The following is a 100,961-nucleotide window of genomic DNA, read 5'->3' as shown; positions in this document are numbered from 1 at the left end:
GCCCCATCACCACATCGACCACCACAACGATGATCTACCACACGACGACCAACTGCCGTTGCAGTACTAGGCCGCGTCCGACCATCCCGCTCGCCAGTGCGCCGCTCAGGCCCCCGCGTCGTCGAGTGCACGCAGCACGCGCTTGACCGACACCGGGTAGGCCGTGCGCAGCGTCTGCGCGAAGAAGCTCACCCGCAATTCCTCGATCATCCAGCGGATCTCGGCCAGCTCGGGGCTCACCGCCGTGCGCGGGGGCACGGTGTCGAGCACCGCCTGGTACTCCTGGCTCAGCCAGTCGACCTCCCGCAGCCGCTCGACGTCGCGTGCAGGATCGCTGGGCAGCTTCTCCAGCCTGCGTTCGATCGCGCGCACGTAGCGCACGAGATCGGGCAGCCGGTCGTAGCCGGTCTCGGTGACGAAACCCTTGTGCACCAGTGAGTCCAGCTGGGCGCGGACGTCCGCGAGGGACTCGCGTAGCGCGTCACCGCGTGTGTCGGCGAGCCGGGCCTCCACGTCGTGTGCCGCGCGCAGCACGTTCTCCACCTCCCGCAGCACGGTCAGCACCGTCCCGTTGAGACTCGTGCGGACCCGCTCCAGCAGCGCGGCGAAACCCGCCTCGTCCCACGCCGGGCCGCCGCCCTCGGCGACGAGCTTGTCCACCGCGCAGTCGACGCAGTCCTCCAGCAGCGCGGCGACACTGCCGTGCGGGTTGCGCGTCAGCACGAGCTTGGCGGTGTTGCTCAGGTTGCGGTTGAGGTACTTCATCGGCGAGGGCACGTTGAGCCGCAGCAGCCGCCGCGTGCCCTCCCACATGGCCTTGCGCTGCTGGCCGGGGGTGTCGAGCATCCGCACGGCGACGCTCTCGCCCTCGTCCACCAGCGCGGGGTACGCCTTCACCTCGTGCCCGCGCCGTTTCGCCTGGAACACCTGCGGCAGCTCACCGAACTTCGCGGTGGTGAGCCCGGACCGCTCGACGCTGTCGGCCGCGGCGGAGATGGTCTTACGCAGCCGGTCGCCGAGGCGGTCGCGCAGCGCCTCCAGGTCCTTGCCCTCGGCGAGCTTGCGCCTGCGCTCGTCGACGACGCGGAAGGTGATGCGCAGGTGCGGCGGGATCGCCTCCGGCTGCCACGCGTCGATCGGCACGGCCACACCCCGCAGTGCCTCCAGCTCGCGGGCGAGCACGTCCAGCAGCGGCCCCTGAGACGGGTCCACTCTCGACAGCACCGCGCGCGCCGTGTCCGGGGCGGGCACGAAGTTGCGCCGCAACGCCTTCGGCAGCGACTTGATGAGCGCGGTCACCAGCTCCTCACGCAGCCCCGGCACCTGCCAGTCGAAACCGTCCGCGCTCACCTGGTTCAGCACCGGGAGTGGAATGTGGACGGTCACACCGTCGGCGTCGGCACCCGGCTCGAACTGGTAGGTCAGCGCGAAGCTCAGCTGTCCCTGAGTCCACGTGTCCGGGTAGTCGGCCTCACTCACCGCGTCCGCGGAGTCGTTGATGAGCATGGCCTTCTCGAAGTTGAGCAGATCCGGCTGCTCCCGGCGCGTCTTCTTCCACCACGTGTCGAAGTGCCGCGCCGACACCACCTCGGCGCCAACGCGCTCGTCGTAGAAGGCGAACAGCGTCTCGTCGTCGACGAGGATGTCGCGCCGCCGAGCCCGGTTCTCCAGGTCCTCGACCTCGTCGAGCAGGGCCAGGTTGTCGCGGAAGAAGCGGTGGTCGGTGTCCCAGTCGCCCTCCACGAGGGCGTGCCGGATGAACAGCTCGCGCGACAGCTCAGGGTCGATGCGGCCGTAGTTCACCTTTCGGCCCGCGACAAGCGGGATGCCGTACAGCGTCACGCGCTCGTTGGCCATCACCGCACCCTGCTTGCGCTCCCAGTGCGGCTCCGAGTAGTTGCGCTTCACCAGGTGCTGCGCGAGCGGCTCGATCCACTCAGGCTCCACCCGCGCGTTGACGCGGGCCCACAGCTTCGACGTCTCCACCAGCTCGGCGGAGGCCACCCACCGCGGCTGCTTCTTGAACAGCGCCGAGCCGGGGAACACCGAGAACCGCGTGCCGCGCGCGCCGAGGTAGTCGCCCTTCGCCGGGTCCTTGAGCCCGACATGCGAGAGCAGCCCGGCCAGCAGCGACGTGTGAATGTGCTGCGGGTCGCCCGGAACGCTGTTGAGCGTGATGTCGAGCTGCTTGGCGAGCTGGCGCAGCTGGCTGTAGATGTCCTGCCACTCCCGCACGCGCAGGTAGTTCAGGAACTCGGCGCGGCAGCGCTTGCGGAACTGGTTGTTGGACAGCGTCTTCTGCTGCTCGCGCAGGTACTCCCAGAGCTTGAGGTAGGACAGGAAATCCGAGTTCGGGTCGGCGAAGCGCGCGTGCTGCTGGGTCGCCGCCTGCTGCTGCTCGGCGGGCCGCTCCCTCGGGTCCTGGATGGACAGACCGGCGGCGATGATCATGACCTCACGCACGCAGCCGTTCTTCGCCGCCTCCACGATCATCCTGCCCATGCGCGGGTCCACGGGCAGCTGGGCGAGCTGGCGGCCGATCTGGGTGAGCCTGCCCGCCGCCGTGTCGAGCGCACCGAGCTCCTGCAGCAGCTGCACACCCGCGGTCACCTGACGGCGGTCCGGCGGCTCCACGAACGGGAACGCCGCGATGTCGCCGAGCCCGAGCGAGGTCATCTGCAGGATCACCGATGCGAGGTTGGTGCGCAGGATCTCCGGATCGGTGAACTCGGGCCGCGACTCGAAGTCGTCCTCGGAGTAGAGCCGGATGCAGATGCCGTCGGAGGTCCGTCCACAGCGGCCCTTGCGCTGGTTGGCCGAGGCCTGCGACACCGGCTCGATCGGCAGCCGCTGCACCTTGGTGCGGTGGCTGTAGCGGGAGATGCGCGCGGTGCCCGGGTCGATCACGTACTTGATGCCCGGCACCGTCAGCGACGTCTCGGCGACGTTCGTGGCGAGCACGATCCGGCGCCCGCGATGCCGCTGGAACACCCGGTGCTGGTCGGCGGCAGACAGGCGTGCGTACAACGGCAGGATCTCGGTGTCGGGCAGCCGCAACGCCGTCAGCGCCTCGTTCGTGTCGCGGATCTCGCGCTCCCCGGAGAGGAACACGAGGATGTCACCCGGCCCCTCCGCCATCAGCTCGCGCGCCGCGTCGACGATCGCCTGCACCTGGTCGCGGTCGGGGTCGCCGTCCGGGTCGTCGGGGTCGACCACCGGCCGGTACCGCACCTCGACGGGATAGGTCCGGCCCGACACCTCCACCACGGGCGCGTCGTCGAAGTGGCGCGAGAACCGCTCGGGGTCGATCGTGGCCGAGGTGATGATCACCTTCAGCTCGGGCCTGCGAGGCAGCAGCTGCTTGAGGTAGCCGAGCAGGAAGTCGATGTTGAGGCTGCGCTCGTGAGCCTCGTCGATGATGATCGTGTCGTACTGCCGCAGCATCCGGTCCTGCTGGATCTCGGCGAGCAGGATGCCGTCGGTCATCAGCTTGACGAGCGTGTCGTCGCCGGAGGTGTCGGTGAAGCGCACCTTGTAGCCGACGACGGTGCCCGGCTCGGTGCTCAGCTCGCTCGCGATGCGCTCGGCGACGGTGCGCGCGGCGAGGCGCCTTGGCTGGGTGTGCCCGATCTGCCCGCGCACGCCGAGCCCGAGCTCGAGGCACACCTTGGGCAGCTGCGTGGTCTTGCCGGAGCCCGTCTCCCCCGCGACGATCACCACCTGGTGGTCGCGGATCACCTCGGCGAGGTCGTCCTTGCGCTGGCTGACCGGCAGCTCGGCCGGGTACTCGATCTTCGGCACCACCGCCCGCCGCCGCTGGATCCGCTGCTCGGCGGTGTCGATGTCGGCGGCGATCCGCGCGGCGACCGCGTCGCGGTCACGCGCCTTGCGGGCGCCGTCGATCCGGCGGCGGAGCCGGTGCTCGTCGCGCAGCATGAGTCCGGGCAGCCGGGATCGCAGCTCATCGAGGGGGGATCGTGTGGACATACCGCGTCCCAGCTTAACGGCAAGTGTTGCGGGCACCGGCCCGCTGGGACACGCTCGATGCGGAAGATCACGGAAAACCGACGCTGGGGGCCACGTGATCCGCTACGGCGTTCTCGGGCCGCTGACGGTCGACGGCGAGACGGTGTCGCCCGGCCAGCACCGCACCGTGCTGGCCACCCTGCTGATCCAGGCCAACGAGGCGGTGCCCACGAGCACGCTCGTCGACGAGCTGTGGCCGGACTGCGCGCCCGACTCCGCCACCGTGATGGTGCAGATGTGCGTGTCCGGGCTGCGCAAGCTCCTCGCCCCTGGCGTTCCCGCTCGCGACCCGCGCCAGGTGCTGCGCACCTACCGGGGCGGCTACCGGCTCGAGGTGCCCGACGACGCACTCGACCAGGCCCGCTTCCTCGCGCTGGCCGAACGCGGGCACCGGCTCGCCGGGGAACGCGATCCGAAGGGCGCAGCGCACGCACTGCGGGAGGCGCTGCAGCTGTGGCGGGCCCCCGCACTCCACGACGTGACCGGCGGCGCCGTCGTGAGCGCGCACGCGACCTGGCTGGACGAGCAGCGCGCGGCCGTGCTGGAGCAGCGCGTCGCGCTGGACCTCGCTCTCGGCGGGCACCGCGAGGTGATCGCGGAGCTGCGCGGGCAGGTGGCCGCCGAGCCGACCAACGAGGCGCTCGCCGCACACCTCGTCACCGCGCTCGCCGCTGCCGGCCGTCAGGGCGAGGCGTTCGCGGTGTTCGAGCGGACCCGGACCGCGCTGGCCGCGGAGCTCGGTGTCCGGCCGGGTCGCAGGCTGTTCGACGCCGTCGCCGGGCTCCGCCCCCGGGTCACGGCGGGCAGGCCGAAACGGCCGAGGGTCGCGCCCGCACAACTGCCACCCGACATCGCCGACTTCACCGGCCGCGCGGAGGTTCTCGCCGAGATCGAGCGCGCGCTCACCGAACCCGCGAGCGCGCCGAGGGTGCTCGTGCTGTGCGGACAGGGCGGGCTCGGCAAGAGCGCGCTCGCCGTGCACGCCGCCCACGAGCTGCGCGAGCGGTTCCCCGACGCACAGCTCGTGGCGGGTGACGGCAGCGCGACCGAGGTGCTCGGGCAGTTCCTGCACGCGCTCGGGGTCACCGACGACGAACTGCCGTCGGCGCTGCTCGACCGTCAGCACCTGTGGCGCACCCGCACGGCGTCCTCGCGGGTGCTCGTGCTCGTCGATGGCGCGCGCGACGAGCAGCAGGTACGCGCGCTGCTGCCCGGCGGCAGCGGCTGCGCCGTGCTGGTGACCAGCCGCAGGCGCCTGCTCGGGCTCGAGGGCGCGCGAACCGTTGAGCTGCCCGAGCTGACCGAGCCCGAGGCGCTCGACCTGCTCGCCGCGCTGGCCGGACGGGAACGCCTCGACGCGGAACCCGCCGGGGCGCGAGAGCTGGTGCGGCTCTGCGGCGGGCTGCCGCTGGCCGTGCGGATCGTCGGCGCGAAGCTCGCCGCCCACGCTCACGAGCCGATCGCCGACCTGGTGGCGAGGGTGGCCGACCGGCATCGCGGGCTCGGAGAGCTGCGCGCGGGCGACCTCGACGTGCGCGCGACGGTGGACGTGAGCTACGCCGAGTGCCCGCAACCGCAGCGGCGGGCGTTGCGCCTGCTCGGCCACGCCGGGCTGCCGACCTGCACGCGCTGGACGGTCGCGACACTGCTCGACTGCCCGGCCGACACCGCAAGGGACGTCTGCGAGGGGCTCGTCGACGCGCAGCTGCTGCAGGTCTGCGGGCGCGATGCGGCCGGACTCGTGCGCTACCGGCTGCACGACCTCATCGCCGCGTTCGCCGCCGAGCAGGAGGAGCCCGGGATCGGCGAGGCGATGGAACGGCTCGTGCACGGCTACCTCGCGCTGGCGGGCCGCGCGCACGACAAGCTGAGGGCCAGCCGGTTCCCGCCCGCCGCGCCGCCCGCTCCCGCGAGCTCGGCCACCGAGCGAGCGGTGCAGGCCGATCCGGGCGGCTGGCGGCACGAGGAGAGCGGCAACCTCGTCGCGCTGACCCGCTGGACCTACCGCACCGGCTGGTGGCGGCACACGTGGCTGCTGGCCGACGCCTTCGCGGGGCTGGCCGAGCGCCGCCCGGACGACCCGGGCGTGCGCGACGTCGCCGTGCTCGGACTGCTCGCCGCACGCCGCACGGGTGACCGCGGGGCCGAGGCGATGAGCCTGTGCGCACTGGGCGACCTGCGCTGGGAGAGCGGGCGCGCCGGGGTCGCCGCGCGCTACTACGCGCTGGCGAGCGCCGCGTTCGAGGAACTCGGCGACGACCGAGGGCTCGCGCGGGTGCTCACCGCACGCGCCGACGTCGACATCGAACGCGGCAGGCTCGACCGGGCCCGTGAGGACCTGCGCAGGGCGCTGCTGCTCGCGCAACTGTGCGGGGACCGCCAGTGCCGGGCCGACGCGCTGGACCAGCTCGGCTCGTTGCTTGCCGACATCGGCGACCTCACCGCCGCCGAGGACTGCTTCACCAACAGCCGTCAGGTCGCCGAGTCGCTCGGCTCGCTGCGCGGGGTCGCGCGCGCCGAGAAGCGGCTCGCCGACGTGCTGCGCTGGCGCGGGGAGCACGAGCAGGCACGGGCACGGCTGGCGACGGCGCTGGAGATCTCCCGCGAGCACGCCGACGTGCACTGGGAGGCCCACGTGCTGCGCTCGCTCGGCGAGCTGGACCGCGCCACCGGGCGCCTCGCCGACGCGGAACGCTCGCTCACGCGCGCGTGCGAGCTGTTCACGGAGCTGGGACACCGGCACGCCCGCGCATACGTCCTGTACTCCCTTGGCGAGCTGTACGCCGACCAGGAGCTGCCGGAGCGCGCGGAGCTGAGCCTCGCCGCGTGCAGGCAGGTGTTCCAGGCGCTCGACGACTGGCGTGGGCAGGGCTACGCCCTGCTCGGGCTCGGGAGGCTGTGGGCACGGCACGGGGACGGCGACGCCGCGATCGCCGCACTGCGCGCCGCGGCCGGCATCTTCGCCCGGCTCGGCTACCGCCGGTGCGAGCGCAACGCCCTCTCCGCGCTCGCCGCGGCGGCAACGGCCTGACCAGCGTCTTTAAGGAAGCTTTAGGTTTCGTTTAGCGCCCGCCCCTTCTCTGGTGATCGCCGGCACACCGCGACAGAGAAAGGAGAGAAGCGTGCGCAAGACAGCGATCACCACCGCGGCGTCGATCACGGCCGCCGTCGTGCTGCCCTTGCTGGCCGCGGAACCTGCCGCGGCGGCCTCGCGGCAGGACCTGGCGAAGGACATCCTCGCCGACGACGGCATCACGCTGCTGGACAGCCATGTGAGCGGCAACGACCACCCGGAGTCCACCGCGAGGCAGAACGTCGTCGACACCTCGGAGGGCAACCCGGCCAGAACGAGCCCGTGGAGCGACGTCGGCGTCACCGAGGTCGAGCTGTCCACCAACCTGCTCGAGGGCATGGTCTCGCTCGGCGGGGACTACTCGTTCCGCGTCACCACGATCGCGGGTGGCGACCACAGTTCCACCTCCTACCACTACGCGGGCACCGCGTTCGACGTCGACCGCATCGACGGCGAGGCCGTCGGCTCCGGCAACGGCAAGGTCGACGACTTCCAGAAGGCGTGCGAGGACCTGGGCGCCACCGAGGTGCTGGGGCCGGGCGACGCGGGCCACGACACACACATCCACTGCGCTTGGGGGTCCTGATGGCTCGGAAGAAGCAGATCTTCGCGCTCGGCTCCGCGGCGGCCGTGCTGGTCGGCGTGCTCGGCGTGCCGGGCGCGCAGGCGGCTGAGGACGCGCCCGGCATCGACGTGTCCAACCACAACGGCACGGTCGACTTCGAGGCGGTCAAGGCGGACGGGCAGGAGTTCGCGTTCGTGCTCGCCACCGACGGCACGTCGTTCACCAGCCCCGACTTCGACACGCAGTACAAGGGCGCCGCCGACGCCGGGCTGATCCGCGGCGCGTACCACTTCGCAAGGCCGGGCAGCGGCGCGGCGGCCGACCAGGCCCAGCGGTTCCTGGAGACCGTGAACTACTCGGCCGACGGCAAGTCCCTGCCCCCGGTGCTGGACATGGAGGCCAACCCGGACGGCTCGGCCTGCTACGGGCTCAGCGCGGGCGAGATGCGCGACTGGATCAAGGCGTTCCTCGCCGAGGTCAAGGAACAGACCAAACGCGATGGGATCATCTACACCAGCCCGAGCTTCTGGAAGGACTGCACGGGCAACACCGAGGAGTTCAGCGAGAATCCACTGTGGATCGCCGAATGGGGGGTGGACAAGCCGTCCTCGATCGGCGGCTGGGACGCCCACACGTTCTGGCAGTACAGCGACTCCGGCTCGGTCGACGGCGTGGACGGCCCGGTGGACGTCAACCGCTTCAACGGCACCGTCGACGAGCTGAAGGCGCTCGCGGCGGGCTCGGCGGCGCGGGGCTCGGCCGCCCCGCGCGGTGACGTGGGGACGGCGGCCGCGATCACGCGCGACGAGGTGATCGACCGGGCGAAGAAGTGGTCCGACGATCCGGTGCCGTACAGCATGGAGAACTACCACGACGGCTACCGCACCGACTGCTCCGGCTACGTGTCGATGGCGTGGCGGCTCGACACCAGCCTGAGCACCGTGACGCTGCCCGACGTGTCACACCCGATCGAGAAGAACGAGCTCAAGAAGGGCGACATCATCGGCAACCTCGGGCCGGGCACCGGTGGGGCCGCCGGGCACGTCGTGATCTTCGAGAAGTGGGCCAACGACGACAAGACCGAGTACTGGGCCTACGAGCAGACGCCGCCGGAGACGGTGCACCGCAAGCTGACCTACCCCTACCCGGGCAAGGACAACTTCGAGCCGCACCGCTTCGACGACATCACCGACTGAGTGAGGTCGTGGGCGCGCGGCGGGTCCTTCCCGGCCCGCCGCGCTCTCACGCCTTGCGCAGCACCGAACCGCTCAGCTCGGCGACCCGGCGATGCCCGGAAAGCCCCATCGTCAGGTCGAAGTCGGCGAGCAGGCTGCGCAGCACGTGCCGCACGCCGTCCTCGCCACCGTGCGCGAGCCCGTAGACGTAGGGCCTGCCGAGCAACACCGCCCTCGCCCCGAGCGCGAGCGCCTTGAGCACATCGGCACCCGTGCGGATGCCGGAGTCGAACAGCACCTCGATGCGGTCGCCCACCGCGGCCACGATCTCCGGCAGCGCGTCGAGCGAGGCCACCGCCCCGTCCACCTGGCGCCCGCCGTGGTTGGACACCACCACGCCGTCCATCCCGGCGTCCACCGCGCGGCGGGCGTCGTCGACGTGCTGGATGCCCTTCAGCACGATCGGCCCGTCCCAGTGCTCGCGCAGGAATGGCAGCGCGTCCCAGGCGCGGTCGATGCCCGTGATCATGCCGATCCAGCGCAGCACCGCGGAGGGCAGGTCGTCCTCGGGCGCCCGGTCGAGCCGCGAGCGGAACACCGGGTCGGTGAGCGCCACCGCCATCCCCTCGCCCTTGAGGAACGGCAGGTAGCCGCTGTCGAGGTCGCACGGCCGCCACGCGAGCGTCCACGTGTCGAGCGTGACGACGAGCGCCGTGTAGCCGGACTCCTTGGCACGGCGCAGGATGCTGCCGCACACCTCGGGGTCGTCCGGCCAGTACAGCTGGAACCAGCGCGGGCCCTCGCCGGAGGCGGCGGCGACGTCCTCGATGCTCGTGGACGAGGCCGTGGACAGGATCACGGGCAGCCCGAGCCCGGATGCGGCCCTCGCGGTGGCGCGTTCCGCGTCGGGATGCACGATCGACTGGACGCCCACGGGCGCGAGCAGCACCGGCGCCGGCATCGGCGTGCCGAGCACGGTGGTCGAAAGGTCGCGCTCGGTGGCGCCCGTCAGCATCCTCGGCACGATCTTCCAGCGGTCGAACGCCTCCCGGTTGGCCCGGTTGGTCGCGCCGGAGCCCGCGGCACCGGCCACGTACCAGAACGGCTCCGGTGCCATGACCTTCGCGGCCGAGTCCTCGAGCATGGTGGCGTCGGTCGTGAACGCGGGCGCCGTCCCGCCGTAGCCCTGCAGGTAGATCTCGTTCTGGTAGAAGCCGAACCGCTCGGCCACGTGCACCTCCCGCATCGCCCACGTCCTCGTGTGGCGCGATCCTACGCGGAACCCGCCTGTTGACCTTCGAGTCGGTCGAAAGCCCAGAATCACCGGCATGCACAGCATCAGCGCGTTCGCCCGCCGCGTCGGCCTCACCCCGAGTGCCCTGCGCTTCTACGACGACTGCGGCGTACTCGCCCCTGCCAGGGTCGACCCGCTCACCGGCTACCGCTACTACAGCGACGACCAGGTGGAGCGGGCGGTGCACCTGCGCAGGCTGCGGACCGCCGGGGTTCCGCTCGCCGACGTCACGGCGGTGCTCGACGGCTCGCCCGATAGGGCGCGGGAGGTGCTGGCCGCGCACGCGGCCAGGCTGCGCTCGGAGTCCGACGCCGCGCACGCCGCGCTGGGCGCGCTGCTGCGCGACCTGCCGCCGCGCGGCCCGGTCCGCGCCCGCGTCGGCGGCCCCGAGCTGGCCAGCGCCGTGCGTCAGGTCGTGCCCGCCGCGGCCCGCGGCGGGGAGTTCCCCGAGCTGCGGTGCGTGCTGGTCGAGCTCGCGGACACCCAGGTGCGCCTGATCGCCACCGACCGCTACCGGCTCGCCGTCCGGGAGCTGCGGCCGCTGGCCGTCGACGGCGGACCGGCCGAGCTGCTGGTCCCCGCCGACGCGCTCGTCACCGCGGCGGCGTGGGCCACCCGCAAGCCCGAGGTGACCATCGAGCCGGGGTGCCTGAACGCAGGCGGCGAGACCCACGCACTGCCCGTGGCCGGAGGAACCTTCCCGGCCTACCGCGACATGCTGCGCGGCCTCGACGCACCGGTGCACCGCGTGCTCACCGGCCGAGTCGCCCTGCGCGACGCGCTCGCCGCGTGCGCCTCACCCGCCGTGCTCGACATCGGCGCCGACGAGCTGGTGCTCGGCGAGGTCACGCTGCCCGCCGTGTGCTCTGGGCCGGTGCGCGTCGCGTTCGACCCGGCCGTGCTCGGCGCCGCGCTGGAGGCCGGCGTGGGGCCGGACGTCCTGCTCGAGATCGCCGCCCCGGACCGTCCCGTGGTGGTGCGCTCCGCCGACCAGGGCAGCTTCACCACCCTCGTGATGCCCGTCGCTCTTCCCTGAAAGGAACGCCATGAACCCCGACAACCCCGTCGTACGTCTCTGCGCCGAGGGCATGGCCGCCGAGGCGGGCGGCGACGACGACGCGGCCCGCGCCCTGTACGAGAAGGCCTGGGCTGCCGCCACCGGCGACTACGAGGCGTGCGTCGCCGCGCACTACCTCGCCCGGCACCAGCCGACGCCCGAGCTGACCCTGCACTGGAACGCGGAGTGCCTGCGGCTGGCCGATCGCGTCGGCGACGAGCACGTGACCGGGTTCTACGCCTCGCTGCACGCCAACCTCGGCCGCTGCCACCGCGATCTCGGCGACCCGGCGGCCGCGGGCGAGCACTTCCGGCTCGCCGCGCACCACCTCGCCGACGTCCCCGCCGGGCCCTACCGCGACTGGCTGCGCTACAGCATCGCCGACGGTCTGCGCGGCACGGGCGCAGTCGAACCGTCGGCCGCCTCGGCCGGCACCGAGGCGCTGCTCCGCGACCTCTGCGCACGCGGGGACCTGCGGTCGCTGTGCCTGCTGCTGCCCGCCTACTACGGCGACACGGGCACAGCGGACGACCGGCGGCACCTCGCGCAGGCGGCACGGATGCTGCACGCCGAGCGCCGCCTTCCCGCGGGCGATCAGGATCGGCTGGGCGACGTCATCCGGCTCTGCGGATGAGGTGTCCACTGTGGATCGGAGCGGCCGCGGTCGTGCTGGGGCTGGTGAAGACGAGGTCGTCGGCGATCAGCGACCGCGGTGGCGCGGTCCCGCGCGAGGTGGCTGCCGGGACGCCTTCTGACGACCTCGGTGGGCATCAGGTCGTCCTCCCGCGTGGTCATTCGCCGGAGACCTCTCCGGTGAGGAACAGCAGCAGGAAGGCGATGAGGCCGAGGAGGAACCACCACGCGTCGGAGGCGACGATGGCCGCGAGAATGCCGAGCCCGGCGGCGGAGAAGGCGAGGATGCGGGAGTGCTCCATCTGTCTGCCTTCCCCTGAGCGGATTCGGACGGCGATTCCTCCAGTTTGCTCCTTTTTCGGCGCGCGTGTCGGCAACACGGGAGCGGGCACGGGGCAGGCGCGGCCGACGGCACCCCATCGGGCTAGGCTCGGACCGTCGATCGCGCGCCGTAACGGGGCGCGCCTGAGGACGGGAGGTGGCAGTCCGTGCGGCACAACGCGCTGAGGTGGGGAACCGGGCTCGCGGTGCTGCTGCTGGTCCTGACCGCCTGCACCAGCGGCAACGAGCCTCAGCAGGGCGCGACGGCACCCGTCACGACCACACAGGCGGTTTTGACCAACCCGTTCACCGAAACCGGGGAGATCTCGCCGGAGGTCACGATCCTGGAGGACGTGGAGGCGATCTGCTCGCCCTCGGTGGTGGTCGTCGCGAACCCGGTCGCGCGCCGCTGCACCAGCGAGCTGCAGGTGCTGCACGACCCGTGCTTCCTCGGTCCTCCTCGGGTGCCCCAGGTCGCCGTGTGCCTGCAGAACCCGGCCCGCAAGGAGGCCGTGCGCCTCACCCTCATCGAGGACCGCACGCCCGTGGCTCCCGGCGCCCCGCCCGCCGCCGCACCGGTCGCGCCCGCGCCGGAGGCGACGCCGTGGTACATCGAGCTGGCGGACGGCCGCGAGTGCGCGCGAGTGATCGGCCTGAAGGGCGACCCGCCGTCGTTGGAGGGCGACCCCCCGACGTACGGCTGCGGCCACGCCGACTTCCTCTACGGCCTGCCCGACGTGTCCGAGCCGGTGTGGACGATGCCCAACCGGAAGGGCGCCACGGCGAAGGTGCGCACCGTGGACGTCCGCACCGCCTGGTACTGAACCCGCCCCGGCAACCGCAGTGAAGGCCACCCTGCCCGCGCCCGCCCGTCTCCCACCACCGCCCAGACGGAAACGCTCCGCGCTACTGTGCCCGATTCCACGCAGTGAAGGTGGCCTTCACTGCGGCTGGTTCAGCGCACGCCGTCGCGGTGGGCGATCAGGGCGAGCGACAGGGCCAGCGCGGTCCGGTGGTCGTCGAGCGAGTGCCCGAACACGGCCTCCAGCCTGCGCAGCCGGTTGAGCACGGTGTTGCGGTGGCAGTAGAGCCGCGCGGCCGTTGCCGCTGCGGAACGGTTGGTCTCCAGCCAGGCCGCGAGCGTCTCCAGCAGCACCTCGCGCTCGTGCTCGGGCAGTCGCAGCAGCGGGCCGAGCACGCCGGCGCGGAGCCGCCGCGCCAGCTCGGGTGAGCGGGCGACGAGCGCCTCGGGCAGCCGCTCGTCGAGCACGGCGAGCCCGGTCGCCCCGGACGGCAGCGTGCGCAGCGCCAGCAGCGCGAGGTCGTGCGCGACGCCGACCTCCGCGAGCCCCCGCACCTCCGGGCTCACGCCCACCCGGGCCCGCACCCCACCGCGCAGCAGCTCCAGCACGCCGTCCAGCGCGCGGCGTTCGAGCGCGACCAGGCCGACGGTGTGCTGGTCCCTCGGTTCCCAGACCGACCTGATCCCGTACCCGGCGAGGGTGTCCTGCGGCATCGCGAGCCCGGGCGTGCCATCGGCGGCGGAGTCGGCCACGAACACCACGTAGTCGCCCTCACGAGGGAGCCCCAGCTCGGCCGCGGCCTGCCCCGCGAAGCCGGCCTCTCGGCCCCGGCCGCGCAACAGGTCGCCGACCAGCGACTGACGCCGGTGGTCGTCGAGCCTGCGCAGCTGCAGCTCGGTGTCGCGGTAGGCGCGCGCGACGACCGACGACGCCTCGTCCACGACCGTCCACACGGTCGTGGCGACGTCGAGCAACCGGTCGCGATCGATGTCGTCGCTCTCCTTGCCGATCCGCACGAGCCCCCGCCACAGGACGCGGCCGCCGAGACGGAACGAGCGCAGCACGGAGTCCAGGGGCACCCGCTGCTCGGCGCGCCGTGAGCCGGTGACCGTGGCCGCGTCGTAGGGGTCCTCGCCGCGGGGAACCGTGTCACCGAGCAGCTGCAGCACGCGCTCCAGGTTGTTGCGGCACGACCGGCGCAGCTCGGCCAGCGTGACCAGCGCGGCGTCATGGTAGCCGGGGTTCTCCGCGAGGATGTCCGCGACGAGCTCGTCCGCGAGCTGGTCGAGCCGGACCACCAGGGCCCGCGCCAGCTGCTCGGCGAGATCGGCCACGCGGGCTCCTTCGGTTCGTCCGTCGCACGGGTCACCCGACGATAGGACACCTCGCCGGAGGGCCGCCCCGCCGCGGTCAGAAGGCCACGGGCACGTCAGCCCATTCTTCGAGGATCATCGCGCGCCTCCTCACCGGTCGTTCGCTCGACGCGCTCCCTCGGGCCTGGACGTGCTCTCAAGAGCGTGCACGGGAGCATCCGTGCCTCGCCCGGAATATTTAGTACCGCTACGCAAGTTCTCTCTGCCATGAGCACGAGCACGGACATCGGACAACCAGCGGCTTCCCCGGGACGACTGCGGACCGCCCGCTACGCGCTCGTGCTCGGCGGGCTCACCGCCTTCGGCCCGCTGTCGATCGACATGTACCTGCCCGCGCTGCCCGCGATGGCGCAGGACCTGCACGCCGGCGACGCCACGCTGCAGCTCACGCTGGCCGCGTTCGTGCTCGGCGTCGGCGCGGGGCAGCTCGTGCTCGGCCCGCTCTCCGATGCCTTCGGCAGGCGCAAGCCGCTGCTCGCCGGCGTCGCCCTGTTCGTCGTCGCGTCCCTGCTGTGCGTGCTCAGCCCCACGGTGGAGCTGCTGATCGCGGCCAGGGTCCTCCAGGCGTTCGGCGCCTCCGCCGGCATGGTGATCGCCCGCGCCGCCGTGCGCGACCTCTTCTCCGGCATCGAGATGGCCCGGTTCTTCTCGATGCTCATGCTGGTCACCGGGCTCGCCCCGATCCTCGCCCCCGTGCTCGGCGGGCAGCTGCTCTCACTGACGTCGTGGCGGGGCATCTTCGGCGCGCTGGCCGCGTTCGGCGCGCTGCTGCTGATCGTCGCCGCGTTCGCCCTGCCAGAGACGCTTCCGGCCCACCGGCGCAGGCCCGCGCGACCCGCGGGCGTTCTCCGTGGCTACCTGAGCCTGCTGCACGACCGCGTCTTCGTCGGCTACGCGCTCGGCGCCGGGCTTGCCTTCGCCGCGATGTTCACCTACATCTCGGCGTCGTCGTTCGTGCTCCAGGGCACCTACGGCCTCAGCCCGCAGCAGTACAGCCTCGTCTTCGGCGGCGGCGCCGTCGGGCTCGTGCTGGCGAGCCAGGTCAACGGCAGGCTCGTCGCCAGGTTCCGCCAGCACACGCTGCTCGTCACCGGGCTGGTCGCGGGCACCGCAGGAGCCCTCGCGATGGTCCTCGCCTCACTGGCCGGGCTCGGGCTGGGCGGGGTGTTGCCGCCGCTGTTCGTCGCGGTCGCCAGCGTCGGCCTCGTGATGCCCAACGCGACGTCACTGGCGCTCGCCGACCACCCGGAGATGGCCGGGTCCGCATCGGCCCTGCTTGGCGTGCTCCAGTTCACCGTCGGCGGGCTGACCTCGCCCATCGCCGGGCTCGCCGGTGAGGGCTCGGCGCTGCCGATGGCACTGCTCATGGCCGCGTTCGCCGGGCTCGGGCTGGTCAGCGTCGGCACGCTCACGCGGCGGCGTGGCTCAGACCAGCTCGCCGAGGTCGGCATCGCGTAGCTGCCCTGCCGACACGGTCACGCGGCCGTCGACGATCTTCTGCAGCTCGTCGCCGTAGTCCCACACGTTGACGTTCATCGCCGCGGTCACCTGTCCCCCGCGCAGCCAGAACGCGATGAACTCGCGGGTCGCGAGGTCGCCGCGCACCACCAGCTCGTCGGCGGCGGGGTCGGCGATGCCCCGGTACTCGCAGCCGAGGTCGTACTGGTCGGTGAAGAAGTACGGGCTGCGCAGATACGGTTCGTTCTCGCCGACCAGGTTCGCGGCGACGTGCCCGCCCTGGTTCTTGGCGTTGGCCCAGTGCTCGACGCGGACCCGGTGGCCGTAACGCGGGTGGAAATGGGAGGCGATGTCGCCCGCGGCGTAGATGTCGGGCGCCGCCGTGCGCAGCCCCGCATCCACCGCGACCCCGCCGTCGCCGGTCAGCTCGAGGCCCGCCGTGTCGGCCAGCTCCACCCTGGGCGCCACGCCCACCGCGAGCAGCACCACGTCCGCGGGCAGCTCCGTGCCATCGCCGAGCCGGACGCCACGCACACCCCCGGCGTCCCCGGTCAGCTCGGCGAGCGTCGCACCGAGGCGCCAGTTCACGCCGTGCTCGGTGTGCAGGTCGCGGAACACGGTCGCCACCTCGTCGCCCAGCACGGTGCGCAGCGGCAGAGCGACCTGGTCGACCACCGTCACCTCGGCACCGTGCTTGCGCGCCGCGGCAGCGGCCTCGGTGCCGATCCACCCCGCTCCGATGATCACCACCCGCTCGGCGTCCTCGAAAGCCGAGCGCAGGGAGAGCGCGTCGTCGAGGGTTCGCAGCGTGCGTACCCCCGGCAGGTCCGCGCCCGGCACGGGCAGCGAGCGCGGGCGCGAGCCGGTGGCCAGCAACAGCCGGTCGTACCGGTGCTCGCCGCCCTGCGCGTCGAGCACCATGCGCTCCCCCGGGTCGACGCGGGTGGCCGTCACGCCGCCGCGCAGGTCGATGTCGTGCTCGGCGTAGAATTTCTCCTCGCGCACCCAGTCGGGTTCGTCGGTGTCACCCAGCAGGAGTCCCTTGGACAACGGCGGTAACTCGTACGGGCGATGTGACTCCGAACCGAGCACGAGCACCTCACCCCCGTAGCCGCGTTCCCGCAGCCGGGCCGCCGCCGTGGCACCCGCGAGTCCACTGCCGACGATGACGATGCGCTTGGGCTCGGACATCCCTGATCCCTCCCCGAACGAAGCCGTGACGTGGGCTACTCGACGCTACACCCGTGGCGCGTAACGCCGGAGCCTGAAAAACTGATATGTCAGTTTCGCGGTTTTTCGCGTCATGGTCGCGGGGCACGCCCGTCGCACAGTCGCACGCACGAAGAACACCGGGACGAGACGAGAGGCGATCGACGTGGCGGTGCGGGATGAATGGGCGATCTCCTGCCGGGATCTGGCGGGCAGGAAAAGGGAGCTGACCGTCTTCGTCAGCAGCGAGCGGGTGGTGCTCGTCGCACCACCGGGTGAGGCCGCCGTCCTCGCCCCGCTGGACGTCGGGCGCCTGCGCGCCGCACTGCGCGACGCGGTGGTCCAGGTGGCGCGCTCCGGCGAGGACCCCGAGACCGAAGACGAGTGACCATTCGCGTTCCACTGTGGACGCTCGAGGCGAGCCCCGGTCCCCTAGGCTCGCCTCATGACGCAGGAAACCTGGGACGCGGTGGACGGCTACTTCAGGACTCAGCTCGTCCCACCGGACCCCGTACTCGACGACGCACTGCAGGCCGGTGAGGCCGCCGGCCTCCCGCCCATCGCCGTCGCCCCCAACCAGGGCAAGTTCCTCCACCTCCTCGCCCGCATCGCCCGCGCCCGCTCGATACTGGAGATCGGCACGCTGGGCGGCTACAGCACGCTCTGGCTCGCCAGGGCGCTGCCAGCCGACGGCAAGGTCGTCACCCTCGAGGTAGACCCGGCGCACGCGGAGGTCGCGCGGCGCAACTTCGCCAACGCCGGGCTCGACGGCGTCATCGACCTGAGGGTCGGCCGCGCGCTCGACACCCTGCCGCAGCTGCACGATGAGGCGCCCTTCGACCTGGTGTTCGTCGATGCCGACAAGCCGAGCAATCCGGAGTACTTCCGGTGGGCGCTGGAGCTGACCAGGCCCGGCAGCGTGATCGTGATCGACAACATCGTGCGCGGCGGCGCCGTGGCCGACCAGCGCAGCGAGGACCCGTCCGTGCGCGGCACGCAGCACATGACCGAGCTGATCGCGGCGGAGCCGCGCGTGGACGCCACCGCCCTGCAGACCGTCGGCGTCAAGGGCTACGACGGCCTGGCGATCGCCCTGGTCACCGGCTGACCACCGCGCGCGAGTCCCCCGCTCAGGACGGCGAGTCCCCCGCTCAGGACGGCGAGTCCCCCATTCAGGACGGCGGAGTCGTGCGTTCCGGCATCGGAGCGCGACCGGGAACGCACGACTCGGCGTCGGGAACGCAGGCCTCGCGATCCGGAGCGGGCAACTCGCGATCCGGAGCGGGGGACTCGCGGGCTGGAGCGGGGGACTCGCGAACCGGGGTCACTCCAGGAAGCCGCGCAGCAGCGACGCGGTGCCCTCCACGTGCTCGGCCATCGCGCCGCGCGCGGCGGCCGGGTCACCGGCCAGGATCGCGTCCACGATCGCCTCGTGTTGCGCGTTGGAGTGCTCGAGGTTCGGTTCGAGGAGCGGGATCTCGTCGAGCAGCTGGTTCACGCGCATGCGGACGTCGGCGACCGCGGAGGTCAGCGACGCCGAGCCGGTGACCTCCGCGATCGCCAGGTGCAGTCGGGAATCGCGGCGCCGGTAGTCGTCGACGCTGGTGGTGCACGCCTCGGCGAGCGTGCCCGTGAGGTGCCGCCGGTCTGCGGGCGAGAGTGACCGCGCCGCGGCCAGCTCCGCCGCCCCGGTTTCCAGCACGTGCCGCAAGGCGAGGGTGTCCTCGAGCACGCCCGGGTCCCGCATGCGAGCGGGCGACGGGGGCACGGGCAGGACCTCGTTGACGAACGTGCCGCCGTAGCGACCGCGCCGCGACTCCACGTACCCGGCGTCGGCGAGCGCGCGGATCGCCTCTCGCAGGGTCACCCTGCTGATCCCGAGCCGCTCGGCCAGCTCGCGCTCGGCGGGCAGGCGCTCGCCCGCGCCCACGACCCCGAGCCGCACGGCCTGCAACAGCCGCTCCACGGTCTCCTCGAAGGCGTTGCCCGCCCGCACGGGGCGGAACAGCGCCTCCCCCGCGCTGATCCCGCCCTCGGCACCGTGCGCGACGTCCCTGCCGGGCTGAGCGCTCACGGTGCCTCCTCGCGGTGTCCTTCCTCCCGCGAGTGTAAGGCGGACTCAGCCCTTGTTCGCGTAAAGCGGGTGCTTCTTCGCCAGCACCTCCACGCGTGCCCCAAGGTCCCGCTGGGTCGACTCGTCGAAGTCGGGGCGCAGCGCCAGCGCGATCACGTCGGCGACCTCGGTGAAATCGTCGGCGCCGAAGCCGCGCGTGGCGAGCGCCGGGGTGCCGATCCGCAGACCGGAGGTGACCATCGGCGGGCGCGGGTCGAACGGCACCGCGTTGCGGTTCACCGTGATCCCGATGGAGTGCAACCGGTCCTCGGCCTGCTTGCCATCCAATGTGGACCCGACGAGGTCGACGAGCACCAGGTGCACGTCGGTTCCGCCGGTCAGCACGCGAACCCCCGCATCGGAACAGTCCTGCTGGGACAGTCGCTCGGCCAGAATGTTCGCGCCCTCCAGCACCCGCTGCTGCCGCTCGCGGAACTCCTCGCTCGCGGCGATCTTCAGCGCCACGGCCTTGCCCGCGATCACGTGCTCGAGCGGGCCGCCCTGCTGCCCCGGGAACACCGCCGAGTTGATCTTCTTGGCGTACTCGGCACGGCTGAGTACGATGCCGCCGCGCGGGCCGCCGAGCGTCTTGTGCGTCGTGGTGGTCACCACGTCGGCGTGCGGCACCGGGCTCGGGTGCAGCCCGGCGGCGACCAGGCCCGCGAAGTGGGCCATGTCCACCATCAGCTTGGCCTCCACGGAGTCGGCGATGCGCCGGAACTCGGCGAAGTCGAGCTGCCTCGGGTACGCCGACCAGCCCGCGATGATCAGCTTCGGCTTGTGCTCGGCGGCGAGGCGCTCGACCTCGGCCATGTCGACGAGGCCGGTCTCCTTGTCGACATGGTAGGCGACCACGTTGTAGAGCTTGCCGGAGAAGTTGAGCTTCATGCCGTGGGTCAGGTGCCCGCCGTGCGCGAGATCCAGCCCGAGGATCGTGTCGCCGGGCTGTAGCAGGGCGACCATCGCGGCGGCGTTGGCCTGCGCACCGGAGTGCGGCTGGACGTTGGCGTGCTCGGCGCCGAACAGCTCCTTGGCCCGCTCGATCGCCAGCGTCTCCACGACGTCGACGTGCTCACACCCGCCGTAGTAGCGCCTGCCGGGGTAGCCCTCGGCGTACTTGTTGGTGAGGACGGAGCCCTGCGCCTCCAGCACGCCGGCGGGCGCGAAGTTCTCCGAGGCGATCATCTCCAGCGTCGACTGCTGGCGGTGCAGCTCGGCGGCGACCGCCTCGGCCACCTCCGGGTCTACAGTGGACAGGTCAGCGTCGAACGAGCTCATTCTTCCTCAGTCCTCCTGGGTCAGTGCGGCGTAGGCGGCGGCGTCCAGCAGTTCGGGCAGGTCCGCAGTCCGCACGCGGAACAGCCAGCCCTGATCGTACGGGTCGGCGTTCACGACCTCAGGACCGTCGACGACGGATTGGTTGACCTCGGTGACCTCGCCGCTGACCGGCGAGAACAGCTCGCTGACCGACTTCGTCGACTCGATCTCGCCGCAGGACTCACCCGCGGTCACGGTGTCGCCCGCCTCGGGCAGCTGCACGAAGACGACGTCGCCGAGCGACTCGGCGGCGAACGCGGTGACGCCCACGGTCGCGACGTCGCCGTCGAGACGGACCCACTCGTGTTCCTTGGTGTAGCTCAGGTTCTCGGGAATGCGCATGACGGCCTTTCGAAGAAGGTGAAGGACTCAGGAGCGCCGGTAGAACGGCAGCGAGACGACCTCGACGGGCTCTTCTCGCCCGCGCACGTCCGCGGACAGGGCCGTGCCCGGCTCGGCGTGTGCCGGCCGCACGTAGGCCATCGCGATGGGGTAGCCCAGCGTCGGCGACAGCGCACCGCTGGTGATCTCGCCGACGTCCTCGCCGCCGGCGAGCAGGCGGTAGCCGTGCCGGGGCGCGCGACGGCCGCTGCCCTTGAGGCCGACGAGCACGCGGTCCGGGTCGCGGCGCGTGTCGAGTGCGGCCCTGCCGACGAAGTCGCCGGGCTTCTCGAACTTCACCACGCGGCCGAGACCGGCGTGGAACGGGGTCAGCTCCGCGCTCAACTCGTTGCCGTACAACGGCATTCCGGCTTCCAGCCGCAGCGTGTCCCGGCACGCGAGGCCCGCGGGCAGCAGCCCGTGAGGCTCCCCCGCCTCGGTGAGCACCCGCCACACGGCGGCGGCGCGCTCGCCCGGCACGTACAGCTCGAAGCCGTCCTCGCCGGTGTAGCCGGTGCGGGCGAGCAGCGCGTCCTGCCCGCCGACGACGGCGGGCGTGCTGGCGTAGTACTTGAGCGAGGAGAGGTCCGCGTCGGTGAGCTTGCCGACGATCTCGGCGGCGGCGGGCCCCTGCACGGCGATCAGCGACGTCTCCGCGGAGCGGTCGGTCACCTCGGCGTCGAAGTCGCGCGCCCTGGCGGTCAGCTCGGCCGAGACGACCGCGGCGTTGCCCGCGTTGGCGACCACGAGATAGCGCTCGTCGGCGAGCCGGTAGACAACCAGGTCGTCGAGCACCCCGCCCTCGGCGTTGCACATCATCGTGTAGCGGGCGCGGCCCGGCTTCACGGCGGAGAGCTTGCCGACGAACGCGTAGTCGAGCGCGTCGGCCGCCTCCGGGCCGGTCACCTCGATCTCACCCATGTGGGAGAGGTCGAACAGCCCGGCCGCCTCCCGCACGGCGCGGTGCTCGGCCAGCTCGCTGGAGTAGCGGACGGGCATCGACCAGCCCGCGAAGTCGGTGAAGGAGGCGCCGAGTCCGGTGTGGACCTCGTGCAGTGCGGTCTTCATGTATCAGCCCTCGTAGGAAGAGATCGGCGGGCACGAGCACACCAGGTTGCGGTCGCCGTAGGCGCCTTCGATGCGCCGCACCGGCGACCAGTACTTGCCCTTGGCCGCCGTCTTCCCCGGGTAGACGGCCAGCGCCCGATCGTAGGGCAGGTCCCACTCCCCTGCGAGTTGCTCGGCGGTGTGCGGCGCGCCGCGCAGCGGGCTGCGCTCCACCGGCCAACGGCCCGCGGCGACGTCGTCGATCTCGCGGCGGATGGAGATCATCGCGTCGCAGAAGCGGTCGATCTCGGCGAGGTCCTCGCTCTCGGTCGGCTCCACCATGAGCGTGCCCGCGACGGGGAACGACATCGTCGGCGCGTGGAAGCCGTAATCGATGAGCCGTTTCGCGACGTCCTCCACGGTCACGCCGGTCTGCTTGGTCAGCGGGCGAAGGTCGAGGATGCACTCGTGGGCGACGAGGCCGTTCTGTCCCGTGTAGAGCACGGGGTAGTGCGGGGCGAGCCGCGCGGCGACGTAGTTGGCGGCGAGCACGGCGACCTGCGTCGCGCTGGTGAGCCCCTGCGCGCCCATCATGCGGACGTAGGCCCAGGAGATCGGCAGTATCGACGCGGAGCCGTACGGCGCGGCCGAGATCGGCCCCACCCCGGTCTCCGGGCCCGCGGCGGGCAGCAGCGGGTGGTTGGGCAGGTACGGCGCGAGGTGCGCGCGCACGGCGACCGGGCCGACGCCGGGTCCACCGCCGCCGTGCGGGATGCAGAACGTCTTGTGCAGGTTCAGGTGCGAGACGTCGCCGCCGAACTCGCCGGGCTTGGCGAGGCCGAGCAGCGCGTTGAGGTTCGCCCCGTCGACGTACACCTGTCCGCCGGCCTCGTGGACGATGCGGGACAGCTCGGAGATGTCGCTCTCGTAGACGCCGTGCGTGGACGGGTACGTGACCATGATCGCCGAGAGCGTGTCGCGATGCTTGTCCACTTTGGAACGCAGGTCGTCGAGGTCGACGTCGCCCTGCGCGGTGCAGGCGACCACCACCACGCGCATCCCGGCGAGCACGGCCGACGCGGCGTTGGTGCCGTGCGCCGACGACGGAATCAGGCACACGTCGCGCTCGGGCTGCCCGCCCGCGCGGTGATAGGCGCGGATCGCGAGCAGCCCGGCCAGCTCGCCCTGGCTGCCCGCGTTGGGCTGCAGCGAGACGCTGTCGTAGCCGGTGACCTCGCACAGCCAGCGCGAGAGCTGGCCGACGAGCTCGTGGTAGCCCTCGGCGTCCTCGGCCGGGGCGAACGGGTGCAGGCCCGCGAACTCCGGCCAGGTGATCGGCTCCATCTCGGTGGTGGCGTTGAGCTTCATCGTGCACGAGCCGAGCGGGATCATGCCCCGGTCGAGCGCGTAGTCGGAGTCGGCGAGCGCGCGCAGGTAGCGCAGCATCGCGGTCTCGGAGCGGTGGGTGTGGAACACCTCGTGCGTGAGGTACTCGCTCGTGCGCGAAAGGGCCTCGGGCAGCGCGTTGCCGTCCTCGACGGTGCCCTCGGCGCCGAACGCCCGCAGGACCTTGTCGAGCACCGCGGGCGTGGTGGTCTCGTCGACGGCCACGCGCACGTGGTCGTCGCCGTCCCGGCCGAGGTTGATCCCGGCGTCACGGGCAGCGGCCACGATCGACGCGGCCCGGCCGGGGACGCGGGCGAGCACGGTGTCGAAGAAGTGCTCGTGCACCACGTCCACCCCGGCGCCGCGCAGTGCGGCGGCGAGCCCGGCGGCGTGGCCGTGCACGCGCTCGGCGATGCGCTTGAGGCCGTCCGGGCCGTGGTAGACGGCGTACATCGAGGCGATCACGGCGAGGAGCACCTGCGCCGTGCAGATGTTGCTGGTGGCCTTCTCCCGACGAATGTGCTGTTCGCGGGTCTGCAGGGCGAGCCGGTAGGCGGGCGCGCCGCCCGCGTCGATCGACACGCCGACGAGCCGTCCTGGCAGGGAGCGCTCCAGGCCCGAGCGCACCACGAGGTACCCGGCGTGCGGGCCGCCATAGCCGAGCGGCACGCCGAAGCGCTGCGTGTTGCCCGCCGCCAGGTCGGCGCCGAACTCACCGGGCGGGGTCAGCAGGGTGAGCCCCAGCAGGTCGGCGGCCACGCAGTACAGCGCGCCTGCCGCCTTCGCGGCCTCGCCGATGCCGGTGTAGAAGCCCGGCTCACGCAGCACGCCCGAGGCACCCGGGTACTGCACGACCACGCCGAAGAAGTTCTCCGGCAGCCCCTGGGCCAGGTCGCGGACGTCCACCTCGATGCCGACGGCCTCGGCACGCGTGCGCACCACCGCGATCGTCTGCGGCAGGCACTCGGCGTCGAGCACGATGACCTGCGACTTCGCCTTCGACGCGCGGCGCATGAGCATCATCGCCTCGGCGACGGCTGTCGACTCGTCGAGCATCGAGGCGTTCGCGGTGGTCAGGCCGGTGAGGTCGGCGACCATGGTCTGGAAGTTGAGCAGCGCCTCGAGCCTGCCCTGCGAGATCTCCGGCTGGTAGGGCGTGTACGCCGTGTACCAGGCCGGGTTCTCCAGCACGTTGCGCCGGATGACGGCGGGCGTGATCGTGTCGTGGTAGCCGAGGCCGATGAGCTGCGTCATCGGGCGGTTGCGGGCCGCGAGGGCACGCAGCTCGGCGATGGCCTCCTCCTCGGAGGCGGCGGGCGGGAGGTCCAGTTCTCCCGAGGTGCGGATGGCCGAGGGTACGGCCGCCGCGACGAGTGCGGCGAGGCTGCCGTACCCGCATTCGGCCAGCATCTTGGCCTGCTCGGCCTCACCGGGGCCGATGTGCCGGGCGGCGAAGGTCGACGACATGAGGAGCTCCTTGTCTCGCGCACGGTTGGGATACCCGCCCGTGCTGGGGAACTCCCCCTCTGTCATGGCACCTGAGAGTTTCACCGCGCGTGAACACGGCTTTCACCTTGGGTGAGGCTTACGAGAGCCTGCTTTCCAGAGTGGCCTAACCATGGGCGGTAGCGGTACCTGAGAGATTGTGGGGAGTTTGCTCCTTCGGTGCCCCGTCGCACGGGGGCTCTCCCGCCCTGGCTCGAACAGCCTCGATATGGACTTATAGGGGAGTAACGTACGCGCCCGAGATCCCACCGTCCACCAGGAACTGCGACGCAGTGATGAAGGACGCGTCGTCGCTGGCGAGGAACGCCACCGCGGCGGCGATCTCCTCCGGCTCCGCGAACCGGCCCATCGGCACGTGCACGAGCCGCCGGGCGGCCCGCTCCGGATCCTTCGCGAACAGCTCCGTCAGCAGGGGCGTGTTGACCGGTCCCGGGCACAGCGCGTTCACCCGGATGCCCTCGCGCGCGAACTGCACGCCCAGCTCGCGGCTCATCGACAGCACCCCGCCCTTGGACGCGGTGTAGGAGATCTGGGAGGTCGCCGCGCCCATCACCGCCACGAACGACGCGGTGTTGATGATCGAGCCCTTCCCCGCCCGTTGCATGTGCGGGATCGCGTACTTGCAGCACAGGTACACCGAGGTCAGGTTCACCTCCTGGACCTTGCGCCACGCCTCCAGCCCCGTGGTGAGGATCGAGTCGTCCTCGGGAGGCGAGATGCCGGCGTTGTTGAAGGCGATGTCCACCGAGCCGAAGCGGTCGGCGGCGGCCTGGAACAGCGCCTCGACCTCGCTCTCCACCGTGACGTCGGCCTGCACGAACTCGCCGCCGACCTCCTCGGCGGCCGCCTTGCCTCCTGCCACGTCCACGTCGCCGACGACGATCCGCGCGCCCTCGCTGGCCATTCGCTTCGCCGACGCGAGCCCGATCCCGCTGCCACCACCGGTGACCACGGCGACCCTGCCCTCCAGCCGCTGAGACATCTACCGCTCCTCCGTGCTGATGAAAACGTTCTTCACCTCGGTGAACGCCTCGACGGCGTCCGGACCCAGCTCCCGGCCGAGGCCGGACTGCTTGAACCCGCCGAACGGCGTCCAGTACCGCACCGACGAGTGCGAGTTGACCGAGAGGTTGCCGGCCTCGACTCCGCGGGAGACACGCAGCGCACGCCCCACGTCGCGGGTCCAGATCGAGCCGGAGAGCCCGTACGCGGTGTCGTTGGCCATCGCGACGGCCTCGGCCTCGTCGGCGAACGGCACCACGGCGACGACCGGGCCGAAGATCTCGTCGGTCACCAGCGGGTCGGTCGCCGACCTCGGCGTGACGACCGTGGGCGGGAACCAGTACCCGGCGCCATCGGGCGCGCTGCCGCGGAACGCGACCTGCGCCTCGTCGGGCAGGTACGAGCGGACCCGCTCGCGGTGCGCCGCCGAGATCAGCGGCCCCATCTCCGTCGTCTCCGCCGAGGGATCGCCCACCACGACGCCCTTGACGGCGGGTTCGAGCAGCTCCAGGAACCGGTCGTAGACCGACGCCTGCACGAGGATGCGCGAGCGTGCGCAGCAGTCCTGGCCCGCGTTGTCGAACACGCCGTACGGCGCGGTGGCCGCCGCCCGCTCCAGGTCGGCGTCGGCGAAGACGATGTTGGCGTTCTTGCCGCCCAGCTCCAGCGTCACGCGCTTCACCTGCGCCGCGCAGCCCGCCATGATCCGCCTGCCGACCTCGGTGGAGCCGGTGAAGACGACCTTGCGCACGTGCGGGTGCTCGACGAACCGCTGCCCCACCACGCCGCCCTTGCCGGGCAGCACCTGGAAGACGTCCTCGGGGATTCCCGCCTCACGGGCCAGCTCCGCCAGCCGCAGCGCCGTGAGCGGGGTGAGCTCTGCGGGCTTGAGCACCACGGTGTTGCCCGCCGCGAGCGCGGGCGCGAAGCCCCAGCCCGCGATCGGCATCGGGAAGTTCCACGGCACGATCACGCCGACCACGCCGAGCGGCTCGGCGAAGGTGACGTTCACGCCGCCCGGCACGGGGATCTGCTTGCCGGTCAGGCGTTCGGGCGCGGCGGCGTAGTAGTGCAGCACGTCGCGGACGTTGCCCGCCTCCCAGCGCGCGTTGCCGATGGTGTGCCCGGAGTTGGCGACCTCGAGCCGGGCCAGGTGCTCGATGTCGGCGTCCACGGCGTCGGCGAAGCGGCGCAGCAGCCTCGCCCGGTCGCCGGGCGCCACGGCCCGCCAGGCGGGCATGGCGGCGTGCGCGCGCTCGATGGCCGCGTCGGCCTGCTCGGCCGAGGTCAGCTCCACCGCACGGAGCACCTGCTCCGTGGCGGGGTTGCGCACCTCGAACGTCTGCGTCATTCCTTCGCCGCCTCCCTCACCAGCGCCGCGAACAGCCTCAGCTCGTTGACATCTTGTTCCGGGTGCCACTGCACGCCGATCACGAAGGACTCTCCCGGCAGCTCGACGGCCTCCACCGTGCCGTCGCCCGCCCAACCGACGGCCCGCAGGCCAGGCGCAAGGGCGTCGACGGCCTGGTGGTGGTAGCAGTGGCACTTGGTCTCCTCGCCGAGGATCCCGGCGATCCTGCTGCCGGGCTCCAGGCTCACGACCGTGCCGCCGTAGACCCCCGGCGCGGGCTGGTGATCACTCGTGCCGGTGCGCTCGGGCAGGTGCTGGGTGAGCGTGCCGCCCAGCGCGACGTTGAGCACCTGCATGCCCCTGCACACGGCGAGCACGGGAATGCCACGGGCCAGCGCCGCCCGCAGCATCGCCAGTTCGGCGGCGTCGCGCTCGGGCCGCGAGACCGTGGCCGGATGGGCCGTGGCGCCGTAGTTGCCGGGATCCACGTCGGCGCCCCCGGCGAGCACGAGCCCGTCCACAGCGGCCACCGCGCGTTGGTGGCCCTCACCGACGGGTGGCAGCAGAACGGGCACCCCACCGGCCTTGACCACACAGTCCACATAGGTCCGGGGCAGCAGCGCCGCCTCGGTGTCCCACACACCCCACGCCGCGCGCTCGGAGTAGGTGGAGATGCCGATGACGGGGTCAGAGCCGCTCGAAGCCACGGAGGCGCTCCCAGTCGGTCACCGCCGCGTCGTAGGCGGCCTGCTCGATGCGGGCTGCGTTGAGGTAGTGCTCCACCACGTCGTCGCCGAACGCCGCGCGGGCGACCTTGCTGTCGCCGAGCAGCTCCGCGGCGTCGCGCAGGGTCGTCGGCACGGTCGGCTTGTCGCTCGCGTAGGCGTTGCCGTGGAACTCCGGCTCCAGCGGCAGCTCGTTCTCCATGCCGTGCAGCCCCGCCGCGACGAGCGCGGCCACGGCGAGGTAGGGGTTGACGTCCCCGCCGGGCACCCGGTTCTCCACCCGGAGCGAGTCGCCGTGGCCAACCACGCGCAGCGCGCACGTGCGGTTGTCGGCGCCCCACGCGACGGCGGTGGGCGCGAAGCTGCCGGGCACGTACCGCTTGTAGGAGTTGATGTTCGGCGCGAAGAAGTACGTCAGCTCCCGCAGGCACGCGAGCTGCCCGGCGAGGAAGTGCTCCATCAGCGGGGAGAAGCCGCCCGGCCCGTCCCCGGCCAGCACCGGCTCGCCGTCGGCCGAGCGCAGGCTGATGTGGATGTGGCAGGAGTTGCCCTCGCGCTCGTTGTACTTCGCCATGAACGTCAGGCTCTTGCCCTCCTGCGCGGCGATCTCCTTGGAGCCGGTCTTGTAGATGCTGTGGTTGTCGCACGTGGACAGTGCCTCGGCGAAACGGAACGCGATCTCGTGCTGGCCCGGGTTGCACTCGCCCTTGGCGGACTCCACGTACAGTCCCGCTCCGCTCATGGCGTTGCGGATCCGCCGCAGCAACGGCTCCACGCGCGCGGTGCCGAGCATCGAGTAGTCCACGTTGTACTGGTTGGCCGGCCGCAGGTCGCGGTAGCCGCTCTGCCAGGCGCTCTCGTAGGAGTCGTCGAAGACGATGAACTCCAGCTCGGTGCCGACGTACGCGGTGAGCCCGCGTTCGGCGAGCCTGCCCAGCTGGCGGCGCAGGATCTGCCTCGGCGAGACGGTGACCTCGCCGCCCTCGACCCACTCCACGTCGCACAGCACCATCGCGGTGCCCTCGTGCCAGGGCACGAGCCTCAGCGTCGCGAGGTCGGGCCGCAGGACGCAGTCGCCGTAGCCGCGCTCCCACGACGAGATCGCGAAGCCGTCCACGGTGTTCATGTCGACGTCCACGGCGAGCAGGTAGTTGCACGCCTCGGTGGCGTGGTCCACCACCTCGTTGAGGAAGTACCGCGCGGCGCACCGCTTGCCCTGCAACCGGCCCTGCATGTCGGTCATCGCCACGAGCACGGTGTCGACCCTGCCCGCGTCGACGAGCGCACGGAGGGTGTCGAGGGTGAGCATGCCGTCGCTGTTCCCCATCGGAATACCTTCCCGCACGGCCGGAGCGAACTCAAAGGGTCAACTATGATCCATTAAAAGCTTTTCTAGTCGCCTACCAGGCGGGCGTCAACCCTTGACAACTCTACCGGGCTGCACCACCCTCAGCACACTCAAAGGACTGGCGAAGTACCCATTGCCGAGGAGCCGGGTTATGGCCAAGCACGTGGAGTACAGCGAGGTTGACGAGAACTATCTGAAGGAACGCCAGCTCAAACGGGGCGCCGCGGGCTGGCTGCTGCTCGCGGGCCTCGGCGTGTCGTACGTGATCTCCGGCGACTTCGCGGGCTGGAACTTCGGGCTCGACGAGGGCGGCTGGGGCGGGCTGCTCATCGCGACCGTGCTCATGGCCGTGATGTACAGCTGCATGGTGTTTGGCCTCGCCGAGATGTCCTCCGCCATGCCGGTGGCCGGGGCCGGCTACGGCTTCGCGCGCAGGGCGCTCGGCCCGCTCGGCGGCTTCGCCACCGGTGTCGCGATCCTCATCGAGTACGCGATCGCGCCCGCCGCCATCGCGGTGTTCATCGGCGGCTACATCGAGACGCTCGGCCTGTTCGGGCTCACCAGCAGCTGGCCCGTCTTCCTCGGCTGCTACGTGATCTTCATCGGCATCCACCTGTACGGCGTGGGCGAGGCGCTGCGGCTGATGTTCGCGATCACGGCCGTGGCGGTGCTCGCGCTCGCCGCGTTCGTCATCGGCATGATCCCGAAGTTCTCCGCCGACAAGCTGTTCGACATCGTCCCCGACGAGGCCGCGGCGGGGGCGAGCGAGTTCCTGCCGTTCGGCTTCGCGGGCGCGATGGCGGCACTCGTGTACGGCATCTGGTTCTTCCTCGCGATCGAGGGCGTCCCGCTCGCGGCCGAGGAGGCGCGCGACCCGAAGCGGGACATGCCGCGAGGCATCATCGCGGGCCTGGCCGTGCTCGTGGTGTTCGCGGCCCTCATCCTGCTCATCGCGCCCGGCGCGGCCGGGTCGAGCACCATCGCCACGTCCGACAACCCGCTGCCCGAGGCGGTGCGCGCCGCGTACGGCGGGAACAACGCGCTGGCCCAGGTGGTGAACTACGTCGGTCTCGCCGGGCTCGTCGCGAGCTTCTTCTCGATCATCTACGCCTACTCGCGGCAGCTGTTCGCCCTCTCGCGGGCCGGGTACCTGCCGCGCTGGCTGTCGCGCACCGGCAGGCGCAAGACGCCCTACCTCGCGCTGCTCGTGCCCGGCACGATCGGCTTCGTGCTGGCCGCCGCCACCCAGGACGGCGCGCTGCTGATCAACATCGCCGTGTTCGGCGCGACGGTGTCCTACGTGCTGCTGAACCTCTCCCACATCGTGCTGCGGGTGCGCGAACCGGACCTGGAGCGGCCCTACCGCACGCCGGGCGGCGTCGTGACCACCGGGATCGCGCTCGTGCTCGCCGTCGCCGCCGTGATCGCGACGTTCCTGGTGGACAGGATGGCGGCGGCCATCACCGCCGCCATCTTCGTGGCCGCGGTCGGGTACTTCTGGTTCTACAGCAGGCACCGCCTCGTCGCGGCCGCTCCCGAGGAGGAGTTCGCCGTGATCGCGAGCGCCGAACACGAACTCGACCGGGAGTAGCCGCCACCCGCAGCCGCCACCCGCAGTGAAGGCCACCTTCACTGCGCCCGCCCGTCTCCCCCACCACCCAAACGGAGGCGCTGCCCGCCGCTGTGCTTGTTCAACGCAGGCATGGTGGCCTTCACTGCGCTCGGGGTGCCCGACCTGGCGAGGGGTTTGGCTGGAGCGCCGCCGGGAAATCGGGCGGCATGCCCTCGGACATGTTCACCGTGCACACCCTGCGGGAGCTGAGCGAGCTCGTGGGGCTCGGCATGGCGCCCTACCTGCGCTACTCCCCCGGCCCCGAGTCGGACGCCTCGCACCCGAGCACCGACCACGAGAGCGGGCTGCTCATGCCGGGCGTGTCGGTGAACCCGCTCGCCGCGCCCGAGTGGTGGAGCCTGCCGCTGGAGGACTGGCTCGCCCGGCGCGTCTGCCAGTACCTGCGGGAGCTGCGCGAGGGCGCACGCCCGTGGGTGCTCGACGGAAAGCAGGTTGACTTCGGTCCCGACAACGAACCGCTGCTCGTGGATCTCCAGCCGGTCGCGTGGATCAGCCCCGACCTGCTGGAGGAGGCGCGCGAGCGCTACCACTCGCGACTCGACGCGGGCACGGCGACGCACGAGGCGTGACCCGGCGTCAGCCCAAGGTGTCGAGCAGCTCGCGCACGGCGGTGCGCCCGGCGCGGTTGGCGCCGACGGTGCTGGCGGAGGGCCCGTAGCCGACGAGGTGCAGGCGCGGCTCGTCCACCGCCCGCGTGCCGCCCGCCCGTGGCCCGACCGCCACCCCTGGCGGAAGGACTCCACCCTGCGGCGCTATTCGGATGCCCCCACCCGGCGTACGCAGGCGCAGCGGCGTGAGGTGGTCGAGTGCGGCGCGGAAGCCCGTGGCCCACAGGATCACGTCGGCTCGCTGCGTGGTGCCGTCGGCCCACTGCACGCCGTGCGGGGTGACGCGCTCGAACATGGGTTTGCGGTCGAGGATTCCTTCCTCGCGGGCCGCCCGGACCTCAGCTGTCAGGGGCAGGCCGGTGACGCTGACGACGCTGCGCGGCGGCTTGCCCTCGCGGACCCGCTCGTCCACCTGCGCGACGACGGACCGGCCGTACTCGGGGGTGAAGTCGTGCTCGTGGAACACGGGCGGCCTGCGGGTCACCCACGTGGTGCCCGCGGCGACCGGGGCGATCTCGAGCAGCTGCTGGACCGCGGAGGTGCCGCCGCCGACCACGACGACGTGCTTGGCGCGGAACTCGGCGGCGCCGGTGTAGTCGGCGGTGTGCAGCTGCCTGCCGAGGAAGGTCTCCCGGCCCGGGTAGTACGGCCAGAACGGGCGGTCCCACGTGCCCGTGGCGTTGATCAGCCCGCGAGCGGCCCACGACTCGGTGGCGCTCTCGACGAGGAACCGGCCGTCGCCGGTGCGGCTCACCGAGAGCACGTCCACGGGCCGGTGGACGGGCAGATCGAAGGTGCGCTCGTACCGGTCGAAGTAGGCGGACACCACCTCGGAGGCGGGCTTGTCACGGTCGGAGGCCGTGTCGCCGAGCGCGAGACCGGGCAGGTCGTGGATGCCGTGGACCTTGTCGAGCTTCAGCGAGGGCCAGCGGTACTGCCACGCCCCTCCCGCGCGCTTACCGTGGTCGAGGACCACGAACCCGCTCTCGTTGGCGAGCCCGGCCTTGCGCAGGAAGTAGGCGGCCGAGAGCCCGGCCTGCCCCGCACCGATGACGGCGACGTCCGTCTCGTGATCAGCCCGCATACCGGGTACAACCACCGCCCCGGCCGTGCCCTTCCCCGGCCACGAGTGGCCCACCCCACGCGAGTCCCCCGCTCCAGCCCGCGAGTCCCCCGCTCCAGCCCACGAGTCCCCCGCTCCAGCCCACGAGTTCTGCACTCCCGACGGCGAGTCGTGCCTCCCGACCGCGAGTGCACTCCGGACCGCGTGTTGTGCTCCTTGGCGAACGCACAACTCGCCGTTCCGAACGCACAACTCGCGAGCAGGAGTGCAGAACTCGCGGGCCCGAGCGGGGGACTCGCGGGCCCGAGCGGGGGACTCGCGGGCCCGAGCGGGGGACTCGCGGGCCGGGGCGTCAGCGGCGGCGGAGCGCCCTCACGATCGCGACCACGCCGAGCAGCGCGGCGAGGCCGGCGAGCGCCGGGGCGAGCCGTTTGGCCACCGAGGCGCCCGCGTAGTCGAAGAGGTCGATCGCCTCGGCCTCCTTGGGCGGTTTGACGGCCTCGAGCTTCGGCTTCTCGGGCTCGGCGGCGGTCGCCGCCGCACCGGCTCCGCTCGCCGCCGAGGCGGCACCACCACCGGCCGACGAGGCATCGGCGGGCTGCTCACTCGCCGGGGCCTTGCCCGGGGTGGTGTCCTCGCCCTTGGCGCCCAGCTCCTCGGCGAGGTTGCCCGCGAAGGTGTCGAGGATCTTGCCGCCGACCTCGGAGATCATGCCGCGGCCGAACTGGGCCGGGCGGCCGGTGACGTTCAGGTCGGTGGCGACGGCTCCCTTGGTGTTGTCGCCGTCGGCCGCGAGCGTCACGGTGACCGTGGCGGCCGCGGTACCGGCACCGCGCGCGTCCTTGCCGGACGCCTTGATCTTGATCTGCCGGGCGCCCTCGTCCTTCTCCAGGAACTCGCCGGAACCCTTGTAGAGCAACGAGACCGGGCCCAGCTTGACCTTCACCGTGCCCTTGAACGTGTCGCCCTCCACCGACGTGAGCGTGGCTCCCGGCATGCAGGGCGCGACCCGTTCCGGATCCAGCACCGCCTTCCACACCTCGTCGATGGGCGCTGGGACGGTGAACTCGTGGTCGAGCCGCACGGGCCGACCTCCTTCCTGAGTCGCGGAAAAGCTGCCCCCAAGGCCACCTTAGTTGCGTTGAGTGCAACAAAGGTGGCCTTGGGGACCGGAGAACTTCAGCCTGCCATGGCCGCGGAGATCGCGCGGCCCGTGAGGACGCGGGCGAGGTGCTGCCGGTACTCGACGTCGGCGTTGCCGTCGACGGTCGGGTTGGTGCCCTCGGCCGCGTGCTCGGCGGCGGCGCGGATCGACTCGGCGGTGGCCGGCTGCCCGACCAGCGCCTCCTCGACGCCGCGGGCCCGCACCGGCACCGACGACATGTTCGTCAGCGCGACCCGGGCCTCGGCGATGGTGTCACCGTCGGTGCGCACCGTCGCCGCGACGGCGACCATTGACCACGCCTGCGCGACGCGGTTGAACTTCTCGTAGTGCGCGTGCCAGCCGGTGTGCTTCGGCACCCGCACCTCGACGAGGATCTCGTCCGGCGCCAGCGACGTCGTGAAGAAGTCCTCGAAGAAGTCGGCGGCCGCCACCGTGCGCTGACCGTCCATGCCGCGGATGACCATCTCGCAGTCCAGCGCGAGCGCCGGGGCGAGCAGGTCGCCCGCCGGGTCGGCGTGCGCGATGGAACCGCCGAACGTTCCTCGGTGCCGCACCTGCGGATCGGCCACGGTGTCGGTCGCCCGCGCGAGCAGCGCCGCGTGTTCGGCGATGAGCGGGTCCCGCTGCACGTCGTAGTGCGTCGTCATGGACCCGATCACGAGGTGGTCGCCCTCCTCGCGCACGCCGCGCAGCTCAGCGACCTTGCCGAGGTCGATGATCTTCGTCGGAGCGGCGAGCCGGACGCGCAGCACCGGAAGCAGGCTCTGCCCACCCGCGAGGACCTTGGCGTCCTCGCCCGCGTCGGCGAGCGCCCGAACCGCGTCATCCACAGTGGACGGCGCGACGTAGTCGAACGGAGCGGGAATCACTGAGCACCTCCGTGTGCCGGGTCGATCGAACCGAGGCCGCCACCGGCCTCGGCACCGGGTCCGCCCGCGGCCTTCTCGCCGGTGCGGATCGCCTGCCACACCCGCATGGGGCTGAGTGGCATCTCGATGTCGTTCACGCCGAACTGGCGGACGGCGTCGACCACGGCGTTCACCACGGCCGGGGTCGAGGCGATCGTGCCCGCCTCCCCGACGCCCTTGACGCCGAGCGGGTTGGTGGTCGACGGCGTCTCGGTGCGGTCGGTCGTGAACGACGGCAGGTCGGCCGCCGAGGGCAGCAGGTAGTCGGCGAACGTGCCCGACGTGAGCGTGCCGCTCTCGTCGTACACGGCCTCCTCGTACAGCGCCTGCGCGATGCCCTGTGCGAGCCCGCCGTGCATCTGGCCTTCCACGATGATCGGGTTGACCACCTTGCCGACGTCGTCCACGCAGACGTACGAGCGGATGCGCACCCGTCCGGTCTCGGTGTCCACCTCGGTGGCGCACAGGTGCGTGCCGTGCGGGAAGGAGAAGTTCTCCGGGTCGTACACGGCCTCGGAGTCGAGCGTCGGCTCGACGCCCTCCGGCAGGTCGTGCGCGGCGAACACCGCGAGCGCGATGTCCCCGATGCCGGTGGAGCGGTCGGTGCCCTTCACCGTGAACTTGCCGCCGCTGAACTCGAGGTCGTCCTCCGAGCACTCCATCATGTGCGCGGCGACCTTGCGGGCCTTCTCGATGACCTTCTCCGTCGCCTTCACCACGGCGATGCCGCCGACGGCCAGCGAACGCGAGCCGTAGGTGTCGAGGCCCTTGTGCGACGACTGCGTGTCGCCGTGCAGCACCTCGACGTCCTCGAACGGCACGCCCAGCTGGTCGGCCACGATCTGGCTCCACGCCGTCTCGTGTCCCTGCCCGTGCGCCGAGGCACCCGTGATCACCTCGACCTTGCCGGTCGGCAGCATGCGGATCGCCGCGTGCTCCCAGCCGCCTGCGCCGTAGTCGAGCGAGCCGAGCACGCGCGACGGAGCGAGACCGCACATCTCGGTGAACGTCGAGATGCCGATGCCGAGCTGCACGGGGTCGTTGCGCTCACGGCGCTCCCGCTGTTCCTGCCGCAGCGCTTCGTAGCCGAACAGCTCCATGGCCTTCTGCGTGGCGGCCTCGTAGTTGCCCGAGTCGTAGGTCAGCGTCGAGACCGTGGTGTACGGGAACTCGTCGTGCTTGATCCAGTTCTTCTCGCGCAGCTCCATCGGGTCCATGCCGAGCTCCGCCGCGAGCTCGTCCATCATCCGCTCGATCGCGAACGTGGCCTCGGGCCTGCCCGCGCCGCGGTAGGCGTCGGTGAGCGTGGTGTTGGTGAACACGTTGGTGCACGCGAAGTGGTACGCCGGGATCTTGTAGATCGCGTTGAACATGAACGCGCCGAGGATCGGCACGCCCGGCCCGACGAGGCCGAGGTAGGCGCCCATGTCGGCGAGCAGCTCGACCTTGAGCCCGGTGACCGTGCCGTCGCGCTTGGCCGCGATGGTCAGGTCCTGGATCTGGTCACGGCCGTGGTGCGCGGCGACCATGGTCTCGGACCGCGACTCGGTCCACTTGACCGGCTTGCCGAGCTTTTGCGCTATCAGCAGGCACATGATCTCCTCGGGCAGCACGGCGATCTTGCCGCCGAACCCGCCGCCGACGTCGGGCGCGATCACACGGATCTTGTGCTCGGGCAGGCCGAGCGTCAGCGCCGACATCGTCTTGAGGATGTGCGGGATCTGGGTCGCCGACCACATGGTGAGCTGCGCTGCGGTCGGGTCGACCACGCATGCGCGGGGCTCCATGAACGCCGGGACGAGCCGCTGCTGGCGGAACCGTCGCTTGACGACCACCTCGGCGTCGGCGATCGCCTGTTCCACGTTGCCGCCGGAGCCGGCCTCGCCGGAGTCGAACACCCAGAGCGCGTTGCGGTTTGTGCCGAGGTCCTCGTGCACGAGCGGAGCGTCCTCGGCGAGCGCGTTCTCCAGCCCGAGCACCACGGGCAGGTCCTCGTACTCGACGTCGATCTCGGCGAGCGCGTCCTCGGCCTCGCCCGCGCTGCGGGCCACGACCACGGCGACGCCCTCACCGGCGAAGTTCACCGTGCCCTGCGCGAGAACCGGCCTGCGCGGCGACTTCATGTCCGGCGTGATCGGCCACGCGCACGGCATGCCGATCTTGCCCTCGGGGTCGAGGTCGTCGCCGGTGAAGACGGCGAGCACGCCCGGCATCTCCTTGGCGGCGGAGGTGTCGATGCTGACGATCTTGGCGTGGGCCACGGTGCTGCGCAGCACCGCGAGGTGAACCAGGCCGGGCAGCGTCAGGTTGTCGGTCCAGCGCGTGCGGCCGGTGATGAGCCGCTCGTCCTCCTTGCGGAGCCGGCCCTTGCCGACCTCCGGTTCGATGGTGGCGGTCATCTACTCGCCACCCCCTCCGACGCTCGACGCGGTCCTGCTGCCGGTATCGGCACCGGTCACGCGCTCGGCCTCCGGGCCCGCGCCTGGCCGCATGTGGTGTGCCGCGTCGCGCACCGCCTTCACGATGTTCTGGTAGCCGGTGCACCGGCACAGGTTGCCCTCGAGGCCCTCCCTGACCGCGTGCTCGTCGGGGTCGGGGTTGTCGGAGAGCAGGTCGATCGACTGCATGATCATGCCTGGGGTGCAGAACCCGCACTGCAACGCGTGGTTGTCGTGGAACGCCTGCTGCACGGGGTGGAGCTGACCGTCGCGGGCGAGGCCCTCGATGGTGGTGACCTCACTGCCGTGGGCCTGCACGGCCAGCACGGAACAGGACTTGACGCTGTGCCCGTCGAGATGCACGGTACAGGCTCCGCAGTTACTGGTGTCGCAACCAACCACCGTGCCGACCTTCCCAAGCCGTTCGCGCAGGTAGTGCACGAGCAGCGTGCGAGGCTCGACGTCGTCGGTGTAGCTGGTGCCGTCAACTGTGACGGTGATGCGCATTGGGCCTCCTGTGGTGGCTCGGCCCGCCAGGCGGGCCGCTGTGGAACGGCCTGAGCCGAGCACCGTCGCCGGTGATCGGCCTCACAGGGCGAGCCTGCTACTTTCGGCCCAATGGGACAACCCCCCGTCTGGAGAGGAAACCCGGCTCGATCCGCACCTGCGGCACGACGACGTTGATCATTCCCGATTCGCGGAACGTGTCCCCCGATCGGTCACCAAGTTTCCAGACGCACGCCAAATCGGCGTGGAATTGGACGCCTGGTGTCCTGCGCCGAACCTCCGGCGCAGGACGCTAGCGTTCCTGCTCGCCGTGAATGCGGCCGTCGAGATCGGACAGCCGCCGCCCGCCGCCACCCCACCGCAGCGCGATGATCTCCGCGCCGATCGACACGGCGGTCTCCTCCGGGGTGCGCGCGCCGAGATCGAGGCCGATCGGCGAGGCGAGCCGTTTCAGCTCGGCGTCGGTGATCCCGGCTTCACGCAGCCTCGAGATGCGGTCGTCGTGGGTACGCCGCGAGCCCATCGCCCCGATGTAGCCGACGTCGAGGCGCAGCGCGACCTCCAGCAGCGGCACGTCGAACTTCGGGTCGTGGGTGAGCACGGTGATCACGGTCCTGCCGTCGATCCGGCCCGCCTCCGCCTCGGCCTTGAGATAGCGGTGCGGCCAGTCGACGACCACGTCGTGCGCCTCGGGGAACCGGGTCTTGGTCGCGAACACGGGCCGCGCGTCGCACACGGTCACCTCGTAGCCGAGGAACGTGCCCATCCTGGCCATCGCGGCGGCGAAGTCGATCGCGCCGAACACGAGCATCCTCGGCGGCGGCTCGAAGGTGTTGACGAACACCGCCATGCCCTCGCCCCTGCGCTGCCCGTCGGGGCCGTAGTGCAGGGTCGCCGACCGCCCGCCGGCGAGCAGCCCGCGCGCGTCGTCGAGCACGGCGTCGTCGATGCGGTCGGAGCCGAGCCCCCCGCTCGCGCGGTCGGGCCACACGAGCATGCGCTTGCCGAGCAGCGCGGGGTCGGGGTGCTCGATCGTGGTCACGACCGCGACCGGCCTGCCCTCCCGCACCGACGTCACCAGGTCGGCCAGCTCGGGCATGGACTCGCGGTCCACCCGCTCCACGAAGATGTCGATGATCCCGCCGCAGGTCAGCCCCACGGCGAACGCGTCGTCGTCGCTCACGCCGTAGCGCTGCAGCACCGGCGCGCCGTCCTCCACCACCTGCTGCGCCAGCTCGTAGACGGCGCCCTCGACGCAGCCGCCCGACACGCTGCCGACGGCGGAGCCGTCGGCGGCCACCAGCATCGCCGCGCCGGGCGCCCTCGGCGCCGACGAGAACGTGGCCACCACGGTTCCCACACCCACCGTCTCGCCCGCCGACCAGCGGCGGTGGAGCTCGTCCAGCACGTCATGCATCTCGGATCTCCCGGAGAAGTCGTTCCAACGTGGCGAGGCTGTGGCCTGCCAGCAACCGGTCCACGTGCGGGAGCGCGGCGGCGATCCCAGACTGCACCGGAGCGTAACCCTCGTGACCCGCGTGCGGGTTCACCCAGAACACCCGGTGGGCGAGCCTGCGCAGCCGCGCGGCCTGCTCCCCCAGCAGCGACACGTCGCCGCGTTCCCAGCCGTCGGAGAACAGCACCACCACGGCCCGCCGGGCGAGCCCTCGCTGGCCCCAGCGGTCCAGGAAGCCGCGCAGGGTCTCGCCGAGCCTCGTGCCGCCCGCGAAGTCGGCGACGGCCTGTGCCGCCGAGAGCATCGCCCGCTCGGGATCGCGCTGGCGCAGCTGCCGCGACACCCGCGTCAGTCGCGTGCCCAGCGTGAACACCTCGACGCGCGCGGGCGCGGCGCGCACCACGACGTGGGCGAAGCGCAGCAGCGAGTCGGCGTAGGGCTTCATCGAGCCCGACACGTCGATCAGCAGGACCAGCCTGCGCGGGCGCGGACCGTGCCGCGCGTAGGCGAGCCTGCCGGTCTCGCCGCCGTCGGCGAGCATCGCGCGCAGCGTGCGGCCGGGGTCGAGCCGTCCCCGGCGGGCGGGCCGGTAACGCAGCGACGATCGGGACGGCAGCACGGGCCGCAGCGTGCTCATCAGCTCCCGGAGGTGCCTGCGCTCGGCCGCCGTCAGCTCGCCCAGGTCGCGTTCGCGCAGCACCTCGGCGTCGCTGGCGGCCACGGCCAGCTGCTCGCCCACCTCGCCGCCCTCGCCGTCGCCCTGCTCGCGGGCGACCAGCGCGGCGATGGTCGCCCGCTGCGGCCGCGGCACGGACGCCCGCTCGCGCAGCGGCGGCGCGGCGTTGAACCACGCGTCGAACGCCTCGTCGTAGCGCGGCAGGTCGTCGGGATCGGCGCACAGTGTGAGCCTGCCCGCCCAGTAGACCTGCGCCGCATCGCTCGCGTCGAGGCGTTCGACGGCGGAGAGATATGCCTGGACCCGGTGGGCGTCGCAGGGCAGCCCGGCCTCGCGCAACACGGCGGCGAAGCCGACGAGGCCGGGCAGCGGGTCAACGGTCACCGGTGTGCCCATACCCGCCATTGTGCCCTGGATTCCGCTCCAGGTCGTCAGGCCGAGGGCCGCAGGAACCGGGGCGGCAGGAAGTGCGCGAATCCGGGCGGCATCACCCGTGCCTCCTGGCTGACCAGGTCGAACACCTGCTGGTACGGCTCGGCGGGGAACCCGGCGACCGCGCGGTTCAGCTCCCGCGGCCGCAGGTCCGGCCAGTGCCCGGACTCGACGCGGCGCAACAGCGACCGCAGGGCCACGATCTCGTCGGCGGCGCTGAAGGAGCAGTGCCCGCCCCGGTCGAGATAGAGCTGGCGCAGGTCTCCGGGGTCGCCGAAGCGGCGCACCTGCTCGGCGTACCAGCGTGCCTGATCGGTGATCGCGCCGCCGTCACCGATGGTGTGCGTGGTGAGCACGGGTGCCGGGGTGGTGCCCTTCGGGTTGAGGCCGGTCAGCCACGCACGGGCGCCAGGATCCGCCGCGATGCGCGGGGCCGCGTCGAGTCGGGCGAGGTCGGCACGGAGATCGAGCCCCGCGGCCCGGTATGCCTTCCTGGCCAGGTCGGCGTAGGCGGAGCGGGCGAACTGGCGCGAGTAGTCGATGCCGGTGTTCCACGACGGGTTGCCGCCAGCGCGGGGCTCCAGGTCGGCGCGGCCGTTCGGCCCGATGCCCCAGGAGTACGCGTCCCTGGTCCAGCCGGCCTGCTGGGTGATCCGCTCGACGAGCTCAGCGGGCTCGGGGTCGTGCGAGGAGTACCACGGCGGGATGTTGCCCAGCGCGCCGGCGAGCGCGAGCTTCGCGCGGCCCTCCGGCGTGGTGAGCGCGTCGTTGACGGTGGCGATGAGCAGGTCCGTGCTGCGCTGCGGGTCGGCGGCCTCCACCAGTTCGATGCCCGCGTCGGGCGCGAGCAGCTCCCGCACGACGAAGCCGATGTCGAGCGCGGTGTTCCAGGTGCCCGTGAAGTCGTACTCGGCACACTGGCTCAGCACGCCGTCGATGCGGTGCGGGTTGCGCTCGGCCAGCACCGTCGCGATGCCGCCGCCCATCGACATGCCGCTCGACACCGTGGTGCGCGGCGTGCCGACGTTTGCCTCGAACCAGTCGAGCACGGCGATCTGGTCCTCCAGCGCCTCCTCGACGGCGAACCCGACCCGGCCGCGGAAGTCGGACGCCGCGAGCGCGTAGCCGTGGTCCAGCAGCCACTGCTCGGTCGCGGGCACGGCCGACAGCGCGACGCCGGGCGGGAGTTCGAGTCCGGGCGGCAGGTAGCCGTGGCTGTACAGCACGAGCGTGCCGTTCCAGCGGTGCGGCACCTCGACGCGGTACTCCGCCCCGTTGATCCAGCCGTGGTGGCTGCGGTGCGGCTGTTCACTCGCGGCCGTGGTCGCCGGTACGGCGAGCAGCACGGCCAGCACGGCCGCGAGCGCTCCCCAGAGTCTTCGCATCGGTTCGTCCTCTCTGTGTCCGAACGTTCCTTCCGGGAATCAATCGGAGCGGAGGACGAGACTTCGACACCTACGCCAGCAATGCGTCCAAACGGGCGCGCACGCGGTCGAGGTCCTCGCTGTACTTGAGCACGGCGCCCAGTGTCGCGGCGGCGGACGCGGCGTCGAGCTCGTCACGGTCGAGAGACAACAGCGCGCGGGCCCAGTCGAGCGCCTCGGCCACGCCGGGCGGCTTGAGCAGCTCCATCGTGCGCAGCCGTTGCACCGCCTCGGCGACCTGCTCGGACAGCCGCTCGCCGATGCCGGGGATGCGGCTGCGCAGGATCGCGATCTCCCGCGAAAGGCCGGGGTGCTCCAGCCAGTGGTAGAGGCAGCGGCGCTTGAGCGCGTCGTGCACCTCACGTGTGCGATTCGACGTGAGCACCACCAGCGGCGGCACGACGGCGCGGACCTCGCCGTACTCGGGGATCGTCACCGTGTTCTCGTCGAGCAGCTGCAGCAGGAACGCCTCGAACTCGTCGTCGGCGCGGTCGATCTCGTCGACGAGCAGCACGCACGGCGCGGACTGCAGCGCGCGCAGCAACGGCCTGGCCAGCAGGAACCGCTCGGTGTACAGCGACTGCTCCGCCACGTCCACGTCGAGCCGCCCGCCCTCGGCCGCCTCCAGCGCGCGCAGGTGCAGCAGCTGGCGGGGGAAGTCCCATTCGTAGAGCGCTTGCGCGGCGTCGATGCCCTCGTGGCACTGCAGGCGGATGAGCGGCAGGCCGAGGCTCTCGGCGAGGGCGACGGCCAGAGACGTCTTGCCGGTGCCCGGCTCGCCCTCGCAGAACAACGGCCTGCGCATCCGCAGTGCCAGGAACGCGGCGGTCGCCACGCCCTCGTCGGCGAGGTAACCGATGCCTTCGAGCAGCTTCGCCAGTTCGTCCGGTGAGCCGACCGCTGCGGTGCTGTCGTCTGTCACATCTGCAGAGCCTAGATGGATCTCACCTGATGCACGGAACTCACCGGCCGCCCGGGCCGGGTCGCGTCCGCAGTGAAGGCCACCTTCACTGCGTTCAGCGCAGTGAAGGTGGCCTTCACTGCAGCCGGGGCGACCGGGCTAACCGACTCCGTGGCCAGGGGTGTCCACGTCGGTTCCGCTGCCGAGATCGGCGCACTCCACCAGGCGCACGTCCGCGCGGTCCGCAAGCCAGCCGCGGGCACCCCGGTCGCCGCTCGCCTGCGCCGCGACGTCCGCCCACCAGCGCCTGCCGAAGAGCACGGGGTGGCCGGGCACGCCGTCGTACGCCGCTCGCGCGACGGCCTCCGGTGTCCCGAGCGCGGCCAGCCTCGCGATCACGTCGGCGCCCGCCCACGGCAGGTCCACCAGGTGCACGAGCGCCGCGTCCGGCGTGGGGTCGAGATCGGCCAGCGCGGTCAGCCCGGCACGGAGCGACGCACCCATGCCCTCCGCCCAGTCGGTCGCGACGACCGTGCGCACGTGCCGCGGCACGTGGGCGCGCGCCTCGTCGGCCCGGGCGCCGAGCACCACCAGCACGGGGTCGCAGCCGCCTTCGGCGAGCACGCGCACGGCACGCGTCACCAGCGCCTCGCCTTCGAGTTCGGCCAGCGCCTTCGGCTTGCCGAACCGCCTGCCGGCCCCGGCCGCGAGGAGCACGCCCGCGACGCTCACGACACGCGCGCCGACGAAGTCATCGCCAGGTCCGCCTCGATCCGCTTCGCCGCGGCGAGCAGCGCGGGCAGCAGCTCGCCGCGCACCGACTCGGGCGTGTTGCGGCTCGCGTGGGTGGAGAGGTTGACCGCCGCCACCACCGAGCCGTCCGCGCCGTGAATGGGCGCCGCGACGGAGCGCAACCCCTCCTCCAGCTCCTGGTCCACGACCGCGTAACCGTTGGCGCGCACGGTGTCCAGCTCCGCCCGCAGCGCGTCGGCCGAGACGATCGTGTGCGACGTGAGCCGCTCGAACGACGCCCGTTCCAGGTACTCGTCCAGTTCGGACTTCGGCAGCCCGGCGAGCAGCACGTGCCCCATCGACGTCGCGTGCGCGGGGAACCGGGTGCCGACGTTGATCGTCACCGCCATGATCCGCGAGACCGCGACGCGGGCCACGTAGACGATGTCGGTTCCCTCCAGCACGGACACGGAGCTCGACTCGTGGACCTCCGCGGAGAGCCGTTCCAGGTGAGGCCGCGCCACCTCCGGCAGCGACAGGCTCGACAGGAAGGCATAGCCGAGCTCGAGCACGCGGGCCGTCAGCGAGAAGTACTTGCCGTCGGTGCGCACGTAGCCGAGATCCACGAGCGTCAGCAGGAACCGCCGCGCCGCCGCGCGCGTGAGCCCGGTGACCTTGGCGACGTCGCTGAGCGTCAGTGTCGGCGAGCCCGCGTCGAACGCCTTGATGACCGCGAGCCCGCGCTCCAGCGACTGCACGTGGTGCGCGCCGCGAGTGGCTTCCTCTTCCATGACGTGACTTTAAGGCTCACCCATCTCGGCCAGCGTGCGCGACGCGATCTGGTAGGCCTCGTTGGCCGCGGGCACACCCGCGTAGACACCCGTGTGGAGCAGCACCTCGGAGATCTCCTCCGGGGTCAGCCCGTTGCCGATCGCGGCCCGCACGTGCATGGCGATCTCGCCGTGGCAGTGCAGCGCGGTGAGCACGGCGAGGGTGATGCAGCTGCGGGTCTTGCGGTCCAGACCGTCGCGCGTCCAGACCGAGCCCCACGCCGCGCGTGTGATGTAGTCCTGGAAGGGCTTGGTGAACTCGGTCGTGTTCGCCACGGCGCGGTCGACGTGCTCGTCGCCGAGCACCTCGCGGCGCACCTTCATGCCCTCGGAGTAGGCCTCGCCGCTCATCGCACCTCCTTCAGATGCCCGGTGATCAGCTCGGAGAAACGCTCCGGCTGCTCGACGTTGCCGAGGTGCGCGGCCTGCTCCACGACCTCCAGCCGCGCGCCGGGGATGCCCTTGGCGATCACCGCGCCGTGCTCCTGCGGCGGCGTCGCCGGGTCGTCCGCGCCCGCGATCACGAGCGTGGGCGCCGCGATCCTCGGCAGGTCGGCCACCAGGTCCATCGAAGCGATCGCGTGGCAGCACGCCGCGTAGCCCGCGGCCGGGGTCGCCGCGGTCATGTGGTGGTACTCGCGGCCGAGATCGGGGTGCGCGACGAGCCAGTCGGCGGTGAACCAGCGGCCGATGCTGCCGTCGGCGATCGCCTCCATGCCCTGCGTGCGCGCGTCCTTCGCCCGCTGCTCCCACATCTCCGGGGTGCCGAGCTTGGCCGACGTGCAGCACAGCACGAGCCCGCCGATCCGCTCCGGCGCGTGCACGCCGAGCCACATGCCCGTCATGCCCCCGAGCGAGAGCCCCACGAAATGCGCGCGCTCCACGCCGAGGGTGTCGAGCAGCTCCACGACGTCACCGCCCAGCTCGTCGAGCATGGCGGGGTGATCCGGAACGGGCGTGCGGCCGTGCCCACGCTGGTCGTAGCGCACCACGCGGTACCCGGCCGCCGTCAACGGGCCGATCTGCGGGTCCCACATGCTGAGGTTGCTGCCGATCGAACCGGACAGAACCACGACGTCACCGTCGGGCGGGCCCTCGACCACATGGTTGACCTTCACGACCTCTCCTTCCGCTCCCGATGCGCGGCCAGCGCGCGCTCCACGAACACTCCGGCGCTGCCAAGGTAACCCGACGGATCGAGCAGCTCCGCGATGCGTTCCCGGGAGAGCCGCCCGCCCACCAGCGGATCCTCCGCGAGCAGGCCGGCCAGCTCGCCCTCGCCCGCGAGCGCGCGCCGGCAGCACGCGGTGACGGCGTCGTGCGCGGCGAGGCGGCCTGTCCCGGCGGCCAGCTCCGTGGTGACACGCTCGGCGAGCAACACTCCTCCGCTGCGGTCCAGGTTCGCCCGCATCGCCCCGGCGTCGACATGCAGCCTGCCGAGGCTCGTGCGCAGCCAGTGGATCGCGGAACCGGTGGTGCGCAACAGTTCCGTGAGCGGTCGCCACTCGGCATGCCACGCCCCGGCGGCGCGCTGGTGTTCCTGCTCCATCGCCGCGAGCAGGTCGGCGACCAGCCCCGGGGCCTGCTTGGCCGAGGCGAGCGCCGACACCGCCGCCACGGGGTTGCGCTTGTGGGGCATGGTCGACGAGCCGCCGCTGCCGGGCGGGCCCTGCTCGTGCACCTCCCCGACATCGGTCTGCGCGAGCAGCACGATGGCCCTCGCGATCCCAGCCACCGCACCGGCCGTCTCCCCCAGCGCACCGGCCAGCTCGGCGACGGGCGTGCGGTCGGTGTGCCACGGCAGCACCGGTTCGGCGAGGCCGAGCCGCGCGCTCAGCGCGGTGAGCACGGCCGGCCCGTGGTCACCGAGCGAGGCGAGCGTGCCCGTCGCGCCGCCGAGCTGGGCGGGCAGCCGCAGCGCGGCCAGCCGCTCGCCCGCGTTGCCGAGGGCGGTGAGCCAGCCCGCCGCGGTGAGCCCGAACGTCACCGGCGTCGCGTGCTGCAGCAACGTCCGTCCCACTTGGATGGTCGTCGCGTGCTCCTCCGCCAGCCGGGCCGCAGCGTCGGCGCACGCGCCGAGGTCCGCGAGCAGCGGCGCGAGCGCGCGCGTGGCGACCAGCATGGCCGCGGTGTCCACCACGTCCTGGCTGGTCGCCCCTCGGTGCACGTGCCGGGCCGCCTCGCCGCCGACGCGGTCGGTGAGCGCCCGGACCAGCGGCCCGGCGGGGTTGCCGATCCCGGTGGCGGCCCTGCCCAGCTCCGCGACGTCGTAGTCCGCGGGACGGCAGGCCGCACCGATCGCGTCGGCATGCTCGCGGCCGATGAGCCCGACGTCGGCCTGCGCGGAGGCCAGTGCGGCCTCGAAGTCCAGCATTCCCTTCAGCCACGCGGCGTCGCCGGTCTCGTCACGCACGGGGCCGGCGGCGAGGACGGGGTCGAACAGCTCAGACATCAAAGAACACTGTCTCGCCCTCGCCCTGCAAACGCACGTCGAACGTGTAGCCGTCCTCGCTCCTGCGGGCGACGAGCGTGCCCCTGCGCTCCTCCGGCACGGACGCGAGCACGGGGTCGGCCGCGTTGGCCTCGGTGTTCTCCGGGAAGTAGACGCGGGTGACGACGCGGTGCAGCAGCCCGCGCGCGAACACCGACACGTTGATGTGCGGCGCCTCGCCGGGCAGCGCGCCCGGCACCACGGTGAGGATCCCGTACTCGCCGTCGTCGTTGGTCGGGCAGCGGCCGAAGCCGCGGAAGCCCGGCTGCGCGCCGCGCGGGTCGTCGGGGTGGTCGAACCGGCCGTGCGCGTCGCCCTGCCATGTCTCGATCAGTCCGTCGGGAACCGGCGTGCCCGCGCCGTCGTAGACCACACCGCGGATCCACACCGCGCCAGGCGTGCCCTCCTCCACCACCGTGGGCCCGTCCGCCCAGGGCAGGCCGAGCGAGAGGTACGGTCCGACCGTCTGCGAAGGCGTGCTCATCAGTGCTCCTCCTCTGTGCTCTGCGGGACACCCGCACCCGGTCGGACTCCGCGAGCGGAAGGGCCAGAATCGTCGCTCACTCGTCCTCCTCGTCCTCGAAGGGCGTGGCTTCCCTGCCCCGCAGCACGATGTCGAACTCGAACGCCAGCGCCCACTCCGGCACGGTCCGGCTCAGGTCGAAGCGGGAGATCATGCGGTTGCGCGCCTTCTCGTCGGGCACCGAGTTGAAGATCGGGTCCTGGTAGAACAGCGGATCGTCCGGGAAGTACATCTGCGTGACCAGCCGCTGCGTGAACGCCGTGCCGAACACCGAGAAGTGGATGTGCGCTGGCCGCCAGGCGTTGTCGTGGTTCTTCCACGGGTAGGCGCCGGGCTTGATGGTGGTGAACTCGTAGCGGCCCTCGTTGTCGGTGATGGTGCGGCCGACGCCGTCGAAATTGGGGTCCACCGGGCACGGCCAGTTGTCCCAGACGTGCTTGTACCGGCCGCCCGCGTTGGCCTGCCAGATCTCGACGAGCGAGTTGGGCACGGGCCGCCCGTCCCCGTCGAGCAGGCGGCCGTGCACGACGATCCGCTGGCCCTGTGGCTCCTCGGGGTGCTGCTTCGTGAGGTCGTTGTCGAGTTCGCCCAGCCTGCCGGGGCCGAGCAGCGGCCCGGTGATCTCGGTGAGCTTGTGCGGCAGCAGCACGAGCGGCTGCTTGGGGTGCCGCAACCCGGTCGACTTGTAGTCCGGCGAGTCGAGCGGCGGGTGCGTCCCCTCCGGATCCCGCCGGTACCTCGGCAGCACGAGCCCGGACTCCGACAACGCGGTCATGAAACCTCCTTGGTTCACGCCTCGATGACGACGGCCAGCCCTTGGCCGACGCCGATGCAGATGGCGGCGAGTCCCCAGCCGCCGCCCCGGCGGCGGAGCTCGTGCGCGAGCGCGCCGAGGATGCGACCGCCGGAGGCGCCCAGCGGGTGCCCGATGGCGATGGCGCCGCCGTTGACGTTCACGATCTCGGGATCCAGCTTGGGCCAGTCGGCCAGGCACGCGAGCGACTGCGCGGCGAACGCCTCGTTCAGCTCCACCGCCGCCAGGTCCTCCCAGCCGATCCCGGCCCGCTCCAGTGCGATCTCGGCCGCGCGGACCGGGCCGATGCCGAACACGTGCGGGTCGACCCCGGCCGCGCCGCGGCCCGCGACGCGGGCGAGCGGCGTCGCGCCGAGCCGGTCGGCGCCGGCCTGGTCGGCCAGCAGCACCGCCGACGCACCGTCGTTGAGCGGCGAGGAGTTCCCGGCCGTCACCGTCCCCTGTGGACGGAAGGCGGGCTTGAGCTTGGCGAGCTTCTCCATGCTCGAGTCCGGGCGGACGCCCTCGTCGCGGGTGAGCTCCGTGCCGGGCACCGGCACCACGTGACCGTCGTAGAACCCGGCGTCCCACGCCTTCGCGGCGTTGCGGTGGCTACGCAGCGCGAACTCGTCCTGCGCCTCGCGGCCGATGCCGTAGCGCTCGGCGAGGATCTCGGTGCTCTCGCCGAGCGAGACCGTCCACTGCTCCGGCATCGCCGGGTTCACCATGCGCCAGCCGAGCGTGGTGGAGTACATCGTCTCGTGGCCGTTCGGGAAGGCCCTGCCCGGCTTGGGCAGCACCCACGGCGCCCGGCTCATCGACTCCACGCCACCGGCGATCACCACCGAGGCGTCGCCGACCGCGATGGTGCGGCTCGCCTGCATGGCGGCGTCGAGACCGGAGCCACAGAGGCGGTTCACGGTGCTCCCGGGCACGCTCGTCGGCCATCCGGCGAGCAGCGCGGCCATGCGCGCGACGTTGCGGTTGTCCTCGCCCGCTCCGTTGGCGTCGCCGAGGAGTACCTCGTCGACGGCCGAGGGGTCGAGGTCGACGCGCTGCGCGAGCGCGCTCAGCACGTGCGCGGCGAGGTCGTCGGGCCGCACCCCGGACAGCGCGCCGCCGTAGCGGCCGAAGGGCGTGCGGACGGCGTCGAGCACGAAGACGTCGTTCACTTGCCCGCCTCCTTCAGCGCGCGCAGCGTGGCCAGCTCGGCCTCGGTCGGCGCCTCGGTGCGGGACAGCTGCGGCGAGACCTTGAGGTCCCAGCCGGTCGCCTCGCGCACCTGCTCCACCTCGACGCCCTCGTGCAGCTGGCTAAGCACCAGCTCGGAGGTCTCGGGGTCGGGGCGGAGGATGCCGAGGTCGGTGATCACGAGCGTCGGGCCCGCTCCGCGCAGGCCCAGCCGCTCGCGGTCGCCCTTGCCGGAGCCGTGCCCCACCGAGGTCACGAAGTCGACCTTGTCGACGAAGCTGCGCTTGCTCTGCCGCACGACCACGAACACCTCGCGGCACGACGCGGCGATCTCCGGCGCACCGCCCGCACCGGGCAGGCGCACCTTAGGGTTGGCGTAGTCGTCACCGATCACCGTGGTGTTGATGTTGCCGAACTTGTCGAGCTGGGCGGCGCCGAGGAAGCCGACGTCGATGCGGCCTGGCTGGAGCCAGTAGTTGAACACCTCGGGCACGCTGATCACGGCGTCGGCGGTCTCGGCGAGGATGCCGTCGCCGATCGACGCGGGCAGCCGGTCCGGTTTGGACCCGAGCGTGCCCGACTCGTAGATCAGCACCAGGTCGGGGGCGTGCGTGCGGCGCGCGAGGTTCGCGGCGGTGGACGGCAGCCCGATGCCGACGAAGCAGCGCTGCCCGTTGCCGAGGACCCTGGCCGCGGCGATGGACATCATCTCGTCGGAGGTGTACGCCTGCTGCGCTTCGGTCGTCGCGGTCACTTCTCCGTCACCTCCATGTCGAACACCTTGGCGCGAAGCCAGTCCTCGAACGAGTCCCTCTTTCGCCCAATGGAATCCCAATGCTCGTAGTAGGCGTTGTCGCGGTCGTAGTAGCCCTGCGCGTAAGAGGGGTGGGCGCCGTGCGGCACCTCGGCCACGCAGGTCACGGCCCAGCTCGGCAGGATCGTCTGGCCCGCCACGGGCTCCAGTTCGTCCACGACCTCCTCCACGGTCACCAGGCTGCGCTTGGCGGCGAGCACGGCCTCCTTCTGCACGCCGACCAGGCCCCAGATCTGGACGTTGCCCGCGCGGTCGGCCCGTTGCGCGTGAATGATCGAGACGTCCGGGTTGAGCGCCGGCACGGCGGCGAGTTGCTCCCCGGTGAACGGGCAGGTGATCTGCTTGATCGTGTCGGTGTGCTTGGGCAGGTCGGTGCCGGAGTAGCCCCGCAGCACCGCGAACGGCAGCCCGGAGGCGCCCGCGACGTAGCGGTTGGCCATGCCGGCGTGGCTGTGCTCCTCGATCTCCAGCGGCACCGGCCACCCGTTCTGCACGGCGTCGCGGAAGCGGTGCAGCGAGCCGACGCCGGGGTTGCCGCCCCACGAGAAGATCAGCTTGCGCGCGCACCCGGCGCCGATCAGCTGGTCGTAGACGATGTCGGGCGTCATCCGCACGAGCGTGAGGTCCCTGCGGCGCTGCCGGATGATCTCCTGCCCGGCCGCGTGCGGGATCAGGTGCGTGAACCCTTCCAGGGCGACCACGTCGCCGTCATGTACGAGCCTGCCGACCCCCTCGGCAAGCGAAACGATCTCTGCCACGTTGCCACACCTCGTTGTTCGCATTACGCACACAAGTTCTTCATAAGAACATATCCGTCTCCGCCCGCTCTCGTCAACGGCAGTGAAGGCCACCCTCACTGCGCCCACCCGTCTCCCGCCACCGCCCGAAGGGAGGCGCTGCGCGCCGCTGTATTGATCCGACGCAAGTAGGGTGGCCTTCACTGCAGTGATGGACAGGAGTGGTGGATGACGCGGCCACGAATCGTGGTGACCAGGAAGATCCCGGAAGCGGCGATGGAGATCCTGCGGGAAGCCGGGGAGGTGTGGGCCCCGGAACCGGACCGGGCACTGCCCGCCGAGGAGCTGCACCGCGTGGTGGGCGACGCCGACGCGATCGTCGCAACCCTCCAGGACCGCGTCGACGGCGCGCTCGCCGACGCCGCGGGCCCGCGGCTGAAGGTCATTTCCACGGTCGCCGTCGGCTACGACAACGCCGACGTGCCCGCGCTCGCCGACCGCGGCGTCGTCTTCACCAACACCCCCGGCGTGCTCACCGACGCCACCGCCGACCTCGCGTTCGGCCTGTTGCTCGCGGTCACCCGCAGGCTCGGCGAGGGCGAGCGGCTGCTGCGCTCGCGTACGCCGTGGTCGTTCCACCTCGGCTTCATGCTGGGCTCCGGCCTGCAGGGCAAGACACTCGGCATCGTCGGCCTCGGGCAGATCGGCCAGGCCATGGCCCGGCGGGCGCTCGCGTTCGGCATGGAGATCGCCTACTCCGGCCGGCGCCGGGCTCCCGAAGACGTCGAACGCGAGCTGCGGGCGACGTACCTGGACCGGGAGGAGCTGCTGCGCACGGCCGACGTCGTGTCGCTGCACTGCCCGCTCACGCCCGAGACCCGTCATCTCATCGACGCCCGCGCGCTCGCGGTGATGAAGCGTTCGGCATACCTCGTCAACACCACGAGGGGGCCCGTCGTCGACGAGGCCGCGCTGGCCGAGGCCCTCGCGAACGGCCAGATCGCCGGCGCCGGACTCGACGTCTTCGAGAACGAGCCCGAGGTGCACCCCGGTCTGCTGGAGCTTGACAATGTCGCGCTCGCGCCGCACCTGGGCTCGGCGACCGTCGAGACCCGTACCGCCATGGCCGTGCTCGCGGCCCGCAACACGGCCGCCGTGCTCTCCGGTGGCGAGCCGCTGACCCCGGTGAAGGGATGAACGGGATGCGCGTGGTGATCGCACCGGACAAGTTCAAGGGCAGCCTCACGGCCGTCGAGGCGGCGGAGGCCATCGCGCGGGGTGTGCACGACGTGCTGCCCGACGCCGAGATCACGCAGTGCCCGGTCGCCGACGGGGGTGAGGGCACGCTCGACGTCCTGCTCGCCGCCGGGGGCAAGCGGGTGGACCTGCGCGTGACGGGTCCGCTGTCGCAGCAGGTCGACGCCTGGTACGTGGTGCTCGACGGCACCGCCTACCTGGAGTCGGCGCGCGCGTGCGGCATCGAGTACGTCGAGCCCTCCCCTGAGGTCGCGCTGGCCGCCCACACCTACGGGGTCGGCGAGCTCGTCGGGCACGCGATCGCGGGCGGCGCCCGCCGCGTGGTGCTCACCGTCGGCGGCACGGCCAGCACCGACGGCGGCTCCGGCATGCTGCGCGCGCTCGGCGCCGTGCTGCTCGACGGCCGGGAGCGGCCGTTCGAGTTCGGTGGCGGGCCGCTCGGCGCGATCGCCACCGTGGACCTCACCGCCGTGCGAGAGCAGCTCGGCGACGTGGACGTGCGCGTGGCCACCGACGTCACCAACCCGCTGCTCGGCCCCGAGGGCGCCGCGGCGGTCTTCGGCCCGCAGAAGGGCGCGGGCCCGCGGGAGGTCGAGGTGCTGGAGACGTCCCTGCGCGCGTGGGCGGACGCACTCGAGCGGGCGGGAACGATCGCACTCGGCGACGTCCCCAGCGCGGGCGCGGGCGGCGGCGTCTCGGGTGGCGCCATGGCGGCGCTGGACGCGCGGGCCGAGTCGGGCTTCGCCATGGTCGCGCAGCTCACGGGTGTCGCCGACGCACTTCCGGGCGCCGACCTGGCGATCACCGGCGAGGGCTCACTCGACCGGCAGAGCCTCGCGGGCAAGGCCCCGGCCGGAATCGCCGGGATGGCGCGCGAGCACGACGTCGCCGTGCTCGCGGTCGCCGGGCGCGTCGCGCTGGAACCCGAGGAGCTGGCCGCGGCGGGCATCGCGGGCAGCCGGGCACTCATCGACCACGCGGAGTCGCTGGAGCACGCCCGGCGCGAGGCGTTCCCCCTCCTGCGCGCGCAGAGCGCGGAGCTGGTGACAGAGTGGCTCGCGACCAAAGCCTGACCCACCCGCAGTGAAGGCCACCATGCCTGCGTGGAATCGAACACAGCGGCGCGCAGCGCCTCCGTTTGGGTGGTGGCGGGAGACGGGTGGGCGCAGTGAAGGTGGCCTTCACTGCGGTCGGCCATCAGGGCTTGAGGACTACCTTGATCGCGCGGTCCTGCTTCTTCTGGAAGATCTCGTAGGCGTGCGGCGCGTCGTCCAGCGGCAGCTGGTGCGTGGCGAGGTCCTCGACGCCGAGCGGGTCGCTCTCGCCGGTCACGAGCGGCATGACGTCGTCGATCCACGCGTGCACGTTGGCCTGTCCCATGCGCAGCTGGATCTGCTTGTCGAACAACGTCAGCATCGGCATCGGGTCGACCATGCCGCCGTACACACCGGACAGTGAGATCGTGCCGCCCCTGCGCACGATGTCGATCGCGAGGTGCAGCGCGCTCAGCCGGTCCACACCGGCCTTCTCGGTGACCTTCGCCGCGACGGGGTTCGGCAGCAGGCTCGCGAACTGCTGGGCGAGCGCGCCGAACGGCGCGCCGTGCGCCTCCATGCCCACGGCGTCGATCACCGAGTCGGTGCCCCTGCCGTCGGTGCGGCCGCGGATGTAGTCGGCGAGCCGCTTGTGCTGGCGCAGGTCGATCGTGTCGACCCCGTGCCGTCGGGCCATCTCCAGCCGCTCGTCGACGAGGTCCACGCCGATAACCGTTGCGGCGCCACGGAACTTGGCGATCCGAGCGCACATCTGCCCGATGGGCCCGAGCCCGAGTACCGTCACGCTGCCGCCCTGCGGGATGCCCGCGTACTCCACGGCCTGCCATGCCGTGGGGACCACATCGGACAGATAGAGGAACCGCTCGTCCGGCGGCCCCTCCGGCACCTTGATCGGGCCGAACTGCGCCTGCGGCACGCGCAGCAGCTCGGCCTGCCCGCCGGGCACCTGCCCGTACAGCTTGGTGTAGCCGAACAGCGCGGCGCCCTTGCCGTGCTCGCGCACCTGCGTGGTCTCGCACTGCGAGTAAAGCTTCTGGTCGCAGTACCAGCAGTGCCCGCACGCGATGTTGAACGGGATCACCACGCGGTCACCCTTGCTCAGGTTCGGCACGGCGCTGCCGACCTCTTCGACGATGCCCATCGGCTCGTGCCCGAGGATGTCGCCCTGGCTCATGAACGAGCCGAGCACCTCGTACAGGTGCAGGTCCGAGCCGCAGATGCCGGTGGAGGTCACCCTGATCACCGCGTCCGTCGGCTCACGGACCTGCGGATCGGGCACCTCCTCGACCCGCACGTTCCGCTTGCCCTGCCAGGTCACGGCTTTCATCTGGAGTCTCCTTCCGCGTCGGTGCTCCCCATGCGGCGGATACCCCGGGAGGCTCAGCCCGACTCATCCGTCACCGTGTGCGAGGCGCCCACGGGTTTCGACTCGGGCGAGCCGCGCTCGCGCAGGTACACGCTGAGGATCGCCATGGAACCGATCGCGAGGAACTCCGACTGCCAGTTCTGCAGGGTGCGGTTCCAGAAGTCGGCGGAGGCCACGTACTGCGGCCAGGTGAGCGGATCGGTGAAGTCGGCGAGGCGCTCGGCGTTGAACGCGCTCATCCCCGCGATCGACTGCGCGAGCCAGGATGAGAGGAACAACAAGCCCATCACCAGTCCCAGCGAGCGCGAGAACAGCACCGTGCGCCAGCCGCCGGTCCGCGCCCAGCGTGGGGAGCTCTCGGTGACGTGCCTGCCCACCAGCTGGTCCGCGTCGGACTCCCGGCCGATGCGGCGCAGTTGCTTCGACTCGGGCGAGCCGCGCTGGACGAGCCACACCGTGGCCATCACGTACAGGAAGAACTGCAGGTACTCCGACTGCCAGTTCTCGGCGATGTCGACGGCGAAGTCCGACGACGTGACGTAGGCCCAGAAGCTCACCGGGTCGCCGCCGCGCGCGAGCTGCCGGTTGACGTAGTCGGCGTGCCCGGCGAACGCCTGTCCCACGACGGAACCGAGGAACAGCAGCCCGAACACCACCGAGAGCCCGTTGTCCCGCAGGAACCGCCGCATGTGAATCAGCTCCCCGTCACCAGCGCAGCAGCCCGACCACGACGAAGTAGGCGCAGCCACCGAGCACCACTGCCAGGTACAGGGAGAACATCAGCCGCGCGCTCATGGGCCGCCCACCTCGCAGTCGTAGGGGCGTTCACCCTGGTCATGGCAGCCGGCTCCGGTGATGCGCCAGCCCGACGCGAACTCGTGCAGGAACACGGTGTCGGCCTTGGTGCGAACCTGCGCCTCGGTGCCCCACACGCGCACCGAGACCACCGGCGTGGCGGACAGGTGCAGCTCGGGCAGCGCCGCTGCGCAGGAGCGGCCGCTCGCCGACTCCAGGTCGGAGCGGACCTGCTCGGCCAGCAGTGCGCAGGCGGCAGTGGGATCGGGATTGCCCAGCGCGTGGAGGAAATCGTCGGCGACAGCCTGGGCGGCCCGCTCGGCCGCGGCGCCACAGCTCGCGGTCAGCAGTACGGCGAGTACGCCCACGGCCAGCGTGGGCCTACCCCGGCGTCCTCCCACGAGGACTGATTCTACGCCGACTGTCCACTTGGGAGCATGCGGAGAGTTTCACCGGCAGGCGAGGGCACCGGCGGCCACGGGGAGTGGTCCGCCGGTGACCGGCGCCGTGCCTGGTCAGGCTTCGGGCTGCTGCATCACCGCGAAGTTCAGCTGGCCCTGCTCGTCCTGCTGGACGTCCAGCACCTTGTCGTCGAGGAAGGAAGCCGCTTGTGGTTCAAGGAAAACCCGGGCACCGCTGTCGGTGCCGAGCACCTCGTCACCGTCCTCCGGCGCCGGGGCGATCGACAGCGCGAGCTGCGCTCCCGCGTCACTCTCCTCCCGTACCGCGAACCGCAGACCGGCTGCCTGCTGTCCATCCTGGGAGGTCAGAGCGCTGATCGCCTCGACGGCAGCGTCAGTCATCGCAAGCATGTTCGACGTGTCCCTTCGGTTTGCTGTCGTGCTGCCACCCCCCACCGTAGGGGGACCCGGCCGTGCGCGCCGCCCGGCCACCCCGGTGCGTCACGTCGGTTACGTCGCTTTTGCCACGATTCGAAGGTCTTTCACGAGATCCTGGTACGCCTGCTCGCGGTCGTCGGCCGGCGCGCGCAGGATCGCCGAAGGGTGTGCCGTGGCGAGCACTCGTGCTTCACCGCCGGGCAGGTCGAGCAACTCGCCACGCTGTTTGCTCACGCGGAAATCCGTGCCCAGCAACGATTGTGCGGCCGTCGCACCGAGACACACGACGACGCCGGGCGTGACGGCCTCCAGCTCGGCGACGAGCCACGGCCGGCACGCGACGATCTGCCCGCGCGAAGGCTTCTTGTGTATACGGCGTTTCCCTCGTTCCGCGGGGGTGAAACGGAAATGTTTCACCGCATTCGTCACGTACACGCCGTCGCGGTCGATTCCCGCCTCTTTCATCGCCTTGTCGAGCAGGCCGCCCGCGGGACCGACGAACGGCTTGCCCGTGGCGTCCTCCCTGTCGCCGGGCACCTCGCCCACCATGACCACGCGCGCGTCCTGCGGGCCCGCCCCGAACACGGTCTGCGTGGCGTCTGCGTAGAGATCGCACCCCCGGCAGCGCTCGGCGGCCTCGCGCAGCTCGGCCAGCCCGCGGCCCTCCGGCACGTAGTGTTCCGCTCCCTCGTACTTGACCACCGTCAGTCGGAACCTCCGCTCAGCACGTTCGCCCAGAGCAGCACGTGCAGCGCCGCGTCGAGGCGGGCGAGCGGGTCGGGGTCGTCGGCGACGAGACCGAGCTGGAACCCGGCGTCGGCGTGGTCCTCGTTGAGCGAGGCGAGCACGGCACGCAGCACGGCCCTCAGCGCGGGCTGCACCTCGTCGATCGGCACCGTCGCGTCCTCGTCGTCGAACACGTCGACCACGAAGACACCCTCGCCGTCACCATCGGGTTCCGCCCGCTCGCGCAGCTCGCGCACGACGATCGCGACCAGCTCGCGCAGCACGAGGTCGTAGAGATGCCGGTGCGGGGCGCCCCGGCCGAGCAGTTGTGTGAGCAGCGCGGTGAGCGCGTCGAGGTCGCCGAGCCTGGCCACGGTCAGCAGCCGGCCCGTGAGGCCGTGAACACCCAGCCCGCCCGCGCTCACCGCTGCTCGCTTCCGGGGGCCCTGATGGCATCGGCCACCGAGCCACCCGCCTGGTCCGCGTTCTGCCCTCGGCGAATCGCGGGCGTGCTCGGCTCACCGGGCTCGTCCTCGGGCGCTACCGGCTCCACGTCCTCGGCGACGTGGTCGATGGAGTCGTCCAGCTCGGTGGCCGGGGTCGCGGCGACCGGGCGCTCCGGCACGGGCGGCTCCTCCTCCCCGAAGTCGGGGCGCTCCTCTCTCAGCCGCGCGTCGAGGCTCTCGCCCTGCTGCTGCTCGAAGGGCGTCGTCCCGGACCGGTTCACCTCGCTCCACTGCTCAGGGGGCTCGACGCCCTCCTCGAGCGGGTCGACCTTGAGCCGGTCCTCGTCGAGGTCCTCCGCGCTGTTCAGGGCCGCCGGATCGGTTTCGGCGGCGTCCGGCATCCCGGTGTCCTGCGGAGGCGTCGCGGAATCCTTGCCGTCGTCCATGTGGCCTTCCCTCCCAACAGCTCGGGTACGGCTGTACCCGAGGGCCAGAACGGGCAAACGCACGCGGGGCCGTTGTGGATCACTCACCGGGCGAGGTTGCGAAGAGGCTGGAAGGATTCCTACGGTTGGAACCACGGTTGAGCACACAGCCGAATACGGACGGGACCGCTTCACACGCCGCGTGCGACCGTGGCGGCTCCGTCGAGTCCGTGTGATCCCGATCCGAACCCCCGGAGGGGCAACCGTGCCAAGCACCGAACAGAACGGCCTGACAGCGCAGTCGCCGGCGACCACCCGCACCACCTCACGGGACGCGCACGGCATGCGCATCGAGGCCTCTCATCGAGAGGACGGCGTGGTGCTGGCTCGCGTCTCCGGCGAGGTGGATCTGCTATCTGCCCCTGAGCTGCGCAAGTGGATCCAGGAAGAGGTTCTGCCGCTGGGCGGCCTCGTCCTGGATCTCGACGGCGTCGGCTTCCTCGGCTCCGCGGGCCTGTCCGTGCTCGCCGAGCTCACCGAGCACTCGATCGGCGAAGGCCTGCGGTGGGCGGTCGTCGCCACCAGCCGCGTCGTGCTGCGACCGCTCGAGGCGACCGGGCTTGCCGCGCAGACGCCGATGTACGCGGGCATCGAGGAAGCGCTCGACGCCGTGCGCGCTCCGGAGTGAGCCGAACACCACACGTTCAGGGTCTTTTCTAACTTCACGACTTTGTGAAACCCGAGTAGCCTTCGCGCTATGACCACGGTGAACGCATCAGCCGGCGGGCACCTGCTCGCCGTGCTGGCGCGCCTCCGCCACGAGTTCGGCAGGCATGCCCTGCTCTACCTCGTGGCCGGCGCCGTGAGCACCGTACTGCAGGTCCTGGTGTACCTCGCCGTGCGCGGACCCCTCGGCGCGCAGGGGGCCAACCTCGTGGCCATCGGCCTGACCACAATCCTGAACACCGAGTTCCACCGGCTGGTCACGTTCGCGGGCAGCACGACGCCGCCCGCCCGGCGTCATCTGCAGACCGTGCTGACGTTCGGCTACTACGCGGGCGCCGGCTCGGCCGCTCTCGTCCTGCTGCACGCGCTGGACGCCTCGCCGTCGCCCGAGCTGGAGGCGACCGTGCTCGTGGCGACCAGCCTCGCAGGCGGCATCTGCCGCTTCCTGTTGCTCCGTTCGTGGGTGTTCGCCCGACGCGTCAAGATGATCAGGTGACAGAACGCGACGACCAGCCGACCGAGACCGAGCCCGACTACCGGTTCACGTTGGCCAACGAACGGACCTTCCTCGCGTGGATCCGCACCGCGCTCGGCCTCGTGGCCGGCGGGGTGGCGGTGCAGCAGCTCGTCCCCGGACTGGCCACGGCGGGCGCCAGGACCGCGCTCGCGCTGCTCTGCATCGCGCTGGCCGCCGTGCTCGCCGCCGCCAGCTACCCGCGCTGGCGCGCGGTCCAGCTGGCCATGCGCCGAGGGGCCCCGCTGCCGCGCAGCGTGCTGCTGCTCGTGCTCGCGGGCGGCATCTCGGTGCTCACGGTCTTCGCCGCCGTGCTGGTGGTCGTCGGATGACCGACGGACTCCAGCCGGAGCGCACCGGACTCGCGTGGCAGCGCACGTCGCTCGCCGCGGGCGCGTGCGCGGTCCTGCTCCTGCACGCGGCCGCCCGCCACGGCTGGGGGCCGCTGACGGCGCCTGCCGCCGTCGCGGGCCTGACGGCGGCCGCGCTCGCGGTACTGGGCTGGCGGCGCGACCGGGTCCTCCGTCGTGAGGCGGAGCCACCGGCGGCGGGCCGGGGCCTGTACGTCTCCGTCGCCGCGCTGACGGCCGCGACCGCACTCTCGAGCCTGCTCGTGTTCCTGCGCTAACAGCCGATCGCGTTCGTGCAAACGGGCCAAATTCTGTTGATATCTGGATTACCCGGCTGGAGGCATCTAGCATTACGCTCAGTGGTCACCGAGCTGGCTGGCTCCCCGCACCTGCGGCTCGGGACTCGAACCCCGACAGCAGCCGTCATGGACCCCGACGGCAACCGCATTGCTCATGGTCTGGGAGCCGGCTATGCCAAGCGTTGCCATAGGTCCTGTCCCCCAACATAGTGGGGCGGACACCGAGCCCTACCGGGGCGATCCGCAGCTCACCAAAGCGGAGCTCGATCCCGTGGTGCGGTCCGCCGCCGCGGGCGACCAGTTCGCGGTGCACAAGCTGATCACGATGATCACCCCGATCATCACGCGGTACTGCCGCGCGCGGCTCGGCAGGCGGGACCTGTCGTACGTTTCCGCCGACGACGTCGCACAGGAGACGTGTGTCGCCGTCCTCAAGGCGCTGCCGAGCTACCAGGACCGGGGTGGTTCGTTCCTTTACCTGGTCCACGCCATCGCGTCCAACAAGGTCTCGGACGCGTTCCGGCTCGTGTCGCGCGAGCGTTCCGACCCGACCCCGGACGTGCCGGAGCAGAACGGCGGCGACAACGAGCCGGAGCGGCACGCGCTCAACACCGACCTGGGGCACCGGCTCAACGGCCTGCTCGGCTTCCTCTCGAACAACCAGCGCGAGATCGTGATCCTCCGCATCGTCGTCGGCCTCTCCGCCGGTGAGACCGCCGACGCCCTCGGCCTCTCCCCCGCGAACGTCCGCACGTCGCAACACCGCGCCCTGGCAAGGCTTCGCGCGCTCGTCAACCAGGACGGCGGGTTCTGAACTCCCGCTCGGGTGATCACACGCAAGGGCCGCCGTGCGGCCAGGTGAGCGCCCTCTTTAAAGTTGACGCAACAAGCGGTTGAGCAAGCAGCCGCAGCGCGCCAGGCGAGCATCCGGCCGGATCCGGGAGCCGCCTGGCGTTCGTGCGAAGCGAGGCGCTGCGTGCTCCGCACCGACCGCGGATTTCCCGGTTGGTCCGAACCGTGAGTGTCCTCGCGTCCGCGCTTTTCTTCGCGACTGCCGACCGAGGGAGCCATCATGACACCACTGCCGTTCCAGCCGATCCCGCCGCGCGCCTCGGCGCTCTGAGCCCGGCGGTCCGACGCGTGGGTCACACCCCGGACAACCACGGCTCCGGCTCTCCCGACGACGCGGATCTGCTCGCCCCGGTCGCCCACCTGGAGAACGAACTCGACGGCTTACGTCGCGCGCTGCGCACGCGCGCGACCATCGAGCAGGCGATGGGCGTGCTCGTGGTCTCGCACCGCTGCACGCCGCAGGAGGCCTTCCAGGTCCTCGTCCGGCTGTCGCAGCAGTACAACATCAAGCTTCACCGCATCGCGCAGGCGCTCGTCCAGCTGGCGCAGCGTGTCGAGCAGGCCCAGCTGGAGCCCCTGCTGCACGAGGCGGCCGCGGGAGGCTCGATCCCGCTCGACGGCGACGGCCCCGGGCCGTCGGCCAGGGGAGACGAGGCCGTGCTCGACCTGATGCGCACACTCGCCGAGGCCTACAGCGACGAGGAGAACGACAAGGCCCTGACCGCGCTCTACCAGGCGCTGGTGGAGCACGGCTGGGTCCCGCCCTACGACGTGCTCAGCCGCCTGCGCGTGCGGGCCTGACGGCCTCGCGCGCTCAGGACGCTGCTTCCCGCAGCGCGGGGAGCAGCGTCCGCTTGGCGGCGTCGAGGAACTCGGCCTGGTGGTCGCCGCCGATCTGCACGAGCGCGAGATCGGTGAAACCGGCCTCCCAGAACGGGCGCGCGGCCTCGACGACGGTCTCCGGGTCGCCCCCGCAGGCCAGCGCCCCCTCGACGTCGTCCTCGCTCACGAACTGCGTGGCGCCCGCGAAGGCCGAGGTGCCCGGCAGCTCCGCGTTCACCTTCCAGCCGCCGGCGAACCACCGGAACTGCTCGTGGGCCCTTCGCACGGCGGCCTTCTTGTCCTGGTCCCAGCACACCGGCAGCTGGCCGATCTTGCGCGACGTCTCCAGCCCGGCACCGGAGCGCTCGGTGTCCCACTGCGTGCAGAGCTGCCCGTTCGGCTCCACCGCGATCAGCGCGTCGGACAACGGCGCGAACTTGCTCACCGACTGCGCTCCCGACACCGCGACGCCCACCGGCACCCTGCGCTCCGGCAGGTCCCACAGCTTGGCCGAGTCGACGCGGAAGTGCTCACCGGCGTAGTTGGTGTAGCCGCCGTCGAAGAGGCCGTTGACGATCTGCAACGCCTCGCCGAGCATCTCGTGCCGGGCGTTGGCCGGTGGCCAGCCCTCGCCGATCACGTGCTCGTTGAGGTTCTCGCCCGCCCCGAGCCCAAGCAGGAACCGGCCCCCGGACAGCAGCTGGACCGTCGCGGCCTTCTGAGCGACGACGGCCGGGTGGTACCGCATGATCGGGCACGTCACGAACGTCATCAGCTCCACGCTCTCGGTGGACTGTGTCACCGCCCCCAGCGTGCTCCACGCGTACGGCGCGTGGCCCTGCTCGTCGAGCCACGGCGAGTAGTGGTCGCTCATCACCTCGAAGTCGAAGCCGGCCTGCTCCCCCGCCGCCGCGTCGGCGACCAGCTGCCTCGGGCCGGCCTGTTCGGTGAGCAGGGTGTATCCGAAACGCACAACTCCCCCTTCGTCGCATGACTGCGCCGGGTGGTGTCAGTGGGCCGCTGGCTCCAGCTTCTTCCGCCGTGCGATCGCGTCGCGCCGCTCGGTCTCGTCCAGGCCACCCCAGACGCCGAACGGCTCCTGGACGGTCAACGCGTGGTGGCGGCACTGGACGATCACCGGACACGTCCGGCAGATCTCCTTCGCGCGGGCCACCCGGTCGGCTCGCGCGAACCCGCGCTCTCCGTCAGGATGGAAGAACACGGAGCTGTCGAGATTGCGGCAGTTGCCATGCCGCTGCCATTCCCATACCTCCGCGACCGGAGTGGGCAGGCGAGACGTATCGGTCATGCGGTCACCTCCGTGAACGTGCCATGCGCGCGTCGCGCGCGCGGTGTACCCCGGTTGCCCGGAACTCACACCTCATTCCGGGCCGCCGGTCGGGGCAGGGCCGTCTTCCTCGTCGAACGGCACAGCGGCGGCCTGCTCGGCCGCGTCGGCGGGGTCGGCCTCGAGGGGCACGGAGACGTCCGAGGGGGTGCCCGCGTCGCCCTCGCTGACGGAGCGGCGCTGCTCGTCGACATCGGCGTGAGGGACCAGGTCGTGGTTGTGGCTCATGATCGGGAGGTACCCCGGCCTGCGGGATTCCAATCAGGATCGATTCGGGGGTACCACCGGTATCCCGTACTTCGGGTACGCTCTACGCCGTGACGGGCAGTGGCAGCGGTCACAGCGACGGCCGCACCGAGCGCTGGCGGGAGCACCGTGCCGCCAGGCGGGCGGAGTTCGTCGACGCGGCGTTCCGGGCCATCGACAAACACGGCCCCGGGGTCGGCATGGCCGAGATCGCACGCGAGGCCGGGGTGGCCAAACCCCGGCTGTACCGGCACTTCGCCGACAAGGCCGAGCTGCACGAGGCGGTGTCGCGGCGGACGTTCGCACTGGTCCGCGACCGGCTCGCCCCGGCACTGACCGAGCCCGCGCCCCTGCGTGTGCGGGTACGGATGAGCGTGCGCGCCTACGTCGGCGTGCTCGCCGAGCACCCGAACGTCTTCCGCTTCGTCTGCGCGGCGAGGGCGGGCGAGCAGGCCCGAGCCGAGCGCACGGCCGCCGCGGGACCGATCGCCGCGATGCTCGGCGAGTACCTGCGGGCCTTCGGGGTCGACTCGCGGGGCGCGGCCCCGTGGGCGCACGGCCTCGTCGGCGCCGTCGAGGCGGCCGGGAACTGGTGGCTCGACCACCCCGGCCTGCCGGAGGAGGAGATCGTCGACTACCTCACCACGCTCGTCGGCGGCGCCATCGAGGCCGCGCTGCGGTCCGAGGGCGTCGAGCTCGGGCCCGACGAGCCGGTGGACCTGCAGAGGAAGGAAACCCATGGCAGCCAAGCGTGAGCACGACATCGTCCTGTTCGGCGCGACCGGGTTCACCGGCGGCCTGACCGCGGAGTACCTGGCGCGCCACGCGCCGCCGGAGTGCCGATGGGCGCTCGCCGGCCGCGACAGCGCGAAGCTGGAACGCACCCGCGCCAGGCTCGCGGAGCTCAACCAGGACTGCGCCGAGCTGCCGCTGCTGCACGCCGACGTGACCGACCCCGGGTCGCTGCGCACCGTCGCCGCCTCGGCCCGCGTGGTGATCACCACCGTCGGCCCGTACCTCAACTACGGCGAGCCACTGGTCGCCGCGTGCGCGGAGAGCGGCACCGACTACGTCGACCTCACCGGGGAGCCCGAGTTCGTCGACCGGACCTACCTCGCCCACCACGCGACGGCGCAGCGCACGGGCGCCCGCATCGTGCACGCGTGCGGGTTCGACTCGATCCCCTACGACCTCGGCGTCTACTACACCGTGAGCAAGCTGCCCGAGGGCGTGCCGCTCACGGTCACCGGCCAGATCAGGGCGAGCGCCCAGTTCTCCGGCGGCACGTACTCCTCGGCGCTGACGGCTTTCTCGCGGGCCAGGGAGATGGCGCGCACGGCGAAGGAGCGGCGCAGGGCAGAGCCGTGGCCGAAGGACCGCGCGATCCACACGCCGCTCGGCGCGCCCACCCGCGACCGCGAGACGGGCCGCTGGCTCGTGCCGATGCCGACCATCGACCCGCAGATCGTCGCCCGCTCGGCCGCGGCGCTGCCCCGCTACGGCCCGGCGTTCACCTACCGGCACACGGCGGCCGTCAAGCGCCTGCCGACGATCGTCGCGGCCGGGCTCGGCCTCGGTGTGCTCGCCGTGCTCGCCCAGATCCCGCCCGCGCGCACCGCGCTGGGCCGCCTGCGCAAGCCCGGCGAGGGACCGAGCGAGCAGCGGAGGGCGAAGTCGTGGTTCAACGTCCGGTTCACCGGCGAAGGTGGCGGCAAGCGGGTCGTCACCGAGGTCGCGGGCGGCGACCCCGGCTACGACGAGACGGCGAAGATGCTGTCGGAGTCCGCGCTGTGCCTCGCGTTCGACGACCTGCCCGCGACGTCCGGCCAGGTCACCACCGCGGTGGCGATGGGAGACGCCCTGCTGGAGCGGCTGCGCAAGGCGGGGCTGACGATCCGCGAGATCAGCTGACCAGCCTGCGCACGACGGCGTCGGCGAGCAGGCGGCCGCGGTCGGTCAGCACCGCCCTGCCCTCGGCGAGCCCGTCGCCGGTGAGCAGCCCCTCGGCCGCGGCGGCGCGTGCCTCGCGCACGCCGCCGGGGCCGAGCGCGGTCAGCGGCAGCCCCTCGGCCAGGCGCAGCTCCAGCATGACGCGCTCAAGGTGCCGGTCGGTGTCGGTGAGCACCTCGTGCCCCGCGACGGGCACCTCGCCGCCGGCGAGCACGGAGGCGTAGCGGGCGGGGTGTTTGACGTTCCACCACCGCACGCCGCCGACGTGGCTGTGCGCGCCGGGCCCCGCGCCCCACCAGTCGCCGCCGAGCCAGTAGCCGAGGTTGTGCCTGCACCGCGCCTGCTCGGACGCCGCCCAGTTCGACACCTCGTACCAGTGCAGGCCTGCCGAGGAGAGCGCCGCGTCGAGCTGCTCGTAGCGCGCCGCGAGCACATCGTCGTCGGGCGCGGGCAGCTCGCCCCTGCGCACGCGCCGCGCGAGCGCGGTGCCGTCCTCGACGATCAGGGCGTAGGCGGACACGTGATCCACACCCGCGGCGAGCACGGCGTCCAGCGACTCCCGCAGGTCCTCGGACCGCTCCCCCGGCGTGCCGTAGATGAGGTCGAGGTTGACGTGCTCGAACCCGGCCGCCCTCGCCTCCCGCGCGGCGGCGACGGGACGGCCCGGTGTGTGGACGCGGTCGAGGATCCGCAGCACGTGCGGCGCCGCCGACTGCATACCCAGCGACACCCGCGTGTAGCCCGCCTCACGGAGGCCGGCGAAGAACTCCGGCGACGTGGACTCCGGGTTCGACTCCGTGGTCACCTCGGCGTCGTCGGCGAGCCCGAACGACCGCCGCACAGCCTCGAGCACGGCCGCGAGCCGGTCGGCGCCGAGCAGCGACGGCGTGCCGCCGCCGACGAAGACGGTGTCCGCGGCGGGTGGGGTGCCGAGCATCCCCGCGGCGAGGTCGAGCTCGCGGCGCAGGCCCTCCAGCCACGACCCGGGCGAGGCCGCCGTGCCGAGCTCACCGGCGGTGTAGGTGTTGAAGTCGCAGTAGCCGCACCGCGTCGCGCAGAACGGCACGTGGACGTACACCCCGAACGGCCGCGTGCCCAGCCCGCGCAGCGCGGAGGAGGGCAGGACGAAGGCGTCAGGGGATACGGCGGTGCTCACCCCGCCAGTGTCCCACCGGCCCCGTCGAAGACCGTGCCCAGGACCGCGAGCTCGGCGGCGCCCGCGAGCGTCCCGGCGAGCAGGGGGACCCGCACCAGCCCGGCGTCGGCGAACCGCTCCTTCAGCCGGAGGAGCACCTCCTGCTGCTGGTCCCTGCGGCCGGCCAGCACTCCGGTCTCCTCGTCGGGCACGACCCGGTTGACCAGTACGGCACCCAGCGGCAGGCCCGCGTCGGCGAGGGTGTCGGCCGCCCGCAGGGTCTCGGCGAGGGCCAGGTGCTCGGGCACCACCACCAGGTGGACGAGCGCCTCCGCGCGCAGCCGTCGCGCCATGCGCTCCATGCGGTCGCGGCGGACGTGGAGCCGCCGCAGCAGCGGGTCCGGGTCGTCGGCGGCGTCCCCGCTCATGCCCGCCACCAGCCGGTCGGCGTTGCGGGCCCGTTCACGCTGGCGTGCCAGGCCCTCGATCCACGGGGTCAGCAGGGTGGGCAGGCTCAGCAGGCGCACCATGTGCCCGGTCGGGGCGCTGTCGACGACGAGCAGGTCCCACCGCGTGCCCACCTGCTCGGTCAGGTCGGTGAGCCGGTCCAGCAGGGCCGACTCCACCGTGCCGGGGCTGCTCGCCGCTCTCGCGAGATGCCGTTCGACGGCGGGCAGCACCTCACGGGGCACGGCGTGCCTGGCGTCCTCGGCGACCTCCGCGACCCGGCGGCTCGCCTGCTCCTCGCCGCTGATCTCCGCCGCCCAGAGTCCGGGCAGCACCTCGCGCGGGGTGTCGGCCAGCGAGGCCAGCAAGACGTCGCCGAGCGAGTGCGCGGGGTCGGTGGAGACGACGAGCGTCCGCGTGCCCCGCTCCGCCTGCCGCAGGGCGAAGGCGGCCGCCAGTGTCGTCTTGCCCACCCCGCCCTTGCCGCCGAAGAACCGGATCACCGGACTCAACAGCAGACTCCGGCGTCGCCGAAGGTCTCGCGGCCCATCCGCTGGTGCCATTCGTGCACGTCGGCGACCAGGTACGGGATGAGGTCCAGCGTCTCGTAGGCCACCGGGTTGTCGACGCCGAGGGACTCCAGCAGCACGAGTGCGCGCAGGGTGTCCTGCTGCCTGCGGGCCTCGCGCCGCACGCCCTGCCGCCACCGGGCGACGAAGACGGCGTCGTGGCCGGCCTCCACCCGCTTCCAGGCGGAGACCAGCCCGCGCCACAACGTCACCGCTCGGGCTCCCGCTCCGGCTCGCCGACCTCGGCCCTTCCCGCCCAGGCCCGGCGCATCGCCAGCGCGGCCTCGACGATCAGCCAGACCGCCAGCACGAAGATGATCGCGTCGAGCGGCGCCAGCACCCACTGGCCCTCGTCGACGAAGTTGCGGAGGTTCTCGATCAGCGCCCAGCTGGTCATCGCCAACAGGAACACCAGCGGCACGAGCACCGCGACGGGGTTGCGCCGCTTTTTGGTGACCCACACCGCGATCACGGCGAGCGCCAGGCCCGCGGTGAGCTGGTTGGTGGTGCCGAAGAGCTGCCACAGCACGCCGAACGTGTACCCCGCGTCCCCTCCGCCGGGCAACAGGGCCATGACGAGTGGCACCACGACGGCGATCGTCGTGGCCAGCGTGACGTTGCGGGAGACGACGCGCGCGCCCGCGATGTCCGCGATCTCCTGGACGATGTAGCGCTGGAGCCGCACACCCGTGTCCATCGTCGTGGCGGCGAAGCTGATCACCACCACCGCCGCGAAGATCACCGCGATCGAGTTGGCGATCCCGAGGTTGCTCGCGAAGTGCGCGACGCCGTTGACGAAGTTGGACGTCGCGTCCCCGGACGCGGTGGAGAAGTCGCGGTAGGCGGCCTCCCAGTCGGCCGTCGTGGCCACGATGCCCGCCGTGCAGGCGAGGATCGAGCCGAGCGCGAGCGAGCCCTCACCCACGGCGCCGACGTAGCCCACGTAGCGGGCGTCGGTCTCCTTGTCCAGCTGTTTCGATGTCGTGCCCGAGGACACCAGGCTGTGGAAGCCCGAGATGGCCCCGCAGGCGATGGTGATGAACAGGAACGGGAACCAGTTCGGCGATCCTTCGGGAGTGTCGTTGAAGGCGGGTGCCACGATCCGGTCCCAGCCGATGGCGACACCGAGCCCGATCACGCCGAGCGCGATGAACAGCTGGTGGGAGTTGATGTAGTCGCGGGGCTGCAGCAGCACCCACACGGGGATTCGCGAGGCGATGAACGTGTAGGCGAACAGGAAGATGACCCAGAGGTTGCGCTCGGTGAAGAGGCCGTCCTCGGCGGCGATGCCTGCCAGCGAAATCGGCAGCTCCTGGCCGAGCAGGATCGAGGCGTAGAGCAGGATCACGCCGACGATCGACGGGACCAGCGCCGCGCTGCGGGTGCGGTAGATGTACTGGCCGATGCCGATGGCCAGCGGAATCTCCAGCAGGATCGGCAGCACGGCCTCGGGCGTGGCGATGAAGAGGTTGCCGATCACGACCGCGAACACGGCGTTCACCAGTGTCAGCAGGAAGAAGATGATCAGCAGGAACAGGGTCCGGGCCCGTTTGTTGATCACGTCCCGCGCAAGCGTGCCGATGCTCTTCGCGCGATGCCGCACCGACACCACGAGCGAGCCGAAGTCGTGCACACCCGCCGCGAAGATCGTCCCGAGCACGACCCAGGCCAGCGCGGGTCCCCAACCCCAGAACACGGCGATCGCCGGGCCGACGATGGGCGCCGCTCCCGCCACCGACGTGAAATGGTGGCCGAACAGGACGTGCTTGTTGGTGGGCACGAAGTCGACCCCGTCACGCATGCTGTGCGCCGGGGTCACGAACGCGGCGTCGACCGCGTAGACCTTCTTTGCCAAATAGCTGGAGTAGTAGCGGTAGCCGAGGTAGAACAGAACGGCCACGACCAGGACGACGACGATGGCGGGCATGCCGGGTCAACTCCACTGACATCGTTGGCGGGAGCCTCTGACGAGGTGGCACCGTAACAGGCGAGCACCTGTCTGATAAGGCTTTGGGCGATGACTGATCCAGATCCGTTATGTCCGGCGTGGCGGCGCGCCGTCACCGGGGAGGTGTGCTGGCTCGACGGGACGGGCGAGCCCCGCGCGCTGGCTGTGACACCCGTGGTCGACGGCGCAGTGGCGTGCGTCGCGCTGCCGTACGCGCGCGCCGAGGAGGCGGCGAGCCTGCGCGGGGCGCGGCGGGTGGCGTTCACCGTCACCGACTCCCGGTCACTACGCGTGGGAGCTGCCGGCGGGGCGTGGTTCGGCACGCCCTCGGTCACCGACGACACCAGCGGCGAGTTCTTCACCGAGGAGCTGCTGACCCAGGAACTGGTCAAATACCCGCCTTCCCGCACCCTCGCGGACAGCCCGCTGCTGTGCCGGGAGAACTGGTGGTGGCTGCCGCGCATCATCGTGCGCCTGCGCCGCGTGGAGCCGCGGCACACGCTGCCGGCCAGGACCGACGCCGGTCGCCACGCGCTGGTGGTGCGTGAGCGCAGCGCCGCGCTGGCCGTCGACGTGGTCGACGTGGCTGACGCGGCGGACGAGCGCGTCGTTCTGCGCGGCCTCGCCGGCGAGCCGCTGCGCGGGGACGGCACCCGCGCCCTCGTGTTCGGTCACGACTACTCGATGCCCGATCTCGAACGGTGGGAACCGTGGTCGCTGAGCGGCACGCTGTGGGGCGACGAGCTGACGGTCACGGAACGACGGGGCGTTCCGGGAGGCCCGCTGGCCCCCCTGCGGCTGGTCGATCGCCTGCTCCGGCAGCGAGCGCTGGCCAAGGGCTGCAGACGGAACATTCTAGCCGCGGAACAGGGCATATGACCTTGCTCCCACCATGCGGGCGGTGCTGGACCACATTCTGAGCAGCATGGCACCCTGGGAGAATGACTTACGCAGGTGTCTCGCTCGTGGTCCGGCGCCACGTCGACTATCTGCGTGTCTCCAGCAGTCTCTGCCGGCTCTGACTCCCGCGTCATTTGCCCATTTACGGACAAACTGGCGCCGGTGTGCCGCGAACTGCTCCCACCACGGCTCGTCCAGGGCGTTCCGGCACGCGCGGCGCCGTCCACCGCGAACACCGCCCTGGAGGACAGGACAGATGGCCCCGAACGCAGGCCGCCCCGCACGGACCAAGCAACGTCGCGGTGAGGGTCAGTGGGCCCTGGGCTACCGCGAGCCGCTGAACCCGAACGAGCGCTCCAAGAAGGACGATCACCCGCTCAACGTCCGCGCCCGCATCGAGAACATCTACGCCCGCGGTGGCTTCGACTCCATCGACCCCGGCGACCTGCGCGGCCGCTTCCGCTGGTACGGCCTCTACACGCAGCGCAAGCCGGGCATCGACGGCGGCCGCACCGCGACGCTGGAGCCGGAGGAGCTCGACGACAGCTACTTCATGCTGCGGGTGCGGCTGGACGGCGGCGCGCTGACCACCGATCAGCTGGCGCTCCTCGGCGAGATCTCGCAGACCTACGCGCGCGACACGGCCGACATCACCGACCGGCAGAACATCCAGTACCACTGGATCCAGGTCGAGGACATGCCGACGATCTGGAAGAGGCTCGAGGATGCCGGCCTCACCACGATGGAGGCGTGCGGCGACAGCCCGCGCGTCATCCTCGGCTCGCCGGTCGCGGGCATCTCCAGGGACGAGATCATCGACGGCACGCCCGCGATCGAGGAGATCAAGCGCCGCTACGTCGGCGACCCGCAGTTCGCCAACCTGCCGCGCAAGTTCAAGACCGCGATCTCCGGGCAGCAGGACGTGGCCCACGAGATCCACGACGTCGCGTTCGTCGGCGTCGAGCACCCCGAGCACGGGCCAGGCTTCGACGTCTGGGTCGGCGGCGGTCTGTCCACCAACCCGATGATCGCGCAGCGGCTCGGGGCGTGGGTCCCGCGCGACGAGGTGCCGGAGGTCTGGGCCGGCGTCATCAGCATCTTCCGCGACTACGGCTACCGCAGGCTGCGCTCCCGCGCGCGCATCAAGTTCCTCGTGAAGGACTGGGGTGCCGAGAAGTTCCGCGAGGTACTGGAGACCGAGTACCTCAAGCGCCCGCTGATCGACGGGCCCGCGCCCGAGGTGCCCGCGCGGCCGATCGACCACATCGGTGTCCACCAGCAGAAGGACGGGCTGTACTACGTCGGCGGCGCTCCGGTCGCCGGCCGCTCGTCGGGCTCGATGCTGATCGCGGCGGCGAAGGCCGCGGAGCGCGCCGGTTCCGGCCGCGTCCGCCTCACCCCGCAGCAGAAGCTCGTGGTGCTCGACGTCCCGGAGACCGAAGTGGACGGGCTGAAGGCCGAGCTCGCCGAGGCAGGCCTGCAGACCGAGCCGTCGCCGTGGCGGCGCAACGTCATGGCCTGCACGGGCATCGAGTTCTGCAAGCTCGCGATCGTCGAGACCAAGGCCCGCGCCGAAGCGCTCGTGGCCGAGCTGGAGCAGCGGCTCGCCGGAATCCAGGACGGACTGGACAATCCGGTCACCGTGCACCTCAACGGCTGCCCCAACTCGTGCGCCCGCGTCCAGGTCGCCGACATCGGCCTCAAGGGCCAGATCGTCACCGACGACGAGGGCAACCAGGTCGAGGGCTTCCAGGTGCACCTCGGCGGTGGCCTCGGACTCGACGCCGGCTTCGGCCGTAAACTTCGCGGACACAAGGTGACCAGTGCGGAGCTGACGGACTACGTGGAGCGGGTCGTGCGCAACTACCTCGCCGGGCGAGAGGAAGGGGAAAGGTTCGCCCAGTGGGTCACCCGCGCCGAGGAAGCCGAGCTGAAGTGACGGATTCAGGAGGAACCCCGCCCACCAGGGCCACCGCGTTCTACTGTCCGTACTGTGGCGACGAGGATCTCCGACCGGAAGAGAACGGTGCCTGGCTGTGTTCGTCCTGTCGGCGGGTGTTCTCGGTGACATTCATCGGCCTGCAGATACCGGAGGTGACTCGATGACCGCGGCGGCTTCGACCGAAGAGCTGAAGGCACTGGCGGAGGAGGCGTCCGAGCGACTGGCGAACGCGAGCGCCGAGGAGGCGCTGCGCTGGGCGGTCGAGCAGTTCGGAGACGACCTGATCGTCGCATCGAACATGCAGGACGCCGTGCTGGTCGACCTGGCGACCAAGGTGAAGTCCGATGTGGATGTGCTGTTCCTGGAGACCGGCTACCACTTCGCGGAGACCATCGGCACGCGCGACGCCGTCGCGACGGTCTACCCAGACATCACCGTCGTCAACGCGCAGGCGGAGCAGTCCGTGGCCGAGCAGGACGCCGAGTACGGGCCGAAACTGCACGACCGCGACCCGAACCAGTGCTGTCACCTGCGCAAGGTGATCCCGCTTCGCAAGACGCTGGCGAACTACTCGTGCTGGGTCACGGGTGTACGCAGAGTAGATGCCCCGACCAGGGCGAATACACCGATCGTGACGTGGGACGATCGGAACGGCCTCGTGAAGGTCAACCCCATCGCGGCATGGACCGACGACGAGTTCAACAACTACATCGACGAGCACGGGATCCTGCAGAACCCGCTGGTCGCCGAGGGTTACCCGTCGATCGGCTGCGCCCCGTGCACCGCGAAGGTCGCACCGGGTGCCGACCCGCGCAGCGGCCGCTGGGCCGGCAAGACCAAGACCGAGTGCGGGCTGCACGCCTGAGGAAGGATGTCATGACCACACTGGAGGCCGCGACCGACGCGGCGCGGGACAACCTCATCGCGCTGGAGTCGGAAGCCGTCCACATCTTCCGTGAGGTCGCGGGCGAGTTCGACCGGCCCGTGATCCTCTTCTCCGGTGGCAAGGACTCCACGTTGCTGCTGCACCTGGCGATCAAGGCCTTCTGGCCTGCGCCGGTGCCGTTCCCGCTGCTGCACGTGGACACCGGGCACAACTTCGAGGAGGTCATCGACTTCCGCGACCGCGTGGTCGAGAAGTACGGGCTGCGGCTCGTGGTCGCGCACGTTCAGGACTGGATCGACGACGGGCGCCTCGTCGAGCGCCCCGACGGCACGCGCAACCCGCTGCAGACCCAGCCGCTGCTCGACACCATCGCCGAGCACAAGTTCGACGCCGTCTTCGGCGGCGGCCGCCGGGACGAGGAGCGTGCCCGCGCCAAGGAGCGCATCTTCAGCCTGCGCAACGCGTTCGGCCAGTGGGACCCGCGCAGGCAGCGGCCCGAGCTGTGGAACCTCTACAACGGCAGGCACCGCCCCGGCGAGCACGTGCGCGTGTTCCCGCTGTCCAACTGGACCGAGGCGGACGTCTGGAACTACATCGCCCGCGAGGGCGTCGACCTGCCCTCGATCTACTACGCCCACAAGCGCAAGGTGTACCGGCGCGACGGCATGTGGCTCACCGAGGGACCGTGGGGCGGCCCCCGCGAGGGCGAGAAGGTCGAGGAACTGACGGTGCGCTACCGCACCGTGGGCGACGGATCGTGCACCGGTGCCGTGGAGTCCACCGCGTCCACCGTGGAGGACGTGATCGCCGAGGTCCAGGCCAGCAGGCTGACCGAACGCGGCGCCACCAGGGCGGACGACCGGCTCTCCGAAGCCGCCATGGAGGACCGCAAGCGGGAGGGGTACTTCTAGCCATGAGCTCTTTGCTGAGGCTCGCCACGGCAGGCAGCGTCGACGACGGGAAGTCGACGCTGGTCGGCAGGCTGCTCTACGACACCAAGTCGGTGCTGGCCGACCAGCTCGACGCCGTGCAGCGCGCCAGCGTCGACCGCGGTCTGTCCACTCCGGACCTCTCCCTGCTGGTGGACGGCCTGCGCTCCGAACGGGAGCAGGGCATCACCATCGACGTGGCCTACCGCTACTTCGCCACACCCAAGCGCAGTTTCGTGCTCGCGGACACTCCCGGCCACGTGCAGTACACCCGCAACACGGTCACCGGCGCGTCCACCGCGCAGCTCGCCGTGCTGCTCGTCGACGCCCGCAAGGGCGTGGTGGAGCAGACCAGGCGGCACGCCGCCGTGCTGGCGCTGCTGGGTGTTCCCCGGCTCGTGCTCGCGGTGAACAAGGTGGACCTCATCGGCTACGACGAGGCCGCGTTCACGGTGATCGCCAAGGAGTTCGCCGCGCACGCGTCGTCGCTGGGCTACTCCGAGGGTTCCGTGCTCGCCATCCCGGTGTCGGCGCTGGTGGGCGACAACGTCGCCACGCGATCGGAGAACACGCCGTGGTACACGGGCCCCACGTTGCTCGAGCACCTGGAGAACGTGCCGGTCGCGCCGGACCCGCACGAGGCGCCGTTCCGGTTCCCCGTGCAGTACGTCATCCGGCCCCGCACCCCTGAGTACCCGGACTACCGCGGCTACGCCGGCCAGATCGCCGCCGGCACCGTGCGGCCCGGCGACGAGGTCGTCGTGCTGCCGCGTGGGCTGCGCACCACCGTCGAGCGCGTCGACACCCCGGACGGCCAGCTGGAGGAGGCAGGCGCGGGCAGCTCGGTCACCGTGCTGCTCGCCGACGACCTGGACATCGCGCGCGGTGACCTCATCGCCTCGGCGGCCGACCGTCCAGAGGTGACCGACGCGTTCACCGCCGCCCTGTGCTGGCTGTCCACGAAGTCGCTGCAGCCCGGTGCGCGGGTGCTCGTCAAGCACGGCGCGCGCACGGTGCAGGCGATGGTGGAGGAGCTCAACTCGCGCTTCGACGAGCAAGCTCTGTCGATTGTGGAGGGTCCGGACTCGCTGGAGTTGAACGAGATCGGCAGTGTGAAGCTGCGCCTCTCCGAGGAGATCCCGGTGGACGACTACGCGACGAGCGCCCGCACCGGCGCGTTCCTCGTGATCGACCCGAAGGACGGCGACACGCTGGCGGCCGGGCTCGTCGGCGAGCGGTTCAGCGCGCTGGGCGGTTCGGAGCAGGAGTGACCTCGGCGCCACTCGTCGTGGTCGCGCACGGTAGCCGCGACCCCCGGTCGGCGGCTACCGTGCGCGCGCTCGGCGACGTCGTGCGCGCGGCGGCCCCGGACGTGGACGTCCGGGTCGCGTTCCTCGACCTGTCCGCACCGTCCGTTCCCGAGGTCCTCACCGCCCTGCACGCGGAAGGCCACCGGCACGTCGTGGCGGCGCCGCTGCTGCTCGGCCGTGCCTACCACGCCCGCGTGGACCTGCCCGGCATCGTCGACGAGGTCACCGCGCGGCTGCCCCGGCTGCGCGTCTCGGTGGCCGACGTGCTGGGCGCCGACCCACTGCTCGAAGCCGTCGCGCTGGACCGGCTGAGGGCCACCGGCGTCGACCTCGCCGACCCCGGCCTCGGTGTGGTGCTCTCCGCCGTGGGCTCCTCCCACGCCCCGGCCAACGCCGTCGTCGCGCGGCTGGCCGAACGCTGGCAGGCCCGCCACGGCTGCCTCGTCGCGCCCGCGTTCGCGAGCGCCACCAAACCCGACGTGCCCGCCGCGATCGCCAAGCTGCGGGCCAAAGGCGCGGGCCGCTTCGCCGTCGCGTCCTGGTTCCTCGCGCCCGGCCTGCTGCCGGACCGCATCCGCGACCTGACCGAGCAGGCCGCGCCCGGCTCCCCCATGGCGGCTCCACTCGGCGCGGAGGACAGGGTCGCCGACGTGGTGCTCGACCGCTACCTCGCGGCGTTGTCCGCCACTCTTCGCTCCGCCTGACGTCGCGCTGTGCGAAGGTGTCGGCATGGCTGACGAACTCGTGCACTACGACGTGACCGGCGGCGTCGCGACGATCACCCTAGACTCCCCGCACAACCGCAACGCCCTGTCCGCGCAGCTGCGCAAGGAGCTGAGCGCGGGCCTGGAGCAGGCCGTCGCGGACGACGCTGTGCGGGTGATCGTGCTCACGCACACCGGCCCGGTCTTCTGCGCCGGGATGGACCTCAAGGAGGCCCGCGGCGCCGGTTCGCAGGACCAGGGGGTCAACGAGTTCCCCGCCATCCTCGAGCGCATCTGGACCAGCCCGAAGCCGGTGGTGGCCCGGCTGGCCGGGCCCGCGCGCGCGGGTGGCGTGGGCATCGTCGCGGCCGCCGACATCGCGGTGGCCGTGGACAGCGCGACGTTCGCGTTCAGCGAGGTCCGCATCGGCGTGATCCCGGCGATCATCTCCGTGACCGTGCTGCCGAGGCTCACCCCGCGCGCGGCCCACGAGCTGTTCCTCACCGGTGACGTCTTCGACGCCGAGCGCGCCGCGTCGATCGGGCTCATCAACGCCGCCGTGCCGGCGGAGCTGCTCGACACCACCGTGGAGCGCTACGTCACCTCGCTCGCGCTGGGCGGCCCGGCCGCGCTCGCCGCCACCAAGGACCTGCTGCAGGGCGAGAGCGGCCGGGAGATGCCGAAGACGTTCGAGACGATGCTGGCCACCTCCGCCCGTTTCTTCGCGAGCGAGGAGGGCCAGGAGGGCATCATGGCCTTCGCGGAGAAGCGCAAGCCCAGCTGGGTGCCCCAGGACTAGCCCTCTGCAGTGAAGGCCACCTTCACTGCGTTGAACCAGACTCAGCGGCGCGGAGCGCCTCCGTCTGGGTGGTGGAGGGAGACGGGCGGGCGCAGGCATGGTGGCCTTCACTGCGGCCGGAAAGAGGGAGGGCGGCCGGGTCAGTCCGCCAGCACCACGGTGAGGGTGCGGCTGTCGGTGCGTTCGCCGCCCGGCGCGAGTGCGCGCTGGGCGTCGGACAGCACGCTGTGCACCGCGAGGTAGGCCCTCGGATCGGCCTGCTTGAGGACGTCGGAGGCCACCCAGATCAGCACGTGCTCGCCGGTGGGCAGCCAGCCGAGGTCGGTCAGGCAGTCGTAGAGCGCGTCGAGGTTGCGGCCGAAGTAGTCGGGGAACGACAGCGCGGCGGCGATCGCGTCGAGCGTGCCGAGCTTGTCGGGGTGTTTCGTGCCGTCGAGCACGTGCGTGAACGCGCCACGGGCACGCGCCTGCTCCGTGGCCGTCTTGAGGTCGGGCCTGGGTGGGACGGTCATCGCCTGGGGTCCACGACGAGGAACGACGCGTAGTGGTCGCCGGTGTAGTACAGCTCGTCACCGTCGCCGGTGACCAGCCTGCGCGCACCGCGGTCGGGGCTGCCCGGCGTCTCGACCGTGTACTCCCGGTAGTAACCGGAGGGCTTCTCAGGCAACACACTCTCCCTATTGCCGAATGTCGTGCCGTCTTTCGCGGGATACGGGAAGGGGCCGCCCTGCTCGATGAGCCGCCACGTCTCCTCCGCCTCGGGTGGCAGGCTGGACAGCGACACCACCTCGAGGCCCGAATCCGCGCCCGGCAGGCTACCCGGCCCGGTTGGCGGGGCGTCAACCGCCATGACGTCCCTGATCAGCCATCCGCCGAGAACCAGCACGATGAGCCCGACCAGCGCCACACTGATGCGCCTACGGGAGAGCACCCACGCCTCCCTAGGACGTTCTGTCCGGGCGGCGGGTTGCGCCGCGGAACCTGCTGACGCGGTCGGCGACCGCGTGGACGACACGGTGGATCAGCCATGCCAGCCCCACGCACAGCGGTATCAGCACGGCCATCACCAGCACGAACTGCACGGGGAACCACTGCTGCGCGAGCCACAGCTCGAGGCTGTCCCACCAGCGGGCCACTCCGTCGAACACAACGAAGAGCGTACGCCAGGTAGGTTGACGCCATGTTCGCCGTCTATGCCAAAGAAGCCAACCCCGACGATCCGCTCGCCTCGCTGGTGGTGGGTGAACGACCGGAGCCGGAGGTCCCCGACGGCTGGGTGAAGGTCTCCGTCAGGGCGGCCAGCCTGAACATGCACGACATCTGGACGCTGCGCGGCGTGGGGATCAAGCAGGAGCAGTTCCCCATGATCCTGGGCTGCGACGGCGCCGGCGTGCTCGACGACGGCACCGAGGTGGTGATCCACTCGGTGGTCAACGACGCCTCGTGGCGCGGGGACGACACCCTCGACCCGAAGCGGACGCTGCTCACCGAGAAGCACCAGGGCACGTTCGCCGACTCGGTGGTGGTCCCGGCCCGCAACGTGCTCCCCAAGCCAGCGGGCCTCTCGTTCGCGGAGGCAGCGACCATGGGCACCGCGTGGCTGACCGCCTACCGGATGCTGTTCGTCAAGTCCGGGCTGCGGCCGGGGCAGACATTCCTGGTGCAGGGCGCCTCCGGCGGTGTGTCGACCGCGCTGGTGCAGCTGGGCCGGGCGGCGGGGTTCCGCGTGTGGGTCACCGGCCGCAGCGAGGAGAAGCGGGCACTGGCGGAGCAGCTGGGCGCCCACCAGACGTTCGAGTCCGGGACTCGCCTGCCCGAGCGCGTCGACGCCGTGTTCGAGACGGTGGGCAAGGCCACGTGGTCGCATTCGATGAAGTCGTTGAAGCCGGGCGGGACCATCGTGGTGTCGGGTTCCACCAGCGGCCCCGACCCGAGCGCCGACCTGCAGCGACTGTTCTTTCTGCAGCTGAACGTGGTGGGCTCCACGATGGGCACCCGCGACGAGCTGGCCGACCTGCTCTCCTACACCGACCTGGCCGGGATCCGGCCGCAGATCGGTGCGGAGCTGCCGTTCGAGCAGGCCGAGTCGGGCTTTTCGGACATGCTGAAAGGCGCCACCGCCGGGAAAATCGTGTTTGTGCGTTAGTTTCCCAGAACGCTGCTGACCTGCACAGACACCGTGTTGACATTGCGCCGATACGGGTTCGTGTCCGGGAGAACGGGCTTGAAAATCCCGTATTCCGGTTAACCTGAAAGCATGATCGCGGCGCAGCGAGAAGCTCTGCCCGGCCCGGTTATCCGGGCCGGGTATCGCCGCTTCGCGGGTTTCCGCACCAGGGTGCTGGAGGTCGGCCCGCGCATGGTCGAGTCGGGCAGGCGCACCAGAAGGCGCCGCCAGGGAGCCCGGCCCGACGCGCCCCGCATCGTCCTGTTGCACGGCTACTGCGACAGCGCCGACACCTGGCGCCCCGTGCTCGAACAGCTCGCCGACGCCGGCATCGCGGTGCTCGCCGTCGACCTGCCCGGCTTCGGTGAGGCCGCTCCGCTGCGCCCCGGCGCGATGCTTCCCCAGCTCGACGCGTTCACGGCCGCCGTGATCCGGGAGCAGGCCGCGCTCGGCAGCGTGGTGCTCGTCGGCAACTCGCTCGGCGGAACGATGAGCTTGCGCGCCGCGCAGAACCCCAAGCTGCCGATCGCCGGGATCGTCTCGATCGCCGCGCCCGGCTTCGTGGACTCGTGGCTGATCAGGACGGTCGCCAAGTACCCGCTCGCGCTGCGCCTGTGTGCGTCGCTGCCGCTGCCCGTGCCCGGCTTCGTCGTGCGCTCGATCGCCCAGCAGGTGGTGCCGCGCCTGCTCTACGCCGACATCAAGATGGCCGACGCCGTGCACGTCCGCCGGTTCCTCGACCTCTTCCCCGACTACAGCACCACCACCAGCAGGCTCGCCGAGGCCAGGCAGCTCGTCGCCGAGCTGGAGTCCGCCTACCAGCTCGACCGCATCACCGCACCGCTGCTGATCATCGTCTGCGGTAAGGACCGGCTGGTGAGCGCGGCGTCGGGGCGGCAGCTGCACGCGCTCGTGCCGCACAGCAGGCTGCTGGAGCGCGAGGACTGGGGGCACTGCCCACAGCTGGACGACCCGCAGGCGATCGCCGAGGTGCTGACCTACTTCGCACAGGGCAACCGCGCCCGGCCCGAGACCGCCCCGCTGCCGTCCGCCGCCGCGGGCGCGGCTGGCTGAGGCGCACTGAGGCGGGCCGGGCTTCAGCCGAACCTGCGCACACTCCGCTCCAGCGCTGCCCTGGCCTGCTCCCGCAACGTCTCGATGATCTCGGCGGCGGGCGCCTGACCCGCGAGCGAGTACGTCTGCCCCGCCCACAGCGACATCGCCTCGGGGTCGCCCGCCGCACTCGCCGCTGCCCTGATCGGCTTGCTGAGGTTGTGCAGCTGCGGGTAGGCCGACGGGGCGTCGCCGGAGTGCTCGCGCAGGAACCGGTTGACCAGGCCACGTGCGGGCCGTCCGCTGAACGCACGGGTGAAGGCGGTGGGACGCCCCGCGTCGGCGAGCGCGCGCCGCTGCGTCGCGTTGGTGCCCGCCTCGTCCGCCCGCAGGAACGCTGTGCCGAGCTGGGCCGCCACCGCGCCCGCGGTGACGACGGCGGCCACGTCCCCGCCGTGGACAAGACCACCGGCGGCGATCAGCGGCAGGTCCGTCTCGGCCCCGACGAGCCGGAGCGCCGCGAGCAGCCCGTACAGCTCGCCACCCTCGGCCCGGCCGGCGTCGTCGGTGAACAGGCCACGGTGCCCACCGGCCTCGAACCCCTGCACGCACAGCGCGTCCGCGCCCGCCTCGGCGGCCTGACGCGCTTCCTCTGGCGAGGTGACAGTGACAACGACCGTGCTGCCCGCTTGGTGGAGCCGCTCGATGTCGGTCTCCAGCGGCACCCCGAAGGTGAACGACACCACCGGCACCCGCTGCTCCACGAGCAGGTCGAGCTTGGCGCCGTAGCCGTCGTCGTCCCAGAGCGCGGCGCCGGGCTCGACGTCGTAACGCCGCGCCTCCTCGCGTAACCGTTCCGCGTAGGGCCGCAGGTCCACGGTGGCCCGGATGCCGGGCACGAAGAGGTTCACGCCGAACGTGTCACCGCAGAGCTCCCTTGCCTTGCTGATCTGATCCCCCAACGCCGCGGCACCGAGATAGCCGCCCGCCAGGAAGCCGAAGGCTCCCGCACGCACGGCCGCGGCCACGAGCTCCGGCGTCGACGGACCACCGGCCATCGGGGCCACCACCACCGGGACACGCAAGCTGTCGAACATGCGCCAAGCGTACGAAGCCCTCACGGACCGCGATGACGCGCCCGGTCACCACCCTCGTTACGGGAAGGTGAGAAACGAATTCACCGGCATGACCATCGGGTAAACGGGTGTCACCCCGCCGAGCTAGCCGCTGTTTCATGATCGAAAACCGTCCGTAAATCGCCTTGTTGCGCCGTTTGGCCCAGTGCAGGCTGCCCCCACGACGCGAGCGACGTTCGCGTCGAACCGAGAGGAAGAGGACGGCAATGACCGACAACCAGGTGACCGCGCGGAGCACGGCGAAGCGCTGGACCATGCGCGGCGTCGCGGTGAGCGCGCTGACGGTGCCCATGCTCGCGATCGTCGGGGGCCAGGCGTCCGCGGCCGAGCTGACCCCGATCGCCGAGTACCTGGACGAGACGATCGCCGCCACGTCGGCATCGCTGGTCGAGGCGCTCGCCATCCTGCTCGGCGTCTGACGGCGCAACCCGTCCCGGGGCCGCGTGGGGAGACCATCCCCGCGCGGCCCTGGCGTCGTTACCGTGGGGGCATGCCCGCCGATCTCGCCCTCGTCCGTGAGCTCGCCGCCGCCGAACACGGCCTGGCGACGCTCGCCACCACCCGGCCCGACGGCACGGTGCACGCCTCCGTGGTCAACGCGGGCGTGCTCGACGACCCGGTGTCCGGGAGGCCCTCGGTCGCGGCAGTACTGGTCGGCGGAGCCCGCAAGCGCGAACTCCTGCGCCGCAGCGGACACGCGACGTTCGTCTTCCGGCACGGCTGGCGATGGGTGTCCGTGCAGGGCCCGGCGCGCCTGATCGGGCCCGACGACACGTGCGAGCACTTCCCCGCCGAGCGGCTGCCCCAGCTGTTGCGCGACATCTTCACCGCGGCCGGCGGCACCCACGACGACTGGGCCGAGTACGACCGCGTGATGGCGGAGGAGCGGCGCACCGCCCTGTTCGTCGAGGCGGTGCGGATCAGCGACCGCTAGGGTGCGGGGTCACCGCAGGTGTGCGAGCACGTTGATCACCGTGCCGCCAGGGTCCTCGACGAAGAAGCGTCGAACGCCCCACGGCTCGTCGGTGAGCGGGTAGACGACCCGCAGGCCACGACGCACCGCCAAGGCATGCGCCGCGTCGACGGCCGCCGGTTCGCCGACATCGACCCCGAAACGAGGCTGGGGGTGCTCCGCTCCGGGCGGTAGGACGAGTACCTGCGCCGTGGGGTTGGCCGGCGATCGCAGACCGAGCACCGGATCCTCCATCGCGACCTCGAGTCCGAGGACCTCGACGTAGAAGTCCCGGGACGCGCCGAGATCTGCTCCGTCGGCATAGGGGATGATTCTGCTGATCACTCTCGCATCATCCCGGCGCGGCTCCCCGCTGTCTTGCAAGAACGGGAGGCTACTTCTTGCCCTTGCCCTTGTCGCCACCGCTGTCCTCAGTGGACAGTGCCGCGACGAAGGCCTCCTGCGGCACCTCCACGCGGCCGACGGTCTTCATGCGCTTCTTGCCTTCCTTCTGCTTCTCCAGCAGCTTGCGCTTACGCGAGATGTCACCGCCGTAGCACTTGGCGAGCACGTCCTTGCGGATCGCGCGGATGGTCTCGCGAGCGATGATGCGCGAGCCGATCGCGGCCTGGATCGGCACCTCGAACTGCTGGCGCGGGATGAGCTCGCGCAGGCGCGTCGCCATCCGGTTGCCGTAGCTGTAGGCGGCGTCCTTGTGCACGATCGCCGAGAACGCGTCCACCGCCTCGCCCTGCAGCAGGATGTCCACCTTGACCAGGTCGGCGGCCTGCTCCCCCGCCTCCTCGTAGTCGAGCGAGGCGTAGCCGCGGGTACGCGACTTCAGCGAGTCGAAGAAGTCGAAGATGATCTCGGCGAGCGGAAGCTGGTACCGCAGCTCGACGCGGTCCTCGGACAGGTAGTCCATGCCGAGCAGCTGGCCGCGCTTGCTCTGGCACAGCTCCATGATCGCGCCGATGAACTCCGACGGCGCGATCACCGTGACCTTGCTGACCGGCTCGTGCACCTCGGCGATCTTGCCGCCGGTGGGCCAGTCCGACGGGTTGGTGACCACGAGCTCGGTGCCGTCCTCCAGGAAGACCTGGTAGACGACGTTCGGCGCGGTGGAGATCAGCTCGAGGCCGAACTCACGCTCCAGGCGGTCGCGCGTGATCTCCAGGTGCAGCAGGCCAAGGAACCCACAGCGGAAACCGAAGCCGAGCGCTACCGACGTCTCGGGCTCGTAGCTGAGCGCGGCGTCGTTGAGCCGCAGCTTGTCGAGCGCCTCACGCAGGTCCGGGTAGTCGGAGCCGTCCACGGGGTACAGGCCCGAGTAGACCATCGGCTGCGGCTCGCGGTAGCCGGCGAGCGGCTCCTTGGCGCCGTGGCGCTCCGCGGTCACCGTGTCGCCGACCTTCGACTGGCGGACGTCCTTCACGCCGGTGATGAGGTAACCCACCTCGCCGACGCCGAGTCCCTTCGCGGCCTTCGGCTCCGGCGAGATGATGCCGACCTCGAGCAGCTCGTGCGTGGCCCCGGTCGACATCATCTTGATCCGCTCGCGCGGAGTGATCTTGCCGTCGACGACGCGAATGTAGGTGACCACGCCGCGGTAGGTGTCGTAGACGGAGTCGAAGATGAGGGCGCGCGCCGGGGCGTCGGAGTCGCCCACCGGCGGCGGCACCTGGCGCACGACCTCGTCGATCAGCTCCTTGACGCCCTCACCCGTCTTCGCCGACACCCGCAGCACGTCGGAGGGCTCGCAGCCGATGATGTTCGCCAGCTCGGCCGCGTACTTGTCCGGCTCCGCGGCGGGCAGGTCGATCTTGTTGAGGACCGGGATGATGTGCAGGTCCTTGTCGAGCGCGAGGTAGAGGTTCGCCAGCGTCTGCGCCTCGATGCCCTGCGCGGCGTCCACCAGCAGGATCGCGCCCTCACACGCCTCAAGCGCACGGGAGACCTCGTAGGTGAAGTCCACGTGGCCCGGCGTGTCGATGAGGTGCAGCACGTGGTCCTGGCCGTCGAGCCGCCACGGCAGACGCACGTTCTGCGCCTTGATCGTGATACCGCGCTCCCGCTCGATGTCCATCCGGTCCAGGTACTGGGCGCGCATGGCCCGCTCCTCGACCACGCCGGTGAGCTGCAGCATCCGGTCGGCCAGGGTGGACTTGCCGTGGTCGATGTGGGCGATGATGCAGAAGTTCCGGATGTGCTCCGGGGGCGTGAACGTGGTGTCGGCGGACGGGCGTGTCTGTGTCACTCGTTACCTCAGGTCGCTCGCGGGTGGCACCCTCCATGTTCCCATGCCGCCACACCGACATTTCCGGGTCATCCCCGATGCGGGTCTCGTCCAGTCCGTGCTGACCTCGAACGATGAGTTCTGTACTTGACGAAGCGCTCGACCGGGCCTTCGGTCACCCCCGAGGTCTGCTCGGCCGCATCGGCGGAGCGCTGATGGCGCACGGCAACGCGGCGACCGAGCGGCACGTGGTCGAGGTGGCGAAAACGGCCGCGGACGAGACGGTGCTCGTGCTCGGACCCGGCCCTGGCATCGGACTCGCCGAGGTGGCCGCCCGCGCCCGGCTCACCGTCGGCGTCGACCCCTCCGAGGAGATGCTCCAGCTGTGCCGCGCGCGATGCGCCGCAGCGGTGCGTGAGGGCACCGTGCAGCTGCGAGCGGGCACCGCCGCCGCCACCGGGCAGCCAGGGGAGTCCGTGGACGTCGTGCTCAGCGTCAACAACGTGCAGCTGTGGGCCGACCGGGAAGCCGCGTTCGCCGAGCTGTTCCGCGTGCTGCGGCCGGGAGGGCGGCTCGTGCTCTCCGCGCACGAGAAGTGGCTGCCGGTGCCACGGCACGACCTCGCCAGCGAGCTGGAGGCCGCCGGCTTCGGCGACCTGCAGACATGGGTGTGGGACCCGCCCGGCCTCGCCGCCACGCGCGCGGCCCAGCTGCGGGCGTGGCGGCCCGCCTGAACGCGGCCGCCGCGGCTCGGTGGCCGGTTCATCCCCGGCAGGCAGCGCCCGGAGCCGCTGGTGGCGGCTCTCGACGGTGCCGGCCACAGCGCTGAGCCCTCTGCCTGGCGAATCCGATCGTCACGAGGATCCCGGTCTCGGCGAACCGGGCATCCCCGAGACGGAGCTACTGGGAGCGCACATCGACCCTCAGCGGGTGGTTCGACGGGATCTCCACGAGCACGATCCGCGTGCCGTCCGGGTCGGAGATCCACGCCTCGTCGAGTCCCCACGGTTCCCGCTGCGGGCCCTTCACCGGCTCGACGCCCTTCGCGCGCAGCTCGGCCACGGCCGCGGCGACGTCTCTGACCTGCAACCACAGCGCCATGTCCGGGGTGGCGCCGGTGCGGCCCTCTCCCACGACCTCGAGAAACCCGCCGCCGAGGAAGAACACGGTGCCGCCGGGAAACTCGCGGTAGACCGCGAGCCCGAGCGTGTCGCGGTAGAAGGCCTTCGTCACGTCGGGATCCCTGGGATGCACCAGCACCCTGCTGCTCAGCACGTCCATGGGCAACACGGTCTCATGCGAGTGCGGTCGCCGTGATCCCGAACAGCACGAGCAAAGAACCGCCCGGCCGCCTACCAGGGTGCCGCCGCCCAGCAACAACCAGCCGGCGAGACTGCCGAGCACGATGCTCAGCTCCCTGGCGGGCGCGACGAGGCTCACCGGCGCGAGCCGCAAGGCGAAGAGCACGAGCAGGCAGGCCAACGGAGACAGCGGACACACCAGCAGCACCTCACGCCGGTGCTCCCGCCGCAGCTTCCCCACCAGACCGGGCCGGCCCGGTCGTTCCCCGAGCACCAGCACGGCGACGAGCACCGACAGCAGAGGTCCGCTCCCCTGGCGACCGGGTACACGACGGACAGGTCGCCGACCGCGTGCCCGCGTTGCAGGACGACGCCGTGGAGCACATGGCAGACCACCGTCACGGCGGCGGCCAGCGGCCAGCTCCACTCCGGACGCCGGACGCCGAACAACACCATCGCGAGCACCACGGGCAGCAGAGCGACGGCGGAGACCGGGTCGTAGAGGTAGCCGAACCCCCTGGTTGTGCGCGAGCCTGCGCCAGCGGGGAGACGGCGAAACCCCAGGCACTGCGAGCCCAGGTAACCGACCTGGCCGAGGTCCCGCGGTGACCCGTTGTTATGCTGTTCAGCCGTTGCCGTGTGGCATTCCGCCAGGGAGGAAGCCCGGTGAGTCACCGGGGCCACGAGAACGCGACAACGACAATCCCGCCGAACGATGTGAGGAGCGCCCGCGTGGCCAACATCAAGTCCCAGATCAAGCGCATCAAGACCAACGAGAAGGCGCGCCAGCGCAACCAGTCGGTCAAGTCGGCGGTGAAGACCGCGATCCGCAAGTTCCGCGAGGCCGCTGACGCCGGTGACAAGGACAAGGCCATCGAGCTGCAGCGAGAGGCCGCGCGCAAGCTGGACAAGGCTGCCAGCAAGGGCGTGATCCACAAGAACCAGGCCGCGAACAAGAAGTCCGCGATGGCCCAGCGCGCCAACAAGCTCTGAGCCTGCCGACAAGCTGTCGCGAAGCCCCCGGTGACCAACGGTCTCCGGGGGCTTCGCCGTTGTCGGCGCGTGTTCGCCGAAAGTCCCCTATGGCGCAGCGTCTCCGTTGGGGGTGTGGGAGACGGGCGGTGCCCCGAGCGCACCAAAGGTGGCGCTGGGGCGCGTCGCCTAGCGGCGTTGCTTCGCGGCGATGAGGTCCAGCACGGCACGCTCGATCGCGTAGTCCGGATCGGCCGCGGCGCCCTTCACCTCGGCGTTCACGCGGGCGACGATGCGCATGGCCTCGGCGAGCGAACCCGAGTTCCAGCCGCGCGACTGGCCCTGCGCCTTGCGGATCTTCCAGGGCGGCATCCCCAGCTCGCCCGCCATCTGGTTCGGGTTGCCCCGGCCCGCCGCGGACACCCTGGCGATCGTGCGGACCGCGTCGGCCAGCGCGTCGGCCACCAGCACGTGCGGCACCCCGATCTGCTGCGCCCACCGCACCGACTCGAGCGCGGCGGCGCGGTCTCCGGCGACGGCCTTCTCGGCGACCATGAACCCGGTGACGTCGGCCCGGCCGCGGTGATACCGCCGCACGGCCTCCTCGTCGACGCTGCCGCCGGAATCGGCCACGAGCTGCGCGGCGGCCGAGGCGAGCTCCCGCAGGTCGGAGCCGACCGCGTCGATGAGCGCGACCACCCCTGGCGCGTCGATCCGTCCGCCCGCCCGCCGAACCTCGTTGCGCACGAAGGCTTCCCGCTCGGCGGGCTTGGTGATCTTGTCGCACTCGATGACGGCAGCGCCCGCCTTCTTGAGCGCACCCGGCAGCGCCTTGGCCGCCTTGCTCCGCCCACCACCGGTGTGGACCACGACGAGCACGATGCCGTCGGCGGGCATGCGCACGTAGGACAGGATCGCGTCGGAGATCTCCTGCGAGACGTCCTGCGCGCCCTCGATGACGATCACGCGGCCCTCGCTGAACAGCGAAGGGCTGACCAGCTCGGCGAGCTGTGGTGGTGTGAGTTCGGACACCCGGACGCGCGTCAGCTCCGCCGTCGCGTCGGCCAGCCGCGCCGAGTCCAGCGCGGCTCGCACCGCGCGTTCGACGAGCAGTTCCTCGTCCCCGAGCACGAGCTGCAGTGGTGCGGGCGTGGTGGCTGGCGCGGTCACGCTGCCGATCCTGCCACGGTGACGTAACCCGCACAGCCGTGGCACGAACTGATCCCGATGACGTAGGCTTCCTCACGACGTCGGGCGGATTCCGCCCACGGACAACCGAATACCGCTCATCCAGAGGGGCAGAGGGAACGGCCCGATGAAGCCCCGGCAACCGGCGTCAGCCTGTCATCTCGATTCCGCGAGGTAGCTGGCGATCACGGTGCCAATTCCGACCCGCGCCAGCGGGGCAGATGAGGAAAGGAACCTCGCGATGACTGCAGCGCTCGAAACCACGAAGTCCGTCGACCTCGGTCCGGCCGTGGAGCTCGTGTCCAAGGAAGAGGGCCACCGCCAGCCGCTGGCCCCGGAGTTCGTCTCCGCCGAGGACTTCTCGCCGCTCGAGGTCGCCTACGACTTCGGCCGCGTGCGCCGGGAGGACATCGAGGCCGGCCCTCGCAACATCTGGCGCTACAAGAGGCTGCTGCCGGTGCCCTCCAACGTCGAGGAGATCCCCAACACCGAGCCGGGCTGTACCAGGCTGGTGCGTGCCGACCGCCTCGCGAAGGCCCTCGGGGTCAAGCGCATCTGGGTCAAGGACGACACCGGCAATCCCACCCACTCGTTCAAGGACCGCGTGGTCGCCGTCGCGCTGGCCGCTGCCCGCGAGTTCGGCTTCGACACGCTGGCCTGCCCCTCGACGGGCAACCTCGCCAACGCGGTCGCCGCGGCCGCCGCGCGCGCCGGCTGGCAGTCGGTCGTGCTGATCCCCTCCTCTCTCGAGCGCGCCAAGATCCTCACCACGGCCGTCTACGACGGCGCCCTGATCGCGGTCGACGGCAACTATGACGACGTCAACCGCCTGGCGACCCAGCTCGCCGCCGAGCACGAGACCTGGGCTTTCGTGAACGTCAACGTGCGCCCCTACTACTCCGAGGGCTCCAAGACCCTCGCCTTCGAGGTCGCCGAGCAGCTGGGCTGGCGGCTTCCCGAGCAGATCGTCGTTCCGATCGCCTCCGGTTCGCAGCTGACCAAGGTGGACAAGGGCTTCCGCGAGCTGGGCCAGCTCGGCCTCGTCGACGAGTCGCCGTACAAGGTCTTCGGGGCACAGGCCACCGGCTGCTCGCCGGTCTCGGCCGCGTTCCGCAACGGGCACGACGTGGTGCAGCCGGTGAAGCCGGACACGATCGCCCGCTCGCTCGCGATCGGCAACCCCGCCGACGGCCCGTACGTGCTCGACACCGTCAACCGCACCGGCGGCGCGATCGAGGACGTCAGCGACGAGGAGGTCGTCGAGGGCATCCGGCTCCTGGCCCGCACCGAGGGCATCTTCACGGAAACCGCCGGTGGCGTCACCGTGGCGACCGCGAAGAAGCTCATCGAGACCGGCAGGCTGGACCCCGACGCCGAGACCGTGCTGCTCATCACCGGCGACGGCCTCAAGACGCTGGACGCCGTCGAGGGCAAGATCGGCCCGAAGGCCACCGTGCCCCCGTCGGCCGACGCCGTGAACGAGGTCCTCGGCCGCTAGGTCGTCTCTGACAATCCTCTGCCGTGCGGGCCGGGATCACCGTGGTGGCTCGCACGACAGAGGAGGACGCTCGCCCCATTTCAAGATCGTCGACCCGCACCAACGTCTACCGACAGCACACCTGAGTCGCCACGGGCCGCGGCTCACAGGGCGTGCCCCCCTGCGACCTGCAGCACCTGGCCGGTGATCCAGCGGGCCTGCTCCGACGCCAGGAACACGACCGCGTCGGCGATGTCGTCCGGCTTCCCCGGACGACCGAGTGGCACGATCTCCTTGACCTTCGCCACCAGGTCCTCGTCCATCCAGCCCGTCTGCACCGGCCCCGGAGCCACGGCGTTGACCCTGATCCCGGCCGCGCCGAGGTCCAATGCCGTGCCGCGCGTGAGCCCTTCCAGCGCGGCCTTGGACGAGCCGTAACCGAGCTGGCCGGGGAACGCGCGTGCCGCGTCGGTCGAGATGTTCACGACGCACGGCGCTGCCCGGTCCGGCTGCTGTCGGCACGCCAGCTCGCTGATCAGCAGCGCGGGCGCGATCGCGTTGACCCGGTAGTGCCGCTCGAGGCTGCCCGCCGTCAGCGCGTCCACCGTGTCGGGGGTTTCGCAGTGCGCGGCGTTGTTCACGAGCACGTCCACGGGACCCAGCCGCGCCTCGACCTCGTCGAACAACCGCGCCGCCGCATCCGGCTCGGCCAGGTCGGCCGCCACCGCGACCGCATCGTCGAGTTCCCCGGCTAGCCGGCGCGCGGCCTCTACGGGCGGGGTGACGTGCGCCCACCGCGCCTCCTCCCCGGGATGGTGGTGTACGGCCACGCGGGCACCCTGCGCGGCGAAGGCCCGGCTGATCGCCTCGCCGATGCCGCCGCTGCCACCAGTCACCAGCACGACCTTCTGACCGAGTCCGGTATTGATCATGGCGCGAGCGTGCCGGGGCCGTCCGGTTCCGGCAACCGGATTCACGGCCAGTCAGAGTGGTTCTGTCATCGCGACGCTCCTCTCCTGACAACGGCCGGTCCGTCGTCGCCCGGCACCACGGCGGTGTCGCCGCCGGTGTCCGTGCGGGCCACGAGTGCCCCTCCTCTCGTCAGCACGCTCAGCGTCGTGCGGTTCGGATGTCCGTACGTGTTGTCCGCGCCCACGCTCACGAGCGCGACCCTCGGTGCCACCGCACCCATGAACTGCGGCAGCGTGAACCGAGACCCGTGGTGCGGCACCTTCAGGATCTCCGCCCTCAGGTCGGCCCCGGCACTGAGCAGGTCGCCCTGGGCAGCCAGCTCGACGTCGCCGGTGAGCAGCGCTCGCCCTGCGGCCGTGTTCGCGCGCAGGACCACGGAACTGTTGTTGATCCCCGTGCCGTCGTCCTCCTCCCCCTGGTCTCGCGGGACATAGCGCGGTCCCACCACATCGAGCCGCAGTGCGGGCCACTCGAGCCGGTCCCCGACGCTCAGTTCGAGCAGGGGAACGCCCCGGGCCGACGTCTCGGCCGCGACCTCCCGCCATGCCCAGCCCGGCGTCCGGCCGGGACCGACCGCCACCGCGCCGACCGAGCGCCCGTCGAGCACCGCCGCGAGTCCGCCCACGTGGTCGGCGTGGAGATGGCTCAGCACCACCAGCGGCACCCGGTCGACGTCGAGCCGGTCGAGACAGCGGTCCAGCGGTCCCGGCTCGGGCCCCGCGTCCACCACCACCGCACGGCCGGGCTCACCGGTGGCCAGCACGAGCCCGTCGCCCTGACCGACGTCGCACGCGACCATCGCCCAGTCCCTCGGCGGCCACCCCGGCGCGACGACCTGCACCGGAACCAGGACGACCAGCAGCGACGCCAGCGCCAGCGCGAGCGCGATGCGCGCCGGACGATGTCGCAGCGCCAGCACCACCAGGCCGGCGATGCCGGCCGCGAGCAGCCCGCCCCACCAGCCGGACGGCCACCCCACTACGGCGCCCGGCACCCCGGCGGCCTCCCTCCCGACGAGCACCAGCCAGCTCACTCCGGGGCCCGCGACGTGTACGAGGACCTCCGCACCGGCGGGCCACGGCCCCGCGAGCACGGCGGCAAGCACCCCGAGCACCGTCACCGGCGCGACCACCGGCGCCGCCAGCAGGTTCGCGGCCACGGACACGAGGCTGACCTCACCGGCCATCCCGGCGATGATCGGCGCGGTGACCAGGAACGCGGCCACCGGCACGGCGAGCCCCTCGGCCAGCCCCGAGGGCACCCGACGGCGGGTCAGCGCCTCGGCCCACCTCGGAGCCAGCAGCACCAGGCCGGCGGTGGCCACGACCGACAGCGCGAAACCCATGCTCGCCGCCATCGCCGGGTCGTAAAGCACCAGCGCACAGACGGCTGCCGCCAGCGCCGGCATGGCGGATCCCTGCCGACCCAGCACCAGCGCGAGCAGCCCGACCGCTCCCATGACGCCGGCCCTCAGCACGCTCGGCTCGTAGCCGACCAGCACCACGAACCCGATCAGCACCACCCCGGCGGCGACCGCCGACAGTCGCGGCCCCAGCCGCAGCGCCCTGGCCAGCAGCAACACGGCACCGCACACGATCGCCACGTTCGCGCCGCTGACAGCCGTGAGATGCGACATCCCCGCGTCGAGGAACTCCTGCTCCACCCGTGCGGGCAGTGCGCTCGTGTCACCCACGACGAGGCCCGGCAGCAGACCCGCTGGCTCCTCGGACAGCACCGAGCAGACGACCCGCAGCGCGGCCCGGATCGATTCGGCGCTTCGCTGCCACCACGGGGCCGGGCCGACCGCTTCCGGAGGCCCGCGCACGTACGCCGCCGCGACGGTCAGCTCGCCCGTCCGGGCTGGGGCGAGCGAGCCGGACGCGGTGACCTGCTGCCCGGGCAGCAGCCGCGACCACTCCGCGAACGGGGCGATGAGCACCACCCGGCCCGTCGACGCGACCGGCCGGTCGCGCACGCTCGCGCCGAGGACGTCGACCGGGACCACCACCGAGCGGGCTCCGCCCTGCCGTCCCGCGTATCCGGCCGACCGCACCGGCTTGGGTCGTTCCGCGACGGTCGCCCGCAGCGTGACCTCGCTGCCGTTTCGCGCCGGTTCCCGCAAGGGATCCTGCTCGGCACCAGCCAGCCGCACGGCCACGGGACCCGCCGCGAGCAGTCCGCACACGAGGAGCGCGCCCGCTGCGGGCAACCGGCGGGCCGCCTCGGGTCCGGCTCGCGCGTCGCGCCAGGCGACGGCGGCCGCGATCAGCGCGCCCAACGCCCCTATGACCAGGCAGGCCCACCATCCCCACAACAACCCGAACAGCGCGGCCGACCACACCGTCACGGCGGAGGGCGCCAGACGCAGGTCGTGCCGGCGCTCCACGGTGACCGGCTCACGTGACAGCAGGGAGGTCATCCGACCCGCACCTGCTCCCGCAGCTGCTCGAACCGCTTCTCGCCGATGCCGTCGACATCACGGAGCTGCTCGATTGCCGTGAACCGGCCGTGCTCGGCCCGCCACTCCAGGATGCGCTGCGCGGTGACCTCGCCGATCCCGTCCAGGTTCTCCAGCTGCTCCTGGTCCGCCGTGTTGAGGTCGACCAACGGGCTGCTCGCGGTGCCGCCCGGATCCGTGCCGGGCACTCCCGCGGCAGGCGCCGGAGCGGGTGTCCGCATGCCCGGCGGCACCGGGATGCCGATGTACAACTGCTCGCCGTCGACCAGACGACGCGCGAGATTGACGCTCAGCAGGTCGGCACCGGCCACCGGACCACCCGCGGCCCTGACGGCATCGTCGACCCGCGAGCCCGCCGCGACCGTGACGACGCCAGGCTCCTTGACCTTGCCGACCACACTCACGACCAGCGGCTCGGCCGCGGCCGTGCTCGTCGCCGGACCCGCGCTCGCACCCGCCGCGCGCGCGACCGGCAACGGCGGCGGCTGTTCGGCCTCGGGACGGCCGCCGAGCACGAAAACCGTCAGCCCGACCGCCAGCACCATCCCCGCGACAGCGGTGATCAGTGCGATCCGGCGCTGCCGTCCCGCCGGGGCGCCGGCGAGGCCGGGCGGAAGCCACCGCTCGACGAACCTCCCGGCCTTCCCCGGCTGCGCGGGCACCCGGTCCGGCGGCCCGTTCTCCTCAACAGTGACCTGTGCGGCCAGCTGAGCCAGCCGTACGCGCGACGCTCCCGGCTGCGCTCGCAGCTCCGGTTCTGGCCGTGGTTCCGCGTCGCTGGAACCGAGCTTCGCTTGGTCGAACACACATTCGACGCTAGGGAGGAGCAGCTGGGCGCGGCAGGCGGAATCGCGGGGCCTGTGGATTGACCGGGTGATGTGGACAAGTCCCGGCCTCGCGCGTCACTCCGGCCGCTGGACGACGACGCCGAGCACGCCGGGACCGGTGTGCGCACCGATCACGGCACCCAGCTCGGAGACCACGCAGCCACGGGACCGCGGCAGCCGCTCGTCGAGCCGCGTGGCCAGCTCCGCCGCGCGCTCCGGGGAGGCCAGGTGGTGCACGGCAAGCGCGATGTCCTTTTCCTCGGCAGCCTGTACCGCCAGATCGACGAGCCTGCCCACCGCCCGGTTCATCGTGCGCACTTTCTCCAGCGGGACGATCTCGCCGCCGTCCATGCGCAGCACCGGCTTGACGGCGAGCGCGGTGCCGAGCAGCGCGGCGGCGTGCCCGATCCGCCCGCCTCGCCGCAGGTACTCCAGCGTTTCCACGACGAACAACGTCTCCGAGCGCGCGGCCGCGTCGACCGCCGCCGCCTCGACCTCCTCGCCGGACGCTCCGTCCGCCGCGGCGGCGGCGGCGTGCAGGGCCGCGAAACCGAGGCCCATGGCGGTAGTTCGCGAGTCGACGACCCGCACCCGGTCCGGCCCCACCTCCTGCGCGGCCAGCACCGCGGACTCCCAGGTGCCGGAGAGCCGCTTCGACAGGTGCACGGACACGACGGTGTCGGCTCCCTCGTCTAGCGCGGCGCGGAACGTCGCGGCGAACGCGGATGGGGTCGGCCGCGACGTCGTCACGATGCGCCGCTGGCCCAGCGCCTCGGCGAGCGCCACCGGCCCGACGTCGATGCCGTCGAGTGCGGCGACGCCGTCGATCAGCACGTGCAACGGGACCACGCGGATCCCGTGCCTCTCGGCGAAACCCTCCGGCAGGTGGGCGGTGGAGTCCGTGACAACGGCGACCGGCACGGACGCCAGCCTACGTTCCCGCCCGGCCGTGAGCGGGAGCCGCCGCGCCCGCATCGGCCAAGAGGGGGGCGATCAGGCTCGCCATAGCCCTGCCGACCGCCTCGTGGCCCTCCCACCCCCAGTGCATGCCGTCGGCGTTGCCGTGGCCGCCGAGCACGTGCGCGCCGACGACGGCGGGCAGGTCGAGCAGCGGCACACTCGCCTTCGCGCCCCACGCCGCGATGCCGGCGGCTGTCTCCTCGCGTGCCGTGTGGACGTAGCCGTACGACGCCGCGCGATGGACCGAGGGCAGCCAGCCGACGATCGGTAGCGACGGGCGCAATGTGCGCAGCGCGGAGGCCGAGGTGTCCAGGTACCGCGCCGTCAGCCGCGGCGGGAGCACGGCCGGACGTCCCCTGAACGCGACCGAGAGCCTCGGCTGCGCGGCGAGGTAGGCCTTGCGGACCACGCGACGCAGCCCGTCTGGCCGCAGATACCGCAGGCCGGTGCGCAGGTAGGTCGGCAGTGGTGACGGCAGAGTGTCCATGCTGCCGACCGCCAGCACCACCACGTCGGCGCGGTGCAGCTCGGCCCACACCCTCGGATCCCCGGTGAGCGACCACCAGAGGTCACGCGCGGTCCAGCCGATGCCGGCGACGAGATCGGCACTGCCGCCAAGTTCGCGGGCCGCCACGTTCGGCCACAGGCGGGGCTCGTCGGACGGGCAGCCCCCGTCAGGGCCATGAAAGCTAAGCGAGTCGCCGAACACCAGCAGCCGGGGCGTGGCCATGGTCAACCGGTCATGCCCGCGTTGTAGGCATGTAGCCGCCAGACGTCGTTGCGCCTGCCCAGCTCCACCCAGTGACAGTTGGAGATGCCTCCGAGAGAGGGCCACAACCCCACCGGCAGCGCGAGCAGGTGCGCGGTGAGCGCGAGGATGAGCCCACCGTGCGCGGCGAGCAGCACCGTCTTGTGCTCGTCGTCGTCGCGCAGCAGGTCGGTTATGACCTCGCCCGCGCGCTCGGCGACGTCGATCCGCGACTCACCACCCGGAGGAGCCCACGTGGCGTCGGTGCGCCAGCGGTCGCGTTCCCCCGGAGCCTGCGCGTCGACCTCGGCGCCGGTCATGCCCTGCCAGTCGCCGAGGTGGGTCTCCCGCAGGCGTTTGTCGATGCGCAGCGGTACGCCGATCGCGTCGGTGAGCACGGTGGCCGTGTCGGTGGCCCGCCGCAGGTCGGACGCGATGACCAGATCGGGCTCGAAGCGCGCGAGCGCCGGCGCCGCGAACCGCGCCTGGTTCCAGCCGACCTCGGTGAGCGCCGAGTCGATGTGGCCCTGCATCCGGCCCGCCGCGTTGTAGTCGGTTTCTCCGTGCCGCCACAGCACGAGCCGCCGCAGGCTCACGGGGTGCCCGTTTCCTCGTCGTCGGCGGACCGAGGGGCACTCTCGCCGTCGAGGCCCTCGACCTCGATGCGCGGGCAGTCCTTCCACAGCCGCTCGAGCCCGTAGAACGAACGCTCCTCGTCGTGCTGCACGTGGACAACCACGTCGACGTAGTCGAGCAGCACCCAGCGGCCTTCCCGGGTGCCCTCCCTGCGGACGGGCTTGTGGCCGTTCAGCCGCAGCTTCTCCTCGACGTTGTCGACGATGGCGCCGACCTGGCGTTCGTTGGGCGCCGACGCGATGACGAACGCGTCGGTGATCACGAGCCGCTCCGAGACGTCGAGCACGACCACGTCGGTCGCCTTCTTGTCCGCGGCCGCGTGCGCGGCCGCGGTCGCGAGGTCTCGTGCTTCGGCCGTCGCTGTCACGGTGCTCCTTCGGATCTAACTGGCGTCCGCAGAAGCGTACCCGGCGCGGCCGACAGAGCCGTCAGTCCCGGTACAGGCGCCGCTTGTCGATGTAGCGCATTCCGGGAAACTCTGACCAGGGCGATCCCGACCTGCGACCCCTCTGACCTCACAAAACATCGGTTCGTGATGGTGCATCCGGGTGCGCACCGGTGAACCTGGTCCGTACCCGATCCATACCCACCAAGATCGAATGGGATTGCTAGCCCCTTCAGCTGGTCACAGGCCTGTCTCAACTCTGCATCCACCGCAACAACCGTCTGAGTCAAAACGACCACGAGATCGACTCTTTGGAGGAGAACCCATGTCTCAACATGCCCAGGTAGTCCGGGAGCCGAAGAACGGCTTCGGTATCACAGCGCTCGTCCTCGCCCTTGTCGGATTCGTATTCGGCTGGATGCCGATTACCGGGTTCATCGCCGTCATCCTCGGAGCGCTCGCTGTCCTATTCGGCCTCCTCGGCTGGGGCCGCGTGCGCCGCGGTACCGCGAGTAACAAAAAGATGACCATCACCGCCGCCATCGTCGGAGTGTTCACGCTGGCGCTCGGTATCTGGAGCGTGGTGTTGTTCTTCCAGGCCGTGAACGAGCTGGATGAGGAACTCCGCTTCCAGGAGGAGTGCGCCGACGCGCAGGTACTGTCCGAGGGGGGGTTGAGCGACTGGTGCGGGGAGCAGTTGCGCGAGGCCTTCGAAACCATTGAGGAGGGATGACCAGCTGTGGCGCAGGCCGCGGCCTCACTCGGTTGATAGGCGAGATGCCCCTTCTACTTGTGCGTGACGTAGGTGCCACGGCCAACAGTCACGACCAGCAGACCTTCTTTACGCAGCTCAAGGACAGCTCGCCGAATAGTCAGGGTCGCGACGCCGTACATGTCGCCCAGGTCTGGATACGAGGGGAGTTTCACGCCCGGCTTGAGTCGGCCGGTCTTGATGTCGGTGCGGATGTCGTCAGCGACCTGCCGCCACAGTGACACAGGGCCTTCGTGCCGGATCCGGTCGCGGCGGTCACCCAACATGATCATGAAACTAGCGGAGTGCACCTGGCTGTAACGTGATGTATCCCTATACAGAAGCATGTAGAGCGCTTATTGTGACCTGCATGTCTGTGCGGATCCTCGTCGCGCGACCCCGCCCTGGGCTGGTCGGCGAGACGCGACGGGTCACGCATGTGTTTCCCTACCCCGACACGCCCCCGGACAGGCTCGCGGCGTACTGCGGGGCGAACTTCGGGCAAGGGGAGCTCGAGCTTCTCCCCGGGATCCACGGCATGCCCTGCGAGGCATGCCTAGCGAGGGTTCCCGCTCCGGAGCAGATCGGCGCACCGTGACCCGCCGCCACCTCATCGCGGAGTGCGAGGACTGCGGCCTGCCAGTGCCGGATTCCCCGTTCACCTCCGTGGAGGAGCTGATGCAGGAGGTCGCCAAGTACGACTGGTACATCCGCCTTGAGCCGCTGTCGGTGTTGTGCCCACTGTGCTGGTTCCGCCGACGGCTGAATACGACGCGACAGGACGTGACCGCCCGTCCAGCGGTAGCCCGTCACCTGACCGGATCCGTAGCGTCATGCGCACCCGGCAATAGGAGGTTCACTATGCGTGGCTGCGGATGCTGCGGGAACTGCACCGGCCCGAAGTGCGGGTGCTGCGGCTCCTGCTCGTAACGATCCCTCGTCAGGCCCCCGCAACCCGACCGGGCGCGGGGGCCGACTGCTGTACGGTGAGCTGCGTGTCACAGGAGCATGCCGCGTTCATCCTGTCCGCCATCCGCGACGAGCTCGGCCTCACCAGCCGAGACTCGGTGACGCTCACCCCCGAGCAGCTCGAACGCGTGGCGCACGCTGCAGGGAACGCGTCGCTCACGTGGATGCAGAACGTCGCCGCGCAAGCCATCCGCGACGGCCGCGCCGAAGGGACCGTCGAGTCCACCGACCCGAGGCACGATCATGGCTAACGTCCGCGAGATCCCAGCCGGGTCCGGCATCAACGGCCGACCCATCCTCGACCACGACCCGGACACCCGCCACATCGCCTACCACCGGGACGGCGTGTGGTTCACATGGTGCGGCGAGCGCGTCCCCGAGGACCACATGTGCCCGTCCGAGCGGGAGCAGCAGGCGCGCCAACGGCACCGCGGGCCACTGAGGAACTGCACGGACTGCCACGACCGCTACCTGCGCGGCGACCCGGCCTCCGTCACCGCATCAGGGGATTGATCCGCGCAGGCCACGCCACCAAGCTGGTCGGACCTCTTCCGAGAGGGCGCAAGGGAACAGGCCGGGGTCCACGTGCGCACGTCGAACCTCTGACAGGAGGGGCGGGCACTCGTCACCCCGGCCGACCCGCGAGGGGATCACCGGACAAGACTGTCGATCGTCTGGCCTGGCGGCAGCGTCCCACCGCCGTCGAGGTGTGCCTGCCACATCGCCCGCTCGTCTTTCTGGACGCACCAGTAGCCGCCCCCGCCGGCCTGATAGCAGGCCCGGCAGGTGTACATGCGGAGGCTGTGGCCGTGGTGCCAGCCCACCCACATGGAGCCGTCCGGTCGGACATCGTGCCCCCAGGGACAGGTGTCGGGCGGGATCTCCCGCACGCCTCCGCCCTTGCCTGGTTCCCAGCGCGCGACGCCGATGATGGGTGCGTCTTCAGGCCCGAACTCACCTCGCTGCGCCATGCCCAGATTAGAACATGTGTTCGACTGCCGGGCAACTCTACCCGACCCCGTAAAGTCACCGGTCAACGTAGAGCCGCGTCACCCGCTGATACGCCACCTCGTACACATCCCCGTCCGCGTCGCCGAACTCGATGTCCATCTGGGCGGCCTCGAGCTCGTAGATGCACGTGTGCTCCGGTAGCCCCAACTCGAGCACCAGGGACCACGCAACGAAGCCCCCGCGCTCAACCAGCCAGAGACGGTTGGCTGGGAGCGCGGGGGCTTCTGTCGGGGCCGCGGCCTGGGATGGCGGCCCCCGTTCTAGCGGGGGATGTCAGGCGCTGTGACCTCCACCAGCGACCTGCTCAGTCTTGAGTGACGGAGCCGCGGACGCGGACGACGGGTCACCGATCTTCTTCGCGGCGAGCCCCTTCACCACGGATGCCGCGCCAGCGAGGACACCAGTGAGGAGCCACGCCTTCCAGTCGGAAGGGATGGCCCCGGTCCAGTTCGCCACCAGGGCGGCAACGAACCCGGCGGAGAAGGTGGCGGTGACCCGCTCGAGCAGGTCCTTCAGAAAGACACTCATGCCTGTTCCTCCTGCCCGGTCACGGTCACATCGACCTTGACCACGTTTTCCCGGATCGCCTCCGCCACTGCGGCCTTCAACTCCTCGGGGGTGACGTTGGAGTTGTTGGCGACGGCCTCGGCGAGCTTGTTGATCGCGGCCAGATGCCCCGCCTGCTCTTGCAGGTTCCGGTAGCCGTAGTGGTCCGCGTTCCGCGCGAACCCGAGCACGTTGGTCTTGTAGTTCGGGTTCCCGACGGCGGGCTTCGGCTCGACGAGTTCGCGGTACAGCGCCCGCACGTATTCGCCGGTGTCGTACGCGCCGTCCTTGCCGCCCTCCACCGACGGCTTGAAGCGCTGCAGCACGTTGAAGACGTGCCTCAGCATCCTGTCCTGCTCGGGAGTCATGTCGTCTCCTCCTCCTGGGGCGGATCCACCGCCGCCGGTCAGTGATGGCAGATTCCAGGGCCGTGTGTCGTCGCACGCTGGTGCGGCGACCACGGACAGATGGAAGTGCTGGGTGTGCGGGTTGGGGCCGGCGTAGCGGCGCCACACCCACGGGGATGGGCCACCAGCACCGGACATGATCAGGTTGTTGGCGATGACGTACTTAATCCGCGAATCCCGCGATGCCTGAAGCTCGTCGGTCAGCCGATCGATGTCCACACCTTTCGCGGGGTCGTGAGTGATGTCCATCGCCGTGACGATCCCCGGCCCATACCACGGGTTGTGGTCGGAGTTGCGGTTCTGGTGGTCGGCGTCGCCGATCGTGCCGTCTGACGCCTTGTTCCGGTTCGGGTAGCGGGCGTTAATTTGGTCCCGCAGCTTCAGAAGACTTCTCGCTACACGCCACGCCATGGGGTCCTCCCAGAAGTTCGTGCTGGATTCGTTGAGGTCGATGTCCCCCGAGACCCCGGGGAGCCGCCCCGTCTGGGAGCGCTGCCACACGGTGTGTGGGACCTGAGGGCGGCGGGAATAGTTCGCGACCCACAACAGCAGGCGAGGAACTCCCCACTCCCACGGCTTGAGCTGGGTGGCGAAGTACTCATTCATGTACAGCGCCGGCCGGAATCCGGCGGCAGCGAGCCCCTGGAGGAACTCCACCCCGAAGTTCTTCGCGGCGGCACGCCCCTGTGTGGTGTCGACGGTGAAACCGTGCTCCGCCGCGCCTTCGAGGTCCAGCACGGGAGGCAGGTCCAGGGCGTTGTAGGTGTCGAGTTCGCGGATGAACGCCGACACTTGCACTTCGGGTGCTGTGTGGGTTCGGGCGAAGTGGTAGCCGCCCATCTTGATGCCCACGTTGCGGAGCGGGGCGACGTGCCACGGGCCGACGTTCCGGCCGGGTATCCCGTCGCTGATCTTGGCCCAGCCGAACGTCACACCCGACGCGGCGAGGGCGGCGTGGTCGGTGATGGTGTTCCACCGGGAGACATCGAAACCGCGGGCCATGGCGCTAGTTCTCCTCGTTTGCGACGCACACCCACCAGGTCTCCTCGTCCCCGGAGTCAGGGGCGAGTGGGGTGGGGTCGTTGGTTCGGCTGTTCGCGGTGTAGCCCGGTGGGCATGTGGGGCCGGGGTCTCCCTTGTCGCCCTTCGGGCCCTGGCACTGGGAGGGTTCGGACATGCAGGGCGGTGTCTGTCCGTCCTCGCCGTCCTCGCCGGGGGCGCCCCGGCATGGCTCCTCGGGTTGGCCGCAGTAGGCGGCGACCTGGTTGAACAGTTCGTCGCTCGTCACTGGCGGGGCGTCTTGCCCATCCTCGCCGTCTTCGCCGTCCCTGGGGGCTCGGACTAGGGCGAGAACGTCGCTCACGATGGCGTCCATGTTCGGGGCCTCACCATCGGCCCCCCTGCACCGATCGTGCGCGCAGTAGTCTTCCACGGCGGCACGGGCGGCGCGCAGCAACGCCGCGTAGTCCATGCCGTCGTCGGCGGGCGGGGCCTCCACCACGGGCTCCTGCCCCAGGCTGCGCACCTGCTCTTCGAGGGCCGCGGCGGCGGACGCGTTCTCCGCTGCCTTCTGCGCCAAGCCCGAGACCTGTCGGTCAAGGGTGGCGGCGTGCTCGTCCACGCTGAGGAACCGGAACCAGTAGTAGACGAACCCCACCGTGAGAGAGACGGCCGTGTCATGACAACTGTGTAAGCCGCGGATGGACCAAGATCGGATTGCCCGACGCGATCCAGAAAGG

108 protein-coding genes and 2 riboswitches are annotated in these 100,961 nt (G+C 71.4%); of the genes, 40 read left to right on the top strand and 68 right to left on the bottom strand.

What is annotated here, in order from left to right:
* Window positions 1-105: 105 nt before the first annotated feature.
* Window positions 106-3,987: an ATP-dependent RNA helicase HrpA gene (gene hrpA / locus FCN18_RS30975; RefSeq protein WP_137096737.1), complete on the bottom strand. Its 3,882-nt coding sequence runs from the start codon at window positions 3,985-3,987 to the stop codon at window positions 106-108.
* Window positions 3,988-4,081: 94 nt separating this feature from the next.
* Between hrpA and FCN18_RS30970 the strand changes: the two genes are divergently transcribed.
* The 3 genes from FCN18_RS30970 (at window position 4,082) to FCN18_RS30960 (ending at window position 8,860) form a co-directional block, all read left to right on the top strand.
* Window positions 4,082-7,057: an AfsR/SARP family transcriptional regulator gene (locus FCN18_RS30970; protein WP_158303198.1), complete on the top strand. Its 2,976-nt coding sequence runs from the start codon at window positions 4,082-4,084 to the stop codon at window positions 7,055-7,057.
* A gap of 91 nt (window positions 7,058-7,148) precedes the next feature.
* Complete coding sequence (locus FCN18_RS30965; protein WP_199543257.1) at window positions 7,149-7,685, top strand: carboxypeptidase; 537 nt, start codon at window positions 7,149-7,151, stop codon at window positions 7,683-7,685.
* The gene (locus FCN18_RS30960; RefSeq protein ID WP_228714220.1) at window positions 7,685-8,860 is read left to right on the top strand and encodes a lysozyme; all 1,176 of its coding nucleotides are present in this window, start codon (window positions 7,685-7,687) and stop codon (window positions 8,858-8,860) included. Before FCN18_RS30965 ends, FCN18_RS30960 begins: the two co-directional genes overlap by 1 nt.
* Window positions 8,861-8,906: 46 nt before the next feature.
* On the opposite strand, the gene FCN18_RS30955 is transcribed toward FCN18_RS30960, so the two are convergent.
* Entirely contained in the window at window positions 8,907-10,070 is a 1,164-nt protein-coding gene (locus FCN18_RS30955) for a lactate 2-monooxygenase (RefSeq protein WP_137096741.1), read from the bottom strand.
* A gap of 97 nt (window positions 10,071-10,167) precedes the next feature.
* Here FCN18_RS30955 and FCN18_RS30950 point away from each other — a divergent pair, with 97 nt between their 5' ends.
* Both FCN18_RS30950 and FCN18_RS30945 read left to right on the top strand, forming a co-directional pair.
* Window positions 10,168-11,169, top strand: a complete 1,002-nt coding sequence (locus FCN18_RS30950; RefSeq protein WP_137096735.1) for a DNA polymerase III subunit beta family protein — start codon at window positions 10,168-10,170, stop codon at window positions 11,167-11,169.
* 10 nt (window positions 11,170-11,179) lie between these two features.
* A complete protein-coding gene (locus FCN18_RS30945) occupies window positions 11,180-11,824 on the top strand; it encodes a tetratricopeptide repeat protein (RefSeq protein WP_137096734.1) in 645 nt (214 codons plus the stop codon).
* A 157-nt stretch (window positions 11,825-11,981) separates the two neighbouring features.
* Here FCN18_RS30945 and FCN18_RS39270 read toward each other — a convergent pair whose 3' ends face one another.
* Entirely contained in the window at window positions 11,982-12,125 is a 144-nt protein-coding gene (locus tag FCN18_RS39270; RefSeq protein WP_158303197.1) for a hypothetical protein, read from the bottom strand.
* A gap of 186 nt (window positions 12,126-12,311) precedes the next feature.
* Here FCN18_RS39270 and FCN18_RS30940 point away from each other — a divergent pair, with 186 nt between their 5' ends.
* Window positions 12,312-12,968, top strand: a complete 657-nt coding sequence (locus FCN18_RS30940; protein ID WP_113644064.1) for a hypothetical protein — start codon at window positions 12,312-12,314, stop codon at window positions 12,966-12,968.
* Between the two features lie 131 nt (window positions 12,969-13,099).
* Here the strand turns inward: FCN18_RS30940 and FCN18_RS30935 are convergent, their stop codons facing one another.
* On the bottom strand, window positions 13,100-14,281 hold the full coding sequence (locus FCN18_RS30935; protein WP_112275738.1) for a PucR family transcriptional regulator: 1,182 nt from the start codon (window positions 14,279-14,281) through the stop codon (window positions 13,100-13,102).
* Between the two features lie 246 nt (window positions 14,282-14,527).
* Between FCN18_RS30935 and FCN18_RS30930 the strand changes: the two genes are divergently transcribed.
* Window positions 14,528-15,778, top strand: a complete 1,251-nt coding sequence (locus tag FCN18_RS30930) for a multidrug effflux MFS transporter (protein ID WP_137096733.1) — start codon at window positions 14,528-14,530, stop codon at window positions 15,776-15,778.
* Here the strand turns inward: FCN18_RS30930 and FCN18_RS30925 are convergent.
* Window positions 15,746-16,969, bottom strand: coding sequence for an NAD(P)/FAD-dependent oxidoreductase (locus tag FCN18_RS30925; RefSeq protein WP_113644061.1), 1,224 nt, complete (start codon window positions 16,967-16,969; stop codon window positions 15,746-15,748). The two genes, FCN18_RS30930 and FCN18_RS30925, sit on opposite strands and share 33 nt — an antisense overlap.
* A gap of 184 nt (window positions 16,970-17,153) precedes the next feature.
* Between FCN18_RS30925 and FCN18_RS30920 the strand changes: the two genes are divergently transcribed.
* Window positions 17,154-17,375 (top strand): hypothetical protein, encoded by a 222-nt coding sequence (locus FCN18_RS30920; protein WP_112275829.1) that lies wholly within the window; start codon window positions 17,154-17,156, stop codon window positions 17,373-17,375.
* A 57-nt stretch (window positions 17,376-17,432) separates the two neighbouring features.
* Window positions 17,433-18,095: an O-methyltransferase gene (locus FCN18_RS30915; protein WP_137096732.1), complete on the top strand. Its 663-nt coding sequence runs from the start codon at window positions 17,433-17,435 to the stop codon at window positions 18,093-18,095.
* Window positions 18,096-18,311: 216 nt separating this feature from the next.
* Here the strand turns inward: FCN18_RS30915 and FCN18_RS30910 are convergent, their stop codons facing one another.
* The 9 genes from FCN18_RS30910 to FCN18_RS30870 all read right to left on the bottom strand — a co-directional run bounded on the left by FCN18_RS30910 (window position 18,312) and on the right by FCN18_RS30870 (window position 29,142).
* Window positions 18,312-19,061, bottom strand: a complete 750-nt coding sequence (locus FCN18_RS30910; RefSeq protein WP_228714219.1) for a FadR/GntR family transcriptional regulator — start codon at window positions 19,059-19,061, stop codon at window positions 18,312-18,314.
* Window positions 19,062-19,106: 45 nt separating this feature from the next.
* Window positions 19,107-20,378 carry a serine hydroxymethyltransferase gene (gene glyA, locus FCN18_RS30905; protein ID WP_137096731.1) on the bottom strand — a complete coding sequence of 424 codons (1,272 nt, stop codon included), beginning with the start codon at window positions 20,376-20,378 and terminating at the stop codon, window positions 19,107-19,109.
* A 6-nt stretch (window positions 20,379-20,384) separates the two neighbouring features.
* Window positions 20,385-20,759 carry a glycine cleavage system protein GcvH gene (gene gcvH, locus FCN18_RS30900; protein ID WP_112275728.1) on the bottom strand — a complete coding sequence of 125 codons (375 nt, stop codon included), beginning with the start codon at window positions 20,757-20,759 and terminating at the stop codon, window positions 20,385-20,387.
* Window positions 20,760-20,786: 27 nt separating this feature from the next.
* Window positions 20,787-21,866 (bottom strand): glycine cleavage system aminomethyltransferase GcvT, encoded by a 1,080-nt coding sequence (gene gcvT / locus FCN18_RS30895; RefSeq protein ID WP_112275726.1) that lies wholly within the window; start codon window positions 21,864-21,866, stop codon window positions 20,787-20,789.
* A gap of 3 nt (window positions 21,867-21,869) precedes the next feature.
* Window positions 21,870-24,698: an aminomethyl-transferring glycine dehydrogenase gene (gene gcvP / locus FCN18_RS30890; RefSeq protein WP_137096730.1), complete on the bottom strand. Its 2,829-nt coding sequence runs from the start codon at window positions 24,696-24,698 to the stop codon at window positions 21,870-21,872.
* 49 nt (window positions 24,699-24,747) lie between these two features.
* A riboswitch (glycine riboswitch) is annotated at window positions 24,748-24,847 on the bottom strand.
* Window positions 24,848-24,951: 104 nt separating this feature from the next.
* The gene (locus tag FCN18_RS30885) at window positions 24,952-25,719 is read right to left on the bottom strand and encodes a 3-oxoacyl-ACP reductase (protein WP_112275723.1); all 768 of its coding nucleotides are present in this window, start codon (window positions 25,717-25,719) and stop codon (window positions 24,952-24,954) included.
* On the bottom strand, window positions 25,720-27,090 hold the full coding sequence (locus FCN18_RS30880; protein WP_137096729.1) for an aldehyde dehydrogenase family protein: 1,371 nt from the start codon (window positions 27,088-27,090) through the stop codon (window positions 25,720-25,722). It abuts the gene before it with no gap.
* Window positions 27,087-27,797, bottom strand: a complete 711-nt coding sequence (locus FCN18_RS30875) for a gamma-glutamyl-gamma-aminobutyrate hydrolase family protein (RefSeq protein ID WP_137096728.1) — start codon at window positions 27,795-27,797, stop codon at window positions 27,087-27,089. Before FCN18_RS30875 ends, FCN18_RS30880 begins: the two co-directional genes overlap by 4 nt.
* Window positions 27,778-29,142: a glutamine synthetase family protein gene (locus FCN18_RS30870; protein WP_228714218.1), complete on the bottom strand. Its 1,365-nt coding sequence runs from the start codon at window positions 29,140-29,142 to the stop codon at window positions 27,778-27,780. Before FCN18_RS30870 ends, FCN18_RS30875 begins: the two co-directional genes overlap by 20 nt.
* A 172-nt stretch (window positions 29,143-29,314) precedes the next feature.
* Here FCN18_RS30870 and eat point away from each other — a divergent pair, with 172 nt between their 5' ends.
* Both eat and FCN18_RS30860 read left to right on the top strand, forming a co-directional pair.
* Window positions 29,315-30,754 (top strand): ethanolamine permease, encoded by a 1,440-nt coding sequence (eat, locus tag FCN18_RS30865; RefSeq protein ID WP_112275717.1) that lies wholly within the window; start codon window positions 29,315-29,317, stop codon window positions 30,752-30,754.
* A 188-nt stretch (window positions 30,755-30,942) separates the two neighbouring features.
* Window positions 30,943-31,365, top strand: coding sequence for a DUF6098 family protein (locus tag FCN18_RS30860; RefSeq protein WP_228714217.1), 423 nt, complete (start codon window positions 30,943-30,945; stop codon window positions 31,363-31,365).
* 7 nt (window positions 31,366-31,372) lie between these two features.
* On the opposite strand, the gene FCN18_RS30855 is transcribed toward FCN18_RS30860, so the two are convergent.
* From FCN18_RS30855 to FCN18_RS30760, 19 genes are all read right to left on the bottom strand, one after another.
* The gene (locus FCN18_RS30855) at window positions 31,373-32,488 is read right to left on the bottom strand and encodes an NAD(P)-binding domain-containing protein (protein WP_137096727.1); all 1,116 of its coding nucleotides are present in this window, start codon (window positions 32,486-32,488) and stop codon (window positions 31,373-31,375) included.
* Between the two features lie 331 nt (window positions 32,489-32,819).
* Complete coding sequence (locus FCN18_RS30845) at window positions 32,820-33,551, bottom strand: SRPBCC family protein (protein WP_137096726.1); 732 nt, start codon at window positions 33,549-33,551, stop codon at window positions 32,820-32,822.
* A gap of 95 nt (window positions 33,552-33,646) precedes the next feature.
* The gene (locus FCN18_RS30840; protein WP_113644055.1) at window positions 33,647-34,501 is read right to left on the bottom strand and encodes an FAD binding domain-containing protein; all 855 of its coding nucleotides are present in this window, start codon (window positions 34,499-34,501) and stop codon (window positions 33,647-33,649) included.
* Window positions 34,498-36,939 carry a xanthine dehydrogenase family protein molybdopterin-binding subunit gene (locus FCN18_RS30835; RefSeq protein ID WP_112275709.1) on the bottom strand — a complete coding sequence of 814 codons (2,442 nt, stop codon included), beginning with the start codon at window positions 36,937-36,939 and terminating at the stop codon, window positions 34,498-34,500. Before FCN18_RS30835 ends, FCN18_RS30840 begins: the two co-directional genes overlap by 4 nt.
* Window positions 36,940-37,485: a (2Fe-2S)-binding protein gene (locus FCN18_RS30830; protein WP_137096725.1), complete on the bottom strand. Its 546-nt coding sequence runs from the start codon at window positions 37,483-37,485 to the stop codon at window positions 36,940-36,942.
* 292 nt (window positions 37,486-37,777) lie between these two features.
* Window positions 37,778-38,902 carry an XdhC family protein gene (locus tag FCN18_RS30825; RefSeq protein WP_112275705.1) on the bottom strand — a complete coding sequence of 375 codons (1,125 nt, stop codon included), beginning with the start codon at window positions 38,900-38,902 and terminating at the stop codon, window positions 37,778-37,780.
* Window positions 38,895-40,013, bottom strand: coding sequence for a vWA domain-containing protein (locus FCN18_RS30820; protein ID WP_206078016.1), 1,119 nt, complete (start codon window positions 40,011-40,013; stop codon window positions 38,895-38,897). The genes FCN18_RS30825 and FCN18_RS30820 overlap by 8 nt, the downstream gene beginning before the upstream one ends.
* A 35-nt stretch (window positions 40,014-40,048) precedes the next feature.
* Complete coding sequence (locus FCN18_RS30815) at window positions 40,049-41,434, bottom strand: alpha/beta hydrolase family protein (RefSeq protein ID WP_137096723.1); 1,386 nt, start codon at window positions 41,432-41,434, stop codon at window positions 40,049-40,051.
* Between the two features lie 70 nt (window positions 41,435-41,504).
* Window positions 41,505-42,395 carry an AAA family ATPase gene (locus FCN18_RS30810; protein ID WP_112275699.1) on the bottom strand — a complete coding sequence of 297 codons (891 nt, stop codon included), beginning with the start codon at window positions 42,393-42,395 and terminating at the stop codon, window positions 41,505-41,507.
* 138 nt (window positions 42,396-42,533) lie between these two features.
* Window positions 42,534-43,106: a nucleotidyltransferase family protein gene (locus FCN18_RS30805; protein WP_112275698.1), complete on the bottom strand. Its 573-nt coding sequence runs from the start codon at window positions 43,104-43,106 to the stop codon at window positions 42,534-42,536.
* Window positions 43,103-43,897: an IclR family transcriptional regulator domain-containing protein gene (locus FCN18_RS30800; protein WP_112275697.1), complete on the bottom strand. Its 795-nt coding sequence runs from the start codon at window positions 43,895-43,897 to the stop codon at window positions 43,103-43,105. Before FCN18_RS30800 ends, FCN18_RS30805 begins: the two co-directional genes overlap by 4 nt.
* Window positions 43,898-43,906: 9 nt before the next feature.
* Window positions 43,907-44,287 (bottom strand): 4-carboxymuconolactone decarboxylase, encoded by a 381-nt coding sequence (gene pcaC, locus FCN18_RS30795; RefSeq protein ID WP_112275696.1) that lies wholly within the window; start codon window positions 44,285-44,287, stop codon window positions 43,907-43,909.
* Entirely contained in the window at window positions 44,284-45,054 is a 771-nt protein-coding gene (gene pcaD, locus FCN18_RS30790; RefSeq protein ID WP_137096722.1) for a 3-oxoadipate enol-lactonase, read from the bottom strand. The genes pcaC and pcaD overlap by 4 nt, the downstream gene beginning before the upstream one ends.
* Window positions 45,051-46,388: a 3-carboxy-cis,cis-muconate cycloisomerase gene (pcaB, locus tag FCN18_RS30785; protein ID WP_137096721.1), complete on the bottom strand. Its 1,338-nt coding sequence runs from the start codon at window positions 46,386-46,388 to the stop codon at window positions 45,051-45,053. Before pcaB ends, pcaD begins: the two co-directional genes overlap by 4 nt.
* Window positions 46,381-46,911, bottom strand: coding sequence for a protocatechuate 3,4-dioxygenase subunit alpha (gene pcaG, locus FCN18_RS30780; RefSeq protein ID WP_113644049.1), 531 nt, complete (start codon window positions 46,909-46,911; stop codon window positions 46,381-46,383). Before pcaG ends, pcaB begins: the two co-directional genes overlap by 8 nt.
* A gap of 76 nt (window positions 46,912-46,987) precedes the next feature.
* Window positions 46,988-47,725 (bottom strand): protocatechuate 3,4-dioxygenase subunit beta, encoded by a 738-nt coding sequence (pcaH, locus tag FCN18_RS30775; protein WP_137096720.1) that lies wholly within the window; start codon window positions 47,723-47,725, stop codon window positions 46,988-46,990.
* Between the two features lie 14 nt (window positions 47,726-47,739).
* On the bottom strand, window positions 47,740-48,915 hold the full coding sequence (locus FCN18_RS30770; protein WP_112275691.1) for a thiolase family protein: 1,176 nt from the start codon (window positions 48,913-48,915) through the stop codon (window positions 47,740-47,742).
* Window positions 48,912-49,643 carry a CoA-transferase subunit beta gene (locus FCN18_RS30765; protein WP_112275821.1) on the bottom strand — a complete coding sequence of 244 codons (732 nt, stop codon included), beginning with the start codon at window positions 49,641-49,643 and terminating at the stop codon, window positions 48,912-48,914. The genes FCN18_RS30770 and FCN18_RS30765 overlap by 4 nt, the downstream gene beginning before the upstream one ends.
* Before the next feature lie 41 nt (window positions 49,644-49,684).
* Window positions 49,685-50,506: a CoA transferase subunit A gene (locus FCN18_RS30760; protein WP_112275690.1), complete on the bottom strand. Its 822-nt coding sequence runs from the start codon at window positions 50,504-50,506 to the stop codon at window positions 49,685-49,687.
* Window positions 50,507-50,713: 207 nt separating this feature from the next.
* On the opposite strand from FCN18_RS30760, the gene FCN18_RS30755 reads away from it, so the two are divergent.
* On the top strand, window positions 50,714-51,682 hold the full coding sequence (locus FCN18_RS30755) for a 2-hydroxyacid dehydrogenase (protein WP_113644047.1): 969 nt from the start codon (window positions 50,714-50,716) through the stop codon (window positions 51,680-51,682).
* A 5-nt stretch (window positions 51,683-51,687) separates the two neighbouring features.
* Window positions 51,688-52,815 carry a glycerate kinase gene (locus tag FCN18_RS30750; protein ID WP_112275687.1) on the top strand — a complete coding sequence of 376 codons (1,128 nt, stop codon included), beginning with the start codon at window positions 51,688-51,690 and terminating at the stop codon, window positions 52,813-52,815.
* A gap of 124 nt (window positions 52,816-52,939) precedes the next feature.
* Here FCN18_RS30750 and FCN18_RS30745 read toward each other — a convergent pair whose 3' ends face one another.
* The 7 genes from FCN18_RS30745 to FCN18_RS30715 form a co-directional block, all read right to left on the bottom strand.
* Window positions 52,940-54,124, bottom strand: a complete 1,185-nt coding sequence (locus FCN18_RS30745) for a zinc-dependent alcohol dehydrogenase (protein ID WP_112275685.1) — start codon at window positions 54,122-54,124, stop codon at window positions 52,940-52,942.
* A gap of 53 nt (window positions 54,125-54,177) precedes the next feature.
* Complete coding sequence (locus FCN18_RS30740; protein ID WP_137096719.1) at window positions 54,178-54,852, bottom strand: DUF6766 family protein; 675 nt, start codon at window positions 54,850-54,852, stop codon at window positions 54,178-54,180.
* 102 nt (window positions 54,853-54,954) lie between these two features.
* Complete coding sequence (locus FCN18_RS30735) at window positions 54,955-55,359, bottom strand: hypothetical protein (protein WP_137096718.1); 405 nt, start codon at window positions 55,357-55,359, stop codon at window positions 54,955-54,957.
* Window positions 55,360-55,473: 114 nt separating this feature from the next.
* Window positions 55,474-55,770, bottom strand: a complete 297-nt coding sequence (locus FCN18_RS30730) for a HesB/IscA family protein (protein ID WP_110342903.1) — start codon at window positions 55,768-55,770, stop codon at window positions 55,474-55,476.
* Window positions 55,771-55,869: 99 nt separating this feature from the next.
* Window positions 55,870-56,499, bottom strand: coding sequence for a UdgX family uracil-DNA binding protein (locus tag FCN18_RS30725; protein ID WP_112275679.1), 630 nt, complete (start codon window positions 56,497-56,499; stop codon window positions 55,870-55,872).
* 2 nt (window positions 56,500-56,501) lie between these two features.
* Window positions 56,502-56,948, bottom strand: coding sequence for a hypothetical protein (locus FCN18_RS30720; RefSeq protein ID WP_112275677.1), 447 nt, complete (start codon window positions 56,946-56,948; stop codon window positions 56,502-56,504).
* Complete coding sequence (locus FCN18_RS30715; RefSeq protein ID WP_137096717.1) at window positions 56,945-57,415, bottom strand: hypothetical protein; 471 nt, start codon at window positions 57,413-57,415, stop codon at window positions 56,945-56,947. Before FCN18_RS30715 ends, FCN18_RS30720 begins: the two co-directional genes overlap by 4 nt.
* A gap of 244 nt (window positions 57,416-57,659) precedes the next feature.
* Between FCN18_RS30715 and FCN18_RS30710 the strand changes: the two genes are divergently transcribed.
* The 6 genes from FCN18_RS30710 (at window position 57,660) to FCN18_RS30685 (ending at window position 60,936) form a co-directional block, all read left to right on the top strand.
* Window positions 57,660-58,082 (top strand): anti-sigma factor antagonist, encoded by a 423-nt coding sequence (locus FCN18_RS30710; RefSeq protein ID WP_228714216.1) that lies wholly within the window; start codon window positions 57,660-57,662, stop codon window positions 58,080-58,082.
* A 69-nt stretch (window positions 58,083-58,151) separates the two neighbouring features.
* Window positions 58,152-58,616, top strand: coding sequence for a GtrA family protein (locus FCN18_RS30705; protein WP_112275673.1), 465 nt, complete (start codon window positions 58,152-58,154; stop codon window positions 58,614-58,616).
* Window positions 58,613-58,966 carry a YidH family protein gene (locus tag FCN18_RS30700; RefSeq protein ID WP_137096716.1) on the top strand — a complete coding sequence of 118 codons (354 nt, stop codon included), beginning with the start codon at window positions 58,613-58,615 and terminating at the stop codon, window positions 58,964-58,966. Before FCN18_RS30705 ends, FCN18_RS30700 begins: the two co-directional genes overlap by 4 nt.
* Window positions 58,963-59,262 carry a DUF202 domain-containing protein gene (locus tag FCN18_RS30695; protein WP_112275670.1) on the top strand — a complete coding sequence of 100 codons (300 nt, stop codon included), beginning with the start codon at window positions 58,963-58,965 and terminating at the stop codon, window positions 59,260-59,262. Before FCN18_RS30700 ends, FCN18_RS30695 begins: the two co-directional genes overlap by 4 nt.
* A gap of 193 nt (window positions 59,263-59,455) precedes the next feature.
* Window positions 59,456-60,097: an RNA polymerase sigma factor ShbA gene (shbA, locus tag FCN18_RS30690; protein ID WP_137096715.1), complete on the top strand. Its 642-nt coding sequence runs from the start codon at window positions 59,456-59,458 to the stop codon at window positions 60,095-60,097.
* A 326-nt stretch (window positions 60,098-60,423) separates the two neighbouring features.
* Window positions 60,424-60,936: an ANTAR domain-containing protein gene (locus FCN18_RS30685; RefSeq protein ID WP_137096714.1), complete on the top strand. Its 513-nt coding sequence runs from the start codon at window positions 60,424-60,426 to the stop codon at window positions 60,934-60,936.
* Window positions 60,937-60,949: 13 nt separating this feature from the next.
* Here FCN18_RS30685 and FCN18_RS30680 read toward each other — a convergent pair whose 3' ends face one another.
* From FCN18_RS30680 to FCN18_RS30670, 3 genes are all read right to left on the bottom strand, one after another.
* On the bottom strand, window positions 60,950-61,930 hold the full coding sequence (locus tag FCN18_RS30680; protein ID WP_137096713.1) for a TIGR03557 family F420-dependent LLM class oxidoreductase: 981 nt from the start codon (window positions 61,928-61,930) through the stop codon (window positions 60,950-60,952).
* 36 nt (window positions 61,931-61,966) lie between these two features.
* Window positions 61,967-62,266 (bottom strand): WhiB family transcriptional regulator, encoded by a 300-nt coding sequence (locus FCN18_RS30675; protein WP_110342780.1) that lies wholly within the window; start codon window positions 62,264-62,266, stop codon window positions 61,967-61,969.
* A gap of 72 nt (window positions 62,267-62,338) precedes the next feature.
* Window positions 62,339-62,533, bottom strand: a complete 195-nt coding sequence (locus FCN18_RS30670) for a hypothetical protein (RefSeq protein WP_112275662.1) — start codon at window positions 62,531-62,533, stop codon at window positions 62,339-62,341.
* 89 nt (window positions 62,534-62,622) lie between these two features.
* Here FCN18_RS30670 and FCN18_RS30665 point away from each other — a divergent pair, with 89 nt between their 5' ends.
* Together FCN18_RS30665 and FCN18_RS30660 are read left to right on the top strand one after the other, a co-directional pair.
* Window positions 62,623-63,306, top strand: a complete 684-nt coding sequence (locus tag FCN18_RS30665) for a TetR/AcrR family transcriptional regulator (protein WP_158303196.1) — start codon at window positions 62,623-62,625, stop codon at window positions 63,304-63,306.
* Complete coding sequence (locus tag FCN18_RS30660; protein ID WP_137096711.1) at window positions 63,290-64,462, top strand: saccharopine dehydrogenase family protein; 1,173 nt, start codon at window positions 63,290-63,292, stop codon at window positions 64,460-64,462. Before FCN18_RS30665 ends, FCN18_RS30660 begins: the two co-directional genes overlap by 17 nt.
* Here the strand turns inward: FCN18_RS30660 and hemW are convergent.
* Genes hemW through FCN18_RS30640 form a run of 4 tightly spaced genes read right to left on the bottom strand, consistent with a single transcriptional unit; the run spans window position 64,455 to window position 68,579 of the window.
* Window positions 64,455-65,657 (bottom strand): radical SAM family heme chaperone HemW, encoded by a 1,203-nt coding sequence (gene hemW / locus FCN18_RS30655; protein WP_137096710.1) that lies wholly within the window; start codon window positions 65,655-65,657, stop codon window positions 64,455-64,457. The two genes, FCN18_RS30660 and hemW, sit on opposite strands and share 8 nt — an antisense overlap.
* Window positions 65,654-66,586 (bottom strand): ArsA family ATPase, encoded by a 933-nt coding sequence (locus FCN18_RS30650; RefSeq protein WP_228714221.1) that lies wholly within the window; start codon window positions 66,584-66,586, stop codon window positions 65,654-65,656. Before FCN18_RS30650 ends, hemW begins: the two co-directional genes overlap by 4 nt.
* A 5-nt stretch (window positions 66,587-66,591) precedes the next feature.
* Window positions 66,592-66,864 (bottom strand): cory-CC-star protein, encoded by a 273-nt coding sequence (locus FCN18_RS30645; RefSeq protein ID WP_137096708.1) that lies wholly within the window; start codon window positions 66,862-66,864, stop codon window positions 66,592-66,594.
* Window positions 66,861-68,579 (bottom strand): carbon starvation CstA family protein, encoded by a 1,719-nt coding sequence (locus tag FCN18_RS30640; protein WP_112275650.1) that lies wholly within the window; start codon window positions 68,577-68,579, stop codon window positions 66,861-66,863. The genes FCN18_RS30645 and FCN18_RS30640 overlap by 4 nt, the downstream gene beginning before the upstream one ends.
* Before the next feature lie 90 nt (window positions 68,580-68,669).
* Between FCN18_RS30640 and FCN18_RS30635 the strand changes: the two genes are divergently transcribed.
* The 8 genes from FCN18_RS30635 (at window position 68,670) to FCN18_RS30600 (ending at window position 76,070) form a co-directional block, all read left to right on the top strand.
* Complete coding sequence (locus tag FCN18_RS30635; protein WP_137096707.1) at window positions 68,670-69,479, top strand: hypothetical protein; 810 nt, start codon at window positions 68,670-68,672, stop codon at window positions 69,477-69,479.
* Window positions 69,480-69,756: 277 nt separating this feature from the next.
* Window positions 69,757-71,439 carry a nitrite/sulfite reductase gene (locus FCN18_RS30630; protein ID WP_112275646.1) on the top strand — a complete coding sequence of 561 codons (1,683 nt, stop codon included), beginning with the start codon at window positions 69,757-69,759 and terminating at the stop codon, window positions 71,437-71,439.
* A complete protein-coding gene (locus FCN18_RS40370; protein ID WP_112275644.1) occupies window positions 71,436-71,606 on the top strand; it encodes an Insertion element protein in 171 nt (56 codons plus the stop codon). Before FCN18_RS30630 ends, FCN18_RS40370 begins: the two co-directional genes overlap by 4 nt.
* Window positions 71,603-72,307 carry a phosphoadenylyl-sulfate reductase gene (locus FCN18_RS30620; RefSeq protein WP_110342787.1) on the top strand — a complete coding sequence of 235 codons (705 nt, stop codon included), beginning with the start codon at window positions 71,603-71,605 and terminating at the stop codon, window positions 72,305-72,307. The genes FCN18_RS40370 and FCN18_RS30620 overlap by 4 nt, the downstream gene beginning before the upstream one ends.
* 11 nt (window positions 72,308-72,318) lie before the next feature.
* Window positions 72,319-73,239 carry a sulfate adenylyltransferase subunit CysD gene (gene cysD / locus FCN18_RS30615; protein ID WP_112275643.1) on the top strand — a complete coding sequence of 307 codons (921 nt, stop codon included), beginning with the start codon at window positions 72,319-72,321 and terminating at the stop codon, window positions 73,237-73,239.
* A gap of 2 nt (window positions 73,240-73,241) precedes the next feature.
* Window positions 73,242-74,528 (top strand): sulfate adenylyltransferase subunit 1, encoded by a 1,287-nt coding sequence (locus tag FCN18_RS30610; RefSeq protein ID WP_113644038.1) that lies wholly within the window; start codon window positions 73,242-73,244, stop codon window positions 74,526-74,528.
* A complete protein-coding gene (locus tag FCN18_RS30605; RefSeq protein WP_112275639.1) occupies window positions 74,525-75,271 on the top strand; it encodes a sirohydrochlorin chelatase in 747 nt (248 codons plus the stop codon). The genes FCN18_RS30610 and FCN18_RS30605 overlap by 4 nt, the downstream gene beginning before the upstream one ends.
* Before the next feature lie 25 nt (window positions 75,272-75,296).
* Window positions 75,297-76,070: an enoyl-CoA hydratase family protein gene (locus tag FCN18_RS30600; RefSeq protein ID WP_137096706.1), complete on the top strand. Its 774-nt coding sequence runs from the start codon at window positions 75,297-75,299 to the stop codon at window positions 76,068-76,070.
* Between the two features lie 140 nt (window positions 76,071-76,210).
* Here the strand turns inward: FCN18_RS30600 and FCN18_RS30595 are convergent, their stop codons facing one another.
* Genes FCN18_RS30595 through FCN18_RS30585 form a run of 3 tightly spaced genes read right to left on the bottom strand, consistent with a single transcriptional unit; the run spans window position 76,211 to window position 77,218 of the window.
* Window positions 76,211-76,582 carry a barstar family protein gene (locus FCN18_RS30595; RefSeq protein ID WP_112275636.1) on the bottom strand — a complete coding sequence of 124 codons (372 nt, stop codon included), beginning with the start codon at window positions 76,580-76,582 and terminating at the stop codon, window positions 76,211-76,213.
* Window positions 76,579-77,001, bottom strand: a complete 423-nt coding sequence (locus FCN18_RS30590; RefSeq protein WP_112275634.1) for a ribonuclease domain-containing protein — start codon at window positions 76,999-77,001, stop codon at window positions 76,579-76,581. Before FCN18_RS30590 ends, FCN18_RS30595 begins: the two co-directional genes overlap by 4 nt.
* A 10-nt stretch (window positions 77,002-77,011) precedes the next feature.
* Window positions 77,012-77,218, bottom strand: coding sequence for a hypothetical protein (locus FCN18_RS30585; protein WP_112275632.1), 207 nt, complete (start codon window positions 77,216-77,218; stop codon window positions 77,012-77,014).
* A gap of 32 nt (window positions 77,219-77,250) precedes the next feature.
* On the opposite strand from FCN18_RS30585, the gene FCN18_RS30580 reads away from it, so the two are divergent.
* Both FCN18_RS30580 and FCN18_RS30575 read left to right on the top strand, forming a co-directional pair.
* Complete coding sequence (locus FCN18_RS30580) at window positions 77,251-78,216, top strand: zinc-binding dehydrogenase (protein ID WP_112275630.1); 966 nt, start codon at window positions 77,251-77,253, stop codon at window positions 78,214-78,216.
* A 111-nt stretch (window positions 78,217-78,327) separates the two neighbouring features.
* On the top strand, window positions 78,328-79,311 hold the full coding sequence (locus FCN18_RS30575) for an alpha/beta fold hydrolase (RefSeq protein WP_113644037.1): 984 nt from the start codon (window positions 78,328-78,330) through the stop codon (window positions 79,309-79,311).
* Between the two features lie 23 nt (window positions 79,312-79,334).
* On the opposite strand, the gene FCN18_RS30570 is transcribed toward FCN18_RS30575, so the two are convergent.
* A complete protein-coding gene (locus FCN18_RS30570) occupies window positions 79,335-80,387 on the bottom strand; it encodes an NAD(P)H-dependent flavin oxidoreductase (RefSeq protein WP_113644036.1) in 1,053 nt (350 codons plus the stop codon).
* Between the two features lie 245 nt (window positions 80,388-80,632).
* Here FCN18_RS30570 and FCN18_RS30565 point away from each other — a divergent pair, with 245 nt between their 5' ends.
* Window positions 80,633-80,845 carry a hypothetical protein gene (locus tag FCN18_RS30565; protein WP_112275624.1) on the top strand — a complete coding sequence of 71 codons (213 nt, stop codon included), beginning with the start codon at window positions 80,633-80,635 and terminating at the stop codon, window positions 80,843-80,845.
* 71 nt (window positions 80,846-80,916) lie between these two features.
* Entirely contained in the window at window positions 80,917-81,360 is a 444-nt protein-coding gene (locus tag FCN18_RS30560; protein ID WP_112275622.1) for a pyridoxamine 5'-phosphate oxidase family protein, read from the top strand.
* A 9-nt stretch (window positions 81,361-81,369) separates the two neighbouring features.
* Here FCN18_RS30560 and FCN18_RS30555 read toward each other — a convergent pair whose 3' ends face one another.
* Both FCN18_RS30555 and lepA read right to left on the bottom strand, forming a co-directional pair.
* Window positions 81,370-81,723, bottom strand: coding sequence for a VOC family protein (locus FCN18_RS30555; protein WP_113644035.1), 354 nt, complete (start codon window positions 81,721-81,723; stop codon window positions 81,370-81,372).
* Window positions 81,724-81,772: 49 nt separating this feature from the next.
* Window positions 81,773-83,635, bottom strand: coding sequence for a translation elongation factor 4 (gene lepA / locus FCN18_RS30550; RefSeq protein ID WP_112275618.1), 1,863 nt, complete (start codon window positions 83,633-83,635; stop codon window positions 81,773-81,775).
* Between the two features lie 113 nt (window positions 83,636-83,748).
* Here lepA and FCN18_RS30545 point away from each other — a divergent pair, with 113 nt between their 5' ends.
* Entirely contained in the window at window positions 83,749-84,348 is a 600-nt protein-coding gene (locus tag FCN18_RS30545) for a class I SAM-dependent methyltransferase (protein ID WP_137096705.1), read from the top strand.
* A 166-nt stretch (window positions 84,349-84,514) separates the two neighbouring features.
* On the opposite strand, the gene FCN18_RS30540 is transcribed toward FCN18_RS30545, so the two are convergent.
* On the bottom strand, window positions 84,515-84,895 hold the full coding sequence (locus tag FCN18_RS30540; RefSeq protein WP_137096739.1) for a VOC family protein: 381 nt from the start codon (window positions 84,893-84,895) through the stop codon (window positions 84,515-84,517).
* A gap of 752 nt (window positions 84,896-85,647) precedes the next feature.
* On the opposite strand from FCN18_RS30540, the gene rpsT reads away from it, so the two are divergent.
* Entirely contained in the window at window positions 85,648-85,908 is a 261-nt protein-coding gene (gene rpsT / locus FCN18_RS30535; RefSeq protein ID WP_110342808.1) for a 30S ribosomal protein S20, read from the top strand.
* Between the two features lie 168 nt (window positions 85,909-86,076).
* Here rpsT and holA read toward each other — a convergent pair whose 3' ends face one another.
* Entirely contained in the window at window positions 86,077-87,057 is a 981-nt protein-coding gene (holA, locus tag FCN18_RS30530) for a DNA polymerase III subunit delta (RefSeq protein WP_113644032.1), read from the bottom strand.
* A gap of 113 nt (window positions 87,058-87,170) precedes the next feature.
* Window positions 87,171-87,303: riboswitch (SAM riboswitch) on the top strand.
* A 13-nt stretch (window positions 87,304-87,316) separates the two neighbouring features.
* On the opposite strand from holA, the gene thrC reads away from it, so the two are divergent.
* The gene (gene thrC, locus FCN18_RS30525) at window positions 87,317-88,573 is read left to right on the top strand and encodes a threonine synthase (RefSeq protein WP_112275612.1); all 1,257 of its coding nucleotides are present in this window, start codon (window positions 87,317-87,319) and stop codon (window positions 88,571-88,573) included.
* Window positions 88,574-88,716: 143 nt separating this feature from the next.
* Here thrC and FCN18_RS30520 read toward each other — a convergent pair whose 3' ends face one another.
* The 7 genes from FCN18_RS30520 to rsfS all read right to left on the bottom strand — a co-directional run bounded on the left by FCN18_RS30520 (window position 88,717) and on the right by rsfS (window position 95,520).
* The gene (locus tag FCN18_RS30520) at window positions 88,717-89,484 is read right to left on the bottom strand and encodes an SDR family NAD(P)-dependent oxidoreductase (protein ID WP_112275610.1); all 768 of its coding nucleotides are present in this window, start codon (window positions 89,482-89,484) and stop codon (window positions 88,717-88,719) included.
* A 65-nt stretch (window positions 89,485-89,549) separates the two neighbouring features.
* Window positions 89,550-91,943, bottom strand: a complete 2,394-nt coding sequence (locus tag FCN18_RS30515) for a ComEC/Rec2 family competence protein (protein WP_113644030.1) — start codon at window positions 91,941-91,943, stop codon at window positions 89,550-89,552.
* Window positions 91,940-92,788 carry a ComEA family DNA-binding protein gene (locus FCN18_RS30510; RefSeq protein WP_228714215.1) on the bottom strand — a complete coding sequence of 283 codons (849 nt, stop codon included), beginning with the start codon at window positions 92,786-92,788 and terminating at the stop codon, window positions 91,940-91,942. Before FCN18_RS30510 ends, FCN18_RS30515 begins: the two co-directional genes overlap by 4 nt.
* Window positions 92,789-92,884: 96 nt before the next feature.
* Window positions 92,885-93,730, bottom strand: coding sequence for a DegV family protein (locus FCN18_RS30505; RefSeq protein WP_113644089.1), 846 nt, complete (start codon window positions 93,728-93,730; stop codon window positions 92,885-92,887).
* Between the two features lie 10 nt (window positions 93,731-93,740).
* A complete protein-coding gene (octT, locus tag FCN18_RS30500; protein ID WP_112275608.1) occupies window positions 93,741-94,499 on the bottom strand; it encodes a diglucosylglycerate octanoyltransferase in 759 nt (252 codons plus the stop codon).
* A gap of 2 nt (window positions 94,500-94,501) precedes the next feature.
* Window positions 94,502-95,113 carry a histidine phosphatase family protein gene (locus tag FCN18_RS30495; protein ID WP_112275607.1) on the bottom strand — a complete coding sequence of 204 codons (612 nt, stop codon included), beginning with the start codon at window positions 95,111-95,113 and terminating at the stop codon, window positions 94,502-94,504.
* Window positions 95,110-95,520 carry a ribosome silencing factor gene (rsfS, locus tag FCN18_RS30490; RefSeq protein WP_137096704.1) on the bottom strand — a complete coding sequence of 137 codons (411 nt, stop codon included), beginning with the start codon at window positions 95,518-95,520 and terminating at the stop codon, window positions 95,110-95,112. The genes FCN18_RS30495 and rsfS overlap by 4 nt, the downstream gene beginning before the upstream one ends.
* A 343-nt stretch (window positions 95,521-95,863) precedes the next feature.
* Between rsfS and FCN18_RS30485 the strand changes: the two genes are divergently transcribed.
* Window positions 95,864-96,271 (top strand): DUF4190 domain-containing protein, encoded by a 408-nt coding sequence (locus tag FCN18_RS30485; RefSeq protein WP_206078015.1) that lies wholly within the window; start codon window positions 95,864-95,866, stop codon window positions 96,269-96,271.
* A 53-nt stretch (window positions 96,272-96,324) separates the two neighbouring features.
* Here FCN18_RS30485 and FCN18_RS30480 read toward each other — a convergent pair whose 3' ends face one another.
* The gene (locus FCN18_RS30480; RefSeq protein ID WP_228714214.1) at window positions 96,325-96,576 is read right to left on the bottom strand and encodes a GntR family transcriptional regulator; all 252 of its coding nucleotides are present in this window, start codon (window positions 96,574-96,576) and stop codon (window positions 96,325-96,327) included.
* Window positions 96,577-96,659: 83 nt separating this feature from the next.
* Between FCN18_RS30480 and FCN18_RS30475 the strand changes: the two genes are divergently transcribed.
* The 3 genes from FCN18_RS30475 to FCN18_RS30465 all read left to right on the top strand — a co-directional run bounded on the left by FCN18_RS30475 (window position 96,660) and on the right by FCN18_RS30465 (window position 97,771).
* Window positions 96,660-96,887 (top strand): hypothetical protein, encoded by a 228-nt coding sequence (locus tag FCN18_RS30475; protein ID WP_137096703.1) that lies wholly within the window; start codon window positions 96,660-96,662, stop codon window positions 96,885-96,887.
* Between the two features lie 397 nt (window positions 96,888-97,284).
* Window positions 97,285-97,509, top strand: coding sequence for a hypothetical protein (locus FCN18_RS30470; RefSeq protein ID WP_137096702.1), 225 nt, complete (start codon window positions 97,285-97,287; stop codon window positions 97,507-97,509).
* Entirely contained in the window at window positions 97,502-97,771 is a 270-nt protein-coding gene (locus tag FCN18_RS30465; RefSeq protein WP_137096701.1) for a hypothetical protein, read from the top strand. Before FCN18_RS30470 ends, FCN18_RS30465 begins: the two co-directional genes overlap by 8 nt.
* Before the next feature lie 137 nt (window positions 97,772-97,908).
* Here FCN18_RS30465 and FCN18_RS30460 read toward each other — a convergent pair whose 3' ends face one another.
* From FCN18_RS30460 to FCN18_RS30445, 5 genes are all read right to left on the bottom strand, one after another.
* Window positions 97,909-98,229: a hypothetical protein gene (locus FCN18_RS30460; protein ID WP_137096700.1), complete on the bottom strand. Its 321-nt coding sequence runs from the start codon at window positions 98,227-98,229 to the stop codon at window positions 97,909-97,911.
* A gap of 55 nt (window positions 98,230-98,284) precedes the next feature.
* Complete coding sequence (locus FCN18_RS39265; RefSeq protein WP_158303195.1) at window positions 98,285-98,425, bottom strand: hypothetical protein; 141 nt, start codon at window positions 98,423-98,425, stop codon at window positions 98,285-98,287.
* Window positions 98,426-98,542: 117 nt separating this feature from the next.
* A complete protein-coding gene (locus FCN18_RS30455; RefSeq protein WP_137096699.1) occupies window positions 98,543-98,797 on the bottom strand; it encodes a holin in 255 nt (84 codons plus the stop codon).
* Window positions 98,794-100,224: a glycoside hydrolase family 25 protein gene (locus FCN18_RS30450; RefSeq protein ID WP_137096698.1), complete on the bottom strand. Its 1,431-nt coding sequence runs from the start codon at window positions 100,222-100,224 to the stop codon at window positions 98,794-98,796. Before FCN18_RS30450 ends, FCN18_RS30455 begins: the two co-directional genes overlap by 4 nt.
* 4 nt (window positions 100,225-100,228) lie before the next feature.
* Window positions 100,229-100,879 carry a hypothetical protein gene (locus FCN18_RS30445; RefSeq protein WP_137096697.1) on the bottom strand — a complete coding sequence of 217 codons (651 nt, stop codon included), beginning with the start codon at window positions 100,877-100,879 and terminating at the stop codon, window positions 100,229-100,231.
* Between the last annotated feature and the right edge of the window lie 82 nt (window positions 100,880-100,961).

This window comes from Prauserella endophytica, assembly GCF_005146945.1.
GTDB lineage: Bacteria > Actinomycetota > Actinomycetes > Mycobacteriales > Pseudonocardiaceae > Prauserella_A > Prauserella_A endophytica.
This window is presented reverse-complemented; position numbering and strand designations above follow the sequence as displayed.

Excerpts from the sequence above, each read along its gene's own strand:
- FCN18_RS30595 (WP_112275636.1), bottom strand. The coding sequence starts at position 76,582 with ATGACCGTCCCACCCAGGCCCGACCTCAAGACGGCCACGGAGCAGGCG.
- gcvT (WP_112275726.1), bottom strand. The coding sequence starts at position 21,866 with ATGAAGACCGCACTGCACGAGGTCCACACCGGACTCGGCGCCTCCTTC.
- glyA (WP_137096731.1), bottom strand. The coding sequence starts at position 20,378 with ATGAGCTCGTTCGACGCTGACCTGTCCACTGTAGACCCGGAGGTGGCC.
- FCN18_RS30600 (WP_137096706.1), top strand. The coding sequence starts at position 75,297 with ATGGCTGACGAACTCGTGCACTACGACGTGACCGGCGGCGTCGCGACG.
- FCN18_RS30800 (WP_112275697.1), bottom strand. The coding sequence starts at position 43,897 with ATGGAAGAGGAAGCCACTCGCGGCGCGCACCACGTGCAGTCGCTGGAG.
- FCN18_RS30960 (WP_228714220.1), top strand. The coding sequence starts at position 7,685 with ATGGCTCGGAAGAAGCAGATCTTCGCGCTCGGCTCCGCGGCGGCCGTG.
- gcvH (WP_112275728.1), bottom strand. The coding sequence starts at position 20,759 with ATGCGCATTCCCGAGAACCTGAGCTACACCAAGGAACACGAGTGGGTC.
- thrC (WP_112275612.1), top strand. The coding sequence starts at position 87,317 with ATGACTGCAGCGCTCGAAACCACGAAGTCCGTCGACCTCGGTCCGGCC.
- FCN18_RS30750 (WP_112275687.1), top strand. The coding sequence starts at position 51,688 with ATGCGCGTGGTGATCGCACCGGACAAGTTCAAGGGCAGCCTCACGGCC.
- FCN18_RS30705 (WP_112275673.1), top strand. The coding sequence starts at position 58,152 with ATGACCACGGTGAACGCATCAGCCGGCGGGCACCTGCTCGCCGTGCTG.
- FCN18_RS30880 (WP_137096729.1), bottom strand. The coding sequence starts at position 27,090 with ATGACGCAGACGTTCGAGGTGCGCAACCCCGCCACGGAGCAGGTGCTC.
- FCN18_RS30670 (WP_112275662.1), bottom strand. The coding sequence starts at position 62,533 with ATGAGCCACAACCACGACCTGGTCCCTCACGCCGATGTCGACGAGCAG.
- pcaH (WP_137096720.1), bottom strand. The coding sequence starts at position 47,725 with ATGACCGCGTTGTCGGAGTCCGGGCTCGTGCTGCCGAGGTACCGGCGG.
- FCN18_RS30640 (WP_112275650.1), bottom strand. The coding sequence starts at position 68,579 with ATGCCCGCCATCGTCGTCGTCCTGGTCGTGGCCGTTCTGTTCTACCTC.
- FCN18_RS30715 (WP_137096717.1), bottom strand. The coding sequence starts at position 57,415 with ATGGACGACGGCAAGGATTCCGCGACGCCTCCGCAGGACACCGGGATG.
- FCN18_RS30560 (WP_112275622.1), top strand. The coding sequence starts at position 80,917 with ATGCCCGCCGATCTCGCCCTCGTCCGTGAGCTCGCCGCCGCCGAACAC.
- eat (WP_112275717.1), top strand. The coding sequence starts at position 29,315 with ATGGCCAAGCACGTGGAGTACAGCGAGGTTGACGAGAACTATCTGAAG.
- FCN18_RS30870 (WP_228714218.1), bottom strand. The coding sequence starts at position 29,142 with ATGGGGAACAGCGACGGCATGCTCACCCTCGACACCCTCCGTGCGCTC.
- FCN18_RS30570 (WP_113644036.1), bottom strand. The coding sequence starts at position 80,387 with ATGTTCGACAGCTTGCGTGTCCCGGTGGTGGTGGCCCCGATGGCCGGT.
- FCN18_RS30925 (WP_113644061.1), bottom strand. The coding sequence starts at position 16,969 with ATGTCCGAGCCCAAGCGCATCGTCATCGTCGGCAGTGGACTCGCGGGT.
- FCN18_RS30820 (WP_206078016.1), bottom strand. The coding sequence starts at position 40,013 with ATGGGCACACCGGTGACCGTTGACCCGCTGCCCGGCCTCGTCGGCTTC.
- FCN18_RS30860 (WP_228714217.1), top strand. The coding sequence starts at position 30,943 with ATGCCCTCGGACATGTTCACCGTGCACACCCTGCGGGAGCTGAGCGAG.
- FCN18_RS30545 (WP_137096705.1), top strand. The coding sequence starts at position 83,749 with ATGAGTTCTGTACTTGACGAAGCGCTCGACCGGGCCTTCGGTCACCCC.
- FCN18_RS30450 (WP_137096698.1), bottom strand. The coding sequence starts at position 100,224 with ATGGCCCGCGGTTTCGATGTCTCCCGGTGGAACACCATCACCGACCAC.
- FCN18_RS30610 (WP_113644038.1), top strand. The coding sequence starts at position 73,242 with ATGAGCTCTTTGCTGAGGCTCGCCACGGCAGGCAGCGTCGACGACGGG.
- FCN18_RS30930 (WP_137096733.1), top strand. The coding sequence starts at position 14,528 with ATGAGCACGAGCACGGACATCGGACAACCAGCGGCTTCCCCGGGACGA.
- shbA (WP_137096715.1), top strand. The coding sequence starts at position 59,456 with ATGCCAAGCGTTGCCATAGGTCCTGTCCCCCAACATAGTGGGGCGGAC.
- FCN18_RS30565 (WP_112275624.1), top strand. The coding sequence starts at position 80,633 with ATGACCGACAACCAGGTGACCGCGCGGAGCACGGCGAAGCGCTGGACC.
- pcaB (WP_137096721.1), bottom strand. The coding sequence starts at position 46,388 with ATGTCTGAGCTGTTCGACCCCGTCCTCGCCGCCGGCCCCGTGCGTGAC.
- FCN18_RS30825 (WP_112275705.1), bottom strand. The coding sequence starts at position 38,902 with ATGCATGACGTGCTGGACGAGCTCCACCGCCGCTGGTCGGCGGGCGAG.
- FCN18_RS30465 (WP_137096701.1), top strand. The coding sequence starts at position 97,502 with ATGGCTAACGTCCGCGAGATCCCAGCCGGGTCCGGCATCAACGGCCGA.
- FCN18_RS30765 (WP_112275821.1), bottom strand. The coding sequence starts at position 49,643 with ATGATGTCCATCGCCGCGGCCAGGGTCCTCGGCAACGGGCAGCGCTGC.
- FCN18_RS30580 (WP_112275630.1), top strand. The coding sequence starts at position 77,251 with ATGTTCGCCGTCTATGCCAAAGAAGCCAACCCCGACGATCCGCTCGCC.
- FCN18_RS30540 (WP_137096739.1), bottom strand. The coding sequence starts at position 84,895 with ATGGACGTGCTGAGCAGCAGGGTGCTGGTGCATCCCAGGGATCCCGAC.
- FCN18_RS30575 (WP_113644037.1), top strand. The coding sequence starts at position 78,328 with ATGATCGCGGCGCAGCGAGAAGCTCTGCCCGGCCCGGTTATCCGGGCC.
- hrpA (WP_137096737.1), bottom strand. The coding sequence starts at position 3,987 with ATGTCCACACGATCCCCCCTCGATGAGCTGCGATCCCGGCTGCCCGGA.
- FCN18_RS30885 (WP_112275723.1), bottom strand. The coding sequence starts at position 25,719 with ATGTCTCAGCGGCTGGAGGGCAGGGTCGCCGTGGTCACCGGTGGTGGC.
- octT (WP_112275608.1), bottom strand. The coding sequence starts at position 94,499 with ATGGCCACGCCCCGGCTGCTGGTGTTCGGCGACTCGCTTAGCTTTCAT.
- FCN18_RS30635 (WP_137096707.1), top strand. The coding sequence starts at position 68,670 with ATGACTGATCCAGATCCGTTATGTCCGGCGTGGCGGCGCGCCGTCACC.
- FCN18_RS30520 (WP_112275610.1), bottom strand. The coding sequence starts at position 89,484 with ATGATCAATACCGGACTCGGTCAGAAGGTCGTGCTGGTGACTGGTGGC.
- gcvP (WP_137096730.1), bottom strand. The coding sequence starts at position 24,698 with ATGTCGTCGACCTTCGCCGCCCGGCACATCGGCCCCGGTGAGGCCGAG.
- pcaG (WP_113644049.1), bottom strand. The coding sequence starts at position 46,911 with ATGAGCACGCCTTCGCAGACGGTCGGACCGTACCTCTCGCTCGGCCTG.
- FCN18_RS30455 (WP_137096699.1), bottom strand. The coding sequence starts at position 98,797 with ATGAGTGTCTTTCTGAAGGACCTGCTCGAGCGGGTCACCGCCACCTTC.
- FCN18_RS30815 (WP_137096723.1), bottom strand. The coding sequence starts at position 41,434 with ATGCGAAGACTCTGGGGAGCGCTCGCGGCCGTGCTGGCCGTGCTGCTC.
- FCN18_RS30695 (WP_112275670.1), top strand. The coding sequence starts at position 58,963 with ATGACCGACGGACTCCAGCCGGAGCGCACCGGACTCGCGTGGCAGCGC.
- cysD (WP_112275643.1), top strand. The coding sequence starts at position 72,319 with ATGACCACACTGGAGGCCGCGACCGACGCGGCGCGGGACAACCTCATC.
- FCN18_RS30630 (WP_112275646.1), top strand. The coding sequence starts at position 69,757 with ATGGCCCCGAACGCAGGCCGCCCCGCACGGACCAAGCAACGTCGCGGT.
- FCN18_RS30515 (WP_113644030.1), bottom strand. The coding sequence starts at position 91,943 with ATGACCTCCCTGCTGTCACGTGAGCCGGTCACCGTGGAGCGCCGGCAC.
- FCN18_RS30460 (WP_137096700.1), bottom strand. The coding sequence starts at position 98,229 with ATGGCGCAGCGAGGTGAGTTCGGGCCTGAAGACGCACCCATCATCGGC.
- FCN18_RS30745 (WP_112275685.1), bottom strand. The coding sequence starts at position 54,124 with ATGAAAGCCGTGACCTGGCAGGGCAAGCGGAACGTGCGGGTCGAGGAG.
- FCN18_RS30730 (WP_110342903.1), bottom strand. The coding sequence starts at position 55,770 with ATGCTTGCGATGACTGACGCTGCCGTCGAGGCGATCAGCGCTCTGACC.
- pcaC (WP_112275696.1), bottom strand. The coding sequence starts at position 44,287 with ATGAGCGGCGAGGCCTACTCCGAGGGCATGAAGGTGCGCCGCGAGGTG.
- FCN18_RS30475 (WP_137096703.1), top strand. The coding sequence starts at position 96,660 with ATGTCTGTGCGGATCCTCGTCGCGCGACCCCGCCCTGGGCTGGTCGGC.
- FCN18_RS39270 (WP_158303197.1), bottom strand. The coding sequence starts at position 12,125 with ATGGAGCACTCCCGCATCCTCGCCTTCTCCGCCGCCGGGCTCGGCATT.
- FCN18_RS30675 (WP_110342780.1), bottom strand. The coding sequence starts at position 62,266 with ATGACCGATACGTCTCGCCTGCCCACTCCGGTCGCGGAGGTATGGGAA.
- FCN18_RS30915 (WP_137096732.1), top strand. The coding sequence starts at position 17,433 with ATGACGCAGGAAACCTGGGACGCGGTGGACGGCTACTTCAGGACTCAG.
- FCN18_RS30485 (WP_206078015.1), top strand. The coding sequence starts at position 95,864 with ATGTCTCAACATGCCCAGGTAGTCCGGGAGCCGAAGAACGGCTTCGGT.
- FCN18_RS30480 (WP_228714214.1), bottom strand. The coding sequence starts at position 96,576 with ATGTTGGGTGACCGCCGCGACCGGATCCGGCACGAAGGCCCTGTGTCA.
- FCN18_RS30755 (WP_113644047.1), top strand. The coding sequence starts at position 50,714 with ATGACGCGGCCACGAATCGTGGTGACCAGGAAGATCCCGGAAGCGGCG.
- FCN18_RS30855 (WP_137096727.1), bottom strand. The coding sequence starts at position 32,488 with ATGCGGGCTGATCACGAGACGGACGTCGCCGTCATCGGTGCGGGGCAG.
- FCN18_RS30830 (WP_137096725.1), bottom strand. The coding sequence starts at position 37,485 with ATGCGCATCACCGTCACAGTTGACGGCACCAGCTACACCGACGACGTC.
- FCN18_RS30620 (WP_110342787.1), top strand. The coding sequence starts at position 71,603 with ATGACCGCGGCGGCTTCGACCGAAGAGCTGAAGGCACTGGCGGAGGAG.
- FCN18_RS30660 (WP_137096711.1), top strand. The coding sequence starts at position 63,290 with ATGGCAGCCAAGCGTGAGCACGACATCGTCCTGTTCGGCGCGACCGGG.
- FCN18_RS30835 (WP_112275709.1), bottom strand. The coding sequence starts at position 36,939 with ATGACCGCCACCATCGAACCGGAGGTCGGCAAGGGCCGGCTCCGCAAG.
- FCN18_RS30740 (WP_137096719.1), bottom strand. The coding sequence starts at position 54,852 with ATGCGGCGGTTCCTGCGGGACAACGGGCTCTCGGTGGTGTTCGGGCTG.
- FCN18_RS30945 (WP_137096734.1), top strand. The coding sequence starts at position 11,180 with ATGAACCCCGACAACCCCGTCGTACGTCTCTGCGCCGAGGGCATGGCC.
- FCN18_RS30950 (WP_137096735.1), top strand. The coding sequence starts at position 10,168 with ATGCACAGCATCAGCGCGTTCGCCCGCCGCGTCGGCCTCACCCCGAGT.